General features: G+C 52.9%; 106 protein-coding genes and 1 riboswitch (2 of these 107 cut by a window edge). Of the genes, 52 read left to right on the top strand and 54 right to left on the bottom strand.

Annotation, left to right across the window (positions count from 1 at the left end; genetic code table 11):
• Both cysS and QWJ20_RS16155 read right to left on the bottom strand, forming a co-directional pair.
• Positions 1-453, bottom strand: the 5' end (the start) of a protein-coding gene (gene cysS, locus QWJ20_RS16150) for a cysteine--tRNA ligase (protein WP_109411493.1). Its footprint begins 933 nt before the window's first position; 453 of the gene's 1386 nt are visible here — the first part of the coding sequence; its start codon is at positions 451-453; its stop codon lies beyond the left edge, outside the window.
• Between the two features lie 284 nt (positions 454-737).
• Positions 738-1169 (bottom strand): DoxX family protein, encoded by a 432-nt coding sequence (locus QWJ20_RS16155; protein ID WP_095995124.1) that lies wholly within the window; start codon positions 1167-1169, stop codon positions 738-740.
• Positions 1170-1557: 388 nt separating this feature from the next.
• Between QWJ20_RS16155 and ppiB the strand changes: the two genes are divergently transcribed.
• The 6 genes from ppiB to QWJ20_RS16185 all read left to right on the top strand — a co-directional run bounded on the left by ppiB (position 1558) and on the right by QWJ20_RS16185 (position 7841).
• Positions 1558-2052 (top strand): peptidylprolyl isomerase B, encoded by a 495-nt coding sequence (gene ppiB, locus QWJ20_RS16160; protein WP_095700163.1) that lies wholly within the window; start codon positions 1558-1560, stop codon positions 2050-2052.
• A 10-nt stretch (positions 2053-2062) separates the two neighbouring features.
• Positions 2063-2785 carry a UDP-2,3-diacylglucosamine diphosphatase gene (gene lpxH / locus QWJ20_RS16165; protein WP_109411494.1) on the top strand — a complete coding sequence of 241 codons (723 nt, stop codon included), beginning with the start codon at positions 2063-2065 and terminating at the stop codon, positions 2783-2785.
• A 190-nt stretch (positions 2786-2975) separates the two neighbouring features.
• A complete protein-coding gene (gene purE / locus QWJ20_RS16170; protein ID WP_014916138.1) occupies positions 2976-3485 on the top strand; it encodes a 5-(carboxyamino)imidazole ribonucleotide mutase in 510 nt (169 codons plus the stop codon).
• Entirely contained in the window at positions 3482-4552 is a 1071-nt protein-coding gene (purK, locus tag QWJ20_RS16175) for a 5-(carboxyamino)imidazole ribonucleotide synthase (protein WP_433993010.1), read from the top strand. Before purE ends, purK begins: the two co-directional genes overlap by 4 nt.
• Before the next feature lie 563 nt (positions 4553-5115).
• Complete coding sequence (locus tag QWJ20_RS16180) at positions 5116-6405, top strand: HAAAP family serine/threonine permease (protein ID WP_095700166.1); 1290 nt, start codon at positions 5116-5118, stop codon at positions 6403-6405.
• A 68-nt stretch (positions 6406-6473) separates the two neighbouring features.
• Entirely contained in the window at positions 6474-7841 is a 1368-nt protein-coding gene (locus QWJ20_RS16185) for an L-serine ammonia-lyase (RefSeq protein ID WP_095700168.1), read from the top strand.
• Positions 7842-7956: 115 nt separating this feature from the next.
• Here the strand turns inward: QWJ20_RS16185 and QWJ20_RS16190 are convergent, their stop codons facing one another.
• The 4 genes from QWJ20_RS16190 to QWJ20_RS16205 all read right to left on the bottom strand — a co-directional run bounded on the left by QWJ20_RS16190 (position 7957) and on the right by QWJ20_RS16205 (position 13168).
• Positions 7957-8394, bottom strand: a complete 438-nt coding sequence (locus QWJ20_RS16190) for a helix-turn-helix domain-containing protein (protein ID WP_010280336.1) — start codon at positions 8392-8394, stop codon at positions 7957-7959.
• A gap of 131 nt (positions 8395-8525) precedes the next feature.
• Complete coding sequence (pstB, locus tag QWJ20_RS16195; RefSeq protein ID WP_039486418.1) at positions 8526-9341, bottom strand: phosphate ABC transporter ATP-binding protein PstB; 816 nt, start codon at positions 9339-9341, stop codon at positions 8526-8528.
• A 15-nt stretch (positions 9342-9356) separates the two neighbouring features.
• Entirely contained in the window at positions 9357-11003 is a 1647-nt protein-coding gene (pstA, locus tag QWJ20_RS16200; protein WP_433993011.1) for a phosphate ABC transporter permease PstA, read from the bottom strand.
• Positions 11000-13168: an ABC transporter permease subunit gene (locus QWJ20_RS16205; RefSeq protein ID WP_433993012.1), complete on the bottom strand. Its 2169-nt coding sequence runs from the start codon at positions 13166-13168 to the stop codon at positions 11000-11002. Before QWJ20_RS16205 ends, pstA begins: the two co-directional genes overlap by 4 nt.
• A gap of 340 nt (positions 13169-13508) precedes the next feature.
• Between QWJ20_RS16205 and ppk1 the strand changes: the two genes are divergently transcribed.
• The 4 genes from ppk1 to QWJ20_RS16225 all read left to right on the top strand — a co-directional run bounded on the left by ppk1 (position 13509) and on the right by QWJ20_RS16225 (position 17975).
• A complete protein-coding gene (ppk1, locus tag QWJ20_RS16210) occupies positions 13509-15581 on the top strand; it encodes a polyphosphate kinase 1 (protein WP_109411499.1) in 2073 nt (690 codons plus the stop codon).
• On the top strand, positions 15581-17116 hold the full coding sequence (ppx, locus tag QWJ20_RS16215) for an exopolyphosphatase (protein ID WP_109411500.1): 1536 nt from the start codon (positions 15581-15583) through the stop codon (positions 17114-17116). Before ppk1 ends, ppx begins: the two co-directional genes overlap by 1 nt.
• 231 nt (positions 17117-17347) lie before the next feature.
• Entirely contained in the window at positions 17348-17536 is a 189-nt protein-coding gene (locus QWJ20_RS16220) for a YjfB family protein (RefSeq protein ID WP_039486430.1), read from the top strand.
• 223 nt (positions 17537-17759) lie between these two features.
• Positions 17760-17975, top strand: a complete 216-nt coding sequence (locus tag QWJ20_RS16225) for a YfgG family protein (protein WP_095700173.1) — start codon at positions 17760-17762, stop codon at positions 17973-17975.
• A 211-nt stretch (positions 17976-18186) separates the two neighbouring features.
• Here the strand turns inward: QWJ20_RS16225 and QWJ20_RS16230 are convergent, their stop codons facing one another.
• Together QWJ20_RS16230 and QWJ20_RS16235 are read right to left on the bottom strand one after the other, a co-directional pair.
• A complete protein-coding gene (locus tag QWJ20_RS16230) occupies positions 18187-18612 on the bottom strand; it encodes an organic hydroperoxide resistance protein (protein WP_039486432.1) in 426 nt (141 codons plus the stop codon).
• Positions 18613-18797: 185 nt separating this feature from the next.
• Positions 18798-19247: a MarR family winged helix-turn-helix transcriptional regulator gene (locus QWJ20_RS16235; protein ID WP_039486433.1), complete on the bottom strand. Its 450-nt coding sequence runs from the start codon at positions 19245-19247 to the stop codon at positions 18798-18800.
• A 219-nt stretch (positions 19248-19466) separates the two neighbouring features.
• Here QWJ20_RS16235 and mgtE point away from each other — a divergent pair, with 219 nt between their 5' ends.
• The gene (mgtE, locus tag QWJ20_RS16240; protein WP_433993013.1) at positions 19467-20945 is read left to right on the top strand and encodes a magnesium transporter; all 1479 of its coding nucleotides are present in this window, start codon (positions 19467-19469) and stop codon (positions 20943-20945) included.
• A 79-nt stretch (positions 20946-21024) separates the two neighbouring features.
• Here the strand turns inward: mgtE and galK are convergent, their stop codons facing one another.
• Both galK and galT read right to left on the bottom strand, forming a co-directional pair.
• A complete protein-coding gene (gene galK, locus QWJ20_RS16245) occupies positions 21025-22188 on the bottom strand; it encodes a galactokinase (RefSeq protein ID WP_433993014.1) in 1164 nt (387 codons plus the stop codon).
• A gap of 9 nt (positions 22189-22197) precedes the next feature.
• Positions 22198-23238 carry a galactose-1-phosphate uridylyltransferase gene (gene galT, locus QWJ20_RS16250; RefSeq protein ID WP_095700187.1) on the bottom strand — a complete coding sequence of 347 codons (1041 nt, stop codon included), beginning with the start codon at positions 23236-23238 and terminating at the stop codon, positions 22198-22200.
• A gap of 464 nt (positions 23239-23702) precedes the next feature.
• Here galT and galR point away from each other — a divergent pair, with 464 nt between their 5' ends.
• Both galR and QWJ20_RS16260 read left to right on the top strand, forming a co-directional pair.
• Entirely contained in the window at positions 23703-24713 is a 1011-nt protein-coding gene (gene galR / locus QWJ20_RS16255; protein ID WP_095700188.1) for an HTH-type transcriptional regulator GalR, read from the top strand.
• A 485-nt stretch (positions 24714-25198) separates the two neighbouring features.
• Positions 25199-26506 carry a maltoporin gene (locus QWJ20_RS16260; RefSeq protein WP_120358504.1) on the top strand — a complete coding sequence of 436 codons (1308 nt, stop codon included), beginning with the start codon at positions 25199-25201 and terminating at the stop codon, positions 26504-26506.
• Positions 26507-26844: 338 nt separating this feature from the next.
• Here QWJ20_RS16260 and QWJ20_RS16265 read toward each other — a convergent pair whose 3' ends face one another.
• Positions 26845-27927 carry an ABC transporter ATP-binding protein gene (locus tag QWJ20_RS16265; protein ID WP_433993015.1) on the bottom strand — a complete coding sequence of 361 codons (1083 nt, stop codon included), beginning with the start codon at positions 27925-27927 and terminating at the stop codon, positions 26845-26847.
• 498 nt (positions 27928-28425) lie between these two features.
• On the opposite strand from QWJ20_RS16265, the gene QWJ20_RS16270 reads away from it, so the two are divergent.
• The 6 genes from QWJ20_RS16270 to QWJ20_RS16295 all read left to right on the top strand — a co-directional run bounded on the left by QWJ20_RS16270 (position 28426) and on the right by QWJ20_RS16295 (position 35777).
• The gene (locus QWJ20_RS16270) at positions 28426-29658 is read left to right on the top strand and encodes an extracellular solute-binding protein (protein ID WP_039486443.1); all 1233 of its coding nucleotides are present in this window, start codon (positions 28426-28428) and stop codon (positions 29656-29658) included.
• Between the two features lie 90 nt (positions 29659-29748).
• On the top strand, positions 29749-31065 hold the full coding sequence (locus QWJ20_RS16275; protein WP_095995149.1) for a sugar ABC transporter permease: 1317 nt from the start codon (positions 29749-29751) through the stop codon (positions 31063-31065).
• A 12-nt stretch (positions 31066-31077) separates the two neighbouring features.
• Positions 31078-31926: a sugar ABC transporter permease gene (locus tag QWJ20_RS16280; protein ID WP_010285626.1), complete on the top strand. Its 849-nt coding sequence runs from the start codon at positions 31078-31080 to the stop codon at positions 31924-31926.
• A 35-nt stretch (positions 31927-31961) separates the two neighbouring features.
• Positions 31962-33176 (top strand): glycoside hydrolase family 53 protein, encoded by a 1215-nt coding sequence (locus QWJ20_RS16285; RefSeq protein ID WP_433993016.1) that lies wholly within the window; start codon positions 31962-31964, stop codon positions 33174-33176.
• A gap of 47 nt (positions 33177-33223) precedes the next feature.
• Entirely contained in the window at positions 33224-35284 is a 2061-nt protein-coding gene (locus tag QWJ20_RS16290) for a beta-galactosidase (protein ID WP_433993017.1), read from the top strand.
• Between the two features lie 151 nt (positions 35285-35435).
• A complete protein-coding gene (locus QWJ20_RS16295; RefSeq protein WP_010301002.1) occupies positions 35436-35777 on the top strand; it encodes a glucose PTS transporter subunit EIIB in 342 nt (113 codons plus the stop codon).
• A 393-nt stretch (positions 35778-36170) separates the two neighbouring features.
• Here the strand turns inward: QWJ20_RS16295 and QWJ20_RS16300 are convergent, their stop codons facing one another.
• Positions 36171-37136, bottom strand: a complete 966-nt coding sequence (locus QWJ20_RS16300) for an aldo/keto reductase (RefSeq protein ID WP_433993018.1) — start codon at positions 37134-37136, stop codon at positions 36171-36173.
• 263 nt (positions 37137-37399) lie between these two features.
• On the opposite strand from QWJ20_RS16300, the gene QWJ20_RS16305 reads away from it, so the two are divergent.
• The 12 genes from QWJ20_RS16305 to yegS all read left to right on the top strand — a co-directional run bounded on the left by QWJ20_RS16305 (position 37400) and on the right by yegS (position 55842).
• Positions 37400-38590 carry a NupC/NupG family nucleoside CNT transporter gene (locus QWJ20_RS16305; RefSeq protein WP_095701948.1) on the top strand — a complete coding sequence of 397 codons (1191 nt, stop codon included), beginning with the start codon at positions 37400-37402 and terminating at the stop codon, positions 38588-38590.
• A 245-nt stretch (positions 38591-38835) separates the two neighbouring features.
• On the top strand, positions 38836-40071 hold the full coding sequence (locus tag QWJ20_RS16310) for an MdtA/MuxA family multidrug efflux RND transporter periplasmic adaptor subunit (RefSeq protein WP_433993019.1): 1236 nt from the start codon (positions 38836-38838) through the stop codon (positions 40069-40071).
• On the top strand, positions 40071-43193 hold the full coding sequence (locus QWJ20_RS16315) for an MdtB/MuxB family multidrug efflux RND transporter permease subunit (protein WP_275209652.1): 3123 nt from the start codon (positions 40071-40073) through the stop codon (positions 43191-43193). Before QWJ20_RS16310 ends, QWJ20_RS16315 begins: the two co-directional genes overlap by 1 nt.
• Positions 43190-46270 (top strand): multidrug efflux RND transporter permease subunit MdtC, encoded by a 3081-nt coding sequence (gene mdtC / locus QWJ20_RS16320; protein WP_433993020.1) that lies wholly within the window; start codon positions 43190-43192, stop codon positions 46268-46270. Before QWJ20_RS16315 ends, mdtC begins: the two co-directional genes overlap by 4 nt.
• Positions 46271-46990: 720 nt before the next feature.
• On the top strand, positions 46991-48391 hold the full coding sequence (locus QWJ20_RS16325) for an MFS transporter (RefSeq protein ID WP_120358643.1): 1401 nt from the start codon (positions 46991-46993) through the stop codon (positions 48389-48391).
• A 7-nt stretch (positions 48392-48398) separates the two neighbouring features.
• Positions 48399-49766 (top strand): two-component system sensor histidine kinase BaeS, encoded by a 1368-nt coding sequence (baeS, locus tag QWJ20_RS16330; RefSeq protein ID WP_174871608.1) that lies wholly within the window; start codon positions 48399-48401, stop codon positions 49764-49766.
• A gap of 33 nt (positions 49767-49799) precedes the next feature.
• Positions 49800-50528, top strand: a complete 729-nt coding sequence (baeR, locus tag QWJ20_RS16335; RefSeq protein WP_174871609.1) for a two-component system response regulator BaeR — start codon at positions 49800-49802, stop codon at positions 50526-50528.
• A 30-nt stretch (positions 50529-50558) separates the two neighbouring features.
• Positions 50559-51203: a Vat family streptogramin A O-acetyltransferase gene (locus QWJ20_RS16340; RefSeq protein ID WP_433993021.1), complete on the top strand. Its 645-nt coding sequence runs from the start codon at positions 50559-50561 to the stop codon at positions 51201-51203.
• Between the two features lie 54 nt (positions 51204-51257).
• A complete protein-coding gene (locus QWJ20_RS16345; RefSeq protein ID WP_075278253.1) occupies positions 51258-51809 on the top strand; it encodes a GNAT family N-acetyltransferase in 552 nt (183 codons plus the stop codon).
• A 170-nt stretch (positions 51810-51979) separates the two neighbouring features.
• On the top strand, positions 51980-52939 hold the full coding sequence (locus QWJ20_RS16350) for a glutathione S-transferase family protein (protein WP_433993022.1): 960 nt from the start codon (positions 51980-51982) through the stop codon (positions 52937-52939).
• 210 nt (positions 52940-53149) lie between these two features.
• Positions 53150-54511, top strand: coding sequence for a prephenate-dependent tRNA uridine(34) hydroxylase TrhP (trhP, locus tag QWJ20_RS16355; RefSeq protein WP_039486474.1), 1362 nt, complete (start codon positions 53150-53152; stop codon positions 54509-54511).
• 431 nt (positions 54512-54942) lie between these two features.
• Positions 54943-55842 (top strand): lipid kinase YegS, encoded by a 900-nt coding sequence (gene yegS / locus QWJ20_RS16360; RefSeq protein WP_433993023.1) that lies wholly within the window; start codon positions 54943-54945, stop codon positions 55840-55842.
• 28 nt (positions 55843-55870) lie between these two features.
• Here the strand turns inward: yegS and psiE are convergent, their stop codons facing one another.
• From psiE to QWJ20_RS16380, 4 genes are all read right to left on the bottom strand, one after another.
• Positions 55871-56278, bottom strand: coding sequence for a phosphate-starvation-inducible protein PsiE (gene psiE / locus QWJ20_RS16365; protein WP_039512906.1), 408 nt, complete (start codon positions 56276-56278; stop codon positions 55871-55873).
• 153 nt (positions 56279-56431) lie between these two features.
• Positions 56432-57235: a bifunctional hydroxymethylpyrimidine kinase/phosphomethylpyrimidine kinase gene (gene thiD, locus QWJ20_RS16370; RefSeq protein WP_433993024.1), complete on the bottom strand. Its 804-nt coding sequence runs from the start codon at positions 57233-57235 to the stop codon at positions 56432-56434.
• On the bottom strand, positions 57232-58026 hold the full coding sequence (gene thiM, locus QWJ20_RS16375) for a hydroxyethylthiazole kinase (protein WP_433993025.1): 795 nt from the start codon (positions 58024-58026) through the stop codon (positions 57232-57234). Before thiM ends, thiD begins: the two co-directional genes overlap by 4 nt.
• 37 nt (positions 58027-58063) lie before the next feature.
• Positions 58064-58160: riboswitch (TPP riboswitch) on the bottom strand.
• Between the two features lie 199 nt (positions 58161-58359).
• Positions 58360-58590 carry a DUF2188 domain-containing protein gene (locus QWJ20_RS16380; protein ID WP_174870014.1) on the bottom strand — a complete coding sequence of 77 codons (231 nt, stop codon included), beginning with the start codon at positions 58588-58590 and terminating at the stop codon, positions 58360-58362.
• Positions 58591-58882: 292 nt separating this feature from the next.
• Here QWJ20_RS16380 and ahr point away from each other — a divergent pair, with 292 nt between their 5' ends.
• Both ahr and QWJ20_RS16390 read left to right on the top strand, forming a co-directional pair.
• Positions 58883-59902, top strand: a complete 1020-nt coding sequence (gene ahr / locus QWJ20_RS16385; protein WP_433993026.1) for an NADPH-dependent aldehyde reductase Ahr — start codon at positions 58883-58885, stop codon at positions 59900-59902.
• A gap of 153 nt (positions 59903-60055) precedes the next feature.
• Positions 60056-60979, top strand: coding sequence for a GGDEF domain-containing protein (locus tag QWJ20_RS16390; protein WP_219681521.1), 924 nt, complete (start codon positions 60056-60058; stop codon positions 60977-60979).
• Positions 60980-61042: 63 nt separating this feature from the next.
• On the opposite strand, the gene QWJ20_RS16395 is transcribed toward QWJ20_RS16390, so the two are convergent.
• Positions 61043-61858: a hypothetical protein gene (locus QWJ20_RS16395; protein ID WP_433993027.1), complete on the bottom strand. Its 816-nt coding sequence runs from the start codon at positions 61856-61858 to the stop codon at positions 61043-61045.
• 213 nt (positions 61859-62071) lie between these two features.
• The gene (locus QWJ20_RS16400; RefSeq protein ID WP_433993088.1) at positions 62072-62824 is read right to left on the bottom strand and encodes a sulfite exporter TauE/SafE family protein; all 753 of its coding nucleotides are present in this window, start codon (positions 62822-62824) and stop codon (positions 62072-62074) included.
• Between the two features lie 244 nt (positions 62825-63068).
• Between QWJ20_RS16400 and QWJ20_RS16405 the strand changes: the two genes are divergently transcribed.
• Positions 63069-63971 (top strand): LysR family transcriptional regulator, encoded by a 903-nt coding sequence (locus QWJ20_RS16405; RefSeq protein ID WP_040044149.1) that lies wholly within the window; start codon positions 63069-63071, stop codon positions 63969-63971.
• Positions 63972-63987: 16 nt separating this feature from the next.
• Here QWJ20_RS16405 and QWJ20_RS16410 read toward each other — a convergent pair whose 3' ends face one another.
• On the bottom strand, positions 63988-64761 hold the full coding sequence (locus tag QWJ20_RS16410; protein ID WP_014916185.1) for a DUF3750 domain-containing protein: 774 nt from the start codon (positions 64759-64761) through the stop codon (positions 63988-63990).
• Between the two features lie 410 nt (positions 64762-65171).
• Here QWJ20_RS16410 and QWJ20_RS16415 point away from each other — a divergent pair, with 410 nt between their 5' ends.
• Entirely contained in the window at positions 65172-66299 is a 1128-nt protein-coding gene (locus QWJ20_RS16415; RefSeq protein WP_433993028.1) for a linear amide C-N hydrolase, read from the top strand.
• 105 nt (positions 66300-66404) lie between these two features.
• Here the strand turns inward: QWJ20_RS16415 and QWJ20_RS16420 are convergent, their stop codons facing one another.
• Genes QWJ20_RS16420 through QWJ20_RS16430 form a run of 3 tightly spaced genes read right to left on the bottom strand, consistent with a single transcriptional unit; the run spans position 66405 to position 68181 of the window.
• A complete protein-coding gene (locus tag QWJ20_RS16420; protein WP_323635770.1) occupies positions 66405-66713 on the bottom strand; it encodes a YciI family protein in 309 nt (102 codons plus the stop codon).
• 39 nt (positions 66714-66752) lie between these two features.
• Complete coding sequence (locus QWJ20_RS16425; protein WP_433993029.1) at positions 66753-67373, bottom strand: FMN-dependent NADH-azoreductase; 621 nt, start codon at positions 67371-67373, stop codon at positions 66753-66755.
• 34 nt (positions 67374-67407) lie between these two features.
• Positions 67408-68181 (bottom strand): alpha/beta fold hydrolase, encoded by a 774-nt coding sequence (locus QWJ20_RS16430; protein ID WP_433993030.1) that lies wholly within the window; start codon positions 68179-68181, stop codon positions 67408-67410.
• A gap of 164 nt (positions 68182-68345) precedes the next feature.
• Between QWJ20_RS16430 and QWJ20_RS16435 the strand changes: the two genes are divergently transcribed.
• The 3 genes from QWJ20_RS16435 (at position 68346) to QWJ20_RS16445 (ending at position 70269) form a co-directional block, all read left to right on the top strand.
• Positions 68346-69374, top strand: a complete 1029-nt coding sequence (locus tag QWJ20_RS16435) for a GlxA family transcriptional regulator (RefSeq protein WP_433993031.1) — start codon at positions 68346-68348, stop codon at positions 69372-69374.
• A 231-nt stretch (positions 69375-69605) separates the two neighbouring features.
• A complete protein-coding gene (locus QWJ20_RS16440; RefSeq protein WP_433993032.1) occupies positions 69606-69950 on the top strand; it encodes a type II toxin-antitoxin system RelE/ParE family toxin in 345 nt (114 codons plus the stop codon).
• A 1-nt stretch (position 69951) separates the two neighbouring features.
• Entirely contained in the window at positions 69952-70269 is a 318-nt protein-coding gene (locus tag QWJ20_RS16445) for a helix-turn-helix domain-containing protein (RefSeq protein ID WP_433993033.1), read from the top strand.
• 88 nt (positions 70270-70357) lie between these two features.
• On the opposite strand, the gene QWJ20_RS16450 is transcribed toward QWJ20_RS16445, so the two are convergent.
• The 3 genes from QWJ20_RS16450 to QWJ20_RS16460 form a co-directional block, all read right to left on the bottom strand.
• The gene (locus QWJ20_RS16450) at positions 70358-70573 is read right to left on the bottom strand and encodes a helix-turn-helix domain-containing protein (RefSeq protein WP_433993034.1); all 216 of its coding nucleotides are present in this window, start codon (positions 70571-70573) and stop codon (positions 70358-70360) included.
• Between the two features lie 237 nt (positions 70574-70810).
• Complete coding sequence (locus tag QWJ20_RS16455) at positions 70811-71302, bottom strand: GNAT family N-acetyltransferase (protein WP_349908502.1); 492 nt, start codon at positions 71300-71302, stop codon at positions 70811-70813.
• A gap of 3 nt (positions 71303-71305) precedes the next feature.
• Positions 71306-71575 carry a DUF1778 domain-containing protein gene (locus QWJ20_RS16460; RefSeq protein WP_095995182.1) on the bottom strand — a complete coding sequence of 90 codons (270 nt, stop codon included), beginning with the start codon at positions 71573-71575 and terminating at the stop codon, positions 71306-71308.
• Between the two features lie 320 nt (positions 71576-71895).
• On the opposite strand from QWJ20_RS16460, the gene QWJ20_RS16465 reads away from it, so the two are divergent.
• On the top strand, positions 71896-72234 hold the full coding sequence (locus QWJ20_RS16465) for an addiction module antidote protein (RefSeq protein WP_109224869.1): 339 nt from the start codon (positions 71896-71898) through the stop codon (positions 72232-72234).
• Between the two features lie 201 nt (positions 72235-72435).
• Here the strand turns inward: QWJ20_RS16465 and QWJ20_RS16470 are convergent, their stop codons facing one another.
• Positions 72436-73038: a TetR/AcrR family transcriptional regulator gene (locus QWJ20_RS16470; protein ID WP_433993035.1), complete on the bottom strand. Its 603-nt coding sequence runs from the start codon at positions 73036-73038 to the stop codon at positions 72436-72438.
• A gap of 117 nt (positions 73039-73155) precedes the next feature.
• Between QWJ20_RS16470 and QWJ20_RS16475 the strand changes: the two genes are divergently transcribed.
• Positions 73156-74079, top strand: coding sequence for an NADP-dependent oxidoreductase (locus QWJ20_RS16475; protein WP_433993036.1), 924 nt, complete (start codon positions 73156-73158; stop codon positions 74077-74079).
• A 29-nt stretch (positions 74080-74108) separates the two neighbouring features.
• Positions 74109-74987, top strand: coding sequence for an aldo/keto reductase family oxidoreductase (locus QWJ20_RS16480; RefSeq protein ID WP_233968571.1), 879 nt, complete (start codon positions 74109-74111; stop codon positions 74985-74987).
• A gap of 136 nt (positions 74988-75123) precedes the next feature.
• Here the strand turns inward: QWJ20_RS16480 and guaA are convergent, their stop codons facing one another.
• Together guaA and guaB are read right to left on the bottom strand one after the other, a co-directional pair.
• Positions 75124-76701, bottom strand: coding sequence for a glutamine-hydrolyzing GMP synthase (guaA, locus tag QWJ20_RS16485; RefSeq protein WP_433993037.1), 1578 nt, complete (start codon positions 76699-76701; stop codon positions 75124-75126).
• Positions 76702-76821: 120 nt separating this feature from the next.
• The gene (gene guaB / locus QWJ20_RS16490; protein ID WP_277516575.1) at positions 76822-78288 is read right to left on the bottom strand and encodes an IMP dehydrogenase; all 1467 of its coding nucleotides are present in this window, start codon (positions 78286-78288) and stop codon (positions 76822-76824) included.
• A gap of 171 nt (positions 78289-78459) precedes the next feature.
• Here guaB and xseA point away from each other — a divergent pair, with 171 nt between their 5' ends.
• From xseA to QWJ20_RS16505, 3 genes are all read left to right on the top strand, one after another.
• On the top strand, positions 78460-79854 hold the full coding sequence (gene xseA / locus QWJ20_RS16495) for an exodeoxyribonuclease VII large subunit (protein ID WP_433993038.1): 1395 nt from the start codon (positions 78460-78462) through the stop codon (positions 79852-79854).
• 230 nt (positions 79855-80084) lie between these two features.
• Entirely contained in the window at positions 80085-81128 is a 1044-nt protein-coding gene (locus QWJ20_RS16500; RefSeq protein ID WP_433993039.1) for a M4 family metallopeptidase, read from the top strand.
• A complete protein-coding gene (locus tag QWJ20_RS16505) occupies positions 81125-81469 on the top strand; it encodes a protealysin inhibitor emfourin (protein WP_433993040.1) in 345 nt (114 codons plus the stop codon). The genes QWJ20_RS16500 and QWJ20_RS16505 overlap by 4 nt, the downstream gene beginning before the upstream one ends.
• Before the next feature lie 23 nt (positions 81470-81492).
• Here the strand turns inward: QWJ20_RS16505 and QWJ20_RS16510 are convergent, their stop codons facing one another.
• The 12 genes from QWJ20_RS16510 to ndk form a co-directional block, all read right to left on the bottom strand.
• Complete coding sequence (locus QWJ20_RS16510) at positions 81493-81717, bottom strand: zinc ribbon domain-containing protein (protein ID WP_433993041.1); 225 nt, start codon at positions 81715-81717, stop codon at positions 81493-81495.
• 2 nt (positions 81718-81719) lie between these two features.
• A complete protein-coding gene (locus tag QWJ20_RS16515) occupies positions 81720-82163 on the bottom strand; it encodes a cupin domain-containing protein (protein ID WP_433993042.1) in 444 nt (147 codons plus the stop codon).
• 112 nt (positions 82164-82275) lie between these two features.
• Entirely contained in the window at positions 82276-83235 is a 960-nt protein-coding gene (locus tag QWJ20_RS16520) for an AEC family transporter (RefSeq protein WP_109411542.1), read from the bottom strand.
• A gap of 73 nt (positions 83236-83308) precedes the next feature.
• Complete coding sequence (gene der / locus QWJ20_RS16525; RefSeq protein ID WP_039486115.1) at positions 83309-84796, bottom strand: ribosome biogenesis GTPase Der; 1488 nt, start codon at positions 84794-84796, stop codon at positions 83309-83311.
• A gap of 143 nt (positions 84797-84939) precedes the next feature.
• Positions 84940-86121 (bottom strand): outer membrane protein assembly factor BamB, encoded by a 1182-nt coding sequence (bamB, locus tag QWJ20_RS16530; RefSeq protein ID WP_095700227.1) that lies wholly within the window; start codon positions 86119-86121, stop codon positions 84940-84942.
• Between the two features lie 10 nt (positions 86122-86131).
• Positions 86132-86752, bottom strand: a complete 621-nt coding sequence (locus QWJ20_RS16535) for a YfgM family protein (protein WP_039486112.1) — start codon at positions 86750-86752, stop codon at positions 86132-86134.
• 13 nt (positions 86753-86765) lie between these two features.
• Positions 86766-88040: a histidine--tRNA ligase gene (gene hisS, locus QWJ20_RS16540; RefSeq protein WP_433993043.1), complete on the bottom strand. Its 1275-nt coding sequence runs from the start codon at positions 88038-88040 to the stop codon at positions 86766-86768.
• Positions 88041-88177: 137 nt separating this feature from the next.
• Positions 88178-89299 (bottom strand): flavodoxin-dependent (E)-4-hydroxy-3-methylbut-2-enyl-diphosphate synthase, encoded by a 1122-nt coding sequence (gene ispG / locus QWJ20_RS16545; protein WP_433993044.1) that lies wholly within the window; start codon positions 89297-89299, stop codon positions 88178-88180.
• Between the two features lie 40 nt (positions 89300-89339).
• Positions 89340-90338: a cytoskeleton protein RodZ gene (gene rodZ, locus QWJ20_RS16550; RefSeq protein ID WP_433993045.1), complete on the bottom strand. Its 999-nt coding sequence runs from the start codon at positions 90336-90338 to the stop codon at positions 89340-89342.
• Positions 90328-91125, bottom strand: a complete 798-nt coding sequence (pilW, locus tag QWJ20_RS16555) for a type IV pilus biogenesis/stability protein PilW (RefSeq protein WP_433993046.1) — start codon at positions 91123-91125, stop codon at positions 90328-90330. Before pilW ends, rodZ begins: the two co-directional genes overlap by 11 nt.
• A gap of 189 nt (positions 91126-91314) precedes the next feature.
• Complete coding sequence (locus QWJ20_RS16560) at positions 91315-92571, bottom strand: bifunctional tRNA (adenosine(37)-C2)-methyltransferase TrmG/ribosomal RNA large subunit methyltransferase RlmN (RefSeq protein WP_224073332.1); 1257 nt, start codon at positions 92569-92571, stop codon at positions 91315-91317.
• A gap of 265 nt (positions 92572-92836) precedes the next feature.
• Positions 92837-93265 carry a nucleoside-diphosphate kinase gene (gene ndk / locus QWJ20_RS16565; RefSeq protein ID WP_400359408.1) on the bottom strand — a complete coding sequence of 143 codons (429 nt, stop codon included), beginning with the start codon at positions 93263-93265 and terminating at the stop codon, positions 92837-92839.
• 359 nt (positions 93266-93624) lie between these two features.
• Between ndk and QWJ20_RS16570 the strand changes: the two genes are divergently transcribed.
• The 4 genes from QWJ20_RS16570 (at position 93625) to QWJ20_RS16585 (ending at position 98382) form a co-directional block, all read left to right on the top strand.
• Positions 93625-95205 (top strand): PTS transporter subunit EIIC, encoded by a 1581-nt coding sequence (locus QWJ20_RS16570; protein ID WP_433993047.1) that lies wholly within the window; start codon positions 93625-93627, stop codon positions 95203-95205.
• A gap of 13 nt (positions 95206-95218) precedes the next feature.
• Positions 95219-96580, top strand: a complete 1362-nt coding sequence (locus tag QWJ20_RS16575; RefSeq protein ID WP_120358680.1) for a 6-phospho-alpha-glucosidase — start codon at positions 95219-95221, stop codon at positions 96578-96580.
• A gap of 103 nt (positions 96581-96683) precedes the next feature.
• Positions 96684-97553 carry a 3-mercaptopyruvate sulfurtransferase gene (gene sseA, locus QWJ20_RS16580; RefSeq protein WP_433993048.1) on the top strand — a complete coding sequence of 290 codons (870 nt, stop codon included), beginning with the start codon at positions 96684-96686 and terminating at the stop codon, positions 97551-97553.
• 40 nt (positions 97554-97593) lie between these two features.
• Complete coding sequence (locus QWJ20_RS16585; RefSeq protein ID WP_349718532.1) at positions 97594-98382, top strand: MurR/RpiR family transcriptional regulator; 789 nt, start codon at positions 97594-97596, stop codon at positions 98380-98382.
• Positions 98383-98418: 36 nt separating this feature from the next.
• On the opposite strand, the gene sseB is transcribed toward QWJ20_RS16585, so the two are convergent.
• From sseB to trmJ, 11 genes are all read right to left on the bottom strand, one after another.
• A complete protein-coding gene (gene sseB / locus QWJ20_RS16590) occupies positions 98419-99213 on the bottom strand; it encodes an enhanced serine sensitivity protein SseB (RefSeq protein ID WP_095700234.1) in 795 nt (264 codons plus the stop codon).
• Positions 99214-99265: 52 nt separating this feature from the next.
• A complete protein-coding gene (gene pepB, locus QWJ20_RS16595) occupies positions 99266-100573 on the bottom strand; it encodes an aminopeptidase PepB (protein ID WP_433993049.1) in 1308 nt (435 codons plus the stop codon).
• Between the two features lie 214 nt (positions 100574-100787).
• Positions 100788-100988 (bottom strand): Fe-S cluster assembly protein IscX, encoded by a 201-nt coding sequence (gene iscX / locus QWJ20_RS16600; protein WP_095995206.1) that lies wholly within the window; start codon positions 100986-100988, stop codon positions 100788-100790.
• 21 nt (positions 100989-101009) lie between these two features.
• Positions 101010-101345 (bottom strand): ISC system 2Fe-2S type ferredoxin, encoded by a 336-nt coding sequence (fdx, locus tag QWJ20_RS16605; protein WP_095700236.1) that lies wholly within the window; start codon positions 101343-101345, stop codon positions 101010-101012.
• A 1-nt stretch (position 101346) separates the two neighbouring features.
• Positions 101347-103197, bottom strand: coding sequence for a Fe-S protein assembly chaperone HscA (hscA, locus tag QWJ20_RS16610; RefSeq protein ID WP_433993050.1), 1851 nt, complete (start codon positions 103195-103197; stop codon positions 101347-101349).
• A gap of 75 nt (positions 103198-103272) precedes the next feature.
• Positions 103273-103791: a co-chaperone HscB gene (gene hscB / locus QWJ20_RS16615; protein ID WP_095700238.1), complete on the bottom strand. Its 519-nt coding sequence runs from the start codon at positions 103789-103791 to the stop codon at positions 103273-103275.
• 71 nt (positions 103792-103862) lie between these two features.
• Positions 103863-104186: an iron-sulfur cluster assembly protein IscA gene (gene iscA / locus QWJ20_RS16620; protein WP_014916217.1), complete on the bottom strand. Its 324-nt coding sequence runs from the start codon at positions 104184-104186 to the stop codon at positions 103863-103865.
• A gap of 81 nt (positions 104187-104267) precedes the next feature.
• Positions 104268-104654 (bottom strand): Fe-S cluster assembly scaffold IscU, encoded by a 387-nt coding sequence (iscU, locus tag QWJ20_RS16625; RefSeq protein WP_005970177.1) that lies wholly within the window; start codon positions 104652-104654, stop codon positions 104268-104270.
• Positions 104655-104678: 24 nt separating this feature from the next.
• The gene (locus QWJ20_RS16630; RefSeq protein WP_039284484.1) at positions 104679-105893 is read right to left on the bottom strand and encodes an IscS subfamily cysteine desulfurase; all 1215 of its coding nucleotides are present in this window, start codon (positions 105891-105893) and stop codon (positions 104679-104681) included.
• Positions 105894-106158: 265 nt separating this feature from the next.
• Complete coding sequence (gene iscR / locus QWJ20_RS16635) at positions 106159-106653, bottom strand: Fe-S cluster assembly transcriptional regulator IscR (RefSeq protein WP_039306127.1); 495 nt, start codon at positions 106651-106653, stop codon at positions 106159-106161.
• 119 nt (positions 106654-106772) lie between these two features.
• Positions 106773-107498 (bottom strand): tRNA (cytosine(32)/uridine(32)-2'-O)-methyltransferase TrmJ, encoded by a 726-nt coding sequence (trmJ, locus tag QWJ20_RS16640; RefSeq protein ID WP_174876709.1) that lies wholly within the window; start codon positions 107496-107498, stop codon positions 106773-106775.
• A 135-nt stretch (positions 107499-107633) separates the two neighbouring features.
• Between trmJ and suhB the strand changes: the two genes are divergently transcribed.
• The 4 genes from suhB to QWJ20_RS16660 all read left to right on the top strand — a co-directional run bounded on the left by suhB (position 107634) and on the right by QWJ20_RS16660 (position 111597).
• Positions 107634-108437, top strand: coding sequence for an inositol-1-monophosphatase (gene suhB, locus QWJ20_RS16645; protein WP_039486077.1), 804 nt, complete (start codon positions 107634-107636; stop codon positions 108435-108437).
• A gap of 155 nt (positions 108438-108592) precedes the next feature.
• Positions 108593-109711: an ABC transporter substrate-binding protein gene (locus QWJ20_RS16650; protein WP_433993051.1), complete on the top strand. Its 1119-nt coding sequence runs from the start codon at positions 108593-108595 to the stop codon at positions 109709-109711.
• A 105-nt stretch (positions 109712-109816) separates the two neighbouring features.
• Positions 109817-110800, top strand: a complete 984-nt coding sequence (locus QWJ20_RS16655) for a FecCD family ABC transporter permease (RefSeq protein ID WP_370529541.1) — start codon at positions 109817-109819, stop codon at positions 110798-110800.
• Positions 110797-111597, top strand: a complete 801-nt coding sequence (locus QWJ20_RS16660; RefSeq protein ID WP_095700243.1) for an ABC transporter ATP-binding protein — start codon at positions 110797-110799, stop codon at positions 111595-111597. Before QWJ20_RS16655 ends, QWJ20_RS16660 begins: the two co-directional genes overlap by 4 nt.
• Positions 111598-111726: 129 nt before the next feature.
• On the opposite strand, the gene QWJ20_RS16665 is transcribed toward QWJ20_RS16660, so the two are convergent.
• The 3 genes from QWJ20_RS16665 to QWJ20_RS16675 form a co-directional block, all read right to left on the bottom strand.
• The gene (locus QWJ20_RS16665) at positions 111727-112050 is read right to left on the bottom strand and encodes a hypothetical protein (protein WP_120358686.1); all 324 of its coding nucleotides are present in this window, start codon (positions 112048-112050) and stop codon (positions 111727-111729) included.
• Between the two features lie 84 nt (positions 112051-112134).
• Complete coding sequence (locus QWJ20_RS16670; protein ID WP_174876711.1) at positions 112135-113802, bottom strand: methyl-accepting chemotaxis protein; 1668 nt, start codon at positions 113800-113802, stop codon at positions 112135-112137.
• Between the two features lie 446 nt (positions 113803-114248).
• Positions 114249-115343, bottom strand: the 3' portion of a protein-coding gene (locus tag QWJ20_RS16675) for an ABC transporter substrate-binding protein (protein ID WP_109411557.1). 33 nt of this gene lie beyond the right edge of the window; the window shows 1095 of its 1128 coding nt (coding positions 34-1128); its start codon lies beyond the right edge, outside the window — the gene reads right to left on this strand; it ends in the stop codon at positions 114249-114251.

Genomic DNA, 115343 nt, shown 5'->3' on the forward strand with positions numbered 1-115343 from the left:
ACCCGGCGCGGTATCAACGGAGAACATCACATCGCCATTACTCGCAACATAGGCGTGGCGACGGGCAATCAGCGCTTCCACCATTTCGATGATGTCGGCAATATGGTGCGTCGCACGCGGTTCGGCATCCGGGCGCAGAATATTCAACGCATCAAAATCAGCGTGCATCTCTGCGATCATACGGGTCGTCAGTTGGTCGCTGGTTTCCCCATTTTCGATCGCACGTTTAATAATTTTGTCGTCAATATCGGTGACATTACGCACATATTTCAGTGAATATCCCAGATACCGCAAATACCGCGCCACCACATCAAACGCCACGAAAGTACGCCCGTGACCGATATGACACAGGTCATAAACGGTGATGCCACACACATACATTCCCACCTGACCGGCGTGGATAGGTTTAAATTCCTCTTTTTGGCGACTCAGCGTATTAAAAATCTTTAGCATCAGGGCGTTCCAGTGTTTTTATAAAAATGGTTTTCACAAAAAAATGGTTTTCAAAAAGCATTGCGTTCACACGATAGGTCAATCACCGTCGCAGGTAGCGTCAGTAACATCAATGCATTCAGGGTTTACACCCCAACGGGGTATTGAAACCTGAACCCTATTGTATTGCAAGGTTAAGAAGAGGGAATAAGCGAGAAAGGATAAAAATGAAATGGCCCGGATTTCCGGGCCATTTCATATAATCGACGTTGCTGACGAAAAAACGTTCAGCTAACAAAAAACCATTAACGCCAGCGCGGATTGGACATCACAGAGTATTTTCCGCTGCCGAGCAGGGCAATTGCGATACCCGCGAAGAAGAACACCGCCGTACCTTCAACACCCCAGGCACCGGTTTTGGCCAGCGTGAAGAAACCCTCTGGGTGAACCAGCAGCGTCGCGACAACCATCGTGAAGGAGAAAATCAACGCGGAAGGGCGTGTAAAAATGCCGAGAATCATCAGGATTGGTATGATGACTTCCCCAACATAGACACCGTAGCCAATAAAAGCAGGGAGCCCAGCCGACGCGAGCATGCCTTCAATACCACCGATGCCGCCATGCACCTTGTGCCAACCATGAAACAGCATCAGAACGCTGAAAGATACGCGCAAAAACAGTTTGCCAAAATCCGGTTTGTCTAATAAACGATTAACACTATCCAGAATACCCAGCATAGTTCACCTATCTCTTTAGAGTTATTTATGAAGAATAAGAATTACTCTCAGATTAATCTGAGCCGTAAAAAAAGAACACGTTGATTACGCAAAACATTGATCTGGGGCAACAAAAATCTCATTCAAATTAATTAACTGTTATTTGAAATTTTGATCAATTTATTTGTTTTTAAAAGTCCTCATTGCCTGATTAACACCTTATTGCGCACTATTATTAAGCACACATATTATGTGACGCCTACCAAAATCAGAGTAGTAAACCTTTTTATACGATTTTCTCATCCATCCAACCGCCAACAGCGGTGCGGTAAGCGCGAAGTACTGACTCAATCGACCAGTTATGCTATAACAGCGCTCTTATCACTAAGGCTATCTAGGGTTCATTATTATGATTACGCTTCATACCAACCACGGCGATATCGTTATTAATACGTTTGCAGACAAGGCGCCGGTTACCGTAGAAAATTTCCTGAACTACTGCCGCGGCGGTTTTTATGACAACACGATTTTTCACCGCGTGATTAATGGTTTTATGATTCAGGGCGGCGGCTTCGCTCCTGGCATGGATCAGAAAGAAACCAATGCGACAATCAAAAATGAAGCCAACAACGGTCTGAAAAATACCCGTGGCACGCTGGCGATGGCGCGTACCAACGATCCGCACTCGGCAACTGCCCAGTTCTTTATCAACCTCGTTGATAACGATTTCCTGAACTTCCGTTCAGAGCGTGCCGATGGTTGGGGCTACTGCGTATTCGCTGAAGTCACCGAAGGCATGGACGTTGTTGATAAAATCAAAGGCGTGGCAACTGGCCGCAGCGGCATGCACCAGGACGTACCGAAAGAAGACGTGGTAATTACCCACGTAACGGTCAGCGAATAATCTGACCTGCATGGCAACGCTGTTCATTGCCGATCTGCATTTAAGTATTCATGAACCGGCGATTACCGCCGGTTTTCTGCGTTTTTTACGCCATGATGCGATTGATGCCGATGCGCTATACATACTTGGCGACCTGTTCGACGCCTGGATCGGTGACGACGATCCCCAGCCGCTGCATGCGACTGTCGCCGCGGAACTGTATGCCTTACATCAGCGCGGCATTCCCTGCTATTTCGTGCACGGTAACCGTGATTTCCTGATCGGTAAGCGTTTCGCCAAACAAAGCGGAATGACGCTGCTGCCGACGGAAACGGTGCTCGACCTCTACGGTCAGAAGATCCTCATTCTGCATGGCGATACCCTGTGCACTGACGATCAGCATTACCAGCAATTCCGCCGTCGGGTACACAACCCGTTCATTCAGCGACTCTTCCTGCTATTGCCGCTGTCATTACGGATGAAAATTGCGGCGAAGATGCGGGCAACCAGCCAGCATGAAAACCAGAAAAAGTCGCAGCAGATTATGGATGTCAATCACGATGCCGTACTGGAACGCTTGCGGCATTATCAGGTGGAGACGATGATCCACGGCCACACGCATCGCCCAGCCATTCATCAGGTCGATCTCGGCGAATCTTCTGGTCGTCGCGCCGTTCTCGGCGCCTGGCATGAAGAAGGGTCGATGATTAAGGTCACGCCACAAAATATCGAACTGATTTCCTTCCCATTTTAATGCGTTGCCTGACATTGACTTAACGGTCTCTCGCCTTACTCCCCCAGCATTTCCGCATACGCAACCGTTTTCCTCGCCATAATGGCGTGATATGCTCTACGCCCTCAACGCCAGACCCTCCCTGTCTGGCCGACGCGAACGCGTCACGAACACGTACAATTACAGGTACAACTACAGGAGCATTACAGGCATGTCATCCAACGTTGCCCCGGCTAAAATTGCCATCGTCATGGGTTCAAAGAGTGACTGGGCCACCATGCAGTTTGCTGCGGAAATCCTCACCACGCTGAACATTCCTTTTCACACCGAAGTCGTTTCCGCACACCGGACGCCGGATAAGCTGTTCAGCTTTGCTGAGCAAGCGGCACAGAACGGTTTTGATGTGATTATCGCGGGCGCAGGCGGCGCAGCACACCTGCCGGGTATGCTGGCAGCAAAAACGCTGGTTCCCGTGCTTGGCGTGCCGGTACAAAGCTCAACGCTGAGCGGTGTAGACAGCCTGTATTCCATCGTCCAAATGCCTCGCGGTATTCCGGTCGGCACGTTGGCCATTGGCAAAGCGGGCGCAGCGAATGCGGCTCTGCTGGCCGCACAAATTCTCGCCCTGCATGATAATGGCATTGCTACCCGACTGGCAGACTGGCGTCAGGCGCAAACCGATGATGTGCTCTCTCATCCCGATCCGCGGGAGGAGGCATGAAACCGGTCTGCGTATTAGGCAATGGTCAGTTAGGCAGAATGCTGCGTCAGGCTGGCGAGCCGCTTGGTATTGCGGTTTACCCAGTGGGGCTGGATGCAGAGCCGGAGTCGGTTCCGTTTCATAACAGTGTCATTACCGCCGAGATCGAACGCTGGCCAGAAACCGCCCTCACCCGCGAGTTGGCCGAGCACACGGCGTTTGCAAACCGCGATATTTTCCCGCGTCTGGCCGATCGCCTGACGCAAAAGCAACTGCTGGACTCGCTGAATCTGGCAACCGCCCCGTGGCAACTGCTGGCTAGCGCCGATGAATGGCCACACGTCTTCACCTCATTGGGTGAATTAGCGATCGTTAAACGTCGCGTCGGCGGTTACGACGGTCGTGGACAGTGGCGCTTGCGCGATGGCGAACAGCACACGCTGCCCGCTGACTGCTATGGCGAGTGCATCGTTGAGCAGGGCATTAACTTTTCCGGCGAAGTCTCGCTGGTGGGTGCCCGCAATACGCACGGCAAATGTGTGTTCTACCCGCTCACTCATAACCTGCATCAGGACGGCATTCTGCGCACCAGCGTGGCCTTCCCTCAACCCGATCCGCAGTTGCAGCAGCAGGCCGAACAGATGCTGTCCGCAATCATGAATGCGCTGGGTTATGTGGGCGTGATGGCGATGGAATGCTTTATTGTCGGCGATCGCCTGCTTATTAACGAGCTGGCTCCACGCGTACACAATAGCGGACACTGGACGCAAAATGGCGCGTCAATCAGCCAGTTTGAGCTGCATCTGCGCGCCATTCTGGACCTGCCGCTGCCGGTACCGGTTGTCGAAACACCGTCGGTGATGGTCAACCTGATCGGCACTGACGTGAATATCGACTGGCTGGCGCTGCCGCTGGTGCATCTGCACTGGTATGAGAAAGAGGTTCGTCCTGGCCGCAAAGTTGGGCACCTCAATCTACCGTCGTCGGACACCGCACAGTTGCAACGCACGTTGCAATCGCTGGCGCCTCTATTACCAGAGGAATACCACAGCGGTCTGGCGTGGGCAGAAGAAAAACTCTCCGCCTGATAGCTCGGTGACCGTTATCCGGCAGGTGCAATCTGCCGGATAACGATTTATCAGATAACAGTGCATCCGATAACAACGCATCGGCTTACGACACGATGTGATGTGATGCAAAAGCAGGAACCGCACCATCGAGATGTCCCCAAAAGAGAAAAACCATCATTGCGCGTGACATCAGCAAAATTGCGTTTATTATTTCATCTGCCCTTTATTTTATTTATTGTTCATTTTTCATCACTCAGCAATTAAATAAAGTATCAATAACGAGCCGTTAAAAATATTTAAAATAAAGTATCAAGATTGATATTTTAATTTGCGCGGAAATTTATTAAAATATTTCCCGTCAATTCATTTCTGTGATCGCCTCAATATTATTCGCTGACCACCACGATATAGAATGCCGCCACAAAACAGTATTGACCTACTGACATAATTAGCAACATGTCTCGTTTGTTTTTTAAACTCCGTAACGGCAACTTGCCGATACTGTAATTTTTATAATCCACATCATGTGGCAATACTCTTGTAACAGGGTATTAATATGTTCACCGAGGAGAGATCAGTATATGAGCACCATTCAAGATAGCAGCCAGGTGTTAGAACAGGCTTCAGGATGGCGTAAAAGCGACACCGTCTGGATGCTGGGCCTCTATGGCACGGCCATCGGCGCTGGCGTGTTATTCTTACCTATCAATGCCGGTATTGGTGGATTAATTCCGTTAATTATCATGGCGCTGATTGCCTTCCCGATGACATATTATTCTCACCGTGCATTATGCCGTTTTGTATTATCCGGCAAGAAAGGTGGCGAAGATATTACCGAAGTCGTTGAAGAACATTTCGGCGTTGGTGCAGGTAAATTAATCACTTTGCTTTATTTTTTCGCTATCTATCCGATCCTATTAGTTTATAGCGTCGCCATCACCAATACGGTAGATAGCTTTATTACTCACCAATTGCATTTGCCTTCTCCGCCACGTGCCCTGCTGTCATTAATATTGATTCTCGGATTAATGTTTATTGTCCGCTTCGGTGAAGCGATGATCGTTAAGGCAATGAGCATTCTGGTTTACCCGTTTGTTGCCGTGCTGATGTTGCTGGCGCTTTATTTAATTCCGAACTGGAACACCTCTGTTTTTGAAAACATTTCTTTGAGTTCCAGCGTCACGGGCAACGGTCTGTTGGCAACACTATGGCTGGCTATTCCGGTGATGGTTTTCTCCTTCAACCACTCGCCAATCATCTCCTCTTTCGCCGTTGCCAAACGTAAAGAATACGGCGATGACGCAGAGCAAAAATGCTCACGCATTCTGTCATACAGCCACATCATGATGGTGCTGACCGTGATGTTCTTCGTCTTCAGCTGCGTACTGAGCCTTTCTCCAGTTGAGCTGATGGAAGCGAAAACACAGAACATTTCCATTCTGTCCTATCTGGCGAACCACTTTAACAACCCGGTAATCGGCTATCTGGCTCCAGTTATTGCCACCATCGCGATCTCTAAATCGTTCCTGGGTCACTATCTGGGTGCAGGCGAAGGTTTTAACGGCATGATCGTGAAATCCCTGCGCAGCAGAGGCAAAACCATTTCCAACACCAAATTGAACCGCATCACCGCGCTGTTCATGCTGATCACCACCTGGATTGTTGCGACGCTGAACCCAAGCATTCTGGGCATGATCGAAACGTTAGGCGGCCCGATTATCGCGTGCCTGCTGTTCCTGATGCCGATGTACGCCATCCAGAAAGTCCCAGCGATGAAGAAATACAGCGGCCACATCAGCAACGTCTTTGTCACCCTGATGGGACTGATCGCTATTTCCGCCATCGTTTACAGCCTGCGCGATCTGCTGTAAGCCCCCCCACCCTAATTTAACGCCGGCACGTTGTTTAACGACCGGCGTTTTTTTTCAAGGAAATCGCTATGGTCAGCGTATTTGATATCTTCAAAATCGGTATCGGCCCGTCCAGCTCTCATACTGTCGGCCCAATGAAAGCGGGTAAAATGTTCACCGACGATCTGGTGAACCACGCGCTTATCTCATCGGTGACACGCATTGTCGTTGATATTTACGGCTCACTTTCCCTGACAGGGAAAGGGCACCACACCGATATCGCTATCATTATGGGGCTCGCGGGTAATCTGCCGGATAGCGTAAATATCGATAGTATTCCGGCGTTTATTCAACAGGTGAAAGACACTCAGCGCCTGCCGATGCTCAACGGTCAGTATGAGGTCAGCTTCCCGCTGGAATCCTCCCTGCGTTTCCAGCCGGAAAACCTGCCGCTGCATGAAAACGGCATGACCATTCGCGCCTATAACCAGCAAGAATTGGTCTATAGCAAAACGTATTACTCCATCGGGGGCGGATTCGTCGTCGATCAGGAAAACTTCGGCAAACCCAATCTGGCAGAGGAAAGCGCGCCCTACCCGTTCTTTTCTGCCCAGAAGCTGCTGCAACACTGTCACGATCACTGCCTATCTTTATCCGCCATCGTCCTGAAAAACGAGATTGCGATGCATGGTCGGGAAGCGCTTGAGCACTATTTTGCCGACGTATGGAAAACCATGCAGGACTGCATGCATCGCGGCATGAATACGGAAGGCGTGTTGCCCGGCCCATTACGCGTTCCCCGTCGGGCATCAGCGCTGCATCGCCTGCTGTTCATCAACGATCGTTTTTCTAACGACCCGATGGATGCGATGGACTGGGTGAACATGTTCGCGATGGCCGTGTCGGAAGAAAATGCGGCTGGCGGACGCGTCGTCACCGCACCAACTAACGGCGCGTGCGGCATTATTCCCGCCGTGCTGGCCTATTACGATCGCTACGTTCAACCAGTTACCCCGGAATCTTACCTGCGTTACTTCCTGGCATCCGGCGCTATCGGCATGCTCTACAAAATGAACGCCTCTATTTCCGGTGCGGAAGTGGGCTGTCAGGGAGAAGTCGGCGTGGCCTGTTCGATGGCCGCAGCCGGTCTGGCTGAACTACTCGGCGCTAGCCCTGAACAGGTATGCATCGCGGCGGAAATCGGCATGGAGCATAATCTGGGGCTGACATGCGACCCGGTAGCGGGTCAAGTTCAGGTGCCGTGCATTGAACGCAACGCCATTGCCTCTGTGAAGGCGATCAACGCCGCCAGAATGGCAATGCGCCGTACCAGCGAGCCACGCGTATCGCTGGATAAGGTCGTTGAAACCATGTATGAAACAGGCAAAGACATGAACGCCAAGTACCGTGAAACGTCTCGCGGTGGTTTGGCAATTAAAGTCGTGCTGTGCGAGTAGTCATGGCAGGAAATAAACTTGCCTTGTCGCGTTAAATACCAAGTGGCTTAACGCGACAATCAGGGTTCATGCGTAGGGGTTCATACATAAGGGTTAATGCATTTGCATTAACCCTTTATTTTTTATCGCTTTCAGGCAGCGACCAGACAATGTTGTTTTCAGCCGCCGCGATATACCAGTCCACGGTGCTATTCGCCGGTTTCTTGATATTTTCATGCTTGGTGAGCGCTTTGGCAGGAAAGGTCGCAGCTTTCTTTCTGATACGCAGCGGCGTCTGTTTTTTCTCACCGCTGATCTGCGCATGGAAGGATTCCACTTCCGCATCGAAGAGCACGCCTTCAATCTGATGCAGACGATTTAATCCGCGCAGAATGGAGAGCAGGCTGCTGAGCGTAATGGATTCGCCCATTTCCGCACGCTTGATCGTTGCAATTCCCAGCCCCGCCCGTTCGGCAAGATCGACCTGCGATAAACGCTGCTGAATTCTGGAGTCTTTTATTCTCCGGCACAGCTCGGTAATAATTTCACCTTCGTTCATGGTACTGAATTTCATCTTACCCGCCACTTGCCAGAGTCAAAAAATTTGCGCGCATTTTATCATCAATTTTTCAAATGGCACGGACAATTGATGAACGGTATCCATAATTTTTTTAGGTCATTTAAATACGGCGCCCTGATGAAATTTCACCCAAAGCGTCCGGTAATATAATCCTCTGTGCGGCGCTGCGTCGGAGAAGTAAACAGATCGTCCGTACGGTTGTACTCGATCAGTTTTCCCTGATTGATAAACGCGGTGTAATCAGACACGCGCGCGGCCTGCTGCATGTTGTGCGTCACCAGCACCAGCGTGAAATGCTGCTTTAGCGTTCCCATCAGTTCCTCGACAACCAGCGTCGAAATCGGATCGAGTGCGGAGGTCGGTTCGTCCAGCAACAATACTTCCGGTTCAATGGCGATAGCCCGGGCGATCACCAAACGCTGCTGCTGCCCGCTGGATAGCGTCAGCGCGTTGTCGCTCAACCGATCCTTTACCTCATGCCAAAGCGCCGCCGCACGTAGCGCCCGCTCAACGGCATCATCCAGAAAGCGGCGATCGCGTAGCCCCTGCAATCTCAGGCCATAAATCACGTTTTCATAAATCGACTTGGGAAACGGGTTCGGTCGTTGAAAAACCATACCAACCCGACGGCGCAACGTGGCAACATCCAACTGCGGGTCGTTAATAGGCATACCGTTCAGCCGGATATCGCCCTCGGTGCGGCAGTCATCCACCAGATCGTTCATGCGATTAAAGCAGCGTAACAGCGTGGATTTACCGCAGCCCGACGGGCCAATCAGCGCCGTCACCTGATTCTTCGGAATCCGAATCGAAATATCGTTCAGTGCCTGCTTGTCGCCATAGTAAAGATTCAGATGTTCCACGGTTAACGTCGTCTGCTCATCACTCAGTTGATGAACATCAGGCAGCGGTGCCATCTCCTTTTGTGTCATAAATCCCATAACTTCATCCTACTTTCAGAGTGATAACGAACGGTATTTCTCACGCAGAACATGGCGAATCCCAATCGCTGCAAGGTTCAACCCAACGACGATCAACACCAGCAGCAGTGCGGTGATGTACACCAGCGGCCTTGCCGCTTCCACGTCCGGGCTTTGGAACGCCAGATCGTAGATTTGGAATCCCAGATGCATAAATTTTCGCTCAAGATGCAAATAAGGGAAAATGTCATCAACCGGTAAAACCGGCACCGACTTCACCACGCCGACCAACATCAGCGGCGCGGTTTCCCCTGCGGCACGCGCCACGGCGAGGATCAAGCCCGTCATCATCGCGGGAACCGCCATCGGCAGCACGACGTGCCACAGCGTTTCGGCTTTGGTAGCCCCCAGCGCCAGTGAACCGTGGCGCACAGACATCGGAATGCGCGACAGCCCTTCCTCCGTCGCCACAATCACCACCGGCAGCGTCAGCAGTGCCAGCGTCAGCGACGCCCACAGCAGCCCCGGCGTACCAAACGTCGGATTCGGCAGCGCTTCGGAATAGAACAGCTGATCCAACGTGCCACCGATGAGATAAACAAAAAAACCTAACCCGAACACGCCGTAAACAATGGAAGGCACCCCAGCCAGATTGACTACGGCAATTCGCACCCAGCGCGTTAAGCTATTTTTCCCCGCGTACTCATGCAGATAAACCGCGGCGATCACCCCCAACGGCATCACCACAATGGACATCAACACCACCATCAGCACGGTGCCAAAAATGGCGGGGAAAAGGTGGCCCGCGCTGTTGCTGTCCGGCGAGTAGTGCACCAGCATGTATTTCGCCTGAGCGCCCCAATGGCTGGCTTTTTCCCACAGGCTCATCGCGTTAGGGTACCAGGCCTGTTCGATATCCCTGAGCGGAATAAGATGGACGCTGCCGTTCGCGTCCCGTAATTGCACGGTATCGCGATTAATGTCCAGATTGAGTGAGGTTAGCTGGCGCGACAGCTCATCAAAGCGACGTTGCAGTTCAATACGTTCAGCCTGAAGACGCGCCAGCGCTTGATTATCCAGCGTCTTGGCCTGCTGCCGCTTTTTCTCTTCCAGCCGCAGCGTCTCAAACTGCTGGTTGATCTTCGCCATCTCTCCCATACGAATGGCCTGCGTCTTCGCAAGCAATCCCTGCACCTGCTCGACACGATGCTGTAAGGTGGCGGGGAGATCCGTTGCCACCAGCGGCTGCTCGCCCTCCAGCATGCCAGCCAGATAACCATAGGCAGTGCCATTGTTCGTCCGCTTCAACACCAGAATGTCGGCGGGTTTATCAAAGCGGACAATGTCGCGCGACAGCAGCGTGCGAAAGCTCTGCCCATGAATTTCACGCTGGCCAATTTTGATCAAATAGCGTGTTTCATCATCCTCAGACGAAGAGGACAAACCAGCCTGTTCCAGTTGCTGGCGCGAAAGCGTCTGCTCGGCATAAATTTCCCCTATCAGTGCACGCTGCGCACCCTGTTCAGACTGCAACGTCAGCAGCCAGACGGGCTGCGGCCACAGATAGCGCATGCCCTGCCCGGCCAGCAACACAATGATTGCCAACATCGCCAGCAGGCTAATGGAAATTGACGATGCGGTCAGCCACACCCAGGGCCTTCCCGAACGGAACCAGCGCTTCACGCGTTCTCTCCTTCATCACGGTAGCGTTGGCGTAAGCGCTGCCGGATAGTTTCAGCCAGCGTATTAACAATGAACGTGAAAACAAACAGCGTTAATGCCGTTAAGAACAGCACCCGATAGTGACCGCTGTTCGTCACCGCTTCCGGCATTTCAATCGCGATATTCGCCGCCAGCGAACGCAGCCCCTGAAGCAAACCTTCATCCATAATCGGCGTATTGCCCGTCGCCATGAGCACAATCATGGTTTCCCCCACGGCGCGACCAAAACTCAGCATCAGCGCGGCGAAAATCCCGGCGCTGGCGGACGGCAATACGACGCGCCACAGGGTTTGCCACGCCGTCGCCCCCAGCGCCAACGATCCCTGACTTAAGCGAGCCGGTACGCTGAACAGCGCATCTTCCGCTAGCGAAAAAATCAGCGGGATCAGCGCGAAGCCGAGAGCAACACCCGCCACCAGCGTATTACGTTGCACAAAATCATCGCCTAACCACTGGTACAGCGGCTGCCCCAGCACCCAGATTTCCATTCGCGGCGCAAGCCAGCAGCCGAGCACAAATGTCAGCAAGATCGTGGGGATGAGGAATAGCACGTCCCAGCCCGCAGGGAAACGGACGCGCCAGCGCATCGGCAGGCACTCAATCAGCCAGCCGCAGCCGAGCACGGCCAGCATCCATAGAATCGGCATGACCAGAATCGCGGACAGATAGGTCGCAAAATGCGGGGCCAGCCAGATAGCCGCAATCAGGCCGACGACCACCGTCGGCAGGGCGCCCATGATTTCCAGCGTAGGTTTAATCCAGCGTCGCAGCGTCGGCGACATAAAGCAGGCGGTATAAATCGCGGCAGACAGCGCCAACGGCGTAGCAAATAGCATGGCGTAAATCGCCGCTTTCATCGTGCCCAACATCAGCGGCATCATGCTGAATTTGGCTTGATAGCTGTCATCCGCTGACGTAGATTGCCAGATATAGGCAGGCTCTGGGTAGTTTTCGTACCACAGTTTTTGCCACAGCCCGCGCCAGCCAATATCGGGATACGGGTTATCAACCCGATAGCGATGCCAACCCTGCGCCGTTTCAACCAGCATGGCAGAACCGCGTGGCGAAAACGCCAGCTTTTGTGCATGTGCCAGTAGCGTCTGCGTCAGTAGCGCATGCGACTGTTTACTGGCAAACAGCGACAGCTCTCCCTGTGCATTCAATGTGGCAAAGACTCGTCGCTGCGCCTCTGTTGCCAACAACACCGACTCGCCCACAACGTGCGGAAACTGACGCGTCTCTGTCAGCATCGCGCCCTTTTCGCCCGGAACGTCAAACCATTGGCTAATCCGCCCGTCAGCAGACTGCACCAACAGCGATCGTCCACCGGACAACAGCGCCAGATGCAGCGGTTCAGCCAGCTGTAACTGGCGCTCTTCCCGCAGCGTCAGCGCATTCGCGCCCACCTGCCACAACGTTAATGTGCTGCCGCTGAGCAAATACACCTGCTGCCCGTCTGGCGTTAGCAGCAGTTGGCTAATCGTACCCGCCGGAAGCGTAATCTGTGCCCGTTGCCGCACGCCATTTTTATCAATATCAGCGATAATCAAGGTATTTTCCTGCACAATCGCCGCCACAACAACATGCTTTTCACTCACCGCAGCCACAGCGAGATGACGCAGCGGCTGCGCAGGTAACCCAAGCGAATATGCCTGCTCACCCAGCGGATAATCCCAGACAGGAGAACGGTTTTCCGTACGTGATAAAACAGGCTGCACGAAAATTATACGGCCATCAGGCTGACTCAGGGCATAAACCTGTCGCTCACCCTGACTCTGCGCCAATAAACTCAGCGCGGGAATCAGTTGAATACGCGACATAGGCTGGTTTTCCGCAAACGGAATAAACTCGCCATAGCCCTGACTGTCGATGCGAAACCCGATTTGCCCGTTGTCGCTAAGCCCCAACGCCAACGACGGCTCCGCACTGTGGCGTTGCACCGTTTTTTGCCCGTTAACGGTGGGGGAAAGGAACAGTGGCGTCACCACATACAGTAGATAGAAGAAGATTAATAACAGCATAGCCAGCACCAGCAGCCCACTGCCCGCAACAATGCGGTGAACCAAACGATCGATCCACGCTCGCCGACGATCCCGATACTGTGATGTGTTGCCTGTGTTTACCATTATTCTCGCCGTTAGAGTGAAGCCGCCAGAGTCGTGTTGCTAACGTATTGCGGGTAGCATATGTTGCCTTTACGCCCATAATATGACAATGGTAAGTCTGTCTATGAATTAGATTTTATACCCTAAATAGTTCCAGCCGTATGAAGGCGGCAACCGAGGGAGTCCTCAGGAGCTTACTTTAGTAAGTGACTGGGGTGAGTAAGGGTAGCCAACGTACAGACAGCTCGAAATATGACGGGTATCGTCATCAACACGCCATAATGTTGTTGTACCCTATCCCCACAGAGGAAGGGTATGAATATTGGATGAACCTTCAGTACATGAGTTGAGCGGAGTGACAATGGGTCAGGACAAACTCTACATAGAGAAAGAATTAAGTTGGTTATCCTTTAATGAACGAGTACTTCAGGAAGCAGCAGATAAAAGCAATCCGTTAATCGAACGCATGCGCTTTCTTGGCATTTACTCCAGCAACCTTGATGAATTTTATAAAGTCCGTTTTGCCGATTTGAAAAGACGCATTCTGATTAACGAAGAACAAGGTCTGGACGGCAATCTGCGGCACCTTTTAGGCAAAATTCAGGCGCGTGTTCTCAAAACCGATCAAATCTTCGATAGCCTGTACAACGAGCTGCTGCTGGAGATGGCGCGTAACCAGATTTTTTTGGTCAATGAGCGTCAGGTTTCCCCTAATCAGCAAGAGTGGCTGAGGGACTACTTCCGGCAATATCTGCGCCCGCATATCACGCCAATACTCATCTTTAACGAAACCAATCTGGTGGAGTTCCTGAAGGATAACTATACCTATCTTGCCGTCGAAATTATTCGTGGCGATGAGATCAGTTACGCCCTGCTGGAAATTCCTTCGGATAAAATACCGCGCTTCGTCAACCTGCCAGCAGAAGCGCCGCGCCGTCGTAAGACCATGATCCTCATCGATAACATTCTGCGTTATTGTCTGGATGATATCTTCAAGGGCTTCTTTGACTATGATGCGCTGAACGCGTACTCCATGAAGATGACGCGCGATGCGGAATACGATCTGGTGACGGAAATGGAATCCAGCCTGCTGGAATTGATGTCTTCCAGCCTGAAGCAGCGCTTAACCGCCGAGCCGGTGAGATTCGTGTATCAGCGCGACATGCCGGACGCCATGGTCGCGATGCTACAAGAGAAACTGGGGATCTCTTCCTTTGACTCCGTTATCCCCGGCGGGCGTTATCATAATTTCAAAGACTTTATTTCTTTCCCGAACGTCGGGCGCGCCAATCTGGTCAACAAACCCTTGCCCCGCCTGCGGCACTCCGGGTTCAACAATTTTCGCAATGGGTTTGATGCGATCCGTGAGCGCGACGTTCTGCTCTATTACCCGTACCACACCTTCGAGCACGTATTGGAACTGCTACGACAAGCCTCTTTCGACCCCAACGTGCTGTCGATCAAAATCAATATTTACCGCGTCGCTAAAGACTCGCGCATCATTACCTCGATGATCCATGCGGCGCACAACGGTAAGAAAGTAACGGTAGTGGTCGAGTTACAGGCACGTTTTGACGAAGAGGCGAACATCCACTGGGCCAAGCGCCTAACGGAAGCGGGCGTACACGTCATTTTCTCGGTGCCAGGGCTGAAGATTCACGCCAAGCTGTTCCTGATTTCCCGCCGCGAAGGGGAAAACATCGTGCGTTACGCGCACATCGGCACCGGTAACTTCAACGAGAAAACCGCCCGTCTGTATACGGATTACTCGCTGTTAACCGCCGACGAACGCATTACCAACGAAGTCCGTCGCGTCTTCAACTTCATTGAAAACCCCTACCGCCCGGTCAGCTTCGAGCACCTGCTGGTGTCACCACAAAACTCCCGCGATAAGCTTTACCAACTGATCGATACCGAGATCGAAAATGCGCTGGCGAATCGTGATGCAGGCATTACGCTTAAGGTAAATAATCTGGTGGATAAAGGGCTGGCAGAAAAGCTGTATCAGGCTTCCTCTGCAGGCGTGAAAATCAATCTACTGGTACGTGGCATGTGTTCGCTTATCCCTAATTTACCGGGGATCAGCGAAAATATTCAGGTCATCAGTATTCTTGACCGCTATCTGGAACATGATCGGGTGTATGTCTTCAACAACGGTGGGGACAAGAAAGTCTACCTCTCTTCCGCCGACTGGATGACACGCAACATTGATTATCGCATTGAAGTCGCAGTGGAAATCCTGGATCCCATTTTGAAAAACCGCGTGCTGGAAACGCTGGATATTCTGTTCAGTGATACGGTGAAAGCCCGTGTCATTGATAAAGAGTCGAGCAACCGCTATGTCTCACGCGGCAACAAGCGTAAAGTACGCGCGCAAAATGCCATTTACGACTACATCAAGGCGTTGGAGCAACCTGGAGATAAGCCTGAATAATGCCGTTAACGAACAATGAAAAAACCGAGATAAAGCCGCAAGAGTTCGCGGCTATCGACCTGGGCTCCAATAGTTTTCACATGGTGATCGCACGCGTGGTAAACGGTGCGCTTCAGGTATTGGGACGTTTAAAACAGCGAGTGCATCTGGCCGACGGGCTGGACAGCAAAAACATGCTCAGCGAAGAAGCCATTCAGCGCGGCTTGAGCTGTCTGGCGCTGTTTGCTGAACGTCTGCAAGGCTTCCCCGCAATGAACGTTTCCATCGTCGGCACGCACGCGCTGCGTCAGGCGGCCAACGCGCAGGAGTTTCTGCGCCGCGCGGCGGACATCATTCCCTATCCGATAGAGATCATTTCCGGCCATGAAGAGGCTCGCCTGATTTTTATGGGCGTGGAGCATACGCAGCCGGAAAAAGGCCGCAAGCTGGTCATCGATATCGGCGGCGGTTCTACAGAGCTGGTCATCGGTGAAGATTTCGAGCCGATGCTGGTGGAAAGCCGTCGAATGGGGTGCGTCAGCTTCGCACAGCAATTTTTCCCAAACGGTGAAATCAGCGAAGCCAACTTCAAGCGCGCCCGGCTGGCCGCAGCGCAAAAGCTGGAGACGCTGTCCTGGGAATACCGCATATACGGCTGGAAATTCGCCCTCGGAGCGTCTGGAACGATCAAAGCCACGCATGAAATTCTGGTGGAGATGGGAGAGAAGGACGGCCTGATTACCCCCGAGCGGCTGGAAATGCTACGCATGCAGATCTTGCAGTTTAAGCACTTCAAAGCGCTGAGTCTGCCGGGTCTGTCCGAGGATCGTCAGTCGGTGCTGGTGCCCGGTCTGGCTATTCTGTGTGGTATTTTCGATGCATTGGCGATCAAAGAGTTACGCCTGTCCGATGGCGCGCTGCGTGAAGGCGTGCTGTACGAAATGGAAGGTCGATTCCGCCATCAGGATATTCGTATCCGTACCGCGCAGAGCCTGGCAACCCATTACAATATCGACCGCGAGCAGGCGCGACGCGTGCGGGAAACCACGCAGCAACTTTATGCGCAATGGGCAGAGCAAAATCCTAGTCTGGTGCATCCACAGCTTGAGGCTATTTTGAACTGGGCTTCCATGCTGCATGAGGTTGGATTGGGCATTAACCATAGCGGCATGCATCGCCATTCCGCCTACATTCTGCAAAACACCAACCTGCCCGGTTTCAATCAGGAACAGCAGCTTGTGCTGTCCCTGATCGTGCGATTGCACCGTAAAGCGATCAAGCTGGAAGAGTTGCCGCGGTTGAACCTGTTCAAAAAGAAACAGTATTTACCCATGATGCAGCTTTTGCGCCTTGCCACGCTGTTGAATAACCAGCGTCAGGCAACGACAACGCCGGAATCGTTACGGCTGCATACCGATGACAACTACTGGACGCTGACCTTCCCACGTGACTTCTTTACCAACAACACGCTGGTACAGCTGGATTTGGAACGGGAACAAGAATATTGGCAGGACGTCACCGGCTGGAAGCTGATGATTGAGGAAGAAAAAGCCTGATTGATGAAAACGTTATGTGGAAAACCGAGCCTACATCGAACAGTAAATTGGCGAAAAATCGAGCAACCAGACTGGCCGGTGAAGTCCAGTTAACGTAAAGTTTACAGAGATGGGGCCGATACCCAAATGATGGCTGGCGAGAATTTTCGCCAACATCATGCAACCTCGGCGGAAAGGCGCGCTTCCTTTCCCTACCGGATATCAATCCAACTCAGTGTTAAGGAGAGTGAAATGGATGTATCACAGATTGCATCACTCGCTACCGACCTCAGCAACATGCGTACCAGCAGTGAGGCCAGTGCGCTTGTGCTGAAAAAAGCGCTCGATAGCCAAGAAGCTGTCGTCTCCGGTATTTTGCAGGCATTACCACCTCTGCCAGCAAATCCAGCGATTGGGCGTAACGTCAATACCACGGCGTAATCCCTTGCACCACACAACCCGCTTATTCGTTTTTGTTTGAGCGGGTTTTTTGGTGGTTCTCCCTATCCCTTATTCCCCCCTTCACGCTTCCTTTATCCTTATACCGAACGTGCGCAAACCGGATCGGTCATCATCTTTTTTACTCAGGCAGATTGACCTCGCCTACTGCTTGTGCATAAATAAACAACAGCGAATGTTCGCTTTCACAGAGGATTAACTGGTAATGTCCACGCTTACCCACAAACGACGATTATCGATACGCCCACGACGAAGTGGCTCTCGGATCGCCCGTGCCGTTTTACTCATCAGCTTCATTATTCTTTTAGGCCGCTTTGCTTACTCCACTGTCACCGCGTTTGGTCATCATCAAGACAAACAGCAGCAGCGTGCTGAACAATTACTGCTTCCTGCCAACGTACTCGTCAATCAGAAAGAGTAGCGCTTAGACAACCCGTTCCTTATATTCTATTTTTTCTATCAGGCTTGTTGCCTTCGTATTCCCGTGCCCGTCATTCACGTCCGTTGCCCATTCAGCTATGCCGTACCAATAAAAAACGGCAGTGCGAATCTTCGCAGCCACCGTTTTTATCAATCAATTGTGTTCATTAATTAATCGTGTTCATCAATCATGAACTTGCTTCAAGCCGGACTTAGACGATAGTCAGGGTCACGTCGATGTTGCCACGCGTTGCATTGGAGTATGGGCAAACGATATGAGCTTTCTGCACTAAATCTTCAGCCACGGCGCGATCCAGGCCCGGCAGGGAAATTTTCAGTTCGACTTCGATACCAAATCCTGTCGGGATGGCACCGATGCCTACGCTACCGTTTACCGTGGTATCAGCAGGGACAGCGATTTTGTCACGTGCACCAACAAACTTCATCGCGCCAAGGAAACAGGCAGAATAGCCCGCGGCGAACAACTGCTCTGGGTTCGTCCCTTCAGCGCCTGCACCGCCCAGCTCACGTGGGGTCGTCAATTTAATATCAACCGCTTTATCGGAAGACACCGCACGACCATCACGACCACCGGTAGCTTGAGCATGAGCAACGTATAATACTTTTTCAATAGACATAATGTGACTCCAGATAGTTAGGGAATAGCCTAAGGCAGTATAGATGCTGCTCAGGCCTTAATTACATAGTGAAAAATTAAATCGCGAACTACTTATTTGCATAAAGAAAATCATGTAAGCATACTAATTAACAACTATAACGCTGTCTGACAGGCTGCGGATGCGCAAGGCAACCGCCAGTATTTTCAAAGATGCCCAATCAGATTCTTACGCAGCGTCTCTAAATCTTTTTTGATCGTCTGTAGCTGGTCAAGATGGCATTCCGTCGCGCAAAACACGCTTTCAGGAATCGCCAGCGCCTGTTGCTGAAGTGCTCGCCCTGCTTCGGTTAAGCCAACCAGCACCTGACGCTCATCTTCTGTTCCCCGGTTACGTACCACTAAGCCTGCGCTTTGTAACCGCTTGAGCAACGGCGTTAGCGTAGCGGAATCGAGATACAGACGCTCGCCCAGTTCAGACACCGTCAAACCATCACGCTCCCACAACACCAGCATGACCAGATATTGGGGATAGGTCAGATTCAGCTCGGACAGCAAACGACGATACAGTTTATTCATCGCCAGATTGGCTGAATACAGTGCGAAGCACAGCTGTCCATCCAGTTTGTAAGCGTTGTCGTTCATCGTCTCTGCCATCGGTATCGGTTACGTTTCTGGAACTGACTATATATCGCCAAAAACTAAGTAGCAAGCGATTTAATATTTCGTTAGATAAAATTCCCTCATAAAAAACACGTCTGGGCACTATCGCACACCTTTCAGACTGCGATTCGCCAGTAATCCTATTCTTAATCTACTGATTTTGCGCTACGTTTAATAAAACACGGATAAAAAACAGATCGAGCATAAAACATTATGTCGAGTGTAAAAAAACTTACCGACCTCCGTCGCCGCATCTCCCTTCTGCTGTTGGAAAACAAAGAACTGGTTGAAGACATTATCAACCGGCAACCGCGCGTTACGGAACGTGATGAGACGGCGTTAGGCGATAACGCGGCATTAAATAACAACATCAGGCTGCGTGAAAAAAGCATCCTGCTCGATCAAACCGCAGAGATCAGCGAGCTCATCATCGGGCTACATGCCGCTGACCTTGCCGACTTGCTAGAATCTTTACCGCAGGATGAACGGCTAGCGCTCTGGCGACTGATCCCCATAAAGAAGCGCGGCCGCGTGTTGATTGAGGCCTCTGACAGCATTTCTGACGATCTGATCGGCGATATGCAGGACAAGGAAATCCTGAGGGCGGTTCGGATACTGGATGTTGATGAGCAGGCTCAGTTGTCCCGCCTCGTCCCCCGCCACTTGCTGGGCAGGATACTGACTTCGCTTGAGCCGAAGCAGCGCGCGCAGCTACGCGCCGCCATCAATTATGATGAAGACTGCCTCGGCCACATGATGGATTTCAAACTCATCACCGTGCGCGCCGATGTCACGCTCGCGACCGTACAGCGCTATCTGCGCTACCGTAAAACTATCCCCAATTCCACCGACAAACTGTTCGTCACCGATCGCAAGAATACGCTGATCGGCGAGCTGTCGCTGGCCAGCATTCTGCTCCACTCGCCCCAGGCTCTGGTTAATAACGTCATGGACGATCAGCCGCTGAGGTTCCAGCCTGAAGATAAAGTCGAAGAAGCCGCAGGGGCTTTTGAGCGTTACGACTTAATTTCCAGCGCCGTGGTTGATAGCAAAGGGAAACTCATGGGACGCCTGACGATTGAGGATATCCTCGACGTCGTGAACCGGGAAAGCGACAGCAATCTGCGGCGTTCGGGGGGCTTAACGCCTTCTGAAGACGTCTACGCGCCCGTGTATAAATCGTTTCGCAATCGCTGGGCCTGGCTGGCCATCAATCTTTGTACCGCGCTCATCGCCTCACGGGTCATCGGTCTGTTTGAGCACACGTTATCTCATTTGGTGGCGCTGGCGACGCTCATGCCAATTGTCGCTGGAATTGGCGGAAATACCGGTAACCAGACGATCACCATGATCGTACGTGCACTGGCCTTGCATCAGCTTGAACACGGCAAAAAGTCGTACCTGCTGCTCAAAGAATTAGGCGTTGCGCTGGTAAATGGGGTGATATGGGGCACGATTATGGGCGTGGTGACTTTCCTGCTCTATGGTAATGCCGCCATGGGTGGCGTGATGATGCTGGCGATTCTGCTGAATTTGCTGCTCGCCGCGCTGATGGGTGTTGCTATCCCGTTAGTCATGATGAAACTCGGCCGCGACCCGGCCATCGGCTCCAGCGTAATGATTACGGCGATCACGGATACCGGCGGCTTCTTTATCTTCCTCGGGCTGGCAACGCTGTTCCTGCTGCCTTAAACATATGCAATGTAAAACACATGAAATGTAAAAAGGGCTTTAATCAAAGCCCTTTTCGCTCACCTTTTCCAGCCTGAACTTAACTCACACGCCCTGCACCGCCGGATGCCTGACACAGATAGATGGACGGTTGAAGACCAGTACGCGCCGGATATTCCCGTTCAATCACCTGTTTAACTTCATCCGTCAGCGCCGAAGGGATAAGGGCGACAATGCAGCCACCGAAACCGCCGCCAGTCATACGTACACCGCCCCGCTCCCCGACATACTCCTGAATCAGATCCACCAGCGCATCGATCGGTGGCACGGTAATTTCAAAATCGTCGCGCATAGAGACATGCGATTCCGCCATCAGCGTAAACAAACGGTGCGCATCCTGACGCGCCAGCGCATCGGCCGCTTCCAGCGTACGGCGGTTCTCGGTAATCACGTGTCGCGCACGGCGTACCGCTACCGGATCCAGCCCCTCGATTCCCGCTTCAAACTGTGCGAGGGAAACATCACGCAGCGCCTTGACGTTAAAGTGACGCGCCGCCGATTCACACTGCTGGCGTCTCGTGTTGTATTCGCTGTCCACCAGCCCACGGCGTACGTTGGAATTCACGATCAGGACGTCAACGCCGTCGAGCATACGCACAGAGCGCCCTTCCAGAGAGCGGCAGTCGATCAACAGCGCCTGACCAACACGTCCTTGAGCGGAAATAAACTGATCCATAATGCCGCAACTACAGCCAACAAAATCGTTTTCTGCCTGCTGACCGTTTAGCGCCACATCCAACTGGCTGATGTCCAGATTATTCAGCTCTTTGAACGTCTGCCCGATCGCCACTTCCAGCGAGGCCGATGAACTTAGCCCTGCGCCAGAAGGCACATTGCCGGAAACCACCATATCCATGCCGGTGATCGGCAGGCCACGCACCTGCAAAAACTTCACCGTTCCACGGATATAGTTCGCCCAGGTGTAATCTGGGTGAGGCACGATCTCTTTGGCGAGATCGAATTCATCCTGCTGGTTGTCAAAATCCACCGCGACCACCCGCACGATGCCATCCTGACGTACCGCCGCGCTGACCACCGTCTGGTAATCGATAGCACAAGGCAAGACAAAACCATCGTTATAGTCGGTGTGCTCACCAATCAGGTTGACCCGACCGGGAGCCTGAATAGCCGCGTGCGGCGCATAGCCAAATAATCGGACAAAAACAGACTCGGTTAACTGACGTAGAGAATCAATACGGCTCATAAAATGACCTCAAATTTGCTCACGAAAATGGATATCACTCACGCTGCGTAAACGTTCAGCGGCCTGCTCTGCCGTCAGATCACGCTGTGCCTCAGCCAGCATTTCATAGCCGACCATAAATTTGCGCACGCTGGCGGAACGTAATAACGGCGGATAAAAATGGGCATGCAGCTGCCAGTGTGCGATGTCATCACCTTTAAATGGCGCGCCATGCCACCCCATCGAATAAGGGAAGGAACACTGGAACAGGTTGTCATAGCGGCTGGTCAGCTTTTTCAGGATCAGCGCCAGATCATCGCGCTGAATGTCATTGAGCTGCGGCAACCGCTGTACGGCGAACTTGGGCAGGACCAGAGTTTCAAACGGCCACGACGCCCAGTAAGGGACAACCGCCAACCAATGTTCCGTTTCCACCACGATGCGCGATCCGTCAGCCTGCTCGCGGCGAACATAGTCCAGCAGTAGCGGCGAACCGTGACGGGAGAAATAGTCCCGCTGCTGCTCATCCTCACGCTGTACTTCGTTCGGCAGAAAATCGTTAGCCCAAACCTGCCCGTGCGGATGGGGATTGGAGCACCCCATCATCGTCCCTTTATTCTCAAAAACCTGAACCCACGGATACCGCTTGCCCAGTTCCTCGGTTTGATCGCTCCACGTATCGATCACCGCTTTCAGCGCTGGCAGCGAAAGCTGTGGCAGACTTTTACTGTGATCGGGAGAAAAACAGATGACACGGCTGACGCCACGAGCTTGCTGCACGCGGAAAAGCTCGTCGTCGCCCGACGGAGCATCCGGCGTGTCCTCCATCAATGCCGAGAAATCATTCGTAAAAACAAAGGTGCCCTGATAGTGCGGGTTGATATCGCCAGTAATGCGTTTATTACCCGCGCACAGATAGCAGGTCGGATCGTAAGGCGGTGGCGTAGCGCGATCCGGTTCATCCTGCTGCCCTTGCCAGGGGCGCTTGGCGCGATGCGGAGAAACCAGAATCCACTCGCCTTTCAGCGGGTTAAAACGGCGATGCGGATGTTCAGTCGGCTCAAACTGCATAAGCTATTCCTCAATACAAAACACAAATTCGGTACAACCGCGGCACCATCCGCAACCCATTGTAGGGCGCTAACAGTCCGTCAGAGATCTGGAAGAGGCATCAGGTCAGTCTGTAAACTCAGCCAGAAAAACCTCTCAATGTAATCAGTTTCACTATATGGCATGGATAAAATAGCTGTAATAATGCTGAACAAAGATAGCAAGCTATCGTTTAGCTACCACATGAGTGTAATCGGTTACCCTAAATTTAAACCTCGGAATGGTATTTTGGAAGAGAGAAATGACCGATGATTGTTGATAGCGATCACATAAGTACGGTCTGGATCAAAAAGGAAAGGTGGTCGGATAGGTAACATCCCCCAAAAACCTGTACATTTATAAATATAAGTAATCGATTTTTTCTTTTAACTTGTGCGTTAGGCTACGGTCCGCCTCACCACGCATTTGACCGCTCAGGAATGCCAATGGCCACAATAAAGGATGTTGCTCGTCTATCAGGTGTATCAGTCGCTACGGTTTCGCGTGTAATTAATAACTCGCCTAAAGCCAGTACCGCCTCAAGGGAAGCCGTACACAAGGCCATGGCGGAGCTGCAATATCATCCGAACGCCAATGCCAGAGCGCTCGCGCACCAAAGTGCAGAGACTATGGGGCTGGTTGTCGCGGATGTGTCCGATCCCTTTTTCGGGACGATGGTTAAATCTGTCGAACAAATTGCCCAGGCAACCGGCAACTTTCTGCTAATTGGTAACGGCTATCACAATGCCGAACAGGAAAAGAAAGCCATTGAGCAGTTGATTCGCCACCGCTGTTCCGGGCTAGTCGTGCATGCAAAGATGCTTTCAGATGAGGAACTGGCGGCGCTGATGAGCCACATTCCTGACATGGTGCTCATCAACCGCACGTTACCCGGTTATGAAAATCGCTGCGTTGCGCTCGACGATCGCTATGGCTCCTGGCTGGCAACGCGTCATTTAATTCAGGAAGGCCATCAACGGATCGGTTTTCTCTGTTCTAATCACCAAATTTCCGACTCCGCCGACCGTCTGCAAGGCTATGTGGATGCGCTGCAAGAGCACGGCATCGCACGGGATGAACGCCTCATTGCCCGCGCTTCACCGGACGAAGTGGGCGGCGAATCAGCCATGATGGAGCTGCTGAGTCGGGGCGGCAACATGACAGCAGTCGTGTGCTACAACGATTCCATGGCCGCCGGCGCCCTTTCTGTCCTGAGTGATAACAGCATCAGCGTACCGCAGGATATGTCAGTGGTCGGCTTTGATGACGTACTGATCGCCCGCTACCTTCGTCCTCGTCTGACAACCGTGCACTATCCGGTTTCCGCCATGGCAATTCAGGCCGCAGAATTAGCCATCGCGTTATCCCACGGTAAACAGCTGAGTGAAACCACGAACATGTTTAGCCCGACGCTGGTACGCCGCCATTCTGTTAGTCCCCCATCCCGTAAGAAATAACCGCTTTGTATCACTCAGCTTGCCCGGTGCGTTGCTCTTTCGCATCAGGCAAGCACGACATCATTGCCTTTCTGCACTTACACACCCTGTTTTTTATTTCTCTTCCGCTGACACGCTTTCACTCTTTTTCTGAAATGTTTCCTACTCGGCATCGCATCACTCCTTTTATGTAACGTCACCGGTTCTGACATAAAAAAATTTTATGCTGCATTTTAGTCACGCCAGAAAAACGTGTAACCAGTTACACACCATTATACAGCGAATAACACCGCACCATTGCTGATAAACAAGCAAAGCACCACCTGTAACATCGTTACATCAGTGTAAATATTGGTGTAACTCTTTTGTATTTTGTGAGAACAATCATGTCACGCACCATTTTATTCCCCCATAATCCTTCGCCATGAGTGGAAACGTTTTACCTCCGTTCACGTCATGTTATTTGGAACATCCACATTCTTACCCGAATAAGCGAAAGGTATATTATGAAAAGAAAACTGCTGACGACATCCATTGCACTGAGTTTGGCAATGCTGGCAACCCCTTCTTATTCTGTTGATTTTTCAGGATACTTCCGTTCTGGCGTGGGTGCTTCAAACCACGGAAAACAACAGGCAGCCGATAAAAGTTATGTGGGAAGATTAGGTAACGAAGATGACACCTACGGCGAAATCCAATTAGGGCAGCAGCTGTATAACGAAAATGGGAAAACGTTTTACTTCGATAGCATGATTTCCATGTTCTCCAACGGCTCGAACGATAATGAAACGACAAAAAATGACGATGCCGAGTTTGGTCTGCGCCAGTTAAACCTTCAGGCAAAAGGGTTTGTACCTGGCCTGCCGGATGCTACGGTATGGGCGGGGAAACGTTACTATCAGCGTCATGACTTGCACATCATCGATACCAAATACTGGAATATCTCCGGTGCGGGTGCCGGGATCGAAAATGTCAAAGCGGGTGAAGGTGCGTTCTCTTTCGCTTGGATCCGTGCCGATGCTGAAAACATGAACGTCGACTGTAGCAACAGCATTAACAGTCAGGAATGTCAAAGCAGAACAGATACCTACGACGATCTGAATATCAACTATCTGGACGCACGCTATGCGGGCTGGAAGCCGTGGGAAGGTGCGTGGACGGAGTTCGGTATCTCCTACGCGATGCCAAATGAAGCGGACACGCAGAAAAATATCTTCCTCGCGGAAGGGCAAAAATTCGATCCTAAAAACTCGATGATGATCACGGGCGAGCTCAGCCACTACTTCTCTGGCCTCAAATCTAACCAGAAACTGGTGCTGCAATATGCTGACAAAGGGCTGGCGCACAACATGGTCGATCAGGGCGGCGGCTGGTATGACGTCTGGAGCATCAATGACAGCGCCAAAGGCTACCGCGTCATTCAGACCGGTGACCTGCCAATCACTGATAATATTTCGCTTAGCCATGTTCTGACCTACGGTAAAGCGGATGAAATCAGCCGCTGGCGCGACAGCACAGAACTATTGTCTGCGGTAGGTCGCGGCCAATATGTCTGGACCAAGAACCAAAAAACCTATCTGGAAGCCGGCGCATATCAGAAAAAAGACAGCTGGAAAGCGGGTACAGAAACCAAATACAGTGGTGAGAAATACACGCTGGCACATGCCTTCACCGCCGATATTCCCATGATGACACGCCCGGAACTGCGCTTCTTCGTGTCTTACCAAAACCGTGGAAATGAAAACCGCAACACCTTCAACGACGCTCGCAGCAATGCAGTGAACTTCGGTATTCAGGCAGAAGCCTGGTGGTAATACCGCACTAACCCTCAGCTCGACGGGCCCATCATTCCCGTCGGGTATTTCCCAAAAGGCTTTTTTCGGAAAGCCTTTTTCTATTGCGGATAACACCCGCTATCAAATCTCTATTGCACCGTGTGTGGTAGTACGAAAGTTTCGTGCGTGTTAACTACAGAGTAAATCTGTGATTGCATCACTCGCCCACCTCAGCGCAATTTTTACGCCAGAGAAACCCAAAACAGCGGAATATTGAGAGACAGATGGTTTTATCAGCAGCAATAAGGGTGAGCGCCCGCGAAGGGCGCTGTTTAGTAGGGGGTTTTGCTATGTAGATTCGGCGATGCAGTCGCTTACTACGCGCTGATACGCAAACCATCGGCGTTGAACACCAGACAGTTACTGGGTGAGAAGAAAACCTCAATGTGTTCGTACGGCTTGAAGGCGCTGTCGCCCGCCAGCAGAAGCTTGAAGTTATCAATGCCGCAGCATTGGCCGAACAGGTAGGTGCTGTTACCTAAGCGTTCGACAACCTCGCAGCCGAATGACAGGCGAATCCCCTCGCCTTCTGGTGACACATGTTCCGGCCGCAATCCCAGTGTTACCGTGCTGCCAACGCTCAGTTCACCGGTACGGATCGGCAGCTCGAGCTGTAGCTGCTCGGCAACATTCACCGTCAGGCTATCCGGCGTCCAATCGATAACCTGCGCAGGCAGGAAATTCATTTTTGGCGAGCCGATAAAGCCCGCAACAAACTGATTAACCGGATGATAATAAAGCTCCATCGGCGATCCCACCTGCTCGACTTTACCGTAATTCATAACCACGATTTTATCAGCCAGCGTCATGGCTTCGACCTGATCGTGCGTCACGTAGATCATCGTCGTTTTCAATTCCTGATGCAGCTTGGCAATGTGTAACCGCATATCCACGCGCAGTTCCGCATCCAGGTTCGACAGCGGTTCGTCAAACAGGAACACTTTCGGGTTACGCACGATGGCGCGCCCTATCGCCACACGCTGGCGCTGACCGCCGGATAGCTCTTTCGGTTTGCGCTCCAGCAGGTGAGACAGTTGCAGCGTCTTCGCCACCATCTCGATCTGGTGCTTAATCTGGTCTTTCGGGACACCATTCACGCGCAGGCCGTAGCCCATATTCTCAGCGACGGTCATGTGCGGGTACAGCGCATAAGACTGGAACACCATCGCCACGCCACGGTGAGCGGGTGCAACATCATTCACCACTGCTTCATCAATCATGATTTCACCGCCTGTGACATCTTCCAGCCCGGCAATCATTCTCAGCAACGTCGACTTACCACAGCCAGACGGCCCAACAAAAACGGCGAACTCTCCATCCGCAATCGTCAGATTCACATCGTGAAGCGTAATCGTTTTGCCAAAATGCTTACTCACTCTATCCAACTGGATCGACGCCATAACGGTAACCTCTTGATAATTTTGCTTTTCAGGATATAAGCGCTGAGTCACAACGGCCCAGTGGTCGTCTACTCAAAATGGCTCGGTAGCCCTTCCAGACGCATTAGCATCCGGCCAGGTTTACCTGCACGCTGGTCATAATTGCAATATAACAGCATGGTGTAACCGTTTGCACAAACAGGGGGTTACTTTTGTGCATAAGATCACAGCCTTTACATGTTTCGCTGGCAGACGTGGCGCACTCTGCTTAATGTAATCGCGATTGGTGTAACCGTTATCCTAGTTTGTGGAAAACGCGCAATAACGCGTCAAGCGCCACACAGCGACGATCGCCAAACAACGTGTACTGTTAAATGCCTCATTCCCTGCGGTGTACTGCCATGCGATGTGATGTAACGTTACACCCACATCGCACAGGGACAGCAAAAACGGTGAAAACGGGAAAGTACGCGACAATTTCCGACCATGATGGGCCCACCAGGGCTTTGAGGACTAATGATGAAAATGAAAACACTGACCACCGTCATTATGATTTCACTGGGTATCACCGGCGTACTCAGCAAATCAGCACTGGCAGCCGACAAAGAACTTCTGGTATGGGAAGATATCAAGAAATCCGACGGCATCGCCGACGCGATCAAAGCCTTTGAAAAACAGAATAATGTCAAAATCAAAGTGCTGGAAACGCCCTACGCGCAGCAGATTGAGAAACTCCGTCTGGATGGCCCAGCAGGAATCGGCCCAGATGTGATCGTGATGCCACACGATCAGGTCGGTACTGCCGTGGTTCAGGGATTGATTAGCGAACTGAAGCTGGATCAGACGTTCCTGTCGAGTTTCACCAAGCCGGCACTAGAAGCACAAACCTATAACGGTAAGCTGTATGGCGTGCCGAAAGCCGTTGAAACCACCGTGCTGGTGTACAACAAAGATCTGATGCCACAGCCGCCGGAAAAATTCGACGACCTGTTCACCTTCTCCAAACAGCAACGTGCGGAAGGTCGTTACGGCCTGCTGGCGAAATTTGACGAGATTTATTACGCCTATGGCGTCATCGCGGGGATGGGTGGCTACATTTTCGGACAGAACAGCAACGGTTCACCGAACGTAAAAGACATCGGTCTGGATAAACAAGCCACCATCGATGCCGTCAACTACATCAAGAAATTCTACGCCGATGGTCTGTTCCCACCAGGTATCGTCGGTGAAACCGGCGCTAACGCGATCGATTCCCTGTTTACCGAGAAAAAGGCCGCAGCCGTCATTACTGGCCCGTGGGCGTTCCAGCCGTACAAAAATGCGGGCGTAAACTATGGCGTCGCACCACTGCCGCTGCTGCCAAACGGCGAGCATCCACGTTCGCTGCTGGGCGTGAAAGGCTACAGCATTTCCACCTACTCCAAAAACAAAGAGCTGGCGCAGAAATTCATTGAGTTCATCAATCAGCCTGAGTACGCCAAAATCCGCTTCCAGTTAACCGGTGAAATCCCACCGATTGCGGCGCTGGTTGACGATCCGCTGATTAAGGACGATGAAAAATCCCGTGCTGTCGCAATCCAGTCTGGCTATGCCGTTCCTATGCCGAGCGTACCGGAAATGCAGGAAGTCTGGACGCCAGCGAACAGCGCGCTGCAACTGAGCGTGACCGGTAAGCAGGACACTAAAGCGGCGCTGGAATCTGCCGTGAAGATTATCAAAATGCAGATCGAAGCTAACCACAGTAACCAGTAATCCCCCGCACCACCGTGGGTCAACATGGGATCCCTTATTTCTCCCCAATCGGTTTCGGGGTGTGTAGGGGAACCCCATGTTTTTAAGAAAATGGAGGTAGATGTGACCGTCAACGCCAGCGGCCTTACGCCACAAGAAAGAGGATGTCGCCACGCCAGAACGGCTGTATTGCTGGCGCTCGTCCCCGGACTCGGACAGATTTATAATCGCCAGTTCGTCAAAGGCACGCTTTTCTTTATCGTCATGGTCTGCTTCATCGGCATATTCCATGATTTCCTGCGAAACGGCGCCTGGGGGCTCATCACGCTGGGCACTGAGCTACCGCGCGATCACTCTATTTTTCTGCTGGCAAAAGGCATTATCAGCGTGATCGTCGCCGCTTTTGGCGTCGGCGTTTACTATCTCAGCCTGCGCGATGCTTACGTGTGCGGCACCAGACGCGATAAAGGCCTGCCGTTGAACAGCGTGAAGAAGCAATATCAGATGCTGCTGAGCGAAGGCTTCCCTTATCTGATGATCACGCCCGGCTTCATCCTGCTGGTCTTTGTCGTGGTTTTCCCGATTATTTTCGGCTTTTCCATCGCCTTTACCAATTACAACCTCTACCACACGCCGCCCGCCAAACTGGTCGACTGGGTGGGGATGACGAACTTTATCAACATTTTCCGGCTCGATCTCTGGCGTTCGACATTCTTTGACGTGCTGCAATGGACGGTGATTTGGACGCTGATTGCGACCACACTTCAGTGCGCCGTGGGCATCCTGCTGGCGATTTTGGTGAACCAGAAAGGCCTGCGCTTTAAGCCGCTGATCCGCACCATTCTGATCCTGCCGTGGGCGGTGCCGGGTTTCGTCACTATTCTGGTTTTCGCAGGGATGTTTAACGAAACGTTTGGCGTGATTAATAACGGCATTCTGGCCGCATTGGGGATTGAGCCTAAAGCGTGGATGACCGATCCGTTCTGGACCAAGACCGCGCTGATTCTGATGCAAACCTGGTTAGGCTTCCCGTTTGTGTTCGCCATGACGACGGGCGTATTGCAGGCGATTCCTGATGACTTGTACGAAGCCGCAACGATTGACGGCGCCAGCAGCTGGTACAAGCTGACCACTATCACGCTGCCGCTGGTGCTCTACTCCATTGCGCCGATCATCATCACGCAGTACACGTTCAACTTTAATAATTTCAACATTATCTATCTGTTCAACAACGGTGGACCAGCAGTGATCGGCTCCAACGCAGGCGGGACGGATATTCTGGTGTCCTGGATTTATAAGCTGACCATGTCTTCTTCCCAATATGCGATCGCAGCCAGCATCACCATTTTGCTGTCGATTTTTGTCGTGGGAATCGCGCTGTGGCAGTTCCGCGCCACCAATTCCTTCAAACAAGACAACATGGCATAGGAAAGCGCGCAGATGAAAAAACACAGCGTTAAACGCCAGAATTTTATCAAACTCGGCCTGACCTACCTGCTGCTGACGATCGTGGCCGTCATCATTATTTATCCGCTGATCTGGACGGTAGGCGCGTCGCTGAACCCCGGCAACAGTCTGCTCAACACCTCGATCATCCCAGATAACTTCTCCTTTATTCACTATGAGGAGCTGTTTAACGGCCAGATTGACTACGCCGCGTGGTACTGGAACTCGATGAAAATCAGCTTCCTGACCATGATTTTGACGCTCATCAGCGTCAGTTTCACCGCGTATTCCTTCTCTCGCTTCCGCTTTCGCGGCCGCCAGAACGGACTGATGCTGTTTCTGCTGTTGCAGATGATTCCGCAGTTCTCTGCCCTGATCGCCATCTTCGTACTGGCGCAGATGCTGGGGCTGGTGAACAGCCATATCGCGCTGGTGCTAGTTTACGTCGGCGGCATGATCCCGATGAATACCTATCTGATGAAAGGCTATCTGGATGCCATTCCGAAAGATCTGGATGAGTCCGCGCGTATGGACGGCGCGGGTAACTTCCGCATCTTTATTGAGATCATCATGCCGCTGTCCAAACCGATCATCGCGGTGATCGCCCTGTTCTCGTTTACCGGTCCGCTGGGTGATTTCATTCTCTCCAGCACCATCCTGCGCACGCCGGATCAGTACACGCTGCCCATCGGGCTGTACAACCTGGTCTCGCAGAAGATGGGCGCCAGCTACACCACCTACGCCGCAGGTGCCGTGCTGATCGCGGTGCCAGTCGCCATTCTTTATCTTTCATTGCAAAAGTACTTTGTCTCCGGCCTGACTTCCGGCGGAACCAAAGGGTAATTACTCAACATCTGTACAAATTCCAGGAACGTAAAATGAAAATGAAAAAACGCGTACTGATGGCCGCCATGCTCGCAACTGGCCTGCTGACTGTCTCCCTGCCGCAAACCCTGTATGCCGCAGAAAATGTGACGATCAACAAATTGACGAACGTCCCTGCCGACTTCATTAAAGGCGCGGACATTTCCATGCTGAACGAGGTGGAAAAGCACGGCGGAAAATTTTATGACGAGCATGGCAAGCAGAAAGACGCCATGCTGATCCTGAAAGAAAACGGCATTAACTACATCCGTCTGCGCATCTGGAACGATCCGAAAGATGCGGCAGGCAACGGCTACGGCGGCGGTAACAACGATCTGGCGACCACGCTGGCGCTGGCGAAACGCGCCAAAGCGAACGGTATGAAAGTGCTGCTGGATTTCCACTACAGCGATTTCTGGACCGATCCGGCTCACCAAAATAAGCCCAAAGCCTGGTCTGGCCTCAACGTCGCGCAGCTCACAACTGCCGTACATGACTACACCAAAGCCACGATTAGCGAATTTCAGAAAGCGGGCGTCATGCCCGATATGGTGCAGATCGGTAACGAACTGAACGGCGGGATGCTGTGGCCGGAAGGAAAAAGCTGGGGTCAGGGTGGCGGCGAATTCGATCGCCTCGCGGCGCTGCTGAAAGCCGGTATTCAGGGTGTGAAGGATGTACAGGGCGCGAATAACGTCAAGATCATGCTGCATCTGGCAGAAGGCACCAAAAACGACACCTTTATCTGGTGGTTCGATGAAATCGTCAAACGTAATGTCCCGTTTGATGTGATTGGTGCCTCGTTCTACACCTACTGGAACGGCCCCATCAGCGCGTTGCAGTACAATATGAACGACGTCACCAAACGCTACAATAAAGACATCATCGTGGTTGAAGCTGCCTATGCCTACACGCTCGAAAACTGCGATAACGCGGAAAACAGCTTCCAGCAAAAAGAGCTGGATGCGGGCGGCTACCCGGCTTCCGTTCAGGGTCAGGCCAATTACCTGCACGATTTGATGCAAAGCGTCATCAACGTCCCCAACCAGCGCGGCAAAGGCGTCTTCTATTGGGAGCCAATCTGGCTGCCGACTCCCGGCGCAACCTGGGCTACGAAAGCTGGCATGAAATACAACAACGACGAATGGAAGGAAGGCAACGCGCGGGAAAATCAGGCGCTGTTCGACTGCAAAGGCAACGTCCTGCCTTCCATCAAAGCGTTTAATTAAGCCGTAAACCGTATTCAACGCGTTGACAACCCGTTTAGGAGAGAACGATGTTCAAATTCCCCCCATTAAGCAGCAAGGTGCCTGTTCTGCTGCACGGCGCAGACTATAATCCTGACCAATGGCTGGACGATCCCGAGGTTCTGGAAAAAGACATTGAGATGATGAAGCAGACCCAGTGCAACGTCATGTCCGTGGGCATTTTTAGCTGGTCTGGGATTGAGCCAGAAGAAGGCCGCTACGAATTTGGCTGGTTGGATGGCATCCTCGACACGCTGTATGCCAACGGTATCTTCGTTTTTCTGGCAACCCCAAGCGGGGCGCGCCCAGCCTGGCTATCGCAGAAATATCCCGACGTGTTGCGCGTGGGCAGCAACCGCGTGCGGGCGCTGCACGGTGGTCGCCATAACCACTGCCTGAGCTCGCCGAACTATCGCGAGAAAGTGAAACAAATCAACACCCAGCTGGCAAAGCGTTACTCAAACCATCCTGCGGTGATCGGCTGGCATATTTCCAACGAATACGGTGGAGAGTGCCACTGCGATACCTGTCGCAGCACCTTCCAGAACTGGCTGAAAGCGCGCTACGGCACGATAGACGCGCTGAATAAAGCGTGGTGGAGCACCTTCTGGAGCCACACCTACACTGACTGGTCGCAGTTAGAGCCCCCGTCGCCTATCGGTGAAATGTCGATTCACGGCCTGAATCTGGACTGGAAACGCTTTAACACCTCACAGGTTAGCGATTTCTGTGCCGCCGAAATTGCGCCGCTAAAAGCCGAAAACCCGTCTCTGCCAGCGACGACGAACTTCATGGAATACTTCTATGATTACGACTACTGGCAATTGGCGAAAGTGATCGACTTTATCTCCTGGGACAGCTATCCGCTGTGGCATAACGCGGAGGATGACTGCACGCTGGGTGCCTACACCGCGATGTATCACGACCTGATGCGTACGCTAAAAGGTGGAAAGCCTTTCTACCTGATGGAGTCAACGCCGAGCCTGACCAACTGGCAGCCGATCAGCAAACTGAAAAAGCCGGGAATGCATATCCTGTCTTCACTTCAGGCTGTCGCACACGGATCAGACTCCGTACAGTATTTCCAGTGGCGTAAGAGCCGCGGTTCCGTTGAGAAATTCCACGGTGCCGTCGTCGATCATGTCGGACATATCGATACCCGCGTCGGGCGTGAAGTGCAGGAATTGGGTGACATACTCAACAAACTCGCGCCAGTGGCAGGCAGTCGAGTTGACGCCAACGTCGCCATCATTTTCGACTGGGAAAGCCGCTGGGCGATGGACAACGCCCAAGGGCCGCGCAACGCAGGGCTGTTCTACGAAAAAACCGTCACCGAACATTATCGTACGTTCTGGGAACAGGGCGTGGCGGTAGATATCATCAACGCCGATGTCGATCTCAGCGGCTATCAGCTTGTCATCGCCCCGATGCTCTACATGGTGCACGATGGCTTTGCCGAACGCGTCGATGCCTTCGTCAAACAAGGCGGCCGCTTCGTCACCACCTACTGGTCTGGCGTCGTCAACGAAACCGACCTGTGCCACCAAAACGGCTTCCCCGGCCCGCTGCGTCCGATCATGGGGATCTGGGCGGAAGAAATCGACGGTCTGTACGATCATGAAAGCAACAGCATCAGCGGTCTGAGCGGTAACGAACAACGTCTGGCCGGCCCGTATCAGGTCACGCACCTGTGCGAGCTGATTCATCTCGAAGGCGCGCGGGCGCTGGCGACCTATGACAGCGATTTCTACGCCGGACGTCCGGCCGTTACGGTCAATGATTACGGCAAGGGTCAAGCCTATTACATCGCGTCGCGCAACGATCTCACCTTCCAGCGTGATTTCTTCACTACGCTGATACAGACGCTGGATCTACCGCGTGCGCTGCCGACCGATCTGCCTTACGGCATTGTCGCTCATCGCCGTGATGACGGGGAAAGTGAGTTTATCTTCGTACAGAATTACACGGCAACGCCGCAGCAGATCACGCTGCCTGCCGTCTACGAAGAAATGACCACTGGCAGCACGCTTTCAGGGGTGCTCGACCTGTCAGGCTACGGCTGCCGGATCCTACGCCGCGCATTGCAGTAAAATTCATACTTGTTGGTTAAGCATTACGATACCGGGCGGGCACGGTGCAGAGGTTCCTACGGAACGTCATCACCGTGTTTCGCCTAACAGTAATGTTACGTGAACGGCATTATCATACGCATGCTGATAAACAAACGAAGAGGTGACTACGATGGGCAAGATTCACAATTTTCGGAAATTGTTCGCATCAATGTTGGGTAAGCAAATTACCGAAATTGAAATCGCTTCACCGCTAGACAAAGAAAACTTGCAGCAGTTGGTAACCGCCTTTGGTGGCAAAGAAAATATCGTCAGTCTGGATGCCTGCATCACCCGCCTGCGGGTCGAGGTTCATAGCCTACGGCTAGTTAACAGCGACAGCCTGCAAAAACTGGGGGCTATCGGCGTGATCATCGTCGGCCATCAGGTACAGGCCATCTTCGGCACCCAGTCGGATAACCTACGCCGCGAGCTAGCCGCCTGGTTTGAGGATGATGGCGCAGAAGCGCGGTAGTGGTTTTAGGCGAGTTCTCTTAGTCACTTTTTATGCCACGATTGGGGCAGTTTCGTGCGCGATAATACCGTCATTTTCATGCTACCTCGTAGCACGCGCCCGACACGGGGCGGCTCAAACGCCGCTCGCCCCGTGACCCCTAGGCTTTTGGCGGAAATTATGCCGCTACGCGATCCCATCGGTATTCATGCCCGCTAATCGAGCCGCCAGTGACGCGTTCCCGACGCGGCACTGGCTTTCGCGGCGTCCATGCCGCTCACTCGGCGGTCAAGCCTACCGATGCATAATTTTTTACGCCGGATAACAACAAGGTCGTCATAAGTCACGACATTTGTGGCGCACGAAATCATCTTCACGTCCGCATAAAATCACTACTTCAAAGGTATCAATTTCTTAGTAACGACTCGCACTGTTCAGCAACTCGATATCTTCTGCTGGCAGCACCAGCCGCATCGCGCCCGCGAGTTCAGCGACCTGCTCCAGCGATGTCGCACTGGCGATCGGGGCGGTAATACTCGGACGGGCGATCAACCACGCCAGCGCAACCTGCGACGGCGTCGTCTGATGTGCATTCGCCACGCTATCTAACGCCTCCAAAATGGTACGGCCGCGCTCGTTCAGGTATTTCTCCACCACGCCCTGCCCGCGGGCACTTTTCGATGCATCCTTCGGCTGACGATACTTGCCCGACAGAAACCCGCTAGCCAGCGAATAATAGCTAATGACCCCAATCCCCTGCTCACGCACCAGCGGTTCTAGCGCAGCTTCATAGCCCTGCCGATCGTACAAATTGTATTCCGGTTGCAGCGTTTCATAACGCGCCAAATGGTTGGCCTTACTGACTTTCAGCGCCTCAGCCAGACGTGCCGCGCTGTAGTTGGAAGCACCAATCGCGCGTACCTTTCCTTCTTTAATCAGTGCATCAAACGTCGCCAGCGTTTCTTCCAGCGGCGTGTCTTTATCGTCAGCATGTGCCTGATAAAGATCGATATAGTCAGTTTGCAAACGCTGTAATGAAGCCTCAACCGCCTGACGAATATAGCGAGGGGACAGCCCTTTCTTGCCATCGCCCAAATCCATCCCCACTTTGGTGGCAAGAATGACCTTGTCGCGCTGGCCGCTTTTTTTCAGCCAATTGCCGATGATGGTTTCAGATTCACCGCCCTGATTACCGGGTGCCCAGCGCGAATAAACATCTGCGGTATCAATGAAATTCAGCCCGTGCGCCAGCAGCGCATCCAGCAAGCTGAACGATGTCGACTGATCGACCGTCCAGCCAAAAACGTTACCGCCGAACGAGAAAGGCGGCACCACGATTCCAGAACGTCCAAGCTCACGTGCGGTATTTGATACTGACATAATCACTCTCCTTTTGAATCATGCAGAAAACATCATGAAAAAAACCCGCCAGCCTGCAATGCAAAACCTAGCGGTTCGTTTTCTATGTGGAATAAGAATAATGAATGAGTAGAAAAGTGCGAATAACGAGACGTAGCATTTAGTTTAGGTAAAATCCCAAGGTATAATTGTTTTTTTGCGTTCTTCCTCTCATTTTTAATGCACGCGTTACATAAAATGACGTGGAAAATTAGGCCTGCCTCATATTTGGAGCACACATGTCCCTGTCCCATATCGCGCAATTTATTCTGGCGCTGGTTGTTGTTGCGGCGCTGGCGCTACTCGTCTGCCGCGATCGTAAAAGTATTCGTATTCGTTTTATTATTCAGTTACTCGTCATCGAAATTCTGCTCGCTTATTTCTTCTTGTACTCGGACATTGGATTAGGCGCAGTCAAAGGGGTCGCAGCGCTGTTCGACAAACTACTCGGATTTGCAGGTCAAGGGACGGACTTCGTATTCGGTGACATGGTTAACAGTGAGAAGAACCTGATTTCCTTCTTCTTTAAAGTGCTTTGCCCTATCGTCTTCATTTCTGCGCTGATCGGTATCCTGCAACACATTAGAGTGCTGCCTATCATCATCCGCGCGATTGGTACGGTTCTGTCCAAAGTGAACGGCATGGGTAAACTGGAATCTTTTAACGCAGTCAGTTCACTGATTCTCGGCCAGTCCGAAAACTTCATTGCCTACAAAGACATTCTGGGCAAGATGTCTGAAAAACGCATGTACACCATGTCCGCGACCGCCATGTCGACTGTTTCGATGTCTATCGTCGGTGCGTACATGTCTATGCTGGATGCCAAATTCGTGGTTGCCGCGTTGATTCTGAACATGTTCAGTACCTTCATCGTGCTGTCGCTGATTAACCCCTACAAAGTCGGTGAAGAGCCAGAATTGCAGTTGGGGACTCTGCATGAAAATCAGAGCTTCTTTGAAATGCTGGGCGAATACATTCTGGCAGGTTTCAAAGTGGCCGTTATCGTTGCAGCGATGCTGATCGGCTTCATTGCACTGATTGCGGCGGTCAACGCCGTTTTCAGCGCCATTTTTGGCATCAGCTTCCAGGAAGTTCTCGGCTACGCGTTCTATCCGTTCGCCTGGATCATGGGTATTCCCTCTCACGAAGCCCTTCAGGTTGGTAGCATCATGGCGACCAAACTGGTTTCTAACGAATTTGTGGCGATGCTGGAACTGCAAAAAGTGGCTGGCGAACTGTCTCCACGCAGCGTGGGTATCCTGTCTGTGTTCCTGGTGTCCTTCGCCAACTTCTCGTCCATCGGTATTATTGCCGGCGCGATTAAAGGCCTGAACGAACAACAGGGCAACGTGGTTTCCCGTTTCGGCCTGAAACTGGTTTACGGTTCTACGCTGGTGAGCATCCTTTCCGCTGCTATCGCGGGTCTGGTGCTGTAATCCTTCATCACGTTATAAAATTCTTATCTCTATCCGGCGGCCTTGTGCTGCCGGATTCTTTTTCCTACAAACCCTGACATATCTTCCACATTTCCTTCATTTTTATCCGGCATCTCCTGTTTAAACTAGTAAAATAAGGCCATTGGTCTACTAACGTGCTGGGTATGACAGCCAACGCACATGCAGCGTGAAGTATGCGGCTACGCCGTGCTTCCCGCGCAATCTGGAGAGAGTAATCCATCACTATGAATGCCAAACGTATCCGAGGCCTGCTGGTACTTGCCGCCGTTATCGCTATTGCCGTACTGATCTGGCGCCATTTTACCCAGACGCCACCTGCCGCCCCCGGCACGAGTGAGCAGCACGCCGCCCGTACGTCACATTCGGGAAGCAACAGCAGCGGCGGTGGACGCCGTGCCGCCATGCGCACGCTGGCCCCCGTGCAGGCGGCGCTGACGCAATCCGCTTCCGTGCCCTATTATCTGTCCGGTTTAGGCACCGTGACGGCGGCCAATACCGTGACGCTGCGCAGTCGGGTGAACGGTCAGTTGATGGCGTTGCACTTTCAGGAAGGGCAGCAGGTTAAGGCTGGCGACTTACTGGCAGAAATCGACCCTCGTCCTTTTCAGGTTGAGCTGACGCAGGCACAGGGACAGTTGGCAAAAGATCAGGCCGCACTGGCTAACGCCCGGCAGGATTTAGCGCGCTATCAGCAGTTGGTGAAAACCAACCTGATCTCCCGTCAAGAGCTGGATGCGCAGACCGCCGCCGTTCGTCAGGCGGAAGGGACGCTAAAAGCCGATGAAGGTGCCGTAGCCAGCGCACAGCTCCAGTTGGATTACAGCAAAATCACCGCCCCGATCGGTGGTCGAATCGGCTTAAAGCAGGTTGATGTGGGGAATTACATCACCAGCGGCGACACCAACGGCATTGTCGTGATTACGCAAACGTACCCTATCGATGTCGTCTTTACCGTGCCAGAAGCGGAAATCTCTACAATCCTGAGCGCGCAGAAATCAGGTCAGCCGCCCGTGGTGGAAGCCTGGGATCGCGCCAATCAGAAGATACTTTCGCAGGGCATCCTGCTGAGCATGGATAACCAGATCGACGCCACGACGGGCACGATCAAACTCAAAGCGCGTTTTGACAATCTGGACGATGCCCTGTTCCCGAACCAGTTCGTGAATATCCGTATGAAGGTCGACACGCTGAAAAACGCCGTCGTCGCGCCGTCCGCCGCCGTACAAATGGGCAATGAAGGCCGCTTCGTCTGGATTTTGAATGATAAAAATGAAGTGAGTAAGCGTCAGGTGACCACCAGCATTCAGTATGGCCAGCTGGTTGTGGTGACCGCCGGGCTGGACGCCAATGTTCAGGTCGTGACTGACGGTATCGACCGCCTGACCGAAGGGGCAAAAGTAGAAATCGTACCTTCAGCGCTGACGGAGAAAACGCCTGCCATCGCTGGGGAGAAATCCTGATGCAGGATACCGTTCCAGCCAGCGGCGGTGGGCCGTCACGCCTGTTTATTCTGCGTCCGGTCGCTACGACGCTGCTAATGATCGCCATTCTGCTGGCCGGTATTATCGGCTATCGGGCGCTGCCAGTTTCTGCCCTGCCCGAAGTCGATTACCCGACGATTCAGGTTATTACCCTGTATCCCGGTGCCAGCCCCGACGTGGTGACTTCCGCGATTACCGCGCCGCTGGAGCGGCAGTTCGGCCAAATGTCAGGGCTGAAACAGATGTCGACGCAGAGCGCAGGCGGCGCATCCGTTATCACGCTTCAATTCCAGCTTGAGCTATCGCTGGACGTTGCCGAACAGGATGTGCAGGCCGCCATCAATGCAGCCAGCAACCTGCTGCCTAACGATCTGCCCTATCCACCGACCTACAGCAAAGTGAATCCGGCGGATCCGCCGATCATGACGCTGGCCGTCACCTCCAGCGCTATGTCGATGACGCAGGTGCAGGACATGGTGGACAACCGCATCGCGCAGAAAATCTCGCAGGTGGCAGGCGTCGGACTGGTGTCGTTAGCCGGTGGGCAGCGTCCGGCGGTACGGGTAAGGCTGAACGCGCCAGCACTGGCGGCGTACGGCTTGACCAGCGAAACGATCCGCACCGCGATTACTGCTGCCAACGTGAATTCCGCCAAGGGGAGTCTGGACGGCCCTACGCGCTCGGTCACGCTCTCCGCCAACGATCAGATGAAATCCGTTGATGATTACCGCAAGCTGATTGTCGCGTGGAAAAACGGCGCGCCGGTGCGGCTTCAGGATGTCGCAACGATTGAGCAGGCAGCCGAGAATATTCATCTCGGTGCCTGGGCGAATCGGCAGCAGGCGATCATTATCAACGTTCAGCGCCAGCCGGGTGCCAACGTCATCACGACGACAGACAGTATTAGCAAGATGCTGCCCGCGTTGAAAGCCAGCCTGCCGAACTCCGTCGAGGTCACCACGCTGACTGACCGTACCACCAGCATTCGTGCCTCGGTGAAAGACGTCCAGTTCGAGCTGCTGCTGGCTATCGCGCTGGTCGTGATGGTGATTTACCTGTTCTTGCGTAACGCCGTTGCTACGCTGATCCCCAGCATTGCCGTGCCGCTGTCGTTGATTGGCACCTTTGCTGCGATGTATTTTCTCGGCTTCTCCATCAATAACCTGACGCTCATGGCGCTCACCATCGCCACCGGTTTTGTGGTGGATGATGCCATCGTGGTGATTGAAAACATCGCCCGCTATATCGAAAAAGGGGAAAAGCCGCTTAACGCGGCGCTGAAAGGCGCGGGAGAAATCGGCTTCACCATTATCTCTCTGACGTTTTCCCTCATCGCCGTGCTGATCCCGCTGCTGTTTATGGGCGATATCGTTGGACGCCTATTCCGCGAATTTGCCGTCACGCTGGCGGTGTCTATCCTGATTTCCGCCGTCGTGTCGCTCACGCTAACGCCCATGATGTGCGCCCGAATGCTGAGCCATCAGTCGCTGCGTAAACAGAACCGTTTTACCCGCGCCAGCGAACGTTTCTTCACTCGCCTGATTGATGCCTATGGCGTCTGGCTGCGCAAAGTGCTGAACCATCCGTGGCTGACGCTTAGCGTCGCGTTGGGTACGCTGTTGCTGACAGTTTTGCTCTATATCTGGATCCCGAAAGGCTTCTTCCCGATACAGGATAACGGCATCATTCAGGGCACCGTGCAGGCACCGCAGACGGTCTCGTTCAGCAATATGGCCGACCGCCAGCAGCGCGTCGCGTCTATCATCATGAAAGATCCGGCGGTGGAGAGCGTGTCCTCGTTCATCGGCGTTGACGGAACGAATGCCGCGCTAAACAGCGGCCGACTGCAAATCAACCTGAAACCACTTAGTGAACGCAGCGAACGTATTCCAGAGATCATCAGTCGTTTGCAACAGCAAACGGCACAGATCCCCGGCATCCAGCTGTATCTGCAACCGGTGCAGGATCTCACCATCGACACTCAAATCAGCCGCACGCAGTACCAGTTTACCTTGCAAGCGATGTCGCTGGACGAGCTGAGCCAGTGGGTTCCCAAGCTGATGACCGAACTGAAAAAGCTGCCGCAGCTAGAAGATGTCAGCAGCGACTGGCAAGACGGCGCGGCGGTCGCTTATGTCAACGTGAATCGCGACAGCGCCAGCCGTCTGGGCATCACGATGTCACAGGTCGACAGCGCGCTGTACAACGCCTTTGGTCAGCGACTGGTTTCCACCATCTATACGCAGGCCAGCCAGTATCGCGTGGTGCTGGAGCACGATACGACGAACAACACCGGTCTGGACGCGCTGAATGACGTGCGCCTCATTAGCAGCGACGGCGGGACGATTCCGCTTAGCAGCATTGCTACCATTGAGGAGCGTCAGGGGCCGCTGGCGATCAACCATATCGACCAGTTCCCGTCGACGACGATCTCCTTCAACGTCGCGAAAGGCTATGCGCTGGGCGAAGCGGTTGATGCCATCACACAGACCGAGCAACAAATGAACCTGCCGGCGGATATCACTACCCGTTTCCAGGGCAGTACGCTGGCGTTCCAGTCGGCGTTGAGCAGCACCGTCTGGCTGATCGTGGCGGCGATTGTCGCGATGTACATTGTGCTCGGCGTGCTGTACGAAAGCTTTATTCATCCGATCACCATCTTGTCTACGCTGCCCACGGCGGGCGTCGGCGCACTGCTGGCGCTGATGATGGCGGGGAATGAGCTGGATGTGATTGCCATTATCGGGATCATATTGCTCATCGGGATCGTGAAGAAAAACGCCATCATGATGATCGACTTCGCGCTGGCGGCGGAGCGAGAACAGGGCATGAAACCGTATGACGCGATTTATCAGGCCTGTCTGCTGCGTTTCCGGCCGATTCTGATGACCACCATGGCGGCGCTGCTGAGTGCGCTGCCGCTGATGCTGAGCACCGGCGTCGGCGCGGAGCTACGCCAGCCGCTGGGGATCTGTATGGTCGGCGGTCTGATCATGAGCCAAATCCTGACGCTGTTTACGACACCGGTTATCTACCTGCTGTTTGATCGTCTGGCGACGCGTTTCCGCCGTGCGCCGCGTCAGGAGGAAGAAACCGAGTGAAGTTCTTCGCCCTGTTCATCCACCGCCCCGTCGCCACCCTGCTGCTGACGCTGGCCATCGCGCTCTGTGGCGTATTGGGTTTCCGCCTGTTGCCAGTGTCACCGCTGCCGCAGGTGGATTTCCCGGTGATCTCGGTCAGCGCCTCGCTGCCCGGTGCCTCGCCGGAAACCATGGCTTCTGCCGTCGCCACGCCGCTGGAACGCGCGCTCGGCAGGATCGCAGGCGTTAGCGAAATGACCTCCGCCAGCTCGCTCGGCAGCACGCGCGTCATTCTGGTGTTTAACCTCGACAGGGATATCAACGGCGCGGCGCGTGATGTACAGGCGGCCATTAACGCGGCACAAAACCTGTTGCCGTCCGGCATGTCCAGCCGCCCGACCTACCGCAAAGTCAATCCGTCCGACGCCCCCGTCATGATCCTGACGCTGACCTCGGACACCTACAGCCAGGGGCAGCTGTACGACTTTGCGTCTACCCAGCTATCGCAGAAAATCTCTCAAATGGAAGGCGTCGGCGATGTCTCCATCGGCGGGAGTTCACTCCCTGCCGTACGCGTCGCGCTGAATCCGGTGGCGCTGTTTAATCAAGGCATTTCCCTCGATGAGGTACGGCAGGCTATCGCGCAGGCAAACGTGCGTCAGCCGCTGGGGAATGTGGAAAACAGCCAGAAAAGCTGGCAGATACAAACCAACGATGAACTCAAAACCGCCGATGCCTACGCGCCGCTGATTATCCACTACAACAACGGCGCTGCCGTCCGCCTGAGCGACGTCGCCACGGTAGAAGATTCGGTGCAGAATTCCCGTAACGCGGGGATGGCAAACTCGAAGCCTGCGATTCTGGTGATGATTCGACGCGCGCCGGATGCCAACATTATTACCACGGTAGACAATATCCGCGCCGCGATGCCGGAGCTGCGCGCCAGCCTGCCTGCCGAAATACAGCTGGATGTCGCGCAGGATCGTTCGCCCACCATTCGCGCCTCGTTGGCGGAAGTCGAGCAGTCGCTGATTATCGCCGTCGCGCTGGTTATTCTGGTCGTCTTCCTGTTCCTGCGTTCCGGCCGCGCCACCGCTATTCCGGCACTGGCCGTCCCGGTATCGCTGATCGGCACCTTTGCGGCGATGTATCTGTGCGGCTTTAGCCTGAATAACCTGTCGCTGATGGCGCTCACCATCGCCACCGGCTTCGTGGTGGATGACGCCATCGTGGTACTGGAGAATATTTCCCGCCACATCGAAGCGGGCATGAAGCCGCTACAAGCGTCGCTTCAGGGCGTGCGCGAAGTGGGGTTCACCGTCTTGTCCATGAGCCTGTCGCTGGTTGCGGTGTTCATCCCGCTGCTGCTGATGGACGGCTTGCCGGGGAGGCTATTCCGTGAATTCGCCGTCACACTGTCAGCGGCGATCATGATTTCGCTGCTGATCTCACTCACGCTCACGCCGATGCTGTGTGCACGACTGCTGCGCGCCGTGCCCAAACGCAGTCAGCCGCGCACCCGTGGTTTTAATCGTGTATTGCTAGCTATGCAACAAGGCTATGGACGCTCGCTGAAGTGGGTACTCAACCATGCACGCTGGGTGTTGCTGCTCCTGCTGGGCACCATCGCGCTCAACGTCTGGCTGTATATCAGCATTCCGAAGACCTTCTTTCCGGAACAGGATACGGGCCGGCTGATGGGCTTCATTCAGGCCGACCAGAGCATTTCTTTTCAGGCCATGACGGTGAAACTCCAGAACTTCATGACCATTGTCAGCAGCGACCCGGCGGTGGATAACGTGAACGGGTTTACCGGCGGATCACGTACCAACAGCGGGTCGATGTTTATCTCACTTAAGCCATTGTCCGAGCGAGATGTGTCGGCACAGCAGGTGATCAGCCGCCTGCGCGTCAAGCTGGCAAAAGAACCCGGTGCCAACCTGTTTTTAATGCCGGTGCAGGATATTCGTATCGGCGGGCGGGAAGCGAGCGCCGGGTATCAGTACACGCTGCTGTCTGACGATTTGAGCGAGCTGCGCATCTGGGAACCCAAGATTCGTGCTGCTTTCAGCAAACTGCCTGAGCTGGCCGATGTGAACTCCGATCAGCAGGATAAAGGCGCGGAAATGGCGCTCACCTACGATCGCGATGCAATGGCGCAGCTTGGCATCAGCGTCTCTGCCGCTAACGCGCTGCTCAATAACGCCTTCGGACAGCGTCAGATTTCGACCATTTACCAGCCACTAAACCAATATAAGGTAGTGATGGAAGTGGACGACGCCTACACGCAGGACGTCAGTTCACTGGACAAGATGTTCGTGATCAATAACGAAGGTAAGCCCATTCCGCTCTCTTACTTCGCCAGTTGGAAGCCGATCAACGCCCCGCTGTCGGTGAACCATCAGGGACTGTCTGCCGCCTCGACGATCTCTTTTAACCTGCCGGAAGGCACCGATCTGTCCAGCGCGACGGCGGCGATAGAAAGAACCATGACGTCGCTGGGCGTGCCATCAGCGGTACGCGGCCAGTTCTCCGGTACCGCGCAGGCGTTCCAGCAGTCGCAGTCTTCCCAGTTGTTGCTGATTCTGGCGGCGATTATCACCGTGTATATCGTGCTCGGCGTGCTGTATGAGAGCTACGTGCATCCGCTGACGATTCTGTCCACCCTGCCCTCGGCGGGCGTGGGCGCACTGCTGGCGCTGGAGTGGTTCGGTGCACCGTTTAGTCTGGTGGCGCTGATTGGCATCATGCTGTTGATTGGGATCGTGAAGAAGAACGCGATCATGATGGTGGATTTCGCGCTGGTGGCACAGCGCAGCGGCGGGTTGAGCGCGCAGGACGCGATTTTCCAGGCCTGCCTGCTGCGTTTCCGCCCGATTATGATGACCACGTTAGCCGCGCTGTTTGGCGCACTGCCGTTGGTGCTGACCAGCGGCGACGGTGCGGAGTTGAGACAGCCGCTCGGCATCACGATTGTCGGCGGGCTGGTGATGAGCCAAATCCTCACGCTATATACCACCCCGGTGGTGTATCTATTTTTCGACAAGCTGAGGAATATTCGGCGCAAAGCACCGGGGAAGGATTTGTCACTGTCGTGACGGAATAGGAATAGGATTAGCGTTAGCTATCTAATTAATATGCTATTTATGGGGATATTTCGTGCGCTTAACGTTCACTGTTTTTCTAGTAGCGCCCCGAACGCGCCCGACCAAGGGCGGCTCAATTGCCGTCGCCCTTGGAACCCTGGCTTGTGGCGCTAAATTGTACCGCTACGCGGTGCCTTCACCGAAAGCCGTCTCTTTACGGGCCGCCAGTGACGCGCTCCCGGCGCGGCACTGTCTTTCGTGGCGTCCATGCCACTCACCCGTGAGCCAGCTTCCGTCTCAGTACAATTTTTTACGCCAGGAAAAAATGTTAAGCACACGAAGTAACAGAAAAGGAATATATAGCTCGCAACGTACTCCCACCTTGGCGTAAATGATGCTGAGGAGAAGATGATCTCTCGGATGAGCGGCAGGACGCCGCGAAAGCCGCTGCCGCGTCGGGAACGCGTCAGCGGCGGTCCGAACAAGAGAGCATTGACGACGAAGGAATCGCGAAGCGGCATCATTTCCCGCCAAACAGCCTGGGTTCACAGGGCGGCGGCGACTGAGCGCCCCTGTGTCGTGCGCATACAGAAAGCATGCAGAGAAAAATAAATGTTAAGCGCACGAAACCTCTCCGAGATAATAATATTCGTGCTTTGAGAGCACCATGCGAAATGTGAGGACACCACCGACTATGCCCAATGTATTCAACAATCCAGAGGGTCAGGGAATATGACCCAACCGGCTTCCGTCCGCTGGCAGCTCTGGATTGTTGCCTTTGGCTTCTTTATGCAGACGCTGGATACCACCATCGTGAATACCGCGCTGCCTTCGATGGCCGCGAGTCTGAATGAAAGCCCGCTGCATATGCATTCGGTGATTGTTTCCTATGTGCTGACCGTTGCGGTGATGCTGCCTGCCAGCGGCTGGCTGGCCGATCGCATCGGCGTGAAGAACATCTTTTTCACCGCGATTCTGCTGTTTACACTCGGATCGCTGCTGTGCGCCCGTTCGGAAACGCTGAATGAACTGCTGGTTTCCCGCGTCATTCAGGGTATTGGCGGCGCGATGATGGTGCCGGTTGGCCGGCTGACGGTGATGAAAATCGTTCCGCGCGATCAGTATATGGCGGCGATGACATTCGTGACGCTGCCCGGCCAGATTGGCCCATTAATGGGGCCAGCCCTCGGCGGCTTTCTGGTGGAATACGCCAGCTGGCACTGGATCTTCCTCATCAATCTGCCTGTTGGCATCATCGGCGCGCTGGCCACCTGGTTCCTGATGCCCAATTACACCATGCGGACGCAGCGCTTTGACATCAGCGGCTTCCTCTGGCTTGCCGTCGGTATGGCTACGCTGACATTGGCGCTGGACGGCAACCGCAGTCTGGGCATTCCGCCGATTGCCATTTTTGCGTTAATCACCGTCGGGCTGATCGCGCTATTGAGCTATTGGCTGCACGCTCGTCACAACAAACGGGCGCTGTTTAATCTGCATCTATTCGACACGCCGACCTTCTCCATCGGCCTGAGCGGTGGGCTATTGGCGCGCATCGGCAGCGGTATGTTACCGTTTATGACGCCGCTGTTTTTACAGTTGGGAATGGGATTCTCTCCGTTCCACGCCGGCCTGATGATGGTGCCAATGGTGCTAGGCAGCATGGGAATGAAGCGGATCGTGGTGCAGGTCGTTAACCGACTCGGCTACCGCCGCGTGCTGATTGTCTCCACGCTGCTGCTGGCGCTGGTCACGGCGCTGTTTGCTCTGGTTGCGCTGATGAAATGGATCTGGATGATCCCGATTGTGCTGTTCTTCCTCGGTACGGTGAACGCCGTTCGCTTCTCCACCATGAACACGCTAACACTGAAAGATCTGCCGGATACGCTCGCCAGCGGCGGGAATAGTCTGCTGTCGATGACCATGCAACTGTCCACCAGCCTCGGCGTCAGTATCGCAGGCATTCTGCTCGGCATGTTTTCCCAGCCGCACATGGCGGCGGGCAGCGGAGAAACGCATATGGTGTTTATTTACACCTATCTCAGCATGATCGTCATCATCGCCCTGCCCGTGTTGATTTTTAATCGCGTCCCGACGGACGGCGTCAAGCAGTCCACGCTGCCGCGCAAATCGTGAGGTTGTCATGAAATTCGGAATCACCGCCAAGCTGTTTCTCGCGATATTCGCCACCTGCATGCTGGTGCTGATTACTATGCACTGGGGCGTGCGCGCCAGCTTCGAGCGCGGCTTTATCGACTACATTAAGCGCGGCAACGAACAGCGGGTCACGCAGCTGCGCGATGCGCTGGCGGAGCAATATCAGCTGCACGGCGACTGGTCATTCCTGCGCAACAATGAGCGTCTGGTGTTCAAAATGCTGCACTCGCTGGACCAGAACAACGACACCGACAACAGCATGCAGGGGCTGCGAGTGCGCCTCTGGGTGCTGGATACCAGCAAACGCAAGCTGTTCGGCTCTCCGGCACCAATCCCGAATGAAGGGACCTGGCAGCCGATTCAGGTACAAAATCAGACGGTCGGCTGGATTGTTGCCTCGCCCGTTGAACGCCTGACCCGCAACGCCGACATCAGTTTCGATCAGCAGCAGCAGCGCACCAGTTGGCTGATTGTCGCACTCTCTACGCTGCTCGCGATTATCGCCACCTGGCTGACCGCGCGCGGCCTGCTCGCGCCCGTCAAGCGGCTGGTCAGCGGTATGCACAGTTTGGCCTCGGGCGATTTTAGCACCCGAGTGACGGCAAGCTCGCACGATGAGCTGGGCAGGCTGGCGCAGGATTTCAATCAGCTTGCCATCACGCTGGAAAAAAACGAGCAGTCTCGCCGCGCGTTTATGGCTGACGTCTCTCATGAACTGCGCACGCCGCTGGCGGTGCTGCGTGGCGAGCTGGAAGCCTTGCAGGACGGCGTGCGCAAGCCCGACTCACACTCTCTGCATTCGCTCCAGTCTGAGGTCACGACGCTCACCAAACTGGTGGACGACCTGCATCAACTCACCCTGTCCGATCGTGGGGCGCTGGCCTACCGCAAGGCGTCTGTGGACGTGGTGCAAATTCTGCATATTGCTATCGCCGCGTTTCATGAACGTTTCCAGAAAAAGCAGATTACGCTCACCACCGATTTACCCGCGCAGGCGGGCGTCTTTGGCGATCCAGACCGGCTAAGTCAGCTGTTTAACAATTTGCTGGAAAACAGTCTGCGCTACACTGATGAGCAGGGTCAGTTGACCATTACGGTTATTCAGCAGCATAAACGCTGGGCGATTATCTGGCAGGACAGCGCCCCCGGCGTGACCGACGAGCAGCTCACGCTGATTTTCGAGCGTTTTTACCGTGCGGAAAGTTCGCGCAACCGCGCCAGCGGCGGCTCCGGTCTGGGGCTGGCTATCTGCAATAATATCGTTGAGGCGCATAGCGGACGGCTGTATGCTGAACATTCGCCATTAGGGGGAGTGATGATTACCATCGAGCTTCCCTTGCACGAACCTGATTAAGATCGACTCCCGACACCGAAGATAAGCAGAGCTATGACAACCGCACCCGATTTCGCTATGGCATCACCGATTCTGATCGTCGAAGATGAGCCCAAATTGGGACAACTGCTGGTGGATTACCTTCAAGCAGCGGACTATGCCACACATTGGCTGCCCAACGGCAATGAGGTCGTCGAGTGGGTGCGGCAGCATTCCCCTTCCCTCATTTTGCTGGATTTAATGCTGCCGGGCTGCGACGGCCTGACGCTCTGCCGCACCATCCGCCAGTTTTCCAACGTGCCGATTATCATGGTCACCGCCCGCAGCGAAGAGATCGATCGCCTGCTGGGACTGGAAATTGGTGCCGATGACTATATTTGTAAGCCCTTTAGCCCGCGCGAAGTGGTCGTGCGCGTCAGAACGCTGTTGCGCCGCTGCGGCTGGCAGAATGACGGGCTGAAAACCGTCGAGAAAACCGAAACGGCCCTGTTGATTGATAAAAGCGGCTTTCAGGCCAGCTATCTGGGGCAGAATCTCGATCTCACGCCGGCGGAGTTTCGCCTGCTCAAGACGCTTTCCACCGAGCCGGGCAAGGTATTTTCCCGCGAGGCGCTGCTGGATAAGCTCTACGACGATTACCGCGTCGTGACCGACCGCACCATCGATAGCCACATCAAAAACCTGCGTCGCAAGCTGGAACAGTTGGACGAAGAGACCTCATTTATCCGCACGGTATACGGCATCGGCTATCGCTGGGAAGCCGCGCCCTGTAATGAGGTATAACGCCCACCGCCTTATGATGTTATGGAGACCATGTTGAACGGACCAGACCCTGATAACCGCTACCCCATGGCCGGTTTCCCCCAAGTGTGTTTCATCAAGAACATTGTCACCAACCCGAATATTGAAATTGGCGACTACACCTATTATGACGATCCCGATGGCGTGGAAAATTTCAAGCAAAATGTGCTCTACCACTATCCGTTTCTCGGCGATAAATTAATCATCGGTAAGTTTTGCGCTATCGCGCGTGGCGCAAAATTTATCATGAACGGGGCCAATCATCGGCTTTCCGGCCTGTCGACTTACCCGTTTCAGATTTTTGGCAACGGCTGGGAAAAAGTGACGCCCAAGCCCGGCGATCTGCCTTACAAAGGCGACACGATCATCGGCAATGATGTCTGGATTGGCTATGACGCGCTGATCATGCCCGGTATCCGCATTGGAAATGGCGCCATCATTGCGTCACGCGCCGTGGTCACCACCGATGTGCCCGCTTATACGGTCGTTGGCGGCAATCCGGCCAAAATCCTGAAGCCGCGTTTTGCGCCGGACGTCATCGAGGCACTGGAAACGCTGTGCTGGTGGGACTGGCCGATAGAAAAAATCACGCGTCATCTGGACATCATCGCAGCTGGCGATGTTGCCGCACTGCAAGCTGGCCATCTGTCCGAATAACCGTCTTCCATTTCACACCCATTCATTACACACGAAAAAGAGGCTTTCACGACAATGACTGCGCTATTTTCCGAAACCACCAAAATCGAGACACCTCGCCTGCTGCTGCGCCCGCTTTATCGTGATGATGCGCCAGCGCTGTTTGTCTTTATGTCCGATCCGGTTGTGATGCGCTTCTGGAACCATCCGCCCTGGCAACACATCGAGCAGGCGCACGACGCGATTGACGAATACTGGAGCGCGCTGTGCGCAGGGCAGCACATGAAGCTGGGTCTGGAAGTTAAAGAAAGCGGCGAACTGATCGGCACCTGCGTGCTATTCAACCTTGAGATTGAGTCTAAGCGCGCCGAAATCGGCTACTGTCTGGCAGCGAGTGCGCAAGGCAAAGGCTATATGGCGGAAGCGCTCTCTGCGCTGCGGGATTTTGCCTTTGAAACGGCGGGGCTCAGTCGACTGGAAGCCGAAATCGATCCCCGCAACGTGGCTTCAGCCCGCTCGCTGGAACGACTGGGATTCACGCAGGAAGGGCTACTGAAACAGCGTTGGATCGTCGACGGCGAGGTGTCCGACTCTGCGCTATACGGTCTGCTGGCGGCTAAACGTTAGCCAACGCCTTCCCAGTCTGGTCAAAAATACTGTCTGACTTAATGAAAATTTTGTCATTTTCTCTTTTCCCAAGGCTGTTACTCTTTTAAGCCTACAATAATAACGGGTATCACCCCGCACGGCGTGCGGGACTTGGGTCACCTGCAACAAAACGGATAAGGGGAAAAACGATGTCAGGCTTAGTGAATGGCAAATGGGTTAACGGCGATGTCGCGGCGGAAGAGATCAAAAACGGGGCGTTCCACCGCGAAGAAACCAAATTTCGGCAAACCGAGCTGGTGCCAGAAGTCGGTCGTTACCAGCTTTTTGTCTCCTATCTCTGCCCGTGGGCATCACGCACGCTGATTTTCCGCAAGCTAAAAGGGCTGGAGAACATCATTTCTCTCTCCGTTGCCAACCCGCGCATCGCGGATAACGGCTGGGAATTTGCCACCCCGCAGGATGCCGGCGAGCATGTGGGTGAGATTCACTACCTGCACCAGCTCTACACCGCCAGCGTGCCAGACTATACCGGAAAGGTATCGGTCCCTGTGCTGTGGGATCGGGTAGAGGGACGCATCGTGAATAACGAATCGGCGGACATCATCCGCATGCTGAACAGCGAATTTAACGATCTGACCGACAACCACCTCGATTTCTATCCGTCAGAACTGCACAGCGAGATCGACCGCTGGAACGAAACCGTGTACCACAACGTCAACAACGGCGTGTATAAGACCGGATTCGCCAAAACGCAGGAACACTATAACGATGCTGTCACCACACTCTTCGCCACGCTGGACGAATTGGACGAACATCTGGGCAGCCACCGTTATATGCTCGGCGACACGCTGACCGAGGCCGACTGGCGTCTGTTTGTCACGCTGATACGTTTTGACGTGGCCTACCACGGCGCGTTCAAATGTAACCTGAAGCGCATTGCCGACTACCCGAACCTGTCAAACTACCTGCGTGAACTGTACCAGTGGCCGGGCGTCGCGGAGACGGTCAATATCGACCACATCAAAGCAGGCTATTACGGTATTGCCTGGCTGAACCCGACACAGATTATACCGGCTGGCCCACAGGTCGATTTATATCAGCTCCACAACCGAGAAACGTTCGGAAAATCCCGTATCGCGACGCGTTAATCCTGCGTTATCTGGCCTGCTCTATTAAGCAGGCCATTCTTTATTTAGGTCAAAAAATTGATTTACATCAAACGATTGATTTACGTCAAACAAAGGCCCCACATTTCGTATGTCGTCTACTGCAATTTCCCCCTATTAGCGCTAGAATCCTCCGCCTTTACTGCTCCCGCCGTGGAGCAGCCTGACTTGTGATCAGAATCGAGAGATACCATGTTTAAACCGGAACTGCTTTCTCCGGCCGGTACGTTGAAAAATATGCGCTACGCCTTTGCCTATGGCGCGGACGCAATTTATGCCGGTCAACCCCGCTACAGCCTGCGCGTGCGCAATAACGAATTCAACCATCAGACGCTGGCGCAAGCCATTAACGAAGCGCATGAGCTGGGCAAGAAATTCTACGTCGTCGTTAACATCGCGCCGCACAATGCCAAACTGAAAACCTTCCTGCGCGATCTGCAACCTGTGATCGAAATGGGGCCAGATGCGCTGATCATGTCCGATCCGGGCCTGATTATGCTGGTGCGGGAAAACTTCCCACAGATAGATATTCACCTTTCCGTTCAGGCCAATGCGGTCAACTGGGCGACGGTGAAATTCTGGCAGCAAATGGGGCTGACGCGTGTAATTCTGTCCCGCGAACTGTCGCTGGAAGAGATTGCAGAAATCCGCCAGAACGTCCCGGATATGGAACTGGAGATCTTCGTTCACGGCGCGCTGTGCATGGCGTATTCCGGTCGCTGCCTGCTGTCCGGCTACATCAACAAACGCGATCCGAATCAAGGCACCTGCACCAACGCCTGCCGCTGGGAATATAAGGTTCAGGAAGGCAAAGAGGACGAGGTCGGGAATATCGTCCATCAGCATGAACCTATCGCGGTGAAAAACGTTGAACCCGCTCTGGGCATCGGCGAACCGACCGACAAAGTCTTTATGCTGGAAGAAAACCTGCGTCCCGGCGAGTACATGAGCGCATTTGAAGACGAGCACGGCACCTACATCATGAACTCCCGCGATCTGCGTGCCATTCAGCACGTTGAACGCCTGACGCAAATGCAGGTTCATTCGCTGAAAATCGAAGGCCGCACCAAGTCATTCTATTATTGCGCCCGTACCGCACAGGTTTATCGTCGCGCCATCGACGATGCTGTCGCAGGGAAACCGTTCGATTCAACGCTGCTGGAAACGCTGGAAGGTCTGGCACACCGTGGTTATACCGAAGGCTTCCTGCGTCGCCACGTGCATGAAGATTACCAGAACTACGACTACGGCTATTCCGTTTCCGATCGTCAGCAGTTTGTCGGTGAATTCACCGGCGTGCGCCGCGATGGGCTGGCGGAAGTCAATGTGAAGAACAAATTTTCCTGCGGCGACAGCGTGGAGATGATGACGCCAAACGGCAATATTCAATTCACCATCGACACCATGCAGAATGCCAAAGGGCAACCGACCGATGTCGCACCGGGTAACGGCCATATCGTCTATCTGCCTGTGCCGGACGATGTCTCGCTGGATTATGCGCTACTGCTGCGCAATCTGCCGGGCACCACCACGCGTAATCCTAACGCGGAATAAACCGGTAATACCGCCGGATGTCTCGTACATCCGGCTACCCCGTTCGTCAGCCCCTCTTTCCTTTACGGTATGCCCCCCTATCACCGCACCTTCCCTGCTACGAACAAGAGCGTAAACCACCCAAAGGTATCGTTACAAAGCTCAGGGTTTTTTAACGAATATTAGAAACAGATCACATCAATTCGATGGCCTTGTGGTTAATATTGCGTCGCTGAGAAAACATAGAACGAAAAATAAGCGTAGTGATACTACTAGGAACCACCTCCTTGGCCAGCTCAATCTCCCTTGAGCTGGCTTTTCTTTTTCTTCCGCTCCCCCATTTTCCCACCGCAAACATTCACCGATTCTTCTGATATCTGCCTGCCAATTTAGTGTCTATGCTTAACTGCAACGTTTCTGTATTAACAACATCGCAGCCAGAGAAATAAGACATGGAAAAGAATCCAATCACACTGCTGATTTTGAATGGAAAAAGTGCGGGTAATGAAGAACTTCGCGAAGCCATTGATGCGCTACGCAAGGACGGTTATACGCTGCATGTCCGCGTGACTTGGGAATACGGCGATGCTAAACGCTATGTGGAAGAGGCGATTCAGCTCAACGCAGATAACGTGATCGCCGCCGGTGGCGACGGCACCGTCAATGAAGTCGCCGCAGCCTTAGCGGTGCAGCCGGAAACGGTGCGTCCGTGCCTGGGAATTGTGCCGCTGGGCACCGCCAACGATTTTGCCACCAGCTGTCAGATTCCGATGGAGATGCACAACGCGCTAACGCTGGCGATCAAAGGCCGCGCCACCGCGATTGATATCGCCAAGGTGAACGACAGCCATTACTTCATCAACATGGCGACGGGCGGATTCGCCACGCGCATTACTACCGAGACACCAGCCAAGATGAAGGCTGCGCTCGGGAGCGCCTCATACGTACTGCACGCGCTCTTTCGCATGGACATGCTGCAAGCCGAGCGCTGTGAGATTCGCGGGCCGGATTTTCACTGGGCGGGAGATACACTGGTTGTCGCGGTAGGAAATGGTCGTCAGGCCGGCGGCGGGCAGCAGCTTTGCCCGGAGGCGCTGGTCAACGATGGGCTGCTGGAACTGAGCGTGCTGTCAGCAACCGAGCTGCTGCCGAATATGCTGCAAGCCTGGTTCACCGGCAGCGAAAACCAGAACATGATTTCCGCTACCCTGCCGTGGCTAGAGATCACCGCCCCAGACGATATGACGTTTAATCTGGACGGCGAGCCGCTCAGCGCCAAACGCTTCCATATCGAGGTGCTTCCCGCAGCGATTCACTGTCGGCTGCCACCCCAGTGCTCGCTGCTGGAATAGCGGCGCGTTTCAACTATTCCTGTTTCTACTATTCCCGTTTCAGGCGATTACTGTTTGCCAGGTACAACGTAAACACCAGCAGCAGGATCGCCGCGGAATACACCAGCGTATCCGACGGGCTTTTGTGATCGACAATAATCAGGCGAATGATGGCCGTAATGCCGATATAGATAAAGTAACGCAGCGGGAAGTGATAGCCGGACTGGAAATACTTCACGATCAGCGCAATGAACTCAAAATACAGGAAATAGATCACAATGCCTTCTATCAGCTGATAGGAGGAATCTTTCTCGCTGGAGATCAGCAGCACTTTCGCCAGATGGAACGTTTCCTTGACTAAAAAAATCACCAGAATGATCGCCAGCACCAGCAGGCCGATATTGAGTATCGTCTGAAGCGCTTTGGCAGCCATCGCACTGCGAGCAGAACCTGCCATATATTATCCCCACACCCTATTTCACATTAACGCCAAGAATTCCCAGCAAAGTAACCGGACGAACCGCGTGCTGTCTATGCCGAGCACGCTTAATTTAGTTTGAAATTACTGACAAATATGTCACGCAAAGTACAAGTCAATTTACTTATGGTGCTACCACCAGCGATGGAAATGATGAACGGGGCCGATGCCGTGCCCGACTTCAAGCGTGTCCGCCTGCTCTAATGCCTGCTGTAAATAGTCCTTCGCTGCCTTGACCGTCTCGCCCCAGCTATCGTGACGTGGTCGCAGCGCCGCCAGTGCGGCAGACAGTGTGCAGCCAGTGCCATGTGTATGACGAGTATTCACGCGTGGGGAACTAAAGCGCTGTGGCTCGGCCTGCTGGCTGAACAACCAATCCGGGCTCTCCGCTTCACTGAGGTGACCGCCTTTCATCAGTACCGCCTGACAGCCCATCGCCAGCAGCGCTTCCCCCTGCTCACGCATTTCCCGCTCGTTGATGGCCGGTGACGTATTCAGCAGCGCCGCAGCTTCCGGCAAATTGGGCGTAATCAGGGAAACCAGCGGCAGCAACTCACGACGGATCGATTCCACCGCCTCCGGCGCGAGTAGCGGATCGCCACTTTTCGCCAACATCACGGTGTCCAGCACCACGAAAGGCACCGCGTAATGACGCAGGCGTTCGGCAACGGTTTCAACTATATCGGTCTGCGCCAGCATCCCAATCTTGGCGCTGTCGATACGCACATCGCTCAGCACGGAATCCAGCTGTGCCGCGACGAAATCCGGTTCAATCCGGTAGACGGACTGCACGCCGCGCGTGTTTTGTGCCACCAGCGCGGTAATGACCGAGGTGCCGTAAGCGCCCAGCGCAGAAAAGGCTTTTAAATCCGCCTGAATACCCGCACCGCCGCTCGGATCGGTGCCCGCAATCGTCAATGCATTGATACGCTTCATGCCAGATCCTCCGCGCGCAGGGTATAAAGTCTATCGAGGAAATTGGATATAAAACTCCCTGTACCCTGCGACGCCGAAGCCGCCTGCTGCCCTGCGAACGCCATGACATAGCATGCCGCCGCCACGTGGGATAAGCGGTCACCCTCCAAAGAACAGAAACCCGCCACAACCGCCGACAGCGCACAGCCCGTCCCGACCACGCGCGTCATCATGCTATCGCCGCCGGTTACCGCGATATCTCGCTCACCGTCCGTGACATAATCCACCACGCCCGTCACCGCAACCATCGTCCCCACTTGCCGAGCCAGTTCGCGCGCGGCAGGGAGCGCCGCCAGCGAATCATCGGCGCTATCCACGCCCCGCCCCTGTGCGGTTAAGCCCGCTAGCGCCATAATTTCAGACGCATTACCGCGAATCGCCGCCGGTTTCCACGCCAGCAGTTCACGGCAGAATTCACTCCGAAAGGTCAAACCGCCTACGGCAACCGGATCGAGCACCCACGGCGTACCCGCCTGATGGGCGCTGTTTACCGCCGCTCGCATCGCATCGGCGCGCGTACGTTCCAGCGTCCCGACGTTAATCAGCAGCGCATCCGCCACAGCGCTGAACTGCGCGGCTTCTTCAGGATCGACCACCATTGCAGGCGACGCATTCAGCGCCAGCAGCACATTAGCAGTAAAAGATTGCACCACATCATTGGTCAGACAGTGCACCAGCGGCGAAGCAGAACGGAATTGAGTAAGTGATGTTGCTGCCTGAGCGGCAGAAAAGTCGGCGGGTCGCGTGTTCATAAGTCTCCCAACCGGCGTGGAAGAAGGCGGCAACCGGTGGGGCATACCGTGACTTCCCTACGCTGGCATTATCCAGATCAGGTGGTACGGGTATTTCTCAGCCTTCACAAAGAAGGGCACCCCGAGTCATTTAAAATCAAAATGTTGCGATTAATGTTTTATTAATCTTCGATCAGGATAATGCCAGTGGGAAGTATTGTAAATAAGCTCTAAAATTTGCCTGTGTGCTGCGTCTTGTATCAGATTGTGTCTCATTGGGATTTTTGAAAGTATTAGATGTCAGGCACAAAAAACCGCCAATACAGGCGGTTTGTAGGAGTCAGGGCAGAGAGATTAGCCTTTAGTTTTTGTCGGATCATTGCCATAACTGTTCTTATCACGGATTTGATTATTATCTCCTCGGTGAATGGAAACCTCAGCGCCACTGTTTTTAGCAAACTCCCTCACTTGCTCAAATACTTCCTTCTGTGTGGCGCCAGTAACGCTTGCACGAGTTGCGTCCTGTCTTTTACCACGCCAAACACCATCACTGCCTTTGTATACGTTGTAATCTTTACCGCTCATAAACTGGCCTCCAGTTCAGAAGTATTGATGGATTAACGCTTACTTTTTAGCCTCTCAATAGTGCTCTCCCCTGAAGCAACTGTCAATACATACAGTGCACATATTGATTTTTTTACAAACCACATATCTATATATAGTTTTTTGATAGGTGTATGCATATGCAAAAACCGGACATTCTTTCTAGAATTTCCCCACCTGACACAAAATGAAAAACCACAGGCACGTTGTGACATAGAGAAAAATGCCATAACCCTTTAGACTGGTTAATCAAACCCATACTGAGGAAATTGTGATGACGATGATAAAGAGTTATGCCGCACCGGAAGCGGGCGCAGCGCTGGAGTTGTATGAGTTTGATGCGGGTGAACTGCAAGCGGAAGACGTAGAAGTCACGGTTGATTACTGTGGCGTGTGCCATTCCGACCTGTCGATGATCGATAACGAATGGGGCATGTCGAGCTATCCGCTGGTTGCCGGGCATGAAATCATTGGCCGTGTACACGCACTGGGTGACGCAGCAAAAAGCAAAGGATTGAAGGTTGGTCAGCGCGTCGGTATTGGCTGGACAGCACGCAGCTGTGGGCACTGCGATGCCTGTATCAGCGGCAGCCAAACCAACTGTCAGCAAGGCAGCGTGCCGACAATCCTGAATAAAGGCGGTTTTGCCGATAAAATCCGTGCGAACTGGCAGTGGGCTATCCCGCTTCCTGACTCCATTGATATCGAATCGGCGGGTCCGTTGCTGTGCGGCGGCATCACCGTGTTCAAACCGCTGTTAATGCATCATGTCACCGCAACTAGCCGCGTCGGCGTGATCGGTATCGGTGGCTTGGGACATATCGCGATTAAGCTCCTGCACGCGATGGGCTGTGAAGTCACCGCGTTCAGTTCTAACCCAGCCAAAGAGCAAGAAGTGCTGGCGATGGGTGCCGATAAGGTCGTCAACAGCCGCGATCCGCAGGCGCTGACCGCACTGGCAGGTCAGTTCGATCTCATCATCAACACCGTGAGCGTCGATCTGGAATGGCAACCCTACTTCAACGCGCTCGCCTATAACGGCAAGTTCCATACCGTCGGCGCGGTGATGAAGCCATTCAGCGTTCCGGCCTTCACGCTTATCGCGGGCGACCGCAGCGTTTCCGGTTCTTCTACCGGCTCACCGCATGAGCTGCGTTCTCTGATGAAGCTCGCCGCGCGCGCCAACGTGAAACCGCAGACGGAACTGTTCCCGATGTCGAAAATCAATGATGCCATCCAGCACGTACGTGACGGCAAAGCCCGCTACCGCGTTGTACTGAAAGCCGATTTCTAATCGGTAAAGACGCCTGAGCCATCAGGCGTCTGCTTTTGCAGCATCAGCCCGCCCTACGTCATTCTCTGGAGTACGCCGCCCGATAGCATAATACTGAATCTATTCAATCTGTTTCATGATAGGATTAAAAGGTGATACAAGAGGAGGTGAGTGATGCCTTTTAAACAATATGATCATGATTTCATTGATAAAAATAAGAAGGCGTCTTATTCCATAAGGCTCGCCCTGTTATCGTCAGCGCTGATCGTTATATTTAATGTCCTGTTCTTAAAGCATCGAGATTTTCAGGAGCAGTTGCACAACAATCCTGGGTCTTATACCGATGCGATCGCACTGGTTTTTCTTTTTTTTATCTTATCGTGCACCAGTAAAATATCACTTAACCATACTTCGGCTTTATCCATTCGCCTCGGGCTACATGTATGGATATGCTCCGCTACGTTTGATTTTATGGATGAATTTGTTTATCAGACTAAATTCATTGGATATTACGTTGAGGATTTACTGAGAATTATTGGGATGTTTGGCGTCGGGTTTGGCGTGTATAACCTGATCTATAAAATCAACGATAAGTACATCGAAGCAAAAATACAGTCATTCAGCGATGAACTCACCCAGCTCCCTAATCGTCGATTTTTTATTAATGAATTAAAAAAGCTCGAAGCGAAATCGCCCTATTTATTTATTATCGATATCGACAATTTCAAAGTCATCAATGATAAATATGGACACATAAAAGGCGACGAAGTATTAAGTAAATTCGGCCACATCCTTTCCCGCTTCGATAACAGTGAGGTGGTGGCGACTCGAATCGGGGGCGAAGAGTTCGCGATTATTCTGTATTCCGGAACACAGGAGCGGGCAGAGGCGCTGGCAAGAGAAATATTAAAAAACGCGAGCAAAATCATTATTAAAAACAGGCATCACTTTTCCGTTAGTATTGGTGCCGGCCAAAAACAGCCTCAGGAACCCACAGAACACTTCATGAAACGCGTGGATGTCGCCCTGTACCACGCCAAAAGCACGGGTAAAGGCAAGGTTGAATGGGCGCTGGAACCGACAGAAAAAACGCTGTAGACCAACGCCACTAATATAAACGGGATAGCACAGCGCTATCCTATTTATTTTTTTATATTTTAGCTAAGCGGGTCGAGTATTGCCGGGGCACACGAGCTGTTTACTTTTAATATGGTAAACCTCGACATCAGGACGCGTGAAGAAGGCAATTTCCCACGGGTTCTTAGCGACGAATTCATGGCGCACTTTTTCATAGAGCGGATTGTCGCGATCAATAATAAACGCTTCCCCTTCGATAATGGTGTAGTTCCATTCAATGGTCCGCTCGAAGGTATAATGACTGCGTTCATCCATCGCAAAAAAGCAGTGTGGATTACGTTTGAGTAGCTGAGATTTAAAGGTCTCGGGGAATGTAATCAGGAAGATATCGTTATCCACGGACGACAGAAACGCCAGCACCGTGGTATGCGGCTGTTCAGCAGCCATAGTGATGAGTACGCCGACCTTATTGGAAAAATCCTGCTTTTCCATCTGCGGAAAATCGACCATCGGCGTCAGGGGCACCGGCAGTGACGGACGGTCATCTTTTGGAAACTGATAGCCCGGTTCGCGAATATCCAGCACAGGCGTGAAACCATGCAGAAGCTGGCACTCTCTCGGTTCCAGCACGACCCAATCTCCGTCGCTGACGACGACTCGCCCTTTGTAAGAGGCACGATAGACCTGAATATTGGCATCAAATTCATCAACCCCGGAGCGGTTATCAAGGTGAATGGTTGCCAGATCGCCAACGGCAAACTCATGCCCGTGTGGGAAAAAAACGCGCAGGCTGTTATCCGCATTGGGATAGACGCCGCAAATATGGATGACTACACCATCCTGCTTATAACCCGCCAGTACACCGAGAGTTTGCTTTCCTAGATAGCTCACGAGACTCATACATCACGCCTTATTCAGATTGGGCTTCAGAGAGGACGCGACCCAACTTCACTCGGGCCGTTCCAGCAGCGGTTAGGAAACGGAGACATCATTCACGCTAACCGCATCACTTCCTACCTATCAACGGAGAAAGCGCTGAAAACTTTAAGCTGAATACCTGTCTATTTAAAGAAATAAGTATGAGTAACAGCGCTAACCACCGTTTTCACCGCATTATTTCACCGCCAGCATGGTGATTCCCACGCCGACAAGCACCAGACAAAACGCACCGCGCAGGTAAGCGACCGGCATCTTGTGCGCCAGAGCGACGCCCCACGACACGCTGAAGATCCCGCCCAACCCCAGCGGCAGGCCGATACTCCAGTCAACGTTCCCAGCCTGCGAGTAGGAAAGCAGCGCCGCCAGTGCGCCCGGCACCACGAGTATCAGCGCCATGCCCTGCGCCTGCGTTTGAGCAAAGGCAAACAGCGTGACCAGCACGGGCACGACAACTAGCCCACCACCGACGGTAAAAATGCCCGACATAAACCCGCTCGCCACGCCGAGCAGCGGCAAGTATTTGGTCGACAACACAATGTCCGAGGCATGGTTACGCTGTTTGTTGTACCACTGAAACATGTAGTACGCTGCCAGCACCAGCAGGAAGATGGCAAAGGCATTTTGGAGATGATGAACATCAATCGACGAGGCAATGTGTGCAGCAAAATAGGCAGATATCGACGCAAACACGCACATGGTCAGCGCAATCCGCGTATCGATGCGGTTACGCTGGCGGTAACGCAAAAAACCGATCAGCACATTGGGCGTGATCATCACCAGCGCCGTTCCCTGCGCCAGATGCTGATCCATACCGAAGAGTATTCCCAACACCGGAATGGCGATCAATCCGCCGCCAATCCCCAGCATACCGCCACAAACCCCCAGCCCTACTCCCAAAAACAAGCACAACAACATATCGCTTAACATCATTAGACTGAACATAACGCAACCAGATAACCCATCGGGCAAAAATAGAGAGAGGACAACGCCATCCTAGGCGCAGAACCGCGTTTTGATAATCCCTGAATACTCAATGACCCTTTCCTGTCAGGAAAACCATCCGCCGTGCTACATTACAGCGTGACATAAGAAATGTGCCCGCATGCTGCGCGGTATCAATCCGCCAGTCATTGGTCTGCTTTTCTGCTCTGCTGAGGACGCCCGATACACAATGATTAACCCGACACACTTTGATCTTCAGTCGCTCCGCATCTTTTTGCAGGTTGCTCAAACTGGCAGCCTGACCAAAGCCGCAGAAAAGTTCCACATCACGCTGTCAGCCCTGAGCAAACGTATCGCCGAACTGGAGCGTACTGTGGACTGTGCGCTGTTCATCCGAATGCCGCGCGGCCTGACGTTAACCCCGGCAGGCAAGGAGTTGGTGAATCATGCGCGCAATGTGTTGAGCAACGTGGAGCGTATGGCGAGTGAGATGAACGACTACGCCGTTGGCGTGCGCGGACACGTACACATGTGGGCAAATACCTCGGCGATTATTCAGTTTCTTCCACAGGATCTGGCGTCATTCCTTCTGGCACGACCGCTCATTCGTATTAACCTGGAGGAAAAGCTCAGTAAGACCGTGGTGACAGCGCTGGCGATGGGAGAAGCGGATATCGGCATCTTCGCTGACAATGTCGGCTCGCAGGGGGTCGAGAAGATTCCTTATCGTCAGGATAAGCTTGTCGTACTCGTTCCGCCCCAGCACCCGCTTTCCGCGCGGCCAGAAGTCAGCTTTAACGAGACACTGGGTTACGACTACGTTGGCCTCAATAATGGCAGTTCGTTGCTGAAACAGCTGAAAGACGCTTCGGATGAGCTGGGGAGAGTGCTGCGCCTGCGGGTGCAGGTCAGCAGCTTTGACGGTATTTGTCGCATGATCGAAGCGGGACTGGGGATCAGCGTCTTGCCGGAGGGCGCGATTCGCCCGGGAGTGCTCGGCACCGGATTACGCGCCATCAGCCTCACCGATGAGTGGGCTTCACGCCAGCTCTGGCTGGGCGTGAAATCCGGCGCGACGTTGCAACCCGAAGTCGCCAATCTGCTGACACACCTGCGGCAATGCGGCGCGTAAAGGTGAAGCGCTACCCTCAGCCCTCTTCACTGCCCGTTTTTTCATAGCCGAGGCGGCCAACAAAGGGTAAACGCAGCGCAGGCGGGTTCATATCCACACCCATGTTCAGCCCCAGAATGTTGGCCTCTATCCCCTCTTCCAGACCCATCGTGATCCCTAACACGCCCAACAGTGAGATCTGCACACCGCTTCCCGATGGCGACAGCCCTACCGGTCGTGTGATCGGGCGGTAATCCTTGCCAATGGCATTAGCGGGCATATCCAGCTTGAGCGCGGGCACTTCGCGGCCAATGTGTGCGAGAAACGTATTGCTGTTCGGCCCCGGCCAGGCGTGGTAGGTATTCGGCCACGGATAGCTTTTAATCGCAGCCTCAATCTGCGGGATCATGGCTTCCGCCTTGTCGCCACGGTGTTCCACCAACAGCTTCGGTTTCGCGCCATACCAATACGCATCCGCCACCGAACGGTTAAGACGGACGACGTTGTCGCTTCCCCAGCTCACGACCTCATAGCGGCGATATTGCGTTTCCCCCGCGTTTTTGAAAATGATCCACGGATGTACCGCCACCAGCCCGCGCCAGCCGTAAGTCGGCGCAGCATAAACCTGCACGATAGCAGTCTGGCGAAATTGCACAGGATTCGGCGCTAAGCCGGAAGAATCACGTTTAGCAGACCACCAGCTTTGCCCATTAAACGTTTCGCCGTTACGCGTTGACTGCGCCCAGCTTTGCCAAAAAGACAACAACAGCACACAAATAAACCCAATCCCCAAGAATTTGAGGTACGTCATAGGCCAGATAGCTCACTGAAAAAGAGGGAACGGAATCGATACGCCTGCAGGCGAGAGCCCACAGTGAAAATCGGTCAAAAAATCACGCCACCAGTGTACTGCCAGTTGGCGGTTAGGTTAAGCGCTGGGTGAAATATTGACCTATTTTTACGTTGTGTGGGTAAGCCGACAACCATCTCAACGCGTGTTATGCAACGCTCGTTTTAATGCGGGGCTTGGTTGAAAATAAACCTAAAATAAACGGACCGTCAAAAAATACAGTTCCATTGAATAATAATAAATAAACTAATAATCATGCATCGTTATATTTATTTTTATAGCTACTACCTCCCATAAATAAATCACTGACTATAATCAGCGGTAATATTAGTGAACTACCCCTCTGAGAATAAAAATGGAGAAATTAAGTGATGAAAAATAATAAGCAAGTTAAGTTCATGGTGTGTGCACTTTCATTGGCGACATTAACGTTTAGTTCAGCGGTTTCACTCGCCTGTACGCGGTTAGTTTATATTGATCCAAATAACTCTGATTACCCCATTACTGCCCGTTCAATGGACTGGGCCGAAGATACTAATACCAACCTCTGGATTTTCCCCCGAGAATTAAAACGTTCTGGTGCCGCTGGCCAGCATTCTCTGGAGTGGACATCAAAATACGGCAGCGTCATTGCCTCTGCTTTCGACGATAACGCAGATATGGCCTCTACTACCGATGGCGTTAATGAAAAAGGGTTGGCGGCTAACGTACTCTGGCTGGCGGAGTCTGAATATCCTAAAACCACACCGACAGCAAAAAAACCGGGTTTAAGCGTCGCTGGTTGGGCACAATACGTGTTGGATAATTTCCAAACCGTCGATGAAGCCGTAAATTGGCTGCAAAAGGGAAACTTTACACTGGTCACAAAAGAATTACCGCATCAGGATAGAAAAGCAACGCTTCACCTCTCCTTATCCGATTCATCCGGTGACAGCGCAATTATTGAATATATCGACGGTAAACAGGTCATTCACCATAATAAGGACTATCAGGTGATGACCAACTCTCCGACTTTCGATAAGCAGCTAGCGCTCAATGCCTATTGGGATCAGATAGGTGGCAATGTGATGCTACCGGGAACGAACCGCGCCGCCGATCGCTTTGTTCGCGCCTCATTCTATGTGAAAAATGTTGACCCCAATAAACTCATTCCTGGGGTAGCAGAAAAAAGTAAAATAGAAAAAAATAAAGCAGACTTAGCCGCCGCATTCAGTATTATACGTAATGCATCTGTTCCCTATGGCTATTCCTTGCCAGACATGCCGAATATCTCCTCAACGCGCTGGCGCACGGTTATAGACCATCAATCGCTACAATACTTTTTCGAGTCTGCCGTATCGCCCAATATCTTTTGGGTAGATTTGAATAGTATCGACTTTGCTCCACGTGGAAATAACGCTAGCAAGTTAGACTTAGGGCCAAACCAAAGTAAAATTTACTCTGGTGAAGCATCAAAACACTTTAAACCCGCTACGCCGTTTGAATTCGCAGGGCTGTAAAATCAGGAAATTTTTTCCCAAAATCCTGTTCCACAATGATGTCAAAGCGCCATGATCATATGGCGCTTTTCACAGCCATAATAAATAAGGACATCGATAGACTATTTACAACGCCTTCGCATGCCCTGCCCATTCACTATAGAAATGGCTCGAACAGATGCCAGGCTCGATTGTCTTTACCTCTGTTTTGACTAATCCCAGATTAACAAACGGATCGTCGGCCAGAATGTCTTCCATATCCGAAAACGCTAACCCATAGGCTAAAATAAACCCACCTGTGCTATCGTCCAGCGGGCCGGCAAAAATAACATTTCCCTTTTTAATATTATCAGCCAGCCATTTTTTGTGTGCGTCAATACTCTTTTCAAGTTCATCTTTCGGGCTGGTGTAATACAGCGTAATGGCATAGAGCATGATTGCTACCTCAATGATTATTGATCGGCTATATATTGTTTAAGCTATGGATGTAATCACAGAATGGATAGAGGCCTTCGCATTTTGGATTTCACGATTCTTGATTTCATCTCCTTTTGAAGCGCCTTCCGCGCGGACGAAATGAATATCGGTAATACCAAGAAACCGGAAAAAGCCCTGGAGATAGCGTTCCTGAAAATCCATATCTAAAAAAGGTGGTGTGGTATAGAAACCACCACGGGAGGAAACCACAATAACCGTTCTTCTCCCAGATAAACCTATCGGGCCTTTTTCCGTATATTTAAACGTCTTGCCGGCCTGCGCCAGCCGATCCAGCCACGATTTCAGCTGGCTAGAGACGGAAAAGTTATACATCGGCGCGCCAATGACAATCACGTCATTCGCCAGAAACTCCGTCACCAACGCTTCAGATAATTGGTGTTCCCGCAGCGTTGCCTCATCTGCTGAAGAAGAGGCTATTTGGCGGAAACCTGCGGCAATCGGCCCGGTTAAGTGGCGAATTTCATCTTTAACCACATCCCGATAAGAGACGACAGCCTGCGGATGCTGTTTGACTAATTGCTCCACAACGTCAGCAGAAATCTGTCGGGAAACGGAACCGTTCTCAAGAATACTGGAGTCTATATGTAAAATATTCACAATAACCTCTCCTACATTGAGTTTTAACGCTCACTTATTTAACTGCTTTAGCCGCGCTATCAATAAAATCCGCGACAGCTTCCGGGTGTGACACCAGAGACATATGGCTGGACGAAATAGCTCGCGTCTTTGCACCGATATGGCTCGCGATGGCTTTCTGAATCGATGGATTTAATGCCTTGTCCTTCTCCGTCAACAAATACCAGGTTGGTTTATTTTTCCACGCCGCCTGCTGAACGCGATCGCCAAAGGCTTTTGCGGCAATCGGCTGTTGCACCGCCGCCAGCGCCTGCACTTTCTTCAGGGGGACATCGCCCGCCATCACCTCACGATACTGTTCGGGGTTATCCAGCCAAATCAGGCCATTAGAATCGGGAGCCATGCCTGCCATCGGCGCCTTCAGGCGCTGCAATAAATCAGAGACCGATTCCCCGCTGTCTGGCACCAGCGCCGACAAATAGACGATGCCGCGAACCTTGGGATCATTGCCGGCTTGCGTCACAACGGCACCGCCCCACGAATGCCCGACCAGCAGCACATCACCCTGCTGCCTTTGCAGCACGCGCTCCGTCGCTTCAACGTCATCCGCTAAAGAGGTCAGCGGGTTTTGCACCGCGGTTACGTGGTATCCCATTTCCTGTAGTCGGGCCGTGACGGCAGACCAGCTGGAGCCATCGGCAAAGGCGCCGTGGACTAAGACGATATTGTTAATTTTTGCCGCCTCCGCAACATTGTGAACGCTGGCAGACAGCACCAGCCCTAACGCGATAGCCAGATGGCCGAGCCATTTAATGCGGTAATACGCCATATGCTTTCCTCTGAAAGAGTGATTCATCTGCCGGTTTCCCCGATGCGTTTCCTCAGGGGTAGCGAATGGTTGAATTTTAATCGTGGTTGATGCTTGCGGTAAGATGGCAAACTTGACATTGTTCATGCAAAATTCGCCAAATAGAGTCTGACAGGAAAATCACTATGCACATTTCCATTCTGGCGCTGCCGGGCAGTATGCAATCAGCCATTTCCGGGCTTTCCGATATCTTTTGGATGGTGAATCAGACGCTGATTACACAGCCTGACAGCGCTTCTTCCCCAGCCTCACCGCTGTCTTTTGAAACGTCGATTGTCAGTGCGGACGGCAAACCTGTGCGTGATGCTCAGGGCAGGCTGATTCACGTAGACAGCTCATTTGACGCGGTGGGCAAATCGGATGTCGTGCTGGCGACTGGAATGATGCTCGGGCCCGATAAATTGCCGATGTCGATGTCATCCGTTAATGAATCCGCGCTGTGGCTCAGGGAGCAATATCGACAGGGCTCGCTGATAGGCGGTGCCTGTGCGGGGGGGTTTATTCTGGCCGAAGCCGGGCTGCTGGATGGCCGGTTCTGCACCACGACATGGTGGCTCTACCACACGTTTAAGCAGAAATACCCGAAGGCAAAACCGGTGTGGGGCAAAGCGCTGGAAGAGCAAGATGGCATCATTACCACCGGCGGGCCGCTGTCCTGGGTCGAGCTTGCTTTGCATATTATCCGCCGTAGTGGCGGACCTAAGATCGCAAAATTGGCGGCAGATATCGCCGTGGCGGATAGCCAACCGCTTTCTCAACGTATTTACGCTCCACAGGGGTTCATTAACACCGTACACCCCCTGCTGCTGCGCGCCGAACAACTCATCCGCTACGAGAACCCGTCAATCACCGCAGAAGAATTAGCGCGCGCCCTGAATTTCAGCGACCGAACGCTTCACCGCAAGCTCAAAGAACTCACGGCGGAAAGCCCGAAAAGCTTTATTACCCGCGTCAGGATCGAAATGGCCTGCCTGCTGCTTGAAAACCCGGTGACCAATATCAAGCAAGTCGCCGCCGAATGCGGTTACAGTGAAGATACCGCGTTCAGACGTGCCTTTTCCCAACAGATGGAGATGACGCCGACCCAGTTCAGAAAATGGGCGCTGTTGAGGAATAATAAACCGAGCGCGTTGGATAATGAGGAGGGATATTAAGGCGATGGTATTTGCCAACATCGGTTATACCAACCAACATGACGAGATACCGGACTAAACTGGGCACGCGATAGCGTTACGGCTTACACAAACAAAGCGCCAGTAAACTATGGCGCTTTCTTGTTTATCTTCCCTATTCCCTACCCTCACTTCAATCTGACCTCAGCTAGTCATCGTTCATTTACCATGCTAAATTATACCCATATAGATATAAACGCATGGATCGCGCTAATGAAATCACTCTACTGGGTTGGCAGTAGCAAAAAGGATCTCCAGTCGCTGCCTGCAGATGTGCAGGATGTGTTCGGTTATGCACTTCATGTGGCTCAGACTGGTGGTAAGCACACTCAAGCCAAGCCGCTTAAAGGTTTTGGTGGTGCAGGCGTATTAGAAGTCGTTGAGGATTATATCGGCGATACTTATCGCGCAGTCTACACCGTCAAATTTGGAGAGGCAGTATACGTTCTACATGTTTTTCAGAAAAAATCGTCATCTGGAATTGCAACACCAAAACCCGATATGAACACCATTCTTGAACGCCTTAAAACCGCAGAGAACCATGCAAAAGGAGCATAACATGAGCCAGGATATTGAAGTCAGCAGCGGTAATGTGTACGCCGACCTTGGCAACTTGCATGCTGAAGATATGTTGGTCAAAGCGCAGCTTGCCACCCTGATTAGCTCAATCATCAAAAGCCGCCGTCTCACACAGGCAGAAGCAGCAAAGCTATTGGGCATGCCCCAACCAAAACTATCCAACTTATTACGTGGTCAGTTCAGAGGCATCAGCGAAACCAAAATGCTGGAATGCCTTACGAAGCTGGGACGCGATATACAGATCGTTGTAGGGAAGCCGCGCCGCACACCGGGTAGCATTAAAGTCGTGCTTGCATGATTTCATTGCACGATAGGACTTACGACTTACATGAAAAAGCGCCATCGATGAATGGCGCTTTCTCGTTTATCTCTCCTACTCCCTGCCCTCATTTCACGCCTAAATAACGCGACGGCCAAATATCTTCCGGCCTTTTCCCCATCGCTTCGGCAATCAGCCGTTCGCCTTTCGGCCAATGTCTGGTGAGCGCATTCGCCAGCGTGGATGACGCCAGCCCCGCCGCTCTGGAAACCGCCGCCAGCGTCGTCCCTTTCTTCCGTAATCCCGCGATAATATCCGCTGGGTGCCAGTCAGTGTGATTCATTCCATTCCCTCCACCTATCAAAAACCCTTTTTGATTTCCGTGTGGGTAGGATCGCCTTTTGTGATGAGTAAGACCACGGACGATGAGTCACATCTTTAAGGCGTTAGCTTATGACTCGCTAAAGCGCTATCGCGTTTTAGGGGAAGCGTGGGATGAAGTTCCCGCAGACAGATCTGCATATATAAGGAAGTAAAGCAGTATGGTCACTTCACACAACATGGGTATAATTGCGCTTACCTAGCTGTTCGATATTGGTAGATACAACGTCAACGCTTCGCTAGCTGTTGGTCGGAAACCGTATTCCTCATAAAACGCAGCAGCCCGTGCATCTTTCGCATCAACAATCAGCACTCGCACACCCATTGTATTACGCACAGATAACGCCATATTCACAGCATGCCCAAGCAAAAGTTGTCCGTAACCTTTCTTCTGTTCAGCAGTCGATACCGCCAAACGCCCCATACGCATAGCAGGCACCGGATATCCAGGCAGTCGCTTACGGTCATTTTCACTGAGCTCGTGCAAATATAAGTGTGCTGCAGACAATGAGCAGTAGCCCAGAATACAGGTAGGCTGCGACTCATCGAGCAGGATATGAGTCGTAGCGATTCCATCACGCTGATGTTGCGAGGCTCGCTTTTGCAGATAATCATCAAGAGCCAAAACACCACAAGAGAAACCTGAACGGTCATGCCGGCGACCGTCCAGCAATGAAAATATCAGAGCCATAGGTTAGCGTTTCATCAAATTGGCAGCCTCTTCCATCGCTTTATGCAAACGATCATTAGGCAAAAACGGCTGATTCAACGCAGCCAAAAAGCGGCGAGATTCTTGCTCAGAAAGCGTAACAGCGGTATCTGCGGCAATGGCGGTATCCGCTTCACGCAACACCGCATCACGCACAAATGCAGAAACGGCTATACCACGTAATGCGGCAGCCTTAGTGATGCGTTCTTTATCGTGAGCATTCAACCGAAGATCTAAACGAGCAGTAGTAGTCATAGCGACCTCCTTTTGTACGTAATTTTACCGTACAGAAAAAGATTGCGCCACCGTTTGTGGTTGGATAATTTGTCACCACTTAAATCTGTCTAGTCCCGAAACACCAATCCAATGAAACTACTTTGCAACGTTGTCGTTTTTAAGTTACAAATCCAATGGATTGAAGACTTACAAGGAGACCATCTTGGACGCCGCAAAACGTTATCAGGACGGTAGTAATAAAGCCTCTTACTCGAAATCGACACAAAAAAAATAATAAACAAAATAAATAGTTATATAAAACAGTCAATACTGGAGGGATTATCAAAAGAGGTAACATCATGGCAATCATCACCCAATCCACTACATTCGAAAAAGCCATTAGCCACGATGATGCAATGGTTGCGGAACTACGAGAAAATCCTGAATACGCAGAAATATACCTCCAGACAGCACTAGAGGATATTTATGAGGAAGGTGGCATCGCGGCATTCCTGACAGCATTACGACGTGTTGTTGAAGCACGTGGCGGAGTGGGCGAAATAGCCAAAAAATCGGGACTGTCTCGCCAACAGCTATACAGAACGCTGTCTGAAAATGGCAATCCAACGCTGACTACACTCACAGAAATCACCAGAGCAGCAGGCGTTCGACTTATACCCTATACTCATAATAATTAAAGATATCAGTAACTCAATCACGTAGAAATACGTAGCCAGACGTAAAAAAACCCGCAGTTACGCGGGCTTGGATAGGCTTTTGCTGCTTAGCACAAAGCTATTTCAGATTCGGGATTTTATTCCATTACGTCCTGAAAAAACATCTAACTTCAATCAGTTGATGGTTATCCTTCTAAGAATACCATAAAAATACCCTATCACTTAACAAGCATCCAGCTCGGTTTTAAGACAACCAAAATTTGCCTCAAGGTGCTCTACTAGTGGTCTTTGACACCCTTCAGCAACCCATGCGTCGATCGAAAGCCGCATTGCCCCGACACCAATCATGGCTGCAAGGCGCAGGCCGAATTGTCTGGCAACATCTGGCCACAGCTCGCACAGAGCCTCGTAGGCTGCTTGCTCCATTCGCAGGAATTTAGCCTGATTGCCCAATTGGAGCTGTTCAGTCGACTGCACAATTCTGCCAATCAATACCGCGACATCCGGACGCATATTTACCGTCTGAGTAACCAGCGCCGCTTGAATAGTCGCGATTGGCGATGCTGCCACCCCCTGCTTTAGTATCTCCGCATGTAGCTCACCCGGCAGCGCATTTTGCCAAGCCAAGATGATTTCTTCCTTAGAGCGGAAGTAGTGAAAGAAGGTTCGTCGGGCGATGCCCGATGCTCCGGCAATCGCATCGAGCGTCGTAGCTTCATAGCCGTTCTCTGCGAACAACTTCAGGCCTACTTCAGTGATGCGGTGGTACATCTCGCGGCGCTTCTTTTCGCGAACGCCGTCTTTGCGTTTCAACTCGTGTTCCATGGTAGGGCTCTCGCACATCTGGGACTTGAATATTTGCACTAAGTGCAATATATTTATTGCACTTAGTGCATAAATATATCACCAATACCTTCTTTTTCCCAATTTTGGAAATCACACATGCAAGCCATACGTATTCACAGTTTCACAGAAGTGCCTCGCAGAGAAGACATCCCCATTCCTGATATCGGTCAAAACGACGTGCTTGTGCGTGTGGAGGCAACAGCCGTCAATCCTCTTGATGTACTCGTGGCGTCGGGGGTCGCCCGCCAGTTCTTCGATATCACTATGCCCATCACTCTCGGTACAGATTTCGCTGGGACGATTGAGCGCGTAGGAGTTGGTGTTACACAATGGAACATTGGCGACAGGGTGATTGCCTGGGTTGATGCCGGATCAGGAGGCGGACTTGCGGATTTTGCGGTTGCCCCCGCCCACGCATGCGTACAGTTGCCCGAAAGCCTTTCAGCCGCGCAGGGCAGCGCGATTCCGACTGCCGGGATCACCGCATGGCACGCCCTATTCTCCTGTGGCAAGCTGAAAGCTCATGAGACGGTACTGATTCATGCGGCCGCAGGCGGCGTTGGCAGCTTTGCTGTCCAGTTCGCCCACATGGCTGGGGCGCACGTAATTGCGACCGCGTCTGGCAGTGGCCTTACTCTTGCTCTAAGCCTGGGAGCCGACGAGGTCATTGATTATCGTTCGCAGGACTTCACCAGCCTAGCAACAGATGTCGATATGGTTCTCGACCTCGTAGGCGGCGAAACCCAAAACCGATCCTACAAAGTCCTCCGCACGGGAGGCCGTCTTGTTTCCACTGTCATGCCGCCCGATGAGAAAGAGGCTCGGGCACATGGGGTAACAGCCAGTGTCTTCTATGCCAAGCCCTTCGCCGATAGCCTCGACGATCTCGTCACAACGATCGCTAACCAAAATTTGAAGGTGATCATTGACCGTGCAGTTCCCTTCGATCGCTTTGACGAAGCGTGGGATCACCAGATCTACGGTCACGCACGTGGCAAGATCGTCATTCTTTCACAATGAAACTCATCAACGCACATTAGGATAATTTCATGAATCCCTCTAACCTTGGCGGCACGTTTACCCCTATTGGCACATCGTTGAACCTGAAGCGCATGGGCTATGGCACCATGCAATTGCCCGGCCCACACGTCTGGGGTCCACCACGCGACAAGAGCGCCGCTCTGGCAGTGCTACGCGATGTAATAGCTCTCGGTGCCAATCACATCGACACAGCCGAATTCTATGGCCCGGGCGTATCAAACCAACTCATCCGCGAAGCGTTGTCGCCCTACTCCGATCGCCTGACGATCGCTACCAAAGTCGGATTCGTACGTAGTGGCGATGCATCTTGGGTACCCGATTTTACGCCGGATGGGCTCAAGCGTGCTGTGCATGAGAACCTCACAAGCCTCGGTCTGGAAACACTCGATGTTGTCAATTTGCGGCTAGGCGGCACATACGGACCAGATGATCGATCGGTAGCCGAATCATTAGAGGTACTTGTTAAACTCCAGCGGCAAGGCCTGATTCGTCACATTGGCTTGAGTAATGTCTCACCCACGCAATACGCCGAAGCCAAGTCGATAACGACAATCGTGTGCGTCCAGAACCAATATAATTTGGTCAAGCGTGACGACGATAAATTCATCGACGCTCTGGCAGCACAAGGGGTGGCCTATGTTCCCTTTTTCCCACTGGGCGGGTTTTCGCCGCTGCAGTCGTCGCTCCTTTCGCAAGTGGCTGACGAAGCCGGTGCAACACCAAAGCAGGTTGCACTAGCATGGCTACTGCAGCGCTCTCCTAACATTTTGGTCATCGCTGGAACGTCATCTACGACGCATCTTCGAGAAAATTTCGCCGCAGCAGAACTCGTATTGTCACGCGAACAGATCGCTAAGCTTAATAGCATTTCGCAACAGGTAGATTAATTATGCCTTACGTGGCGGGTGTCTTTAGTGAGAAACAACCATACCGATAAGCTTCTTCAAAATGTGAAAAACCCGCAATTACGCGGGCTTCAGAGTGTTTCTTGCTAGTGAGTGCTGGTCGATGCCAGACGTTAAATCATTCCCACTCAATCGTCGCAGGTGGCTTGCCCGATACGTCATAAACGACGCGGGAGATGCCGTCGACTTCGTTGATGATGCGGTTGGAGACGCGGCCAAGGAAGTCGTATGGCAGGTGTGCCCAGTGCGCGGTCATAAAGTCGATGGTTTCTACCGCGCGCAGCGCGACAACCCAATCGTATTTACGGCCATCGCCCATCACGCCCACGGAACGAACTGGCAGGAAGACGGTGAATGCCTGGCTAACCTTGTTGTACAGGTCGGCTTTGTGCAGTTCTTCGATGAAGATCGCATCCGCACGACGCAACAGGTCACAGTACTCTTTCTTCACTTCACCCAGCACACGCACGCCCAGACCTGGGCCCGGGAACGGATGGCGGTACAGCATATTGTACGGCAGACCCAGTTCCAGACCGATCTTACGCACTTCGTCTTTGAACAGCTCTTTCAGCGGCTCGACCAGACCCAGCTTCATCTCTTTCGGCAGGCCACCTACGTTGTGGTGTGACTTGATCACGTGCGCTTTGCCAGTTGCAGAAGCCGCAGATTCGATCACGTCTGGGTAGATGGTGCCTTGCGCCAGCCATTTCACTTCTTCCTGCTTGCTGGCTTCTTCATCGAACAATTCAACAAACACGCGGCCAATGATTTTACGTTTGGCTTCCGGTTCATCTTCACCCGCCAGCTCACTCAGGAAGCGCTCTTCCGCCGCCACGTGAACAATGTTCAGACCGAAATGATCGCCGAACATTTCCAGAACCTGATCGGCTTCGTTCAGGCGCAGCAGGCCGTTATCGACAAACACGCAGGTCAGACGATCGCCAATCGCGCGGTGCAGCAGCATCGCAGTAACGGATGAATCCACGCCGCCAGACAGACCCAGAATCACGTGATCGTTGCCTACCTGCTCACGAATACGGTTCACCGCATCGTCGATGATCTTGGCTGGCGTCCACAGTGCTTCACACTGGCAGATATCAAGAACAAAACGCTCCAGCATGCGCTGGCCCTGACGGGTGTGCGTCACTTCCGGGTGGAACTGTACGCCATAAAAACGCTTCTCTTCGTTAGCCATGATGGCAAACGGACAAGTATCGGTGCTGGCAACGGTCTCAAACCCTTCTGGGATCGCCGTCACTTTATCGCCGTGGCTCATCCAGACATCCAGCAGCGGTGCGCCAGCGGCGCTCAACGCATCCTGAATATCACGCACCAGCGCGCTATCCGTTTTCACTTCTACCTGCGCATAACCAAACTCACGCTCGTTGGAACCTTCAACGTGGCCACCCAACTGCATCGCCATCGTCTGCATGCCATAGCACACGCCTAATACCGGTACGCCAGCATTGAAAACGTATTCTGGCGCACGTGGGCTGCCAAACTCGGTGGTGCTTTCCGGGCCGCCGGACAGGATGATCCCGCTCGGATTAAACCCGCGAATCTGTGCTTCCGTGACATCCCATGCCCACAGTTCACAGTAAACGCCCAGTTCACGCACGCGACGTGCAACCAACTGCGTGTACTGCGAGCCGAAATCCAGAATAAGAATGCGGTGTTGATGAATGTTTTGAGTCATGAGGAGCATGTTCCAAAAAGCAAAAGACAAAAACAAAAAAAGTAAACCCAGCTAACCGCTCGGCCTTATGCAAAGGCGGAGCGGCGCAAAATAGTACAGGGTTTATTGCGTTAAATCACCTTATGAACCCATACGGTAGTTCGGTGACTCTTTAGTAATGGTAACGTCGTGAACGTGGCTTTCCTGAATGCCCGCGCCGCTGATGCGTACAAACTCAGCCTGCGTGCGCAGTGCGTCGATAGTGGCGCAACCAGTCAGGCCCATGCAGGAGCGCAAGCCGCCCATCTGCTGGTGAACAATCTCTTTCAGACGGCCTTTATAGGCTACGCGGCCTTCGATACCTTCCGGCACCAGTTTGTCGGCAGCGTTATCGGTCTGGAAGTAACGGTCTGATGAGCCTTTGGACATTGCGCCCAGTGAACCCATACCGCGGTAAGATTTGAATGAACGGCCTTGATACAGTTCGATTTCACCTGGGGATTCTTCCGTACCCGCCAGCATGGAACCAACCATGACACAGGCCGCGCCAGCTGCGATGGCTTTAGCGATGTCGCCGGAGAAGCGGATACCGCCATCGGCGATGACCGGAATGCCTGTGCCTTCCAGCGCTTCAACCGCATCAGAGATAGCCGTAATCTGCGGTACGCCCACGCCTGTCACGATACGGGTCGTACAGATAGAACCAGGGCCGATACCGACTTTCACGGCGCTGACGCCCGCTTCAACCAGCGCTTTCGCACCTGAGCCCGTCGCGACGTTGCCGCCGATGATTTCGAGGTTCGGGTATTTAGCACGTGTTTCACGAATACGCTGTAATACGCCTTCGGAATGGCCGTGTGAGGAGTCGATCAGCAGGACGTCAACACCTGCGGCAACCAGCGCATCAACGCGCTCTTCGTTACCCGCACCGGCGCCAACCGCTGCGCCTACGCGCAGACGACCGTGTTCATCTTTACACGCGTTCGGTTTACGTTCTGCTTTCTGGAAATCTTTTACCGTGATCATGCCGATCAGGTGGAATTGATCGTCAATCACCAGCGCTTTTTCGACGCGTTTTTCGTGCATTTTTTGCAGCACGACATCACGCGCTTCGCCTTCTTTGACCGTGACCAGACGCTCTTTCGGCGTCATGAACGCGCTAACCGGTTTTTCCAAATCGGTAACAAAACGCACGTCACGACCGGTGATGATACCGACCAGTTCGTTGTCTTTTGCCACGACTGGGTAACCCGCAAAGCCGTTGCGCTCGGTCAGCGCTTTCATTTCACGCAGCGTCGTTTCTGGCGTCACCGACTGTGGATCAACCACAACGCCACTTTCGTATTTTTTCACGCGGCTAACTTCTTCAGCCTGACGCTCAATCGACATATTTTTGTGAATAAAGCCCAGACCGCCTTCCTGCGCCAGCGCAATGGCCAGGCCGGATTCGGTAACGGTATCCATTGCTGCGGACAGCATAGGGATATTCAGGCGAATGTTTTTCGTCAACTGCGTAGACAGATCGGCAGTATTAGGCAGAACAGTAGAATGAGCGGGAACAAGGAGGACGTCGTCAAACGTCAGTGCTTCTTTAGCGATACGTAGCATGGGCAATATCTCACCAAGGTGGATGTAAGAATAGATAAAATATTGCCGTGGCATTCTACAGGGCGTAATCGGTTGCCTCCAGCATTATTTTACTAAAATGCTTGATTACCTTTTTCAGGTAGGTAGTATCGATCAATTAAGTGACTGTTTTAAAATTTGATCTGGCTCACAATGTCTCAATTTCCCTCCTCTGCAATTTTTACCGTTAGCCGCCTAAATCAGACGGTCAGACAACTGTTGGAAATGGAAATGGGCCAGATTTGGCTCTCCGGCGAAATCTCCAACCTCTCTCAGCCCTCATCCGGCCACTGGTATTTCACGCTAAAAGATGAACGTGCACAGGTGCGCTGCGCGATGTTTCGTACCAGCAACCGCAAAGTGACGTTCCGCCCGCAAAACGGTCAGCAAGTGCTGATTCGGGCGAGCATTACGCTGTATGAACCCCGTGGCGACTATCAGCTACTGGCGGAAAGCATGCAGCCCGCTGGTGATGGCCTGCTACAGCAGCAGTTTGAACAGCTCAAGCAGCGCCTCGCTGCCGAAGGGTTGTTCGACCAACAGTTTAAGCAGGTTCTGCCCTCTCCCGCCAAGCAGGTCGGCGTGATTACATCAGCCAGCGGTGCCGCCTTGCACGATATCTTGCAGGTGTTGCAGCGCCGCGATCCGTCACTGCCGGTGATCGTGTATCCCACGTCGGTGCAAGGTGCGGAAGCGCCGCTACAGATTGTTCGCGCTATTGAGCTGGCTAACCAACGGGATGAGTGTGATGTGTTAATCGTCGGGCGTGGCGGCGGTTCGCTGGAAGATCTCTGGAGCTTTAATGACGAACGGGTCGCTCGCGCGATTTTCGCCAGCCGCATTCCTATCGTCAGCGCCGTCGGCCATGAAACCGATGTCACCATCGCCGATTTCGTCGGTGACCTGCGAGCGCCCACGCCGTCGGCTGCTGCCGAGTTAGTGAGTCGTAACCAACTTGAGCTATTGCGTCAGATACAGTCCCAGCGCCAGCGTCTGGAAATGGCGATGGATTATTACCTTGCCCAGCGTAATCGGGAATTTACCCGCCTGCACCACCGTTTACAGCAGCAGCATCCACAGCTGCGACTGGCGCGTCAGCAGGCACAACTGGTTAAACTGCGTCAGCGGCTGGATGATGCCATGCAGCAGCAGCTTCGGCAGACTTCACGCCGAAGTGAACGCTTACAACAGCGTCTGATGCAACAGCAGCCGCAAACCCGCATTCATCGTGCGCAGCAGCGTTTGCAGCAGTTGAGCTATCAGATGCAAAGCGCAGTAGAACGTCAGTTGAATCAGAACAAGCAGAAGCTGGGTATCGCCTGTTCGCGGCTGGAAGGCGTTAGCCCGCTGGCGACGCTGGCGCGTGGCTATAACGTCACCACCGCCCCGGACGGTAAAGTGCTGAAAAACGTCGCGCAAATTTCCCCCGGCGAAACGCTGAAAACTCGTTTACAGGACGGCTGGATAGAAAGTCAGGTCACGACGCTGGCTCCGAATCCAAATTCCGCGAAAAAGCGGCGAAAACCCTCATCTCTGACGCCAAAATAACGCGAACGGCATAAAATGCGTGAATGGGGATTTGTCCTAAAACAACGGCAATCCCCCATTCTTACCCACCGCATCTGAACTATACTCATTCCCAGCTCACTAATTTATATTCACCGTTTTCACCGCACGGGTTATCAGCCTCTGCGCGGTGATGCGGATAGGATAAAAAGACAGTGAGCTTTGTTGATCGTCTGTGTTACCCCTGATGAGCGTTTTCAAGGAGATGAGGTATGAAGTCCAGACCGATTTGTAGCGTGATCCCCCCTTACATTTTGCATCGCATTATCGCAAACGGCACAGACGAGCAGCGCCACTGTGCGCAACAAACGCTGATGCACGTTCAGTCATTGATGGTTAGCCACCATCCGCGCCCGGAACCCCATGAGAAATTACCCGCGGGGCAGGCAAATCGCAGTATTCACGATGCCGAACAGCAACAACAGTTGCCCGGCAAGCTGGTTCGCGCTGAAGGCCAATCCAGCAACGGCGATATCGCCGTCGATGAGGCCTACAACTATCTGGGCGTAACCTATGATTTCTTCTGGAAGATTTTCCAACGTAACTCGCTGGATGCCGAGGGGCTATCGCTGGCTGGTACAGTACATTACGGTCAGGATTATCAGAACGCCTTCTGGAACGGGCAGCAAATGGTGTTCGGAGATGGTGACGGCAAAATCTTTAATCGCTTCACGATTGCGCTTGATGTGGTCGCACATGAACTCACTCACGGCATCACCGAAAATGAAGCGGGTCTGATTTATTTCCGCCAGTCCGGTGCGCTAAATGAATCGCTGTCCGATGTCTTTGGCTCCATGGTCAAGCAGTATCATTTGGGGCAAACCGCTGAGCAGGCCGATTGGCTTATCGGTGACAAGCTTCTGGCCGAGGGTATTCACGGCATGGGGCTGCGGTCAATGTCTCATCCGGGCACGGCGTATGATGATGAGCTGCTCGGTATCGACCCCCAGCCCTCTCACATGAACGAGTATGTGAACACGCGCGAAGACAACGGCGGCGTACACTTGAATTCAGGCATCGCCAACCGGGCATTCTATCTTACAGCCATCGCGCTGGGCGGCCATTCATGGGAAAAAGCGGGTCGCATCTGGTACGACACGCTGTGTGATAAAACGCTGCCGCAAAATGCAGACTTCGAAATTTTCGCGCGCCACACCATTCAACATGCCGCTCAACGTTTTAACCACACCGTTGCCGATATCGTTATGCAGTCGTGGGAAACGGTAGGCGTGGAGGTACGGCAGGAGTTCTTATGAAAACGCTGCCGGAGCTCAACGACGATGCCATCATTGAGCTAGCGCGTGAAGGGGGATTCGCCTTTATCCCCAAGCTGGCGGGGCCGCGACGTTTCGCGCTCGCCAGCGTACCGCCATCCGAACGGGAGCGGATTTGTAACGCGATCCGTAATGCCGCGCCTCAGGCTCGCGAACCCGGTGAACCTGATGGTCTAGGACGTGGCGACCAGTTCTATTACCGCATCCATATCAGCTACTGCCAACCGCAGCAGAATCAATATACCGATGTCATTCTGCTGATCCCCGAAAACCGTGCGCCACCGGAGCTGACCGAGCTGTGGCGCAACGGCGTACAGGAGTAACCATTGATTGGGTAATAATGAATTTAATCGGCAGGCGCGTAGCTGAACACGACTTGCCGTTTGGAAATCATCCCATGCTGCTGGCAAAAATAATCCACCGCACCACAGGCTTTCAGTTCCTGAAGCGAGTGCTTACATTCAGGGCACGCGGCCTCACGCAGATAATCCTGCTGGCAGGCCGTACACTGAAACCACGCACCGCTTTTCCAGACCAGAGGATGATCACAACTCGGGCAATTTGCTTCCATATTTATCCTCTCGTTTCATCACGTTCAGGCAGCACATTTCTGTCCAATTCCGGCAGCATAACCACACTTTCCTGCTCGTTGGCGTCAGTGCGGGAAATGACCAGCACGGCGACGTCGTCACTGGGATTATAGGGCAAATGCGGGACGTTCTCAGGAATATAGAGGAAATTACCTTCGGGTAATTCAATCGTGTTTTCAAGCTGTTCCCCGTAATACACACAGGAAATACCGCTCAGCGCGTAAATCGCCGTTTCGTGATGCTCGTGCTTATGCGCCTTGCCTTGCGAACGCGGCGGAATCCACGCTAATTGCATATGAAGATGTTGGGCACCCACCGTCTCACGTGAAATTCCAACCGAGTAAACCAAGCCTTGTTTGCCCTGATACTGGGTCTGCGGGGCAATCCGCTGGCAATGTACGTCCCGCTCAGAATGCTTTGTTTTCATCACTGCGCCTCTGGAAGAAGACTGTCCAAGAGTACGCTATCAAATTCCTGTTCTGTCAGCCAAAAGGCAAGACGTAAGACTCTGTCACTTACTGCAACAGAAGCCAACAGCGCTAAATCACGCCCAGTGAACGTAAAAAGTAGAGCCCGAACGCAATCACAAAGAAGGCTCCCGCTGTCGTCAGCCCGATGATATTCGCCGCCAGCGTAGCATTTCCGCCCATCGCCCGCGTCATCACGTAGCTTCCCGATGCCGTCGGCGTTGAGGAAAACAGGAAGATAATACCGAGTTCAACGCCCCGGAAGCCCACCAGCCATCCCCCAAACGTCAACAACCCTGGAACGACCAACAGCTTCGCCACGGAAGCAAGCATCGCGACGTTAGATGACCGAAACATACTGCGCCACTCCAGACTGGCTCCGGCACAGAGTAACGCCAGCGGCAACGCCATTGAGGAAATAAAGCTGCCCGTTTGTTTAATCACGCCAGGCATCGGTAGATGGCTCTGCGCATACGCGGCACCGCAGAGTAAACCGATAATCAGCGGGTTGGTGGCGATGCCTCGTAATAACATGAGAACACTGATACGTTGATCCGGTGATTTGCGCTGCAAACTGCGCGTGAGGGTAATCACCGACAGCGCGTTGAACATGATCACCGTGACAACCAGATACAGCGACCCCACCGCTACGCCCTCTTCACCATACGCACTCACGGCAAACGCGAGCCCCATGATACCCGTATTAGAGCGGAAGCCGCCCTGCACGAAGATGCCACGCTCAGTGGGTTCTTTAATGAGGCGGACGGCAGCAATTTCCAGCAGCAGGAATGTCGCCAGCGTGCCTAACGTGCCATACAGCACCAGCGGCCACTGTTCCGAAAACGATTGATGATTGCTTGCCACGCTGAAAAACAGCAGGCAAGGCAAAGAAAGATTGAACACCAGACGCATCGCTGCATCGCAAAAGGCGTCATTTAGCAGGCCGATTTTGCGCAACGCAACACCCATAAACAACATCAACAAATTGGGCATCGTGACGTTGAACGCAAAACTCCAGGTTTCCCAGGACATGGCTTTCCTTGATTATTATTGGTTTCGTCTTTAACAAAACGGGGCGAATATCGCTATTCGCCCCGTAAATAAATCACTTACTTTTTTTAAGATGCGACATCAACCGCTTACGCTTGCGGAGCTGGTTTGGCGTCAGCGTATTGCGCTTGTCTGCAAAGGGGTTTTCCCCTTCTTTAAACTGAATACGAATCGGCGTGCCCATCACTTCCAGCGAACGACGATAGTAGTTCATCAGGTAGCGCTTGTAAGAATCCGGCAGGTCTTTCACCTGATTACCGTGGATCACCACAATCGGCGGGTTATAACCACCGGCGTGCGCATATTTCAGCTTCACGCGACGACCGCGCACTAGCGGCGGCTGATGATCGTCTGCCGCCATTTGCATCACGCGGGTTAACATGGCCGTACTGACGCGACGAGTCGCGCAAGAATAGGCTTCGGTTACCGACTCAAACAGATTACCCACACCGCTACCGTGTAGCGCAGAAATGAAGTGAATGCGGGCAAAATCGATAAAGCCGAGGCGCAGATCGAGCATATCTTTCACCTGATCGCGCACTTCCTGTGACAGTCCATCCCACTTGTTCACTACGATCACCAGTGAGCGCCCACTATTGAGGATAAAGCCCAACAGCGAGAGATCCTGATCGGAAATACCTTCACGCGCATCGATAACCAGCAGAACTACGTTGGCATCTTCAATCGCTTGCAGCGTCTTGATCACGGAGAATTTCTCTACCGTTTCCGTCACTTTTCCGCGCTTACGTACCCCTGCGGTATCAATCAGAACGTATTCACGTTCGTCACGCACCATAGGGATGTAGATACTGTCACGCGTCGTGCCCGGCATGTCATACACCACCACGCGCTCTTCACCCAGAATACGGTTAGTCAGCGTAGATTTACCCACGTTCGGACGCCCAACAATCGCCAGTTTGATCGGCAAATCTTCAGGATTGAAATCGTCTTCTGCTTCTTCTTCGCTGGCCTTATCTTCCGCTTCTAGCGCTGCCCAGTAAGCCGCATTCTCTTCTTCTTCGGTTAACTCGACCGGCTCTTCTATTTCATCTTGGACGAACGGCAACAAAACCGTTTCCAGCAGTGACGTCACGCCACGGCCATGAGACGCCGCGATCGCGTACACTTCACCCATACCGAGCGAGTAGAAATCCGCCGTGACCGTATCTGGGTCGAGGCCATCGGTCTTATTGGCGACCAGCACCGTGGTTTTTTTACGGCTGCGCAAATGCTTGGCAATACCTTCATCCGCAGGCATCAGCCCCGCGCGAGCATCCACCATGAACAGCACGATATCCGCCTCTTCAATCGCGACCAGCGATTGGCCCGCCATGCGTGTTTCCACACCGTCTTCTGTACCGTCGATGCCACCGGTATCGACGATAATAAATTCATGCCCTTCCACTTCTGCACGACCATACTTGCGGTCACGAGTCAGCCCAGGAAAATCCGCCACTAACGCATCACGAGTGCGCGTTAAGCGGTTAAATAGCGTGGATTTCCCCACATTCGGGCGCCCGACCAGCGCGACGACAGGTATCATTGTTACAACCTCATTACTTATATTTCAATACGTTACAGCGAAGTACTCGCTGACGATAAAAAGACGAAACGGCCCCTGATAATGTCAGGAGCCGTTATACGAGCACACCCAAAAACGCTGTGCTCCAAATCAATACGGGTTACTTAGCGAGTGAACGCGTAGACATCACCGTTTTTCGCCTGAATCAGCAGCTTATCGCTGGCAACCACAGGCTTGCTCAGGAAGCCAGAGCTATCCACTTTTTGCTGCGCCACGAAGCGACCATCTGCCGTATTCAGCCAGTGCAGATACCCTTCGGCATCGCCGACAACCAGATAACCATTATACAGCGCCGGAGCCGTTAAGTTACGGTGCAGCAGATCGCTTTGACGCCACAGGCTCACGCCGCCGTTGGTGTTCAACGCCACGACACGATCGTCCTGATCGACCAGATAGATGCGGTCGCCGTCAATGATGAAATCATGTACTGAACCCAGTTCACGCTTCCACAGAACCTGACCAGAACGCAGATCCAGCGCAGTCATGTTGCCATTATAGCCCAGCGCGTAAACCACTTCGCCCGCGACAACTGGCGTGGTGTCGACATCATTCAGACGATCGATTTCGGTTGCGCCACTCGGCTGTGAAATACGCTGTTGCCAAATAAGCTGGCCCTGATTGATCATCACGGCGTTTACACGACCGTTATCACCACCCACAATCGCCGCACCAAATGCGGTTGTCGGGGCAGATTCACCGCGCAGAGACAGCGTCGGCATATCTAAGTTGACGCTCCACTTGATTGCGCCATCGGCTTCATTCAATGCCTGCAACATGCCGTTGCTGGTGTGAATCAGCACTACACCGTCGCTGACGACAGGGCGAGACAGCGCTTCGCCAGCTACTTTGGTCTGCCATACCGGCGTACCATCTTCCGCGTTCAGCGCATAAACCTGCGCTCTTTCGCTGCCGACATAGACATGGTTACCAGAAACCGCTACACCGCCGGACAGCAGCGCTGGATTATTGCGGGAGAAGAAATTGGTCTTCTCTGACAGATCCGCGCGCCAAATCTCTTTGCCGTCACTCAGATCCATCGCTTTCACGGTGCCACGACGATCGGCAGCAAAAACGCGATTATCCTGCCATGCGGGGTGAAGATTGGAATAAAACTCACCAATCCCGCTCCCAACCGAGCTGTTCCACACCTTGGTTGGCGTGAACTGGTTTTCCACCTGCGGCAGTGGAGACATAGTGACAACATCTTCTTCGCTGTTAAACAGCGAACATCCGCTCAGCAGGGCAACAGAAACCAGTCCTACCAAAAGTGTTTTACGCAATTGCATGGAATTCCTCTTAGCTGGACAGGTTATTCAGTTTCATACGCAGTAACGCTTGCTGTGCCTGCGATGGATTGGAAGACAACCCTTTGTTGTAGGCATCGCGCGCAGCCTGATTATCCCCTTTGCTCACCAGGATATCACCACGCACTTCCGCAGCCTGTGACGCCCAACCTTCCAGTTTGATGGCATCCAATGTTTTCAGCGCGTCATCCGCTTTGTTTTCCTGTAGCTGAACCCGCGCCAGACGCAGATTCACTACCGCCAGCAGGTCGGCATCTTTAGTTTGCGACTGCGCCTGTACCAGCTGCTGTGCGGCTTTAGCATAATCTTTCTGATCAACGTAATGACGAGCCAGCTCCAGAGAAGCCAGCGCACCATAGGTATTCTTATTCTCAGCCGTAAATTTCTCAGTTGAAGCAATCGCTTCAGCTTTGCCTTCGGCCAATTGCTCCGTCACCTGCTGATAAGATGCCGATGCCGCCTGCACGCTGTCATTTTGATGGCTTTGCCAGAAACGCCAGCCAACCAGTGCGCCAACGCCCAGCACAACACCGACAACTAACGCCTTTCCGTTCTCCGCGAGGAAACGACGTAGTGCATCAACCTGTTCATTCTCTGTGGTATAGACTTCCACGGTGTCTCTCTCCTCAATCCAGTAACGTTGCCAGCCGCGATGCGACGTCGGCCTGTGCCAATGTATCCTGCTCGCCATTGCTCAGGTTTTTAACCACAACCTGACCGGCCGCCACTTCATTTTCGCCTAATACCAATGCGACGCGTGCGCCCCATTTATCAGCGCGAGCAAATTGCTTCTTAAAGTTACCACCACCGTAGTTGGTCATCAGTTTCAACTGCGGCAGCGCGTCACGTAATTTCTCCGCCAGTTGCATTGCCGCAACCTGCGTTCCCGCACCTGAAGAAATCAGATAAGCATCTACGCCTGACTGTGCTTTGAACTCTGGATTGACAGACTGCACCAGCAGAACCAGACGCTCCAGACCCATCGCAAAACCGACCGCTGGCGTCGCGTGCCCGCCCAGCTGTTCCACCATACCATCATAACGCCCACCGGCACAGACCGTGCCCTGTGCGCCCAGGCTGGTTGTCACCCACTCAAATACGGTGCGGTTATAGTAATCCAAACCACGAACCAGGCGCGGATTAACGGTATATGGGATGCCGGACTGCGTTAAAAGTTCACCCAGCGCTTCAAAGTGTTCACGCGATTCATCATCCAGATAGTCCGTCAGCACTGGCGCGTCATTCAGCAACACCTGAATCTGCGGATTTTTCGTATCCAAAACGCGCAGCGGGTTGGTGTACATCCGGCGCAGGCAGTCTTCATCCAACTGATCTTTATGCTGTTCGAGGAACGCCACCAGCGCTTCGCGATAGCGGGCGCGCGCGTCTAACGAACCAATCGAGTTCAGTTCCAGCTTCACGTGGTCGGCGATGCCCAGCACACGCCACCAGCGGGCCGTCATCAGGATCAGTTCGGCATCAATATCCGGCCCTTGCAGACCAAACACTTCACAGCCCAACTGATGGAACTGGCGATAGCGCCCTTTCTGCGGACGCTCGTAGCGGAACATCGGGCCGACATACCACAGCCGCTGTTCCTGATTATAGAGAATACCGTGCTCAATACCGGCGCGGACGCAGCCTGCCGTCCCTTCCGGGCGCAGAGTCAGGCTATCGCCATTGCGATCGTCAAAGGTATACATCTCTTTTTCGACGACATCGGTCACTTCACCGATAGCGCGCTTAAACAGCGGCGTTTGCTCGACAATCGGCAAACGAATTTCATTATAGCCGTAGCCGCTGAGCACCTGTTTCAGGCTGTTTTCAATACGCTGCCACAATGCCGTTTCGGCTGGCAGGTAATCGTTCATGCCACGGATGGCTTGAATATTTTTTGCCACGTCAGTTCTCTATGCGTTTTTCAAAAAATAAACCCGATTATAGAGGGATTGTCGTCGCATCTTCAATGCGGGGCATCCCCATCGGGTTCAGGAATCGTTAATTATGCGGGTGACGGCATACCGTCACGCCGTCAGGGTTACTTATCCACCAGATTGACGGTAATACGCTGATTTTCGTCCATCATGGAGGCTTTCGCGCGGATCTTGGCTTCTAACTGATCGATCATCTGTTCGTTATCGAAGCGCTCTCTCTGCCGCACGCCGTCTTCATAGAAGCCGCTCTTGTTGTGTCCACCCGTAACACCAATCGTCGACACCAGCGCTTCGCCGGGACCATTCACCACGCAGCCGATAATCGAAACATCCATCGGCGTGATGAGATCTTCCAGCCGTTGTTCCAGCGCATTCACCGTACCGATCACGTCAAATTCCTGGCGAGAACAGGTCGGGCAAGCAATGAAGTTGATCCCTCGAGCACGAATGCGCAGCGATTTCAGGATATCGAAGCCGACTTTCACTTCTTCAACTGGATCGGCCGCCAGCGAGATACGCAGCGTGTCACCAATGCCTTCAGACAGCAGCAGACCGAGGCCGATAGCTGATTTCACCGCGCCGCTACGTGCGCCACCCGCTTCGGTAATACCGAGGTGCAGCGGCTGATCGATACGTGAAGCCAGCAAACGATAGGATTGCACGGCAAGGAATACGTCTGAGGCTTTGACGCTGACTTTAAACTGATCGAAGTTCAGGCGATCAAGAATATCGACATGGCGCATCGCCGATTCCAACAGCGCTTCCGGCGTTGGCTCACCGTATTTTTCCTGCAAATCTTTTTCCAGCGAACCGCCGTTAACACCAATGCGGATCGGGATATTTTTGTCACGCGCGCAGTCGACAACCGAGCGAATACGCTCTTCATTACCGATATTGCCGGGGTTGATACGCAGACAGTCGACACCGTATTCCGCAACTTTCAGCGCGATGCGGTAGTCAAAATGGATATCAGCAACGAGCGGGACATTCACCTGCTGTTTGATAAGCTTAAAGGCTTCCGCCGCGTCCATGGTTGGCACGGAGACGCGGACGATATCGACGCCAACACGTTCCAGCGCTCTGATTTGGTTAACGGTAGCTTCAACGTCGGTGGTTTTCGTGTTGGTCATGGATTGCACCGCAATCGGCGCACCATCACCAACAGGCACCTTGCCGACGTAAATCCGTGTTGATTTTCGACGGGTTATGGGTGCAGCGTTATGCATTACTTCATCTCCAACATTGCAGTCTTACCTGAACAACACATTATTCTGCGGTCAGCGTCAGACGTGCAACCTGACTGCTACGCACAAATTGGCTTAAATCGACTGGCTTACCTTGAAATTGAATCTGTACCGCAGCAGGCGCACCAATTTTAAGTTTATAGGGTGACTGACCATCCAGATTCAGTGTGCCGCCATTACGCTGCATACCGCTGAACAGTTTCTTACCGCTGGCATCCGTCACTTCCAGCCAGCAATCGGCCTTGAAAGTCATCACCAAGGCATGAGCCGCAGAGGCCGGATTGCTCTCCGCTACCGTCCCCGCAGCGGGAGCCACGGCCCCAGCGCCCAACAGAGCATTGCCCGCAGCCTGTGGCTGTGCGGCGTTCGCGTGTGAAGGTGATTGGCTGGATGGAGTAGCAGATGGTGCGGTTGTAGAAGAAGAAGGCGTTGAAGGTGTCGCCGCAACAGTAGCAGAAAGATCAACTGGCGTAGAAGGTGCCACTGTAGAGTCCGGCGTCGCCGTTTCCTGCGCTGCGCTGTTGTCCATCAGTGGAACGGACTGCCCTTCCGCCTGTGCCTGCATCGAACTGGCGTGATCGACCATGCTGTTGATTTCCGCCTGCTGAGCCTGATGGTTTTGCCACCACCATGCGCCCGTTAACCCCAGAACAACCAGCACGACCAACCAGGTGATTGTCATCAACCAGCCATCACGCTTTTTGCGGCTTTTTTTCAGCGAAAAACTCTGCATCGGCGAGACTGAGATCGTTTTAGGTATGGCCTGCTTATCCACGATGGGAAGCAGTTCATCTTCGGGTAAATGAACCAGCTTGGCATAAGAACGGATATAGCCGCGCAGAAAAGTCGGCGCTAAATCAGCAGGCGTCGTCCCGTCTTCAATATCGCGAACGGTGGTGATTTTAAGGCACAAACGCTCAGCAATAGTTTGCTGAGTCAGCCCAAGGCGTTCACGCGCCTCACGCAGACGTTCGCCGGGTAGTTTTGCTTCTGTTTTATCTTGGGTGGCTTCAGTATTCATTAGCTAAGAAATGCTGGTACTGTTTAGATTGTGGAAAACTTCGCGCCAGCACGTTGCCATAACGTTCTTTATCGCCATCATGGCCCGCTAACGCGGCGAAACGAATCTGTAACCATAAGCTTTCGGCACTGGCCGGAAGAATATGCTGGTAAATATCAAGCAGCAGCTGCGTTTGCTCATTTTTCCCGGCAGCAAACTGTTGGTTTGCTTCCGTCAGCAAAGCACTGCCTTTCGTCGGGTCATACTTCAGCGCCCGACTCAATAAATTGCGCGCGTCTTCAGTCTGTCCGGCATTGAAAAAGCAGTATCCCGCATTTTCCAACGCATCAGCAACCTGACTGTAATCAGGAAGTTGTGCAGCCGCACTAAACTGTCGCTGAGCCGCTACATACTGCCCTAAACTACACAGAAACGCACCGTAATTATTCATGACGCTGCCATTTTCCGGCGCCATGTTCAACACATGCTGATAACGCTGTTCAGCCAGACGATTTTCACCTATCCGCTGCTCGTAAAGCGCCATCCCCAATTGTGTTCGATAATCCTGCGGAGCAATCGCTACCACCTTCTCAAGATTCTGCCGTGCCGAATCCAGATTGTTGCGCGCCAGATAGGTCAACCCTAACTGCAAGCGGGTTTGGGCGACCGCGGGATTTGTTGTCTCCTGAGGCGATGTCACACACCCCACTAACAACAGCACCGCGACCAGGCCACTCAGCCAATACATTCCCTGTGATAAAGACATTCCTTGTAATAAAGAAAGTCTCTGTGATAGTGGCTTTGCCATCCCTGTTCCCCCGCCTTGTCGTCTTTGTCAGACATCCTGACCTGCGAGGTTACCTGAATATGAACAGGGTGACAGTCAGACCTAACAACAACGCGGCACGTCTCGCAATTTGCTCACTTTTACCCTGCAAATGACCTCAGAGAACGACATCGGGTTAATGCTTCCGCATTAACCCGCACCGATTTGATATCAGACCGCTTTCACCGCGATAGGTTCACCGGCCATTTTCTTCTTCAGCGTACGTTTGGTTCTGTCTACGACTTCACCCGCCAGCTGACCGCAGGCAGCATCAATGTCATCCCCACGGGTCTTACGTACGATCGTCGTGAAGCCATACTCCATCAGTACCTTGGAGAAACGGTCAACACGGCTATTTGAGCTGCGGCCATACGGCGCGCCCGGGAACGGGTTCCACGGAATCAGGTTGATCTTGCACGGCGTATCTTTCAGGCATTCCGCCAATTGATGCGCGTGCTCAGTGCCATCATTGATATGATCCAACATCACATACTCAACGGTAACACGTCCCTGATTCGCATTGGATTTTTCCAGATAGCGACGTACCGCGCTCAGGAACATCTCAATATTGTACTTTTTGTTGATCGGCATGATTTCGTTGCGGATGTCGTCGGTCGGCGCATGCAGAGAAATCGCCAGCGCAACATCGATCATATCGCCCAGTTTATCCAACGCAGGCACTACGCCTGACGTAGACAGCGTCACACGACGCTTGGACAAACCAAAGCCGAAGTCATCCAGCATGATTTCCATCGCTGGCACCACGTTAGTCAGGTTCAGCAACGGTTCGCCCATACCCATCATCACAACGTTGGTGATTGGACGCTGGCCGGTGACTTTAAACGCACCGATAATCTTCGCCGCACGCCACACCTGTCCGATGATTTCCGATACGCGCAGGTTACGGTTAAAGCCCTGCTGCGCCGTTGAACAGAATTTGCACTCCAGCGCACAGCCTACCTGAGACGACACACACAGCGTGGCGCGATCTTCTTCTGGAATATAAACCGTTTCAACCCGTTGACCGCCCACCAGAATCGCCCACTTGATGGTGCCGTCGGAAGAGCGCTGTTCGTCCACCACTTCAGGGGCGCGAATTTCAGCGATCTCCTGCAATTTGGTGCGGAAGACTTTGTTAATATCCGTCATCTGGTTGAAGTCATCACAGCAGTAGTGATACATCCACTTCATGACCTGATCGGCGCGGAACGGTTTCTCTCCCATCGACATGAAGAGGTCACGCATTTGCTGGCGGTTCAGATCCAACAGGTTGATTTTTTCCGCACTGGCTTTGACGGATTGAGAGGCATCAGCGGACGCCGGAGTGAATTCAGACACGGTTTGCTCGGATACGGTAGTTGTAGATGCGGTAGTGTGAGATGCCGTCGTTTCAGACACGACGGTTTCAGACGCGATTTGCTTAGACATTGTCAATCCTGGCCTCGTTATTACACGTTATGGCGCTAAAAAGAAGGTTGAATTCGATGGTAATGACCAAAGAAACGCCCCGGATAAGTGCAGGCTCATCCGGGGCGCAGCATTGTACAAATTTTAAAACAGGTAAGCTACCATCACCGCTTTTTTTCTGTGTCATTACTTCGCTGTCGCGCACTAACGCAACAAAAAAGAAGCAACATCACAGGCTGACCTGTTATCACGCACAACAATTCATCGTGCGTAACCGTTGTTTCATTTACGCGCGCGCGCAGATTTCGTCTTCGCTGAAGAAATAAGCAATTTCACGCTGAGCGGATTCGATAGAGTCAGAACCGTGCACCGCGTTCGCTGTGAAGCTGTCCGCATAATCAGCACGCAGCGTTCCCGCCAGTGCATTTGCTGGGTTGGTCGCCCCCATGATGTCACGGTTACGTTGAACGGCGTTTTCACTTTCCAGCACCTGCACCATGATCGGGCCAGACATCATGAATTCAACCAGGCCATCAAAGAACGGCTTGCCTTTATGCTCAGCGTAAAAACCTTCCGCTTGCTCACGGCTCAGACGCAGCATTTTAGCCGCAACAATGGTAAAACCAGCGCTTTCAAAGCGTGCGTAAATCGCACCGATGGCATTTTTAGCAACCGCGTTAGGTTTTACGATGGAGAAGGTACGTTCTATCGTCATATTGACCTCATTAACTAAACTGTCAGATTACAGCCGGATTATAAGAATTGTATACCCAGCCAGTGAAAGTGGCGCAAATTATAGGGGTAGCGGCCTTTGTTGCCTACCAAGTAGATAACATTTTATTAAAAAAATATTACCTCTCATTTTCTCTTCATTAACGATTGCGCATCACGCTTTTTCGTTTCTCACCGCCCCAATGCTGAATGTAACAAATCATCGGCGATCACAGTTCTGAAGGTTACTTGTAACGTTATAGGTTATTTGTTTTTAAAACAATAAGATAACTGGAATCTCTTTGTCATTCACTGCTAGCCTTGCTGCTGTACCCACCATAATGGCCAGTAAGAGGGCTGATAATGAAAAGAGCGGTCAATGCATTGCAAAATTTCGGCAAGTCCCTGTATGGGCCGGTGCTGATACTCCCGATTGTCGGGTTATTCATCGCATTTGGGAATGTGTTCGGTAACGGCAATTTAGCGGGCTATGTCCCTTTACTTAATCACCCCTTGATTCAGGATTTTGGTCAACTGATTTCCAAATCTGCCGTGGCGATTCTGGCTAATTTGGCGCTGGTGTTCGCCGTCGGAATCCCGATCGGGCTGGCGAAACGCGATAAAGGCTACGCTGCGCTGATTGGTCTGGTGATGTTTATCATCTTCATTAATGCCATGAACATCACGCTGCAATTACAGGGTAAGCTCGTGCCAGCGGCAGAAATGCGCCCCGCCGGGCAAGGCATGGTGCTGGGCGTTCAGGTGCTGGAAATGGGCGTTTTCGCCGGTATTTTGATCGGCGGATTCGCAGGCTATCTGTATAACCGCTATTCCAGTAAACAGTTTAACGGCGTGATGGCGATCTATTCAGGCCACTGTTTCGTCGCCATTCTGGTTATTCCGCTGGCAATTGCGCTGGGCTTTGCGATGAGCGCTCTGTGGCCGTTTGCTCAGCACGGTATTACCTGGCTGGCTTTCGCTATCAAAGGTGCGGGCCCTGTTGGCATCGCGATTTATGGCTTTCTCGAACGCGTACTGATCCCCACCGGGCTGCATCATCTGGTCTATACCCCGTTCTTGTACACCGAACTGGGCGGCACCGCAGAAGTGTGCGGCAAGCTGTATCAGGGCGCACGTAACATCTATTTTGCTGAAATGGCCTGTCAGGACGTCAAACAGCTGAGTTCCACCGTGGTCTGGGATGCTCGCGGTATCAGTAAAATGTTTGGTCTGACGGCCGCTGCGCTGGCGATGTACGTGACAGCGAAGACAGAAAAACGGCTGGCCGCCAAAGCTATTCTTATTCCGGCCGCGTTTACCTCTTTCTTACTGGGCGTCACCGAGCCGCTAGAGTTCTCCTTCCTGTTCGTCGCGCCGATGCTGTTTGCCGTCCACGCCGTACTCACCGGCATAGGCATGATGCTGTTCTCCATCATGGGCGTGCATGCGATTGGTGCCAACGGTGTCATCGATTTCCTGCTTTATAACCTGCCGCTGGGCACCGAAAAATCCAACTGGCCGATGTACATCGCGGTTGGGCTGACCATGTCGGTGATTTACTTCTTCGTCTTCCGCTTCCTGATTCTGTACTTCGACATGCCAACACCAGGGCGTGAGTCCGATGAGGAAGAGACGCGGCTGTATTCCAAAACCGAATATCAGTCCAAGACCGAGAGTCCGGCAAAAACGCAGGACGCGGTGAAAGGCGATGCCCAGCTTGTGGGTGCCACCATCATCGCCGGGCTGGGTGGCAAACCCAATATCGAGGTGGTGGATAACTGCTACACCCGCCTGCGGGTCACGCTCATCGACCCGGCTTTGGTAGACGAACAACAACTTAAGAGCACCGGTGCGAAAGCCGTTATCCGACAGGGTAACAACGTACAGGTGGTTTACGGACTTCACGTCAAAACGATACGCGAAGCAGTTGAAAACGCGCTTTAACAGGAGACTGACCATGACGAAACCCCCATTCATTCTGACCATTGCCGGCGGCGGCAGTACCTATACCCCAGGCATCGTAAAGAGTCTGATGGTACGTCTCGCGGATTTCCCGCTGGCGGAGATTCGTTTGTATGACATCGACGGCCCGCGGCAGGACATCATCGCGCCGGTGGTGGAAAAAGTGATTCGCGACCACAGTGACAGCATCGTCTTTACCGTCACAACCGACGCGGAAACCGCGTTTACTGGTGCTCACTTTGTCTTTGCTCAGATGCGCGTTGGCCAGTACAAGATGCGCGAACAGGACGAGAAAATCCCACTACGTCACGGCGTCGTCGGGCAGGAAACCTGTGGCCCCGGCGGGCTGGCCTACGGCCTGCGTACGATTCTGCCGATGGCTGAGCTGATCGATCTGGTTGAGCGCTATGCGCATAAAGAAGCGTGGATCGTCAATTACTCCAACCCCGCCGCAATTGTTGCCGAAGGCGTGCGCCGCCTGCGTCCTAACGCCCGCGTGCTGAATATCTGTGACATGCCGGTTGCCGCGATGCGTAACATTGCAGCCGTGCTGGGCGTCGATCGCCACGACATCACGGTGGATTATTTCGGGCTGAATCACTTTGGCTGGTTTACCCGCGTGCTGGTCGACGGCGTCGATCGTATGCCAGAACTGCGCGAACACATCGCCCGCTACGGCCTGTTGACCGCCGATGCCGCCGATACCGATCCGCAGCACGCCGATCCGTCGTGGGTGAAAACCTGGCGCAACATCAAACCAGTCATGGATCATTTCCCAGAATTCGTGCCGAATCCGTATTTGCAGTACTACCTGATGCCGAATCAGATCGTGGAGCATCAGGATCCTGACTACACGCGCGCCAATGAAGTGATGGACGGGCGTGAGAAGAAGCTGTTTGCGGCCGCCGCCAGCTACAAAGAAACCGGGATTCTGTCCGATGCGTTCCACGTTGGCGTACACGGATCGTTCATCGTTGATGTCGCCTGCTCGCTGGCGTTCGATCTGCGCCAGCGCCATCTGGTGATCGTCGAGAATAAAGGTGCCATCGCCAATCTGCCTTACGACGCGATGGTGGAAGTGCCTGCTTATATCACTTCACAAGGTCCAGAGCCGGTGCGGATGGGGAATGTCCCGCAGTTCCATCGTGCCTTGCTGGAACAGCAGTTGGCGTCTGAACAACTATTGGTGGAAGCCACGTTGGAAGGCAGCTACGAGAAGGCCTTGCAGGCATTTACCCTGAACCGAACCGTGCCGACAATGCAGCACGCCAAAGCCATTCTGGACGAGATGATTGAAGCCAATCAGGATTACTGGCCGCAATTAAAACAAGCATATAGAGACGGTATCGCTCAATAATCCACGACTTGTCGGATGAGGAAAAATCGCTGACAATGAATCTATCATTGCACATCAATGATAGATTCGGGGTCGAATTCGTCGGCCCCAACGTGGAGGATCTATGTCAGCATCGTCTTCTGATTTGCCCGTTTCTCATGAGCGGTTTGTCTCCGCAGACTGGCTTGCCAGCCACCTGAATGACAGCAGCATCACACTCATCGACGCTCGGATGCTACCGCCGGGCAACAGCACCCGTGATATTCACGCTGAATACCGCGCCGGTCATCTGCCTGGCGCGGTTTTTTTTGATATTGAAACGCTGTCCGATCACAGCACCGATCTGCCACATATGATGCCAACTCGCGAAGACTTCGCACGCGCGATGGGCGAATTGGGGATCGATAACCAGCAGCATCTGGTGATTTACGATGAAGGCAATCTCTTCTCCGCGCCACGTGCGTGGTGGATGCTGCACACCTTCGGCGCGACATCACTTTCGATCCTGAGCGGCGGTCTGGCGGGTTGGACAGCGCAGAATCTACCGCTGGAACAAGGCGATGTAACGCCGAAGCCAACCACGTTCCACGCCACGATGGATGAAAATGCGATTCGCTCACGCGATGACGTGCTTTCCATCAGCCGGGATAAATCAGAACAGATTGTTGATGCCCGCCCCGCTCCCCGTTTTAACGCCGAGGTGGATGAACCGCGTCCTGGCCTGCATCGCGGCCGCATTCCCGGCAGCCTCAACGTACCGTGGACTGATTTGGTGAGTAACGGTGCGCTGAAACCTAATGCCGAACTGGCGACCATTTTGCATAAACACGGGGTAGATTTTACTCGCCCCATCGTCGCCAGCTGCGGCTCCGGCGTAACGGCCTCTGTCGTGGTGCTGGCGCTGACGCAGTTAAATGTCCCGAATGTGACACTGTACGACGGATCGTGGAGCGATTGGGGGAGCCGCGATGATGTCCCAATTGAGCGTAATTAGTTCCGTTCGGTATTTTATTGCCGTCAATCAGGGGTAGCAGGTGGATAATCGGCTGGCGTCCTTAATGCAGCACGGTCAGGTGCTGACGCGCGCGGAATACCGCGTGCTGGCTTTTATCGCCGAACATTCATCACTGATAGGCAAAATCACGGTGCGGGAGCTGGCGCAAAAGACCTATGTTTCCACAGCGACTATCATGCGGCTGTGCCAGAAAATCGGCTTTAGCGGCTACAGTGAATTCATTTATCACTGCAAAACGTTGCTCACGGAGCATCCGCGTCTCGCACCCTCGCCTGTCGTTACGCCCAATGACGCTTCGCTTCCTGATGCTTTCCAGCATTTTGTCGACAATTATCAGCGCACGTTTGCCTACATTAGCCATCAGGATAGAGCCGCTTTCAGCGCTATCCTGCGACAGGAAAGCCACTTTTTCCTCTATGGCGCAGGTTTTTCTCATCTGTTTGCTGAATATTTGGCGAAGAAACTGCAGGTGCTGGGGAAAGATGCCTTCTCTTCCGGGCTGGGAGACAGCCGAGGCATTTTTCTCAATAACGCGCCGAAGTATCAGGTGTTTATCGCGATCTCCCGCAGTGGGGAAACTGAGCAGGTGCTAGATAAGGCGCGTATCGCCAAAAACATTGGCATGAAGGTAATCGCATTTACCCGAGCGTCGTTGAATTCATTAGGCGAGTTAGCCGATTTGCACTTCCGGCTCTACGATGATGCGGTTCACTATGCCGCGGAAGCCGGTGAGATTAGCTCATTTGAATCGAATCTGGTGATGCTGATTGATTTACTGCTATTGCAGGCAACAGCGGAAAAATCGTAATCCGCCGTTGCCTCTATCAAATTTACCTACCCGGTATCAGGCGTTACCGCTTCCCTTAAACTCTCTCAGGAAGCTCCCCCACTTACGCTCGTAAAACGGCGTGGTGTGCTTAATCATATAATGACTGATACCCGATTCGCCTTCCTTCACCAGACACAGGTCGACAGGACGCTCGTCCGGTAAAGTGTCACTGGCAACGCTGCCCGCTTCACGGATGATGATTTCTTCATCCTGATCGGCATCAATCCCAATCAGCAGGTGCGGCTGCTCTTCGCCCGGTTCCTGAATCTGTGCCAGAAACGCCCGTTTTACATGGCGATGTTTGGTAAACAGCTGCGTCAGGGAATCAATCATCTGTGCTGGCATCTCGGCTGGCTGGCTCAGTATGACCTGCATCTCTTCTTCAACAACGCGCTGCTGAACAAAGCCATTACCTTCGCCAGACAGAATATGTTCAATTTCCTGTGGCAAAAATTCTTTGCCATACGGCAGTTTAGGGTTGAGGAACAGCGTGACGCCCTGCGTCATTTCAAACAACGAACGCGTCGGCAGGGCCAGAAAAGCGGCTTCTTCCGCAATCGCGCTCTGCAATGCTTCCAGAGAAGAGAAGAAAGGAATGGCGGATGAACCATCGTCTTTTTCCCAGTGCTGAATGTTCACATTACTGCCCGCATGCAATACCACCTCACCGGATTCATCCCCGTCATCGGTACTGCCCAGCACAAACACCGTGGCTTCCATCAGTTCACTGAAAAATTCAGGACGATGTGCTGGCTCTGTTGCAGCCAGAATCAGCACTTCTTCCAGTTTATTACGTGGCGAAAACTCCATACTTTCCTCAACATGATTACGTTAAAAACTGACGCGTTAAGACCTGAACCGACTACTTGGCGCTGCTCAGCAGGAGATTCGCCAGCGTGCGTACGCCGAGTCCCGTTGCGCCCGTCGCCCACTGATCTACCGCGCCTTTACGGTACGTCGCGGAACAGTCAATGTGCAGCCAGCCCTGCTGATAATTTTTCACAAAGTGCGACAAGAAAGCCGCTGCCGTGCTGGCACCAGCGGTGTGTGCACCACTGGCAATGTTGTTCAGATCGGCAAAGCTGGACGGCAGATGGCTGCGGTGGAACTCTTCCAATGGCAGACGCCAGAACGGTTCGCTTTCTTCTTTCGCACTTTCCTGCAATGCCGCCACCAGTTCATCATCGAAGCTGAACAGCGCGTGATAGTCGTTGCCCAGCGCCGTTTTTGCCGCGCCCGTCAATGTTGCGCAGTCGATAATCCACTGTGGATTCTGCTCAGAAGCATCGATCAGGCCATCCGCCAGCACCAAACGCCCTTCCGCATCGGTGTTCATTACCTCAACCGTTTTACCGTTGCGGTAGCGAATGATGTCACCCAGTCGGAATGCATTGCCGCTCACCATGTTGTCTGCGCAGCACAGGTACAGCTTCACACGCTGTTGCAAACCGCGCGCAGCTGCCAGCGCGAGCGCGCCCGTCAGAGTGGCCGCCCCGCCCATGTCCGATTTCATGGAATCCATGGAACTGCTCGGTTTCAGGCTGTAGCCGCCGGTATCAAACGTAATACCTTTACCGACCAGACAGGCGAACACTGGCGCATCCGCGTTACCCGTCGGGTTATAGTCCAGCGCCAGCAGCACCGGTTGACGTTCAGAACCGCGACCCACCGTATGCAGGCCAGCATAATTCTGCTCACGCAGATCTTCACCTTTGGTGATGCGATAACTGATAGCGTCACAGGCGACGTCACACAGCAGGTCTACAGCACGGGTCGCAAGCTGCTCTGGCCCCAGATCTTCAGCAGGCAGGTTGATGGTGTCACGCACCCAGTCCACAATCTTCAGGCGATCGTTTAGCTCTTTCTTGTCAGCGTCATTCAGTTCCGCCCATTCAACCGTTCTTTGCCCTTTCGGCCCGCGATATCCCTGCCAGAATGCCCAGCTGTTTGCCAGATCCCAGCCTTCACCGGCAAGCTTAACGTGTTTAATCCCCTGCCCATCAATTTTGCGGGCAGCACGTTGGATCACCGCCAGTGCCGCTTTGCCATTCAGGGACGCCCCGACATGAAGGGTAAAACCCTGCTCATTCACACTCAGCGTCGCTTTTTCTCCCCAGCGCGCGTCAGCAGGTTGAGTGGAGAGTGAAATCAGCATGGTATTGTTCGTCATAGTGCTTCTCCGATAATAGGTATTCCTGCCACTTTTCATGTTTGCAGGTGATGTTCATAGTTGCAGACATTCTGCTTATCAATGCGTGTTTATAAACGCTTTCGCTTATAAATACTCGGTTTGCAGACAAATAAACGGTGCATCATGACATGCAAATGTTACAAATGTTGGCACGAGAATAAAACGGGCCACCAAAGGCAGCCCCGTCATCGTGTTATTCAGCTTCATCTAACCAGACCAGCAGGATCGCTTCCAGAATTTTTTCATTGGAGGCGTCCGGCCGATCGTCAAATTCATCCAGCTCGCAGATCCACTGATGCATATCCGTGAAACGTACGGTTTTCGGATCGAGATCGGGAAACTTATCGTAAAGCGCTTCGCCGATAGCCCGGCTGTCTGTCCATTTTAATCCCATAACGGTTACTCCCTATGCAGATTAATGCTCGCGCGCGTGGTTGATCGTATAGCGCGGGATCTCGACAACCAGATCGTCCCCGGCGATACGCGCCTGACAGCCCAGACGACTTTCCGGCTCCAGCCCCCAGGCCTTATCCAGCATGTCGTCCTCATCTTCCGTACTTTCTGCCAGCGAGTCGAAACCTTCGCGCACGATGCAATGGCAGGTAGTGCAGGCACAGGATTTCTCGCAGGCGTGCTCAACGTCAATACCGTTACGCAGGGCGACTTCCAAAATGCTTTCACCGCGTTCCGCTTCCAAAACCGCGCCTTCAGGACACAGATCCTGATGCGGTAAAAAGACTATCTTAGGCATGTTACACCTCATCCACAGAATGGCCTGCCAGCGCGCGACGGATAGAGGCATCCATGCGACGGGCGGCGAATTCCTGGGTTTGTTGATCGACTGTTTTAATCGCGGCTTCAATCGCCACGGGATCGTTTCCCTGCATCATCGTATGCAGGTGTTCGGATGCCGCGACAATGATGCCTTTTTCGTCATGGCTCAATAACTCTGCGTCAGCCACCAGCGCGCTTTGCAAACTTTCCAGCACGCGTGAAGCCTCCACTTTTTGCTCTGCCAGACGACGCGCACCGACATCTTCTTTCGCATTCAGCATCGAATCGGTGATCATCGTGGCAATTTCCGTATCGCTCAATCCGTATGACGGTTTAACCTGAATGGATGCCTCGACGCCCGTCGATTTCTCCATCGCCGTGACGCTCAGCAGGCCATCTGCATCAACCTGAAAGGTCACGCGAATGTGAGCTCCACCAGCAGGCAGCGGCGGCAAGCCGCGCAGTGAGAAGCGCGCAAGCGAACGGCAATCTGCCACCATTTCGCGCTCGCCCTGCAAGACGTGGATCATCATGCCGCTCTGGCCGTCTTTGAAGGTGGTGAATTCCTGTGCGCGAGCAACCGGGATCGTGGTATTGCGCGGAATGATTTTTTCCACCAGCCCGCCCATCGTCTCCAGTCCCAGCGACAACGGGATCACGTCCAGCAGCAGCATTTCGCTGTCTGGCTTGTTGCCCACCAGAATATCCGCCTGAATCGCCGCACCGATAGCCACGACCTTGTCTGGATCGATCGACGTCAGCGGCGTACGGCCAAAAAACGTTCCGACTTGAGCGCGTACCAGCGGAACGCGGGTCGATCCGCCCACCATCACGACTTCCAGCACGTCTTCTGGCACCTGCCCCGCGTCTTTCAGCGTGCGACGGCAGGACAGCAGCGTGCGTTTCACCAGCGAAGCAATCAGCGAATCAAACTGCTCACGGGTGATATCGCCCTGCCAACCAGCGACATCCACACGGACCGACTCGGCGCTGCTGAGTGCAACTTTAGCCTTCACCGCCGCGTGGCGAAAGGCATGATCTAACTGACGATCGTCACGATCGTGAATACCCGCCTGCTCACGCAGCCACTCCGCCAGCAGATGATCGAAATCATCACCGCCCAACGCAGAATCGCCGCCCGTCGCCAGCACTTCAAAGACGCCACGGCTCAGGCGCAGAATGGAAATATCAAAGGTGCCACCGCCCAGATCGTAAATGGCGATCACGCCCTCTTTACCGGAATCCAGCCCGTAGGCAATGGCGGCCGCAGTCGGTTCGTTCAGCAGGCGCAATACGTGCAACCCGGCAAGACGTGCCGCGTCTTTAGTGCCCTGACGCTGTGCGTCATCGAAATAGGCAGGAACGGTAATCACCACGCCATCCGGCACGCCGCCTAACGCCGCTTCCGCACGCGCAGCCAGCGCGGACAAAATATCCGCCGACACCTGTACAGGATTGAGGTTGCCAGCCGACGTCTGAATCAGCGGCAGGCCGTTATCGCTGGCATGAAAGTGATACGGTAAATGCGGGTAGCGTTGCTGAATGTCGTCCAGAGAACGCCCCATCAGGCGTTTGACTGAGCTGACGGTATTTTCCAGATCGCGGGCAGCATTGTCGCGTGCATCCCAACCGACGCTGTGACTATCGTGACGATAGTGGACAACCGAGGGCAGTAAGTCGCGCCCATAGCTATCTGCCAGCGTCTGAGCTTCACCGCTGCGTACGGTGGCAACAAGAGAATGGGTGGTGCCTAAATCAATACCGACAGCCAGACGACGCTGATGCGGTGCGGCGCTAAGGCCAGGCTCACTAATTTGTAATAAGGCCATATTGAGCTTCCATCAATTGGCTGGCGAGAAACCCAGTATGGCAATCACCATCGGGTTACCCGCCGGATTAACCAGTTATCTGTCCAGCAATTGTTCTTCGAGTTCTTCAACCTGTTGCTGGAGCTTGTCTAAAAAGCGTAGCTTGCGCACGGTATCTGCGGCGTCTGTCCACGTCTCATTATCGAGTTCATCACGCATATACGAACGGCGCTTAACGATCGTTGCCTGCAACCGCTCGGCGAAGGCCGTCAGTGCCTCATCGGCATCCGATCGCTGTGAGATCACGTCCAGCTCTTCGCGCAGTTCCAGCTGTTCCATCAGGAATGCCGTGTCCTTCATCGTATGCTGTTCGTTGTTCACATCAAAACCATGCAGCGACAACATATACTCCGCGCGTCTCAGCGGATGCTTGAGCGCCTGATAGGCGTTATTGATCGTCGCCGCCTGCTGCACCGCCAGCATGCGCTCGCGCTCTGAGCTGGCAGCATAACGGTCAGGATGGAACTGCCGCTGCAAATCCTGAAAACGGGATGCAAGCAGGCCGCCATCCACATCATAGCGAATCGGCAGCCCGAATAACGTAAAGTAATCCATAGTGGTACTCTGGGAGTTCTGGGTAGCAACGCAGGCTATTAATCGATCGCACGCTCACTACCCAAGAGGGGTCAGACGTTGAAACTTTCGCCGCAACCACATTCGCCGGAAATGTTCGGATTATTGAACTTAAAGCCTTCGTTCAGCCCTTCTTTGACGAAATCCAACTCGGTTCCGTCAAGATAGACCAGACTTTTGCCGTCCACGATGACCTTTACGCCTTTGTCTTCAAAGACCGTATCACCGTCGTTCAAATCATCAACAAACTCCAGCACGTACGCCATCCCAGAACAGCCGGATGTCCGTACGCCAAGACGCAGCCCAAGGCCTTTGCCTCGGTTTGCGATGAAAGCGTTCACGCGTTGTGCCGCACTTTCGCTCAGAGAAATCGACATACTGTTACCTCGATCGTTCGCCACCTCGACGGAATCAGGCACCGAGAGAAAACGGTGCCCCGCCGAGTTCAGCCGCAGAGATTACTGCGCGTCGCGTTTACTTTTGTAATCCGCAATCGCTGCCTTGATAGCGTCTTCCGCCAGAATGGAGCAGTGAATCTTCACTGGCGGTAGCTCAAGCTCTTCGGCAATCTGCGTGTTCTTAATCGCTTCAGCTTCATTCAGCGATTTGCCCTTTACCCACTCTGTAACCAGCGAGCTGGAGGCAATGGCAGAACCACAACCGTATGTCTTGAAGCGGGCATCTTCGATGATACCCTCATTGTTGACTTTTATCTGCAACTTCATCACATCGCCGCACGCTGGCGCGCCGACCATGCCGCTGCCGATAGAAGGATCGGCGTTGTCAAATGAACCCACGTTGCGTGGATTTTCATAGTGATCAATTACTTTTTCGCTGTAAGCCATGATAGTCGTCCCCGATCTGGTGAATTAATGATGCGCCCACTCGATGCTGCTGATATCCACGCCCTGCTTGAACATTTCCCACAACGGAGAAAGATCGCGCAGACGACCGATGGATTTACGTACCAGCTCGATGGTGTAGTCGATCTCTTCTTCGGTGGTAAAACGTCCCAGCGAGAAACGGATCGAGCTATGTGCCAGCTCATCATTCATGCCCAGCGCACGTAACACGTAGGAGGGCTCCAGACTGGCCGACGTACAGGCAGAACCGGACGAGACCGCCAGATCCTTGAGCGCCATAATCAGCGATTCACCTTCAACATAGTTGAAGCTGACATTCAGGATATTGGGCACGCCCTGCTCGATATCACCATTCAGGTAGACTTCTTCAATATCATTAATACCGTTCCACAGACGATCGCGCAGCGCACGCAGGCGATCCATTTCTGCGGTCATCTCTTCTTTCGCGATGCGGTAGGCTTCACCCATGCCGACAATCTGGTGCACAGGCAAGGTACCAGAACGCATGCCGCGCTCATGACCGCCGCCGTGCATCTGCGCTTCGAGACGAATACGGGGTTTACGACGAACATACAGTGCCCCGATCCCTTTCGGTCCATAGATTTTATGGCCGGAGAAAGACATCAGATCCACTTTTAACTGGTTCAGATCGATAGGCAGTTTGCCGACGCTTTGCGTGGCATCAACATGGAACACGATACCGCGGCTACGGCACATGTCACCGATAGCGGCAATATCCTGCACAACGCCGATTTCATTATTGACGTGCATGATGGAAACCAGAATGGTGTCCTCACGCATTGCCGCTTCGAGTTCAGCCAGATCGATAATGCCGTTACGCTGCGGGGCCAGATAAGTGACCTCGAAGCCTTCGCGTTCAAGCTGACGACAGGTATCCAGCACGGCTTTGTGTTCGGTCTTGCTGGTGATGATGTGCTTACCCTTCTTCTGATAGAAGTTGGCAACACCTTTAATCGCGAGGTTATCGGCTTCGGTCGCGCCTGACGTGAAGACGATCTCACGCGGGTCGGCACCGACCAGTTCAGCAATTTGGTTACGGGCGATATCAACCGCCTCTTCCGCTTGCCAGCCAAAACGGTGGGAACGGGAAGCCGGGTTACCGAACGTACCGTCCAACGTCAAACACTGCATCATTTTCTCAGCGACGCGCGGGTCAACCGGCGTGGTAGCTGAATAATCGAGATAGATAGGTAACTTCATTGCTCATAAACTCCGTGCATCACTTCAAAACGTACAATGCGTTTTGTTTTATTGACAGGCTGTTTATACCCGCAACCTCTCGGGCCAATGCAAAAAATCTGGCGATGTTATCGTGGAACAATTTATCGTCAGAACACTTATCGTCAGAACACGCCGTGACAGTCGGACTAACGCCAATGCCACATTGGGCAATGTGGTCAGGATTATGCGGCTATCAGAAAGGCAAAACGTGACGAGTAAAGGTACTCGTCACGTTGAAGGTATATTAGGCGCGCAGGTTAACGTTGATCGTTTCCTGGATACGTCCGTTGGCAGTGCGTCGCGTGTCTGCATCCTGACGATCCGCAACGTTCAGTACTTCCTTATTGTTCACCAGCTCATCCAGCGTGATGTTATTCAGGAAGTCGGTAATACGGTCGCTCAGATCGCGCCACAGCGTGTGCGTCAGGCAGCGATCGCCACCCTGGCAGCCTTCGCGGCCCTGGCAACGCGTTGCATCAACAGATTCATCGACGGCCGAAATGACCATACCAACAGCGATTTCATTCGCGTTTTTACCCAGCAGGTAACCGCCGCCCGGGCCACGAACACTGGCAACCAGTCCATTCTTACGCAAGCGTGAAAATAGCTGCTCCAGATAAGACAGTGAAATACCCTGGCGTTCAGAAATATCCGCCAATGGAACCGGTCCTTCCTGGGAGTGCAGAGCCACATCGAGCATGGCGGTAACGGCGTAACGGCCTTTGGATGTCAGTCTCATGATAGTGGTACCTGTAGATAAAACATGTATTATGAAAACATGTATTGGCAGAACATAACGTGAGTCTGACATTCCCGAGTATTTTAGTCAACTATTTAACCGAGTAAATTACTCAAGTATTATTCGTCGTGTGTTTTTTGTACAGAACTGAGTATCCCACGTAAGATGTTAAGTTCCTGACTTTCAGGTCTGGCGCGGGTAAACAGGCGACGCAGCTTGTTCATTACCTGCCCTTGATGTGCTGGCCGGATAAATCCGGTTTGCAGCAGCGTCTGTTCAAGATGCTGATAAAACCGCTCCAGATCGTCGACCAGCGGGTACGGCGACTCTTCACGTTCCGGCTGCCCAGCCTGTAAGCGATCCAAATGCGCGATGCGCACTTCATAAGCAATGATCTGTACCGCCATCGCCAGATTGAGCGAGCTGTATTCGGGGTTCGCGGGAATCGCCACATGGTAATGGCATTTCTGTAGTTCCTCGTTCGTCAGCCCCACGCGTTCACGCCCAAACACCAGCGCTACTGGCGCATGTTCCGCTTCCTGCGCGCTACGAACGCCGCACTCGCGCGGTTCCAGCATCGGCCAGGGTAAGGTTCGAGAACGTGCGCTGGTGCCAACGACCAGACCACAGCCTTCGAGCGCCTGATCGAACGAATCCACAATTGTGGCATTGCCGATAACATCGCTGGCGCCTGCCGCCAACGCAATTGCCTGCGAATCAGGCTTCACCAATGGGTTGACCAAATACAGTTTGCTTAATCCCATGGTTTTCATCGCCCTGGCCACTGATCCCATATTGCCAGTGTGCGACGTTTCAACCAGAACAATGCGAATATTGTCTAACATATGTACTCTATTGTGCGAAAGGAAGTCGTGCGAAAAGGAAACCGACATACCTTAACACAGACTTAGCTATTTTACTTTTCTGCTGCTATACTCTGCGCCGCTTTCCGTTCTTTAACATTCCAGTGGACCGATACCATGCATCCGATGCTCAACATCGCTATACGCGCTGCGCGTAAAGCCGGTAATTTAATTGCCAAGAACTATGAAACGCCAGACGCCGTCGAAGCTAGCCAGAAAGGCAGCAACGATTTTGTGACCAACGTTGATCGGGATGCAGAACGTCTGATCGTTGAAGTCATCCGTAAGTCTTACCCACAGCACACCATCATTGGTGAAGAGTGTGGCGAGCTGGTTGGCGAAGATCCGGCAGTACAATGGGTTATCGATCCTCTGGATGGCACCACCAACTTCATCAAACGTTTACCTCACTTCGCTGTTTCTATCGCGGTCCGCATTAAAGGCCGTACCGAAGTTGCCGTTGTTTACGATCCTATGCGTAATGAACTGTTTACCGCGACTCGCGGTCAAGGCGCACAGCTGAACGGCTACCGTCTGCGCAGCAGCACGGCCCGCGATCTGGACGGCACCGTACTGGCAACAGGTTTCCCTTTCAAATTAAAACAACACAGCAAAAGCTATATCAACGTCATCGGCGCGCTGTTCACCCACTGTGCGGATTTCCGTCGTACGGGTTCTGCTGCACTGGATCTGGCCTATGTGGCCGCGGGTCGCGTTGACGGTTTCTTTGAAATCGGCCTGAAGCCGTGGGATTTTGCCGGTGGTGAGCTGCTGGTACGTGAAGCTGGCGGGATCGTGACCGATTTCGTTGGCGGCCATAACTATCTGGCATCCGGCAATCTGGTTGCAGGTAACCCACGTGTGGTGAAATCCATTCTGGGCACCATCCGTGAAGAACTGAGCGACGCACTGAAACGCTAATTCCGACCCACTCCGGCCCACCCTCATAAAAACGAAATTGGGCCGGAGTTGTTATTTTTCTTTACATATGAATCCTGTATACGCATTGTTTATCCTTATACGATAATAATTATCAAACTCATTACATCGATAAATTGTGAATTAGGATCGCCACCATGTTAAGAAAATCAGTAAGATCACTCTTTCTGACTGCACTCCTCACCACTCCGCTTTTCAGCTACGCCACCCAATATCCTCTTACCGTCACCGATTTCGACGGAAGAAGTGTGACCATTAAACAAGAGCCGCAGCGCATCATTCTGCAAGATGGGCGCGATATTATGACGATGGCATTGCTTGACCGCGATAATCCCTTTCAGCGTCTGGTCGCCTGGAATAATCTGGCGAAAAAACAGGACACCGCAACCTGGGATATGCTGAAAGGAAAATGGCCTCAATCCGTTGGAATTCTGGATATGGGCTTCAGTGACAAAGGCAACGTCGATCTGGAAAGCGTACTGTCAAAACAGCCGGATCTGATGATTGCCCAGCTGCGTGCCAAGGCAGCACTGAAGGAAAGCGGTGTGATCGACAAGCTCAGCGCGCTGAATATTCCCGTACTGTTCGTCGATTATGAAGTGAATCCGGCTAAAGATACCGCTCCGAGCATCGACCTGTTGGGTCAAGTTCTGAACCGGGAAGCCAATGCCAAAGCGTATACCGATTTCTATCGTCAACACTTCGATGCTATTCAGCAGAAAACCGCGGCAATCACCCCGAAACCTAGCGTCTTTGTTGAGCCAATTGCCGGTAACTCGGATTCCTGCTGCTTCACACACAGCAACAGCGGCTGGGGCGGATTGGTTGAAGCGGTCGGCGCGAAAAATATTGGCTCAGATTTACTGCCGGGCGCGTCAGGCTTTGTCTCGCTGGAAAAAATTATCAGCATGAAACCTGACGTCTACATTATGACAGGCTCTAAGCGTGGTAACAGTCAGGTCCTGCCGTTAGGCTATGGTGCCAGCGCAGAAGACGTGCGTAATCAGGCCGCTACGCTGCTAAACCGCACTGGCATTAGCCAGATTCCAGCAGTGCAGGCGAAACACGTTTACGGCGTTTACCACCATTTTTACAACCATCCCTACAACATTGTCGGTATGGAATATCTGGCCAAGGACATTTATCCTCAGGCCTTTACCAGCCTGAATCCTGATGATACGTATCGCCATATCATTCAGAATTTTACCTCGCTGCCTGACAGTGACTTTATCTTTGCCTGGAAACAAGGTGAGTAATTTTTAATGAGTACAACCACTGAACCGGGTATCCGCAATACTGCCGCGGATGCCAACACCATTATGGACAACTATCGCGGCATCATTCGACGCCGTGTAGGTGTTATGGCGATACTGCTGTTGATCATCATCGGCTCGTTGTTGCTGGATTTCACGATGGGGCCTTCAGGGCTGACGCTTGATGTGCTTTGGCAGACGCTGACCGATCCGGCCAGCGCCGATGCGGGTACACGCGTGATCGTCTGGGATATTCGTCTGCCTTACGCGCTGATGGCTATCGTGGTTGGACTGTCACTTGGTCTGGCCGGTGCAGAAATGCAGACGATCCTGAACAACCCGCTGGCCAGCCCGTTTACGCTCGGCGTTTCTTCCGCTGCTGCATTCGGTGCTGCGCTGGCTATCGTCCTCGGTATCGGTATCCCCGGTATTCCGGCTCAGTGGTTTATCTCCGCAAACGCTTTTATCTTTGCGCTGCTGGCAGCGTTGCTGCTTGATGGTATTACGCGCTGGACGCAGGTCGCTACCTCCGGCGTGGTGCTGTTCGGTATCGCGCTGGTGTTCACCTTTAATGCGCTGGTTTCCATGCTCCAGTTCATCGCCAACGAAGACACGCTGCAAGGTCTGGTGTTCTGGACGATGGGCAGTCTGGCTCGTGCCTCGTGGGAAAAATTGGGGATTCTGCTGCTGGTGCTCGCTATCGTGATGCCCATTTCGCTGATGAGCTCATGGAAACTGACCGCGCTGCGGTTGGGTGAAGATCGTGCCGTGAGTTTTGGCATTAACGTTCGCCGCCTGCGTCTGGCGACATTGCTGCGCATCAGTATTTTGTCCGCCATTTCAGTCGCGTTTGTTGGCCCCATCGGCTTTATCGGTCTGGTTGCTCCACATATCGCACGTATGATTTTCGGTGAAGATCATCGCTTTTATCTGCCTGCCAGTGCGTTAACTGGCGCGCTGGTGCTGTCGATGGCATCCGTTGCCTCGAAAAATCTCATCCCCGGCGTCATTATCCCGGTCGGGATCGTCACATCACTGGTTGGCGTTCCCTTCTTCCTGAGTATTATCCTGCGCCACAGAGGAAACGTATGAACCAGCAAACCTCTTCTGGATTACGCCTTTCCCACTTTCGCGCCGGTTACCCCAAGCGTCAGGTGATTCGCGACCTGTCCGTACCGCAACTGCCACGTGGAAAAATTACCGTGCTGCTCGGCCCCAACGGCAGCGGTAAATCCACGCTATTGCGTGCAATGGCCGGTCTGAATGCTTCCGAAGGTGAACTGTGGTTGGATGACACCAACCTGATGGCGTTGCCTTTCACTCAGCGGGCGGAAAAAGTCGTTTATCTGCCGCAATCGTTGCCAGCAGGCGTTCACCTGCACGTGCTGGAATCGATTATCGTCGCACAGCGCGCGTCTGGCGGCATGCACAACGCTGAAAAGCAGGATGAAGTAATGAACCTGCTGCGTCAGTTGGGCATTGAACATCTGGCTTTAAGCTATCTCGATCAGCTCTCTGGCGGACAGAAACAGCTGGTAGGGTTAGCGCAATCGCTGATCCGTCAACCTTCGCTGCTCCTGCTGGACGAACCGCTCAGCGCGTTGGATCTGAACTATCAGTTCCACGTGATGGATTTGGTACGCAAGGAAACGCGCAAGCGCAACATCATCACCGTCGTAGTGGTGCATGACATCAATATTGCGCTGCGTCACGGCGACCATGTATTGATGCTGCAAAACGGTAATCTGATTGCCGATGGTGCACCGGCCGAGGTAATTAGCCCGGAAAGCCTGTCAGCAGTCTATGGCGTACGCGGACGCATCGAACGCTGTTCGCAGGGCGTGCCGCAGGTGATTATCGATGGGCTGGTCAGCGAACCTACCGTCTAAGCTTTTATCTGTACGAAAAGACGGTGAGTTCCCTCACCGTCTTACCTAGCTTACCAAACGCGACGACGCTGATTCACCGCACCAGAACCATTTTCACACCGAACCCGCTATACCTCACATTGCCGCTATTCAGCACAAACGTGCAGAAGCAAGCCCATCGCGCATGTTCGTCAGCATGTTCTCAAACAGACGCAATGCCAAACCCACGCTGTTTACGTTGTAGTAGAGCGCCGCGTCATTATGCTTCAGATAATGTTCAAACTCGGGTTTATCGAGCAGTTTATAAATTGCAGTAAATCGCAAAATAAGGTGGCTGCAATTATTGAGATAGAGATCGAGTGTGCGGTAATCACTTTTCATTAGCTGAGTAAGCAACGCGGTCATATGCTCGAATTCCGTCAGTAGCGACGCATAATCCCCCAGATTTTCCGCACTGTGCTCAGTCGATTCCATACCGTCATCTCCCTTGGCTTTCGCACTGGTCAATCGAACCTATAGCCGTATACCGCCTTACTGCGCAGTATACGGCGCGATAGATTAGAAACGCTGCCAGTCTGCTTCATCCGAAGCAATGACAGCTTTTTTCCTTACGGGAGAAAGACGCGGCGCGGATATTCCAGGTAGCGCGGATGCAGAAGCGGAGGCCAGCGCCAGAGGGGTAACCTGCCCCACAATGAACTGCCCCACCAGTTGGCTCAACGTACTTGCCTGTTCCTGCAACGACTGCGACGCCGCAGACGCCTCTTCCACTAATGAGGCGTTTTGCTGAGTCACATCATCCATCTGGTTAACAGCCTGATGCACCTGACTGATCCCCTGAGTTTGTTCCTCGGTCGCCGCCGCGATTTCATTGACTAAATCCGTCACCTGCTGGATCGCATCCTTCATTGCAGACATGTTTTTCCCTACATCGCTGGCTTGATCGACGCCCGCCGACACCAGCGAGTTTGAGGCATCAATCAGATCCTTGATTTCGCGCGCCGCGGTAGACGACCGCTGTGCCAGCGTACGCACTTCTCCCGCCACCACCGCAAAACCACGCCCCTGCTCACCGGCACGCGCAGCTTCTACCGCCGCATTCAGTGCGAGGATATTAGTCTGAAACGCAATACCTTCAATAAGCGCAATGATGTCGGTGATCTTGCCTGAGCTGGTGCGAATGTGTTCCATCGTATTCAGCATCGTGTTGACGGAATCCGCGCTATTGATGGAGATCTTGCTGGCATTGCCTGCCAGCAGGCTCGCCTGTTGCGTGTTCTCCGCGTTCTGGCGCACCGTCTCACTGATTTCCGTCATACTGGCCGCCGTTTGTTCCAGCGAAGCCGCCTGTTCCTCGGTGCGGGATGACAGATCTTCATTCCCCGCTGCAATCTGCGTTGCCGCGCTACTCACCGATTGCGATGAAGCACTCACCGAAGCCAGCGCTGAGGATACCCGCTGCATCAGGCTGTTAAAGGCGCGGGCGGTATTTCCCACTTCATCCTTGCGTCGATCGTCCGCTTGAATCGTCAGGTCGAGATGGGTGCTAACGCTTTCCATCGTTTGGCTCATGTTATTCAAACTTTTTCTAATGCCCAGAATGGTTCTCACCGCGAAAAAGCCGATCAACAATACGATCAATAACGTACCGGACAACAGGCCAAACCACGTTTGGTCATAAATCCGTTTATTCAGTTGACGCAGTTCGTCACCCATTTCAACATTCAGATCGAATTGCTTACGGTAATTGGCGAGTAACTCACGTACCGCTTCTCCAGGTCCGTTTGCTCCTTGCAACAGGCCAAGCGCGATCTCGTTTTGGTTCGCCTTTGATGCGTTAAGAAAAACAGGTAGCGATACCTGTAATTTTTTGGTCAGATCAATCGCCGTATGGGTCAGTTGGCGATCCTCCTCACTGGAGGCATCATTGATCAGGTAATACTCATTGAGCGTCTTTATTTCCTCGATGGTTCTATTAATGTCCTGCTCAATCGCGGGCAGCTTGCGATCATCATCCGTGGTCTGATGACGATACAAAAAAAGCACCAGCGAATTACTTTTATCCACCAAACTATTTAAATCTTTAATGCTCGGAATCGCATTATCCTGAACATATTCAAAACGAGATTGGAACCCTGATAACAATGATAAAGTAACAATAACTAATGAAATAAGCGCCAGCGACATTAGCGAAAACGTCAACAGCAGGCGTTGCGTGATATTCATAACCGCTCCATTTTTTGAATTTTTATACCGTATTTTTTTCCTGATTCCGGTATGTCGAATAAACCGAATTTCCCTCCCTACATGGCGTTTTGCGTAAAAATCAGACATACCTTTACCACGTTCAATTATCGCCACAGAAGCAGACAGCTTGATAGCATCGATCATTAAAATCACTTAATAATCTCAAAACAATAGCCAAAATCTATCAAAGTGAGATAATCGATCGTCATAAACATCCATTGATCCTGCAACAAATTAATTAGAAGAGAATGACTTGCGAAAAGTCCTTCATCAGCCATGTTGCGATGAACGGCAGATATATTTTTCGATTGTTCGTCAGGCGATAAAATCGGTGAAAAAAGCACAAAAAAAAGCACTGACCGATGAGGTTCAGTGCTTTTCTATTATCTGGTTTACTGCATTATCTGGCTTACTGCCTGACGGCGTTATTTCTTCGCTGGCAGCGTAACCCAGTAGCCTGGCTGATATGTCAGCGGCAGGAACTTCTCGTGGAAGGTACGGAACGTTGCATCAGGATCGATATCCTTAAACAGTTCCGGGTGCATCCATTTTGCTAATACCTGGATCGCCACAAACTGATACGGGCTGTCATAGAACTGATGCCAGATTGCATGGGCGTTGCCATCGGTTGCTACCGGCAGCGTTTTGAATGCTGAGCGTTCCATCAGCTTTTGCAGGCGTTGCAGCGCTTCCTTCTGATCGGCTCCCGGTCCGACGCCAACCCAGCCATTCGCTGTGTTGTAGTTTTTCCAGTTAGCCCCTGTCACCACCACCACATCTGGGCGAGAGCTGATAATCTGTTCAGGGTTCAACGTACCAAACGTGCCGGGGATGATATTTTTGGCAATGTTGTCACCGCCAGCGGCCTCAACCATACGGCCAAAGTTCTCATCACCAAATGACATGCAGCACTCTTCGTCATAGCCGCCTGCACGGTCGATCATCACTTTCGGGCGTGGCCCCTGATAGTTCTTCAACCGATCGGTGACGAGCTCAATCTGCTCACGACGGAATTTAATAATCTCTTCCGCACGCTGTGGTTTGCCAACCAGCTGGCCCATGATGTGAATGCTTTTTTCTGCGTTCTCAAACGGCTTCTCGCGGAAATCGATGAACACCACCGGAATCCCCAGCGAACTGAGTTTCTCGATCAGTTTGCCTTCATCCGTCGCCGCTTTTGACTCCAGATTCATCAGTACCAAATCCGGCTTCAGCGTCAATGCCTGCTCGACGTTGAAGGTGCCGTCTTTCGCTCCGCCAAAGGTCGGCAGCTTTTTGATTTCCGGGTATTGCTTTTCATAAGCCATATAGCCGTCATAATCGGCTTTCGGCAGATCGTCACGCCAGCCAACGACGCGCTGGAACGGTGCCTCGGTATCAAAAGCAGCCAGTAGATAAATCTGTCGACCTTCCCCTAAGATAATCCGCTTCACTTCGGATTTGATTTCTACTTTCCTGCCACTAACGTCTTCAATAACAATCGGGTTAGCGCTGGCGGCAACGCTCGCACTCAGCCCCAA

The organism is Pectobacterium sp. S5, from assembly GCF_051707265.1.
Classification (GTDB): domain Bacteria; phylum Pseudomonadota; class Gammaproteobacteria; order Enterobacterales; family Enterobacteriaceae; genus Pectobacterium; species Pectobacterium polare.

Bases quoted from the DNA above. Each gene is read 5' to 3' on its own strand.
- QWJ20_RS16515 (WP_433993042.1), bottom strand. From the start codon at position 82,163: ATGAAAACAAAGCATTCTGAGCGGGACGTACATTGCCAGCGGATTGCC.
- pepB (WP_433993049.1), bottom strand. From the start codon at position 100,573: ATGACGAACAATACCATGCTGATTTCACTCTCCACTCAACCTGCTGAC.
- purK (WP_433993010.1), top strand. From the start codon at position 3,482: ATGAAACCGGTCTGCGTATTAGGCAATGGTCAGTTAGGCAGAATGCTG.
- ahr (WP_433993026.1), top strand. From the start codon at position 58,883: ATGACGATGATAAAGAGTTATGCCGCACCGGAAGCGGGCGCAGCGCTG.
- QWJ20_RS16340 (WP_433993021.1), top strand. From the start codon at position 50,559: ATGTTGAACGGACCAGACCCTGATAACCGCTACCCCATGGCCGGTTTC.
- trmJ (WP_174876709.1), bottom strand. From the start codon at position 107,498: ATGTTAGACAATATTCGCATTGTTCTGGTTGAAACGTCGCACACTGGC.
- thiD (WP_433993024.1), bottom strand. From the start codon at position 57,235: ATGAAGCGTATCAATGCATTGACGATTGCGGGCACCGATCCGAGCGGC.
- iscX (WP_095995206.1), bottom strand. From the start codon at position 100,988: ATGGGATTAAAATGGACAGACAGCCGGGCTATCGGCGAAGCGCTTTAC.
- QWJ20_RS16520 (WP_109411542.1), bottom strand. From the start codon at position 83,235: ATGTCCTGGGAAACCTGGAGTTTTGCGTTCAACGTCACGATGCCCAAT.
- QWJ20_RS16435 (WP_433993031.1), top strand. From the start codon at position 68,346: ATGCACATTTCCATTCTGGCGCTGCCGGGCAGTATGCAATCAGCCATT.
- QWJ20_RS16265 (WP_433993015.1), bottom strand. From the start codon at position 27,927: ATGGCGTCGATCCAGTTGGATAGAGTGAGTAAGCATTTTGGCAAAACG.
- QWJ20_RS16570 (WP_433993047.1), top strand. From the start codon at position 93,625: ATGAAAAGAGCGGTCAATGCATTGCAAAATTTCGGCAAGTCCCTGTAT.
- mgtE (WP_433993013.1), top strand. From the start codon at position 19,467: ATGTCGAGTGTAAAAAAACTTACCGACCTCCGTCGCCGCATCTCCCTT.
- sseB (WP_095700234.1), bottom strand. From the start codon at position 99,213: ATGGAGTTTTCGCCACGTAATAAACTGGAAGAAGTGCTGATTCTGGCT.
- trhP (WP_039486474.1), top strand. From the start codon at position 53,150: ATGTTTAAACCGGAACTGCTTTCTCCGGCCGGTACGTTGAAAAATATG.
- QWJ20_RS16630 (WP_039284484.1), bottom strand. From the start codon at position 105,893: ATGAAGTTACCTATCTATCTCGATTATTCAGCTACCACGCCGGTTGAC.
- QWJ20_RS16290 (WP_433993017.1), top strand. From the start codon at position 33,224: ATGTTCAAATTCCCCCCATTAAGCAGCAAGGTGCCTGTTCTGCTGCAC.
- pilW (WP_433993046.1), bottom strand. From the start codon at position 91,125: ATGGCAAAGCCACTATCACAGAGACTTTCTTTATTACAAGGAATGTCT.
- QWJ20_RS16380 (WP_174870014.1), bottom strand. From the start codon at position 58,590: ATGAGCGGTAAAGATTACAACGTATACAAAGGCAGTGATGGTGTTTGG.
- QWJ20_RS16225 (WP_095700173.1), top strand. From the start codon at position 17,760: ATGTCCACGCTTACCCACAAACGACGATTATCGATACGCCCACGACGA.
- iscR (WP_039306127.1), bottom strand. From the start codon at position 106,653: ATGAGACTGACATCCAAAGGCCGTTACGCCGTTACCGCCATGCTCGAT.
- QWJ20_RS16430 (WP_433993030.1), bottom strand. From the start codon at position 68,181: ATGGCGTATTACCGCATTAAATGGCTCGGCCATCTGGCTATCGCGTTA.
- QWJ20_RS16295 (WP_010301002.1), top strand. From the start codon at position 35,436: ATGGGCAAGATTCACAATTTTCGGAAATTGTTCGCATCAATGTTGGGT.
- QWJ20_RS16440 (WP_433993032.1), top strand. From the start codon at position 69,606: ATGAAATCACTCTACTGGGTTGGCAGTAGCAAAAAGGATCTCCAGTCG.
- QWJ20_RS16465 (WP_109224869.1), top strand. From the start codon at position 71,896: ATGGCAATCATCACCCAATCCACTACATTCGAAAAAGCCATTAGCCAC.
- QWJ20_RS16325 (WP_120358643.1), top strand. From the start codon at position 46,991: ATGACCCAACCGGCTTCCGTCCGCTGGCAGCTCTGGATTGTTGCCTTT.
- QWJ20_RS16395 (WP_433993027.1), bottom strand. From the start codon at position 61,858: ATGAGTCTCGTGAGCTATCTAGGAAAGCAAACTCTCGGTGTACTGGCG.
- ppk1 (WP_109411499.1), top strand. From the start codon at position 13,509: ATGGGTCAGGACAAACTCTACATAGAGAAAGAATTAAGTTGGTTATCC.
- QWJ20_RS16300 (WP_433993018.1), bottom strand. From the start codon at position 37,136: ATGTCAGTATCAAATACCGCACGTGAGCTTGGACGTTCTGGAATCGTG.
- QWJ20_RS16270 (WP_039486443.1), top strand. From the start codon at position 28,426: ATGAAAATGAAAACACTGACCACCGTCATTATGATTTCACTGGGTATC.
- fdx (WP_095700236.1), bottom strand. From the start codon at position 101,345: ATGCCTAAGATAGTCTTTTTACCGCATCAGGATCTGTGTCCTGAAGGC.
- suhB (WP_039486077.1), top strand. From the start codon at position 107,634: ATGCATCCGATGCTCAACATCGCTATACGCGCTGCGCGTAAAGCCGGT.
- galR (WP_095700188.1), top strand. From the start codon at position 23,703: ATGGCCACAATAAAGGATGTTGCTCGTCTATCAGGTGTATCAGTCGCT.
- ppiB (WP_095700163.1), top strand. From the start codon at position 1,558: ATGATTACGCTTCATACCAACCACGGCGATATCGTTATTAATACGTTT.
- sseA (WP_433993048.1), top strand. From the start codon at position 96,684: ATGTCAGCATCGTCTTCTGATTTGCCCGTTTCTCATGAGCGGTTTGTC.
- QWJ20_RS16470 (WP_433993035.1), bottom strand. From the start codon at position 73,038: ATGGAACACGAGTTGAAACGCAAAGACGGCGTTCGCGAAAAGAAGCGC.
- iscU (WP_005970177.1), bottom strand. From the start codon at position 104,654: ATGGCTTACAGCGAAAAAGTAATTGATCACTATGAAAATCCACGCAAC.
- QWJ20_RS16315 (WP_275209652.1), top strand. From the start codon at position 40,071: ATGCAGGATACCGTTCCAGCCAGCGGCGGTGGGCCGTCACGCCTGTTT.
- guaB (WP_277516575.1), bottom strand. From the start codon at position 78,288: ATGCTACGTATCGCTAAAGAAGCACTGACGTTTGACGACGTCCTCCTT.
- QWJ20_RS16460 (WP_095995182.1), bottom strand. From the start codon at position 71,575: ATGACTACTACTGCTCGTTTAGATCTTCGGTTGAATGCTCACGATAAA.
- QWJ20_RS16280 (WP_010285626.1), top strand. From the start codon at position 31,078: ATGAAAAAACACAGCGTTAAACGCCAGAATTTTATCAAACTCGGCCTG.
- QWJ20_RS16400 (WP_433993088.1), bottom strand. From the start codon at position 62,824: ATGTTAAGCGATATGTTGTTGTGCTTGTTTTTGGGAGTAGGGCTGGGG.
- QWJ20_RS16650 (WP_433993051.1), top strand. From the start codon at position 108,593: ATGTTAAGAAAATCAGTAAGATCACTCTTTCTGACTGCACTCCTCACC.
- QWJ20_RS16445 (WP_433993033.1), top strand. From the start codon at position 69,952: ATGAGCCAGGATATTGAAGTCAGCAGCGGTAATGTGTACGCCGACCTT.
- galK (WP_433993014.1), bottom strand. From the start codon at position 22,188: ATGAGCCGTATTGATTCTCTACGTCAGTTAACCGAGTCTGTTTTTGTC.
- QWJ20_RS16660 (WP_095700243.1), top strand. From the start codon at position 110,797: ATGAACCAGCAAACCTCTTCTGGATTACGCCTTTCCCACTTTCGCGCC.
- yegS (WP_433993023.1), top strand. From the start codon at position 54,943: ATGGAAAAGAATCCAATCACACTGCTGATTTTGAATGGAAAAAGTGCG.
- QWJ20_RS16180 (WP_095700166.1), top strand. From the start codon at position 5,116: ATGAGCACCATTCAAGATAGCAGCCAGGTGTTAGAACAGGCTTCAGGA.
- pstB (WP_039486418.1), bottom strand. From the start codon at position 9,341: ATGGGATTTATGACACAAAAGGAGATGGCACCGCTGCCTGATGTTCAT.
- QWJ20_RS16205 (WP_433993012.1), bottom strand. From the start codon at position 13,168: ATGGTAAACACAGGCAACACATCACAGTATCGGGATCGTCGGCGAGCG.
- galT (WP_095700187.1), bottom strand. From the start codon at position 23,238: ATGCAGTTTGAGCCGACTGAACATCCGCATCGCCGTTTTAACCCGCTG.
- hscA (WP_433993050.1), bottom strand. From the start codon at position 103,197: ATGGCCTTATTACAAATTAGTGAGCCTGGCCTTAGCGCCGCACCGCAT.
- QWJ20_RS16275 (WP_095995149.1), top strand. From the start codon at position 29,749: ATGGAGGTAGATGTGACCGTCAACGCCAGCGGCCTTACGCCACAAGAA.
- baeS (WP_174871608.1), top strand. From the start codon at position 48,399: ATGAAATTCGGAATCACCGCCAAGCTGTTTCTCGCGATATTCGCCACC.
- QWJ20_RS16415 (WP_433993028.1), top strand. From the start codon at position 65,172: ATGAAAAATAATAAGCAAGTTAAGTTCATGGTGTGTGCACTTTCATTG.
- QWJ20_RS16410 (WP_014916185.1), bottom strand. From the start codon at position 64,761: ATGACGTACCTCAAATTCTTGGGGATTGGGTTTATTTGTGTGCTGTTG.
- QWJ20_RS16455 (WP_349908502.1), bottom strand. From the start codon at position 71,302: ATGGCTCTGATATTTTCATTGCTGGACGGTCGCCGGCATGACCGTTCA.
- guaA (WP_433993037.1), bottom strand. From the start codon at position 76,701: ATGACTCAAAACATTCATCAACACCGCATTCTTATTCTGGATTTCGGC.
- QWJ20_RS16500 (WP_433993039.1), top strand. From the start codon at position 80,085: ATGAAGTCCAGACCGATTTGTAGCGTGATCCCCCCTTACATTTTGCAT.
- ispG (WP_433993044.1), bottom strand. From the start codon at position 89,299: ATGCATAACGCTGCACCCATAACCCGTCGAAAATCAACACGGATTTAC.
- QWJ20_RS16655 (WP_370529541.1), top strand. From the start codon at position 109,817: ATGGCGATACTGCTGTTGATCATCATCGGCTCGTTGTTGCTGGATTTC.
- QWJ20_RS16345 (WP_075278253.1), top strand. From the start codon at position 51,258: ATGACTGCGCTATTTTCCGAAACCACCAAAATCGAGACACCTCGCCTG.
- QWJ20_RS16260 (WP_120358504.1), top strand. From the start codon at position 25,199: ATGAAAAGAAAACTGCTGACGACATCCATTGCACTGAGTTTGGCAATG.
- ndk (WP_400359408.1), bottom strand. From the start codon at position 93,265: ATGACGATAGAACGTACCTTCTCCATCGTAAAACCTAACGCGGTTGCT.
- rodZ (WP_433993045.1), bottom strand. From the start codon at position 90,338: ATGAATACTGAAGCCACCCAAGATAAAACAGAAGCAAAACTACCCGGC.
- QWJ20_RS16450 (WP_433993034.1), bottom strand. From the start codon at position 70,573: ATGAATCACACTGACTGGCACCCAGCGGATATTATCGCGGGATTACGG.
- QWJ20_RS16480 (WP_233968571.1), top strand. From the start codon at position 74,109: ATGAATCCCTCTAACCTTGGCGGCACGTTTACCCCTATTGGCACATCG.
- purE (WP_014916138.1), top strand. From the start codon at position 2,976: ATGTCATCCAACGTTGCCCCGGCTAAAATTGCCATCGTCATGGGTTCA.
- QWJ20_RS16220 (WP_039486430.1), top strand. From the start codon at position 17,348: ATGGATGTATCACAGATTGCATCACTCGCTACCGACCTCAGCAACATG.
- QWJ20_RS16405 (WP_040044149.1), top strand. From the start codon at position 63,069: ATGATTAACCCGACACACTTTGATCTTCAGTCGCTCCGCATCTTTTTG.
- baeR (WP_174871609.1), top strand. From the start codon at position 49,800: ATGACAACCGCACCCGATTTCGCTATGGCATCACCGATTCTGATCGTC.
- QWJ20_RS16310 (WP_433993019.1), top strand. From the start codon at position 38,836: ATGAATGCCAAACGTATCCGAGGCCTGCTGGTACTTGCCGCCGTTATC.
- xseA (WP_433993038.1), top strand. From the start codon at position 78,460: ATGTCTCAATTTCCCTCCTCTGCAATTTTTACCGTTAGCCGCCTAAAT.
- QWJ20_RS16190 (WP_010280336.1), bottom strand. From the start codon at position 8,394: ATGAAATTCAGTACCATGAACGAAGGTGAAATTATTACCGAGCTGTGC.
- QWJ20_RS16670 (WP_174876711.1), bottom strand. From the start codon at position 113,802: ATGAATATCACGCAACGCCTGCTGTTGACGTTTTCGCTAATGTCGCTG.
- hscB (WP_095700238.1), bottom strand. From the start codon at position 103,791: ATGGATTACTTTACGTTATTCGGGCTGCCGATTCGCTATGATGTGGAT.
- thiM (WP_433993025.1), bottom strand. From the start codon at position 58,026: ATGAACACGCGACCCGCCGACTTTTCTGCCGCTCAGGCAGCAACATCA.
- QWJ20_RS16185 (WP_095700168.1), top strand. From the start codon at position 6,474: ATGGTCAGCGTATTTGATATCTTCAAAATCGGTATCGGCCCGTCCAGC.
- QWJ20_RS16665 (WP_120358686.1), bottom strand. From the start codon at position 112,050: ATGGAATCGACTGAGCACAGTGCGGAAAATCTGGGGGATTATGCGTCG.
- bamB (WP_095700227.1), bottom strand. From the start codon at position 86,121: ATGCAATTGCGTAAAACACTTTTGGTAGGACTGGTTTCTGTTGCCCTG.
- iscA (WP_014916217.1), bottom strand. From the start codon at position 104,186: ATGTCGATTTCTCTGAGCGAAAGTGCGGCACAACGCGTGAACGCTTTC.
- QWJ20_RS16505 (WP_433993040.1), top strand. From the start codon at position 81,125: ATGAAAACGCTGCCGGAGCTCAACGACGATGCCATCATTGAGCTAGCG.
- QWJ20_RS16285 (WP_433993016.1), top strand. From the start codon at position 31,962: ATGAAAATGAAAAAACGCGTACTGATGGCCGCCATGCTCGCAACTGGC.
- QWJ20_RS16510 (WP_433993041.1), bottom strand. From the start codon at position 81,717: ATGGAAGCAAATTGCCCGAGTTGTGATCATCCTCTGGTCTGGAAAAGC.
- lpxH (WP_109411494.1), top strand. From the start codon at position 2,063: ATGGCAACGCTGTTCATTGCCGATCTGCATTTAAGTATTCATGAACCG.
- psiE (WP_039512906.1), bottom strand. From the start codon at position 56,278: ATGGCAGGTTCTGCTCGCAGTGCGATGGCTGCCAAAGCGCTTCAGACG.
- QWJ20_RS16350 (WP_433993022.1), top strand. From the start codon at position 51,980: ATGTCAGGCTTAGTGAATGGCAAATGGGTTAACGGCGATGTCGCGGCG.
- QWJ20_RS16420 (WP_323635770.1), bottom strand. From the start codon at position 66,713: ATGCTCTATGCCATTACGCTGTATTACACCAGCCCGAAAGATGAACTT.
- QWJ20_RS16560 (WP_224073332.1), bottom strand. From the start codon at position 92,571: ATGTCTAAGCAAATCGCGTCTGAAACCGTCGTGTCTGAAACGACGGCA.
- QWJ20_RS16390 (WP_219681521.1), top strand. From the start codon at position 60,056: ATGCCTTTTAAACAATATGATCATGATTTCATTGATAAAAATAAGAAG.
- ppx (WP_109411500.1), top strand. From the start codon at position 15,581: ATGCCGTTAACGAACAATGAAAAAACCGAGATAAAGCCGCAAGAGTTC.
- QWJ20_RS16235 (WP_039486433.1), bottom strand. From the start codon at position 19,247: ATGGCAGAGACGATGAACGACAACGCTTACAAACTGGATGGACAGCTG.
- QWJ20_RS16155 (WP_095995124.1), bottom strand. From the start codon at position 1,169: ATGCTGGGTATTCTGGATAGTGTTAATCGTTTATTAGACAAACCGGAT.
- QWJ20_RS16230 (WP_039486432.1), bottom strand. From the start codon at position 18,612: ATGTCTATTGAAAAAGTATTATACGTTGCTCATGCTCAAGCTACCGGT.
- QWJ20_RS16575 (WP_120358680.1), top strand. From the start codon at position 95,219: ATGACGAAACCCCCATTCATTCTGACCATTGCCGGCGGCGGCAGTACC.
- QWJ20_RS16475 (WP_433993036.1), top strand. From the start codon at position 73,156: ATGCAAGCCATACGTATTCACAGTTTCACAGAAGTGCCTCGCAGAGAA.
- der (WP_039486115.1), bottom strand. From the start codon at position 84,796: ATGATACCTGTCGTCGCGCTGGTCGGGCGCCCGAATGTGGGGAAATCC.